Genomic DNA, 114,602 nt, shown 5'->3' on the forward strand with positions numbered 1-114,602 from the left:
AGAAGGTCGCCCAGGGATGGCCGCGGTGGTGATGATGATGTCGACATCCCGGGCCTGCTTCGCGTACAGCTCTGCGGCGCGCGCGGCGTAGTCGGCGGTGGTGGCCTTCGCGTACCCGTCGGATGAGATGCCCTGATCTGTGGCCGCGACGGTCAGGAATCTGCCTCCCATGGATTCCACCTGCTCGGCGGTCTCTGGCCGAACATCCGTGGCGGTGACCTCCGCGCCGAGGTTGCCGGCGGTCCCGATGGCGGCCAGGCCCGCGACACCGGTACCGATGACGAACACCTTCGCCGGGGAGACCTTCCCCGCGGCGGTGACCTGTCCGGCGAAGAAACGGCCGAACTCGTGACTGGCCTCGATGACTGCGCGATAGCCGGCGATGTTGGCCATCGAGCTGAGCGCGTCGAGCGACTGTGCGCGGGAGATGCGCGGCACCATGTCCATCGACAGTGCGGTCACTCCCCGGGCGGCCAGTGCCTCCACCAGGTCTGTGCCGGTGCGCGGATGCAGGAAGCCGATCAGCAGTTGGCCGGGGTGGAGCCGCTCCAAGTGCTCATCCGTGGGCTCGCCGACCATGGCGACGATGTCCGAGGACCAGGCTGTCTCCGGTCCGACGACGGCAGCACCGGCCTCCTCGTAGGCGCTGTCCGGCAGCGCGGCCAGCATGCCCGCCCCGGTCTCCACCGCCACGTCGTAGCCGAGCTTCAGCAGAGCCGACACCGTGACCGGTGTCGCGGCCACCCGCGTCCCTGGGGACTCATTGGGAATGCCGATCCTCATGCGTGGGGTCCTTTCGCCGGTGCCGGTGCGATCCTCATGGGAGCCTAACGGTCCGGCGTCAGGATGTCCCGGCTGGGGGGTGCCTGCGGCGCCGGGCACGCTGAACCTGGCTGCCTCGCCTATCCTGGTGCGGTTCACACATCTTCGAAGGGCTCAGATCAGTGTTCGACACTCTGCAGGACCGGCTGTCGTCGGTATTCAAGGGGTTGCGCTCCAAGGGGCGGCTCACCGAGGCCGACATCGACGCCACGATGCGCGAGATCCGCATCGCGTTGCTCGAGGCAGACGTCAACCTGGGGGTCGTCAAGGAGTTCGTCGCGGCGGTCAAGACGCGCTCCCTCGAGGCGGAGCTGTCCAAGGCGCTGAACCCTTCTCAGCAGATCATCAAGTTCGTCAATGAGGAGCTCGTCAGCATCCTCGGGGGCGAGGCGCGGGCACTCAGGTTCGCCAAGCGCCCACCCACAGTGATCATGCTGGCCGGCCTCCAGGGAGCAGGCAAGACAACCCTGGCCGGCAAGCTGGCCAGGTGGTTGAAGTCCGAGCAGCACACACCGCTACTGGTCGCGGCGGACCTGCAGCGGCCCAACGCGGTCAACCAGCTCCAGATCGTGGGCCAGCGCGCGGGCGTCCACGTGTTCGCGCCGGAGCCCGGCAACGGCGTGGGTGACCCCGTCGAGGTGGCCAGGCGTGCCATCGCCCACGCAGAGGCGAAGCTCTACGACGTGGTGATCGTCGACACCGCCGGTCGGCTCGGCATCGACCAGGAGCTGATGCGTCAGGCGGCCGACATCAAGGCCGCGGTCAACCCGGACGAGACGCTGTTCGTGGTCGACGCCATGATCGGCCAGGATGCCGTCAACACCGCCAAGGCCTTCGACGAGGGCGTGGGCGTGGATGGCGTGGTCCTCACCAAGCTCGACGGCGACGCCCGCGGTGGCGCCGCCCTGTCCATCGCGCGGGTGCTCGGCAAGCCGGTCATGTTCGCCTCCAGCGGCGAGGGCCTGGCGGACTTCGACAGGTTCCATCCGGACCGGATGGCGTCACGGATCCTCGGCATGGGCGACGTCCTCACCCTGATCGAACAGGCGGAGAAGACCTTCGACGCCGAGGAATCGCGCGCCGCAGCCGAGAAGTTGATGGGCAGGAACAAGTTCGGCCTGCAGGACTTCCTGGGGCAGATGCAACAGCTGCGCAAGATGGGCCCAATGTCGAAGATCCTCGGCATGCTGCCCGGGGCAGGCCAGTTCAAGGAGGCCATCAACGACATCGACGAGAAGGAGATCGACCGCATCGAGGCGATCATCTACTCGATGACGCCGAAGGAGCGCGACGACGTCTCCATCCTCAACGGTTCGCGCCGCTCCCGCATCGCCAAGGGTGCGGGGGTACAGGTCTCCGAGGTCAACAAGCTGGTCAACCGCTTCGTCGAGGCACGCAAGATGATGGAGGCCATGGCCGGCGGTGGCATGCCGGGCATGGGGGGGATGCCCGGGGCGCCGGCCATCGGCGGCGGCCGCCGGGCACAGCAGAAGAAGCAGCAGCAGAAGAAGCAGCAGCGCAAGGGCCCCAAGGGAGTGCGCCAGCAACCTGCGCAACAGCCGCAGATCCCGCAGTCCCTCGACGACTTCCAGTTGCCGCCGGACCTGCAGAAGATGTTCAACGAGAACAAGCCGAAGTTCTAGGAGTCACGATGGCGGCAGCACTCCACCTCACAGGAACCTTCCTCCCCGACGAGGAACCGCAGGAGGTGTGGATCGCCGACGGCGTGCTCAGGAACGAGCCGATCACAGGCGCAGACACCATCGCCACGGACGCCTGGGTGATCCCTGGACTGGTCGACGCCCACTGCCACATCGGGCTGGGGCCGCAGGGGGCCGTCAGCTCGGAGACGGCGAGGGACCAGGCGGAAACGGATCTGGCGGCGGGCACCATGCTCATCCGCGACGCGGGCTCCCCGTCGAACACGCGGTGGGTGCAGCAGGCGCCCGAACTGCCTCGCCTGATCCGTTCGGGACGACACGTGGCGAGGCCGCTGCGCTACATCCGCTATCTCGGTGTCGAGGTCGAGCCGGAGCAGCTCGTCGAGCAGGTTCGCCATGAGGCGCGCGACGGCGACGGGTGGGTCAAGCTGGTGGGGGACTGGATCGAGCGATCCGCCGGCGACCTGGCCCCCCTGTGGCCGGCCGATGTCGCGGCAGCGGCGATCGCGGCCGCCCACGAGGAGGGCGCGCGCGTCACCGCCCACTGCTTCGGCGAGCAGGCGGTCCACGAGCTGGTCGAGGCCGGCATCGACTGCATCGAGCACGGGACCGGACTCTCCGATGAGGGGATCGCGCAGATGGCGGAGCGGGGCACGGCGCTGGTGCCCACGATGATCAACCTGGACAACTTCCCGCGGTACGCCACTCCTGCCCGCGAGAAGTTCCCCAGCTACTACACGCACATGATGGACCTGTACGCCCGTCGCAAGCAGACCGTCGGGGCGGCCATCGAGGCAGGTGTCGCGGTCTTTGCCGGAACCGACGCGGGCACCGTCGTCGAGCATGGCCGGATCCGCGACGAGGTGGAAGCGCTGGCGGAACTCGGAGGAACCGAATTCGCGCTCGGCGCCGCCAGTTGGCGCGCCAGGACCTGGCTCGGTGCCGACATTCTCACGCCGGGGGCCAGCGCCGATCTCATCGTGCTCGACGCCGATCCCAGGGAAGACCTCACCACCCTCCGTCGTCCGCTGGCGCTGATCCTCCGGGGCAGGCTGGTCGGCTGACTGGGTAGTCTGGCGGCTGACCGAAGGAGGCCCCAGTGTCCGACCCCAGCCAGTCGTTCCCGCCGCCAAGCGTGGACCAGCGCTCAGCTGATCTGCCTCAGCCCGCATCACCTCTGCCGCCGCAACCGCCGCAGCCGCTGCCGCCAGGGCCGGTCGGTATGGCCGCGCCGAAGCAGCCGAGCGGGTTCGGGCGCGGGTTCGGCATCGGAGCGGGCATCGGGCTGGGCCTCGGCGCCGCATCCCTGCTCATGGCGGTGGTGCTGGGCGTGATGACGATCATCGGCTCCCTGACCCTCGTGTCGACCGCCAGCGGCGTGGCAACCACCCAGCTGGCCACCATCTGGGGCGACGGGAGCCAGAGCCTCCGCGCCATCCCGGTGTCGGGCCCCATCATGGCCGATGCCTCGGATGGCGCCCTGCTCAGCGCCGGATCCTACGGCTACGAGATCGCCGCCCAGCTCGACGAGCTGACGGCCGACGACGCAGCCGGCGTGGTGCTGCTCGTCAACACCCCGGGTGGGAGCATCGCGGGCTCGCGCGCCGTCAGCGACGCGGTGGTGAGATACCAGGAGCGCACCGGGCAGAAGGTCCTGGTCCATGTGAGTTCCATCTCGGCCTCCGGCGGGGTCTACGCGACCGCGCCGGCCGACGAGATCATCGTCGATCACGGCGCGCTGGTGGGCTCAATCGGGGTTATTTTCGGCCCGTTCGACCAGTACACGGACGTGGTCGCCACAAGCGGGACCCTGTTCGAGTCCGGCGTGACCACCACCGGAGGCATCACCAGCGAATATCTGTCGCAGGGGGAGGGCAAGGACTTCGGGAACCCCTTCCGCCCCATGACCGACGAGGAGCGCGCCATCTACACGGCGGGCCTCGCCACCGAGTACGACGCCTTCGTGGCGCACGTCGCGCAGCACCGCGACATCACCGAGTCCGCGATCCGGGATCAGATCGGGGCCCACCTCTATGACTCGGAGCGCGCGCAGGACTACGGGCTGATCGACGGCGTGCTGGGGCGCGACGAGTTCTTCAGGCATGCCGCGGAGGCTGCCGGCCTGGATCCGGAGGACACCAGGGTCGAGGCCGTCCGGCAGCCGAGCTCGTGGGAGGTCTTCCTCGGGGTGCAGCGGCCGTTCGGGGTTGCGCCGGCGGCGCTGACCGGGGAGGGCGTGGTGCCCGCGCTGAGCCCTGCCTTCTGCCGGAGCTCCCAGCCGTTGGCGCTGGCGGGCAGCCTCAAGGGCCTCTGCGGCTAGCGGGCCAGGTTCACTCAGCCCCAGCCCAGAGAGTGCAGGGCCTCCTCATCGATGCCGTGATAGTGGCCGAGCTCGTGCACCAGGGTGATCCAGACTTCGTCGTAGAGTTCGTCGGAAGTCCGGCACATCCGGCTCAAGGGCCCGCGGAAGAGGACGATCCGGTCCGGCAGCTGCCCGTAGCCGTACTGGTCGCGCTCAGTCAGCGCGGTTCCCTCGTACCAGCCCAGGGAGTCGGAGCCGTCCTCCGGTTCGTCCTCGACCACGAAGATGAGGTTGTCCAAGCCGGTGACCAGCTGCTCGGGGAGGGCGTCGAGGGCCTCCTCGACAACCGCGTCGAACTGGGATTCGGAGATGTCCACGGCTCCGATGCTACGTGTCGGCTGCGCTGAGGATTGGTCGTCGCGCGCCGATCTGGCACAATGTCGGGTGCACCTCTTTGCCCGGGCCCTCTCATCCGAGCGTTGAGGCCCCTAGGTTTGTCCGCGCCGTGCCCCACACGTCGAGGACGTCCATCCACATCGTCTGCTGGCAGACGCTTTCATCAACAGGAGAACCCACACCCGTGGCCACCAAGATTCGCCTTAAGCGGCTCGGCAAGATTCGCTCGCCCCACTACCGCATCATCGTCATCGACTCGCGCGCCAAGCGTGAGGGTAAGGCCATCGAGGAGATCGGCCTGTACCACCCGAAGAATGATCCGTCCGTGATCCGCGTCGACTCCGAGCGTGCCCAGTACTGGCTCTCCGTCGGCGCCCAGCCCACTGAAGCCGTCGTCGCCCTGTTCAAGCGCACCGGAGACTGGCAGCAGTTCTCCGGCGACAAGTCCCCGTCCGGTGTCGATCCCCAGCCTGAGCGGCGGGACCGTGAGGCCGAGTTCGCCAAGGCCCTGGCCGAGGACAGCGGCGCTACCTCACCCGCCATCTCCAAGGCCAAGAAGAAGGCCGACGAGGCCGCTGCGAAGGCCGCGTCCGCCGAGGCTGAGGCCGCTCCGGCCGCCGAGGCCGAGGCTCCTGCCGAAGAGGCCTGAGCGTGCTCGCCGAGGCACTTGAACACCTCGTCGCGGGGATCGTCTCGCATCCTGACGAGGTGAGTGTCAAGGACAAGGACCTGCGCCGCGGACGCCTTCTGGAGGTGCGGGTGCACCCGGAGGACGTCGGCAAGGTGATCGGCCGCCAGGGTCGCACCGCGCAGTCCCTGCGCACGGTCGTCGCGGCGCTCGCCGGCAAGGAGAGCGTCCGCGTGGACTTCGTGGACGTGGACCGACCCCGTCGGCCCTGACAATCATGTGAATCGATGCCCCGGCACCCCCACGGGTCCGGGGCATCGTCATCCCCGCACGAGGCGGGCCGAGTGAAGGAGAACCGCGTGCAGGACATGGTGGAGGTGACCGTCGGCAGGATCGGCCGTGCGCACGGCCTGGGCGGCGAGGTGTTCATCGACCTGCGGACCGACGAGCCGGTGCGACGTTTCACGGCTGGCGCGACACTGCTCCTCGGGGACACGGGGCGCACCGTTGAGATCGCCACCGTGCGGTGGAATCGGGGACGGCTGATGCTGACCTTCGTCGGGTACCCGGACCGGACGGCCGTCGAGACGCTCACCGGACAGGTGCTGGGCACGCGGGTGCCGGTCGAGGAGCGACCCAGCGAGCCGGAGGAGTTCTTCGACCGCCACCTGGTGGGGCTCAGAGTCCTGGACCACAGCGGCAGCCAGGTGGGCACGGTCACCGATGTGCTCCATCTCCCCGCGCAGGATGTGCTGGAGGTCGCCGTCGACGGCGGGGAGCGGCTGATCCCGTTCGTCGCCGCGCTGGTGCCCGAGGTGGACCTCGCCGCCGGCCACGTGCGGCTCGCGGAGGTCGGCGGCCTCCTCGAGGACATCGAATGAGGCTTGACGTCGTCACGATCTTCCCGGACTACTTCGCGCCTCTCCGGTTGAGCCTCGTGGGCAAGGCCATCAACTCAGGCCTTGTCGACCTGGCCGTTCACGACCTGCGCCAATGGACACATGACCGTCATCACACCACCGATGACACCCCCTACGGCGGGGGCGCGGGAATGGTGATGAAGCCCGAGCCGTGGGGCGAGGCGTTCGACGCCCTGGAGGTGGCGTCGCCGCTGCCGATGACGGTGGTGGTGCCCACTCCCGCCGGCGCTCCGTTCACGCAGGCCACCGCCTATGAGCTCGCGTCGCGGGAGAGGCTCGTCTTCGCGTGCGGCCGCTATGAGGGCATCGACCAGCGGGTGATCGACCACTGCGCCGAGCGCTATGACGTGGTGGAGGTCTCGCTGGGCGACTACGTCCTCAACGGCGGAGAGGTGGCCACGCTGGCCATCGTCGAGGCCGTCGTGCGGCTGCTGCCCGGTGTCCTGGGGAACCCCGCCTCGCTGGTGGAGGAGTCGCACTCGGAGGGACACCAGCGCCTGCTTGAATACCCCAACTACACCAAGCCACCGATCTGGCGGGATCGTGCAGTCCCCGAGGTGTTGCTGAGCGGTCATCACGGCCTGATCGAGCAGTGGCGACGGGAGCAGGCGGTTCGCCGGACGATTGAGCGCCGCCCGGACCTGCTCGCCGACGATATTTCGTGAGCTAATCGGCGCGTAAATGGCCTAGCTAATCGCGCCTTCGGTAACGGAACCCCGGTGCCCGCTGGCCCGCTGGTTTGGCTACAGTGGGGTCCGTGGCAACAACACTCACCATTCATCAACGGGCGTTGCGAAGCACGGTCGTCAAGAAGGTCATCATGGCAGTGACCGGCTTGATCATGATCGCCTTCCTCCTCGTGCACATGTACGGCAATTTGAAGATGTTCCTCGGTCCCGAGGCCTTCGATCACTATGCCCACTGGCTGAAGGGGACCACCGAAGACGGCGGAATCCTTTATCCCGTCCTACCGGCCGGATGGTTCATCTGGATCTTCCGGTCCGCCCTTGTCCTCTCCGTGATCCTTCACATCTGGTCCGCCTACACGCTCTCCATGGAGACGCGCCGCAACCGCGGCACGAAGTACGTCAACAGCCAGAAGAAGGTGCAGACCTACTCCTCGCGCACCATGCGCTGGGGCGGGATCATCGTCGCGGCGTTCCTCGTCTTCCACCTCATCCAGTTCACCATCATCCCCGGGTCCTTCGGCGGTAGCGGCGACGAGCCGCACACCATGGTGCTGGCAGCGTTCGAGCAGTGGTGGATGGTGGCGCTGTACGCCGTGTGCATGGTGCTCATCTGCATGCACATTCGCCACGGCTTCTGGAGCGCCTTCACGACGCTGGGCGGCAACACCAGCGCACAGACCCGTTCAGTGCTCAACGCCCTGGCCATGATCGTGGCCGTCGTCCTCTTCGTCGGCTTCATGATCATGCCCCTGGCCGTTCTCTTTGGAGTTGGTATCTGATGACCGCAACCACCACCACTCCTGCCGTCAGCACCCAGCACTGGGTCGAGGGCGCGGATATCGCAGACACGAAGGCCCCCACCGGCGTAGACATCGACAAGGTGTGGAAGACCCGGCAGTTCCAGGCCCGCCTGGTGAACCCGGCCAACCGCCGCAAGCTCAGCGTCATCATCGTCGGTACCGGCCTCGCCGGTGGCGCTGCTGCCGCGACGCTCGGTGAGGCGGGCTACAACGTCCTCAACTTCTGCTACCAGGACAGCCCCCGTCGGGCGCACTCGATCGCGGCTCAAGGTGGCATCAACGCCGCCAAGAACTACCGCAACGACAACGACTCCACGCACCGCCTGTTCTACGACACGGTCAAGGGTGGCGACTACCGCGCCCGCGAAACCAACGTGTACCGGCTCGCCGAGGTCTCTGCCAACATCATCGACCAGTGCGTCGCCCAGGGCGTTCCCTTCGCCCGCGAGTACGGCGGCCTGCTGGACACCCGTTCGTTCGGCGGCGTGCAGGTGCAGCGCACCTTCTACGCCCGCGGGCAGACGGGTCAGCAGCTCCTCATCGGCGTCTACCAGCAGCTGGAGCGCCAGATCGCGGCCGGCACCGTCAAGATGTACGCCCGCCACGAGATGGTGGAGGTCATCGTCGTCGACGGTCGTGCCCGCGGCATCGTGACCCGCAACATGATCAACGGCAAGGTGGAGACCTGGACAGCCGACGCAGTGGTGCTCGCCACCGGTGGCTACGGCAACGTCTTCTTCCTCTCCACCAACGCCATGGGCTGCAACGTGACCGCCACCTGGCGCGCGCACCGCAAGGGCGCGTACTTCGCGAACCCCTGCTACACGCAGATCCACCCCACCTGCATCCCGGTGCACGGCGACACCCAGTCCAAGCTCACGCTGATGTCTGAGTCGCTGCGCAACGACGGCCGCATCTGGGTGCCCAAGCGGGCAGAGGACTGCGCGAAGGACCCCCGACAGATCGCCGAGGAGGACCGCGACTACTACCTGGAGCGGATCTACCCGTCGTTCGGCAACCTGGTGCCCCGCGACATCGCGTCGCGCCAGGCCAAGAACATGTGCGACGAGGGTCGCGGCGTGGGTCCGGCTGTCACCGAGCGCGACGCCGACGGCACCGAGCGCCAGGTCCGTCGTGGCGTCTACCTCGACTTCTCCGATGCGATCAGCCGCATGGGCCAGAAGACGGTGGAGAACAAGTACGGCAACCTCTTCGACATGTACGCGCAGATCACGGGTGAGAATCCCTACGAGACGCCGATGCGCATCTACCCGGCCGTGCACTACACCATGGGCGGGCTCTGGGTGGACTACGATCTGCAGTCGTCCATCACCGGCCTGTACGTCACCGGTGAGGCCAACTTCTCGGATCACGGTGCGAACCGCCTGGGTGCCTCGGCGCTGATGCAGGGCCTGGCCGACGGCTACTTCGTCCTCCCGAACACGATCAACGACTACCTGGCCGACGCGCCGTTCGACAAGGTCGCCGAGGATCACCCCGCCGTCGTCGAGGCGCGGGAGTCTGCCCAGGCGCGGATTGACACGCTGCTGTCCATCCAGGGCACCCGTTCGGTGGACTCGTACCACAAGGAACTCGGCCACATCATGTGGGAGTACTGCGGTATGTACCGCACCGACGAGGGCCTGAAGAAGGCCATCGGCCTCATCCAGGACCTCAAGGCCGATTACTGGAAGAACGTGCGTGTCACCGGCGTCAACGAGGACTTCAACCAGGCCCTCGAGCGCGCGGGTCGCGTTGCTGACTTCTTCGAGCTCGGCGAGCTGATGTGTGTCGACGCCCTGCACCGGCGTGAGTCGTGTGGCGGTCACTTCCGCGGCGAGTCTCAGACCGAGGAGGGAGAGGCGCTGCGTCACGACGACGAGTACCTCTACGTCGGGGCCTGGGAATGGGGCGGCGAGGGCGGTAAGCCCGTGCTGCACCGTGAGCCGCTGATCTACAAGGCAATCGAACTGAAGCAACGGAGTTACAAGTGAAGCTCAAGCTACGTATCTGGCGTCAGGCCGGCCCGGGTGCAGCCGGCCGGATGGTCGAGTACGACCTGGACGGCGTGTCGGACGACATGTCCTTCCTGGAGATGCTTGATCTGCTCAACGAGAACCTCACGCAACGCAACGAGGAGCCGGTGGCCTTTGACCACGACTGCCGCGAGGGTATCTGCGGCATGTGTGGTGTCGTCATCAACGGCATCGCCCACGGCGCGCCGGAGGGTGTCCGGACCACCACCTGCCAGTTGCACATGCGCTCGTTCGCCGATGGCGCCACCATCGACATCGAGCCATGGCGGGCCGGTGCTTTCCCCGTGCTGAAGGACCTGGCCGTGGACCGCACCTCGTTCGACCGGATCATCCAGGCCGGCGGGTTCATCTCCTCCAACACCGGTTCGGCACCGGATGCCCACGCCACTCCCGCCCCCAAGCGGGAGGCCGACGTGGCCTTCGACAACGCCACGTGCATCGGTTGTGGCGCGTGCGTCGCGGCCTGTCCCAACAGCTCCGCCATGCTCTTCACTGCGGCGAAGATCATGCACCTGGCGATGCTGCCCCAGGGCCAGCCCGAGCGGTACCGCCGGGTAAAGTCCATGGTGGCGCAGCACGACGAGGAGGGCTTCGGCAATTGCACCAACATCGGCGAATGCGCCGCGGTGTGCCCCAAGGGCATCCCGCTGGAGTCGATCTCGGCGCTCAACCGGGACCTCATCTCCGCGATGTTCAAGAAGGACGGGAAGTGAGTTTCTGTCGCTGAAAGCGACAGAAACTCAGGTTGAGTAAGGACGAGCCGCCAGGCGAGTCCGCATCGAAATCTGACCGCGAGGGGCCCAGGCACTCAGCCTGGGCCCCTTTCGCGCGCCAGGCGAGTCCGCATTGAAATTCTGGCGACGGCCCCGGGGACTCTCCCTGGGGCCTTCGTCGTCCCCGGCTCCCCTCACTCGTCACTCTGGAGGCAGGGGAGAGGGGCGAGTTTCCCGGTCCCGTCGTCGTCTGCCATAATGACTAGTCGTTGCCCGTACCCGGGCAACCCGGATTCGCCGCAGCTCCTGCCACTGGGGGACTGTCTGTGGCTGTCCGGTCAGATCAAACCGCGGTGACCTGTGGCACTGACGGAAGGGTTCACACATGACCAACCAGCTGATTCAGCAGGTCAACAAGGCCTCGCTTCGCGACGACATTCCGGACTTCCGCGCCGGCGACTCGGTGAGGGTGCACGTCAAGGTCGTTGAGGGCGCGCGCTCCCGTGTGCAGGTCTTCGCGGGCGTCGTCATCGCACGCAACGCCGGGGACGTCCAGGAGGCGTTCACCGTCCGCAAGGTGAGCTTCGGCGTCGGCGTCGAGCGCACCTTCCCGCTGCACAGCCCCATCATCGAGAAGATCGAGGTTGAGCGTCGCGGAGACGTGCGTCGCGCCAAGCTGTACTACCTGCGCGGCCTGCGCGGCAAGGCCGCCAAGATCAAGGAGAAGCGCTACTGAGCGCTCGCTCCTTCCCGCTCACGCAACCGCCTGTTGGCCCTGTGGCCGCCGGCGGTTCGTCGTGTCCAGTCCTGTAGGGACTCGCGGTATGCTCTGGGGAGCGCCTGCCGCCCCGCCCGAAGGACTGAACCCTTGAATTCGACGACCGATCCGCTCGACGCCCCGGCGCACCGCAGCTTCGGCAGGAAGCTTCTGGGGTGGGTCACCGAAGGCGTGCTGATCCTGGTCGGCGCCGTCGTCATCGCCACGCTCCTGCGCACGTTCGTCGGCCAGATGTTCGTCATCCCGTCCGGGTCCATGGAGAACACCCTGAAGGTCAATGACAGGGTGCTCGTGGCCAAGTTCGGTGGGTTCCAGCGCGGAGACGTCGTGGTGTTCGAGGACCCGGGATCCTGGCTGGGGCCCAGCGTCCCGTCGACCAACCCCGTCAAGATCGCGCTCGAGTTCGTGGGAGTGCTGCCCAACTCCGGCACCGAACATCTGATCAAGCGGGTGGTCGGGATGCCTGGAGATCACGTGCGCAGCACCGACGACGGCAAGATCGAGGTCAACGGCTCGGTTCTCGACGAGACGGGCTACCTCTACAGCGAGGAAGGCATCCAGGTGGTGCCGGTCACGGTTCCATTCGACATCGTCGTGCCTCAGGATCGGCTCTTCGTGATGGGTGACCACCGCAACGCCTCTGCTGATTCCCGATGCCGGCTGGCCGAGGTCTCGCAGAACCCGGGGGAGAGCGCCTTCGTGCCCACCAGCAAGGTGGTAGGCGCCGCGGTGGCCATCGTGTCCCCTCTGGACCGGCTCGCCACCTTCACGCTCCCTGAGACCTTCACGGAGGTCCCGGCTGCCGCGGAGCCCGCGCCAGAGGAGCCCGAGCTCATCCACGTGGAGCCCGGCTGCTGATGGTCCGGCTCGGACGCGGTGCCTATGGGTACGAGCGGGCGTTGGTGCGCGCGGGCCTCGGGCCGGTGGCCGGCGCAGACGAGGCAGGCAGGGGGGCCTGCGCCGGTCCGCTTGTGGCGGCGGCGGTCATTCTGGACCCGGCCCGCCCTATTGCCGGCCTCGATGACTCCAAGGTCCTCTCCGAGGCGACGCGCGAGCGATTGTTCGAGGAAATATCCCGCCGGGCCTCGGCCGTGGCGGTGGCGGTGGTCGAGGCCGACGAGTGCGATCGCCTGGGCATGCACCAGGCAGACCTGCAGGGTTTGCGGCGGGCGGTCGGCCGGCTGGATGTCGCCCCCAACTTCGTGTTGACCGACGGATTCGCCGTCGACGGGCTTGGCGTCCCAGGGCTGGCGATGTGGAAGGGGGACAAGGTGGCAGCGTGCGTGAGCGCCGCCTCCATCATCGCGAAGGTGACCCGCGACCGCATCATGGTGGCTCACGACGCGTCGTATCCGGTCTATGGCTTTGCGGTCCACAAAGGATATTGCACCTCGGTCCACCAGTCCGCGCTGGACCGGCACGGCCCCTCGGCCATCCATCGATGGTGCTTCGACAACGTGTCGAGAACGGCTAGAGTGTTGGGACCATGAGCGCCGAGGACCTAGAACAATACGAGAGCAAGCTTGAGCTCGACCTGTACCGCGAGTACAAGGACGTGGTGGGCATCTTCACCTACGCGGTGGAGACCGAGCGGCGCTTCTACCTGTGCAACGCCGTGGATCTGAAGGTGCGCACTGAAGGCGGTGACGTCTACTACGAGGTGTCCATGGGGGATGCCTGGGTGTGGGACATGTACCGTCCCGCCCGATTCGTGAAGTCGGCGAAGGTGTTGACGTTCCGAGACGTGTCCATCGAGGAGATCGCGCATTCGGATCTGCAGGTGCCCGAAAACCAGTAGTCCCACCACCTGTGGATAACGGGATTGAGGTGGCGTCGCTTCCGATCAAGGGATCGGAAGGTGGTGGCCATGGAAACCCCAACACAGGCCCTCGGGCGCCGCGGCGAAGACAAGGCCGTGGAGTATGTGGAAGCCCGCGGCTGGCGGGTGCTGGAACGCAACTGGCGTTGCCGCGAGGGCGAGATCGACATCGTCGCAGCAGAACCGGACGGGAAGACGCTCGTCGTGGTGGAGGTGAAGTCGCGTTCCGGGCTGGGCTTCGGCTCGCCGCTTGAGACCATCACCTACGCGAAGGCCTGCCGGTTGCGCAGGCTTGCCGCGCTGTACGTCAGGCAGTCAGGGTTGCGCCCCAAGCTCATCCGGGTTGATGGCATCGGCGTGCTCTGGCCGCGCGGTGGCGAATGCGAGTTCACCTACGCCCGAGGGATCGACGAATGGTAGGCCGACGGGTGTGGTCCGTGGCACTGTCCGGGATCAACGGCTTTCCGGTTGAGGTAGAGGCGGCCAAGGGAGGCGGGCTCCCGCGAGTGCAGCTGGTAGGTCTGCCAGACGCAGCGCTGAGCGAGGCGAAGGCAAGGGTACGGGCGGCCGTCCTCGCCACCGGCCTGTCCTGGCCCCCCGGGTTGGTCACCATCAATCTGTCGCCTGCGGGCCTGCCGAAGGCCGGCACCCACTACGACGTGGCCATCGCGGTGGCGGCGCTCATCGCGGAGGGGCAGATGGAGCTGGTCTCGGACACCCGCACAGTGCTGGTGGGCGAACTGGGCCTGGACGGCAGGATCCGCAAGGTCCGTGGGGTGCTCCCCGCGATGCTTGCGGCGGCCAAGGCGGGATTCGAACGGGCGATCGTGCCGGCCGGTCAACAGGCCGAGGCGTCCCTCGTGCCAGGCCTCACCGTGTGGGGTGCGGGCCGGCTGGCCGAGGTCGTCGATCTGCTGGAAGGAAAACCCGTCTTCAACCCCACCGAGGCCGCCCCCGCGTCCTCGCCACCCCTCGAAGGGCCCCCGGGGTTCACCCCGGATCTGGCAGACGTCGTCGGCCACCAGGACGGCAAGTTCGCTCTGGAGGTGGCTGCCGCCGGGCGGCACCACCTGTTCCTCCATGGCTCTCCTGGCGTGGGCAAGACCATGCTCGCGGCCCGCCTTCCGTCCATCCTCCCGGACCTTGCGGAGCAGGAGGCGGTGGAGGTGTCCGCCATCCACTCCCTGGCCGGCCGGGAGCTCACAGGGCTCATCCAACGCCCACCCTATGCTGACCCGCACCACTCGGTGACCCCTGTGGCGCTCGTGGGTGGCGGCACCGCCGAGCTCAAGCCCGGGGCGATCTCGATGGCTCACCGTGGCGTGCTCTTCCTGGATGAGGCCCCAGACTTCGGTGGCAAGCTCGACGCCCTGCGGACCCCCTTGGAGGACGGCACCATCACCGTGAGCAGGGCCAGGCACACCACCACGTTTCCTGCCCGTTTCCAGCTGATCATGGCTGCTAATCCGTGTCCCTGCGGCTCTCATGGCGTGGCTGGCATGGAGTGCACCTGTGATCCGATGCGGGTGCGCCGGTACCAGGAGCGGATGAGCGGGCCCATCCTGGACAGGATCGACATCAAGCACCAGATGGCGGGCATCAACAGGGTCCTCCTGGACGTGGCATCAGGCAGCGTCGAGTCCAGCGCCACGGTGCTGTCGCGGGTGGTGGAGGCCCGGGACAGGCAGCGTCGCCGCCTCGCGGACACGCCATGGTCCACCAACGGTGAGGTGCCGGGGCCCTATCTGCGCCAGCAGCTGAGCCTCCCGAAGGATCTCGGCGTGCTGAACACGGCGCTCCAGAGGGGCGTGCTCAGCGCCCGAGGCGTGGACAAGGTGATCAGGCTGGCCTGGACCCTCACAGACCTGGCCGGCCGGGACAGGGTGAGCAGCCGTGAGCTGCGGGCCGCGCTCCACCTCAGGCAGGGCGAGCAGCGGCGGGGTGCCGCATGACCGTCACTGAACGCACGGCCCGGATGGGTCTCTGCTCCCTGCAGCCATTGGGCTCGCCCCCGCTGGTCAAGGCTGTGGAGGAGTTCGGCGCAGTGGACGTATGGCGCGGCCTCCTCGCGCAACCTGACGGTGGGGCGCTGTCACGCAAGGCAGCCCTGGTGGACACAGCCCTCGTCGAGCGTGCGGCAGTGGCGTGCGGGGCCCGCTTCCTCATCCCGTCGGACCAGGAGTGGCCCGCCCGGCTCGATGACCTCCACAGGGCCAACGTCGCTGGGCAGACCGGTCCGCCGCTCGGTCTGTGGGTGCGTGGCGCATCGTTGGAGGGGCTGGGGGGTGGCGTGGCGGTGGTCGGGGCCAGGGCGTGCACCTCGTACGGGGAGCAGGCATCGATCACCCTCGCCGCTGACCTTGCGGCTGCAGGTACTCCCATCATCTCCGGGTTGGCTTTCGGTGTGGATGCGGCGGCCCACCGCGGCGCGTTGGGGGTCCAGGGCCTCACCGCTGCTGTGGTCGCCAGTGGTCTGGATGACCCTTACCCCTCCGCCAACGCGCGCCTCGCGCAGGCGGTGGCAGGCTGCGGCGCGCTGGTCTCCGAGCTTCCGCCAGGGGCTCGGCCCACCAGGTATGCCTTCCTGGCGAGGAACCGGCTCATCGCGGCACTGTCGGAGGCCGTGGTGATCGTCGAGGCCTCCTCCCGCTCCGGGGCCAAGAACACGGCATCATGGGGCCTGGCACTGGGCCGTCAGGTGATGGCAGTGCCTGGGCCCATCACCTCGTCGTTGTCAGCCACACCCCATCGCCTCATCCGCGACGGCGAGGCGGTGCTGGTGTCCAGCGCCCAGGAGATCCTTGCGCTCCTGGCCCCCCTGGGATCGGCGCCGGAGCCGTCGGGGAGAGGGTCGAACCGTCCGATGGACACGTTGGCCCGACCTCTCAGGGAGATCAGGGAAGCCGTGCACACCCGCGAGGAGGTGACGGCATCGGAGTTGGCGGCCCGGACAGGTCAGACCATGGTGGAGGCTTTGGCAAACGCGGCCGAGCTCGTCGAATCCGGTTGGCTGGCGGAAGGGGAGGAAGGTGGCTTCCGCCTCCCCGGTCGCGGTCGCTAGACCCTCTCGGCGCTGGCCGGGGAGAGCCGCTCTGGGGCGGAGTCGAGCTCTTCACCCGCCCCCTCCTGAGATTGATTCACCGCCACGATCCGTCCCATTCCGGAGGCTCGCCTCAGGACCACGAGGACGGGGCGCCCGAGGAGCACGATCGCCAACAGTGTGCTGATCGCCCGGCCCGTGTCCCAGCCTCCAGTCGACGTGATCAGGGTGAACCAGCCGAACCGGGCCAGGTTCTCCGTCATCGGGGCTCCTGCCACGTAGTCGAGGCTGCCCGCGCCCCCGTCGATCCCCGTGATGAACGGCCAGAACCACATGTTCATCAGCGCGCCGTAGGCGTAGGCGCAGATGACGCCGAAGACGCCGAGCATGGCCACCTCGGCCCCGCCGCGCACCCGCTTGGGGAGCAGCCCTGCCCCCAGCCCGATCCAGGCTGCCCCCAACATCTGGAACGGCAGCCAGGGCCCCACTCCTGCAGTGAGCAGAGCGGAGGCGAACATCGACAGGAACCCAAGGAGGTAGCCGAACCCGGGGCCGAAGACCCTCCCTGCCAGGACCAACAGGAAGAAGGCGGATTCGAGGCCGGCCGTGCCCGGACCCAGCGCCGGGCGTAGGGCCGCGTTCAGGGCGGACAGCACGCCGAGAACAGCCAGGGAGCGCGCATCGAGGCCGCCCTCGCTCACCTGGGCCACCACCAACAGCAGCACCACCGGAAGCAGGGCGGCGAAGACGAACGGCGCGTCGCCTGTGTGTTGAGGGGTGACGCCGATGGCCGGAATGAGCAGAGGCCACCCGATCGCGAACAGCCCCAACAAGGATGAGGCGCCTATCACCGCCCAGGTCCGCCAGCCCAGCTGGACGCCAACGAGCGGGGCGGGAATCGTCACCGCGGATTCATCGCGCATCGAGGTACTCCTGCACTGTCAGGACGGGGATCGGGTTGGCTACCTTGGCCACCTGGGTGGCCAGGAGTGCCGAGCCGGCGAGGACCTCGCGGGTGGGCCCGTCAGAGACCACCTCGCCCTCCGCCATCACGACCACGCGGGAGCAGCTCTGAGCCACCATCTCCACGTCGTGGGTGGCGATCATCACGGCCCGCCCCTCGGCCGCCATCGAGGCGACGATGTCCGCGAGCACAGCCTTTGCCGCATAGTCCAAGCCACGGGTGGGTTCGTCGAGCAGCACCACCGGGGGGTTGCCCGCGAGTTCCACGGCCAGCACCACCGCCAGCTTCTGCCCCTCCGAGAGGTCGCGGGGGTGGGATTCGGGGTCGATGCCCGGGACAAGGCGCCGGAGGAGAGACCCCGTTGTTCCCTCAGGGAGTCCGGCGGCCTGATCGCCCGCCTTGCATTCCGCCTCCACCGTCGCCAGATACAACAGGTCGGTCGGGGTCTGCGGCACGAGGGCAACCCGGGACCCGTCCAAGAGGGTCACCCGGCCGGCGTCACGGTGCCCCGCGCCGTGCAGAGCCCACATCAGGCTGGACTTGCCGCAGCCGTTGCGCCCCATCAGGGCCGTCACCTCTCCCGCGTGCAGGCTGAGGTCGACCTCGGCCACCGCGACAGTCTCGCCGTACCGGACCACGAGACCGTGGCCGGTCAGCACGCGCCCACCTGGGACGGGTGCTGTGGGAAGCACCGGAGGGAGCTCGAGCCACGCGCGGCGCTGCTCGGAGCCCGGACGCCGCGCCTCACGGATGGTCAGGGGCAGGGGCGACCATCCCAGCCTGGCGCCGAGCTCCACCAACGGCGGTTTGATGGGCGACAGTTCCAACACGTCCCGAGTGGGGCCATGCAGGACCGTGCGTCCCACCAGCAGCACGCTGTCGGCAAACTCGATCACCCGCTCCATGCGGTGCTCGGCGATGACGACGGTGGTGCCCAGATCCCGCACCAACCGGCTGATGATTGCCAGGACTTCCTCCGCCGCGATCGGGTCCAGTGCGGAGGTGGGCTCGTCCAGGACCAGGACCTTCGGTGAGCTGGCCAGCACGCTGGCGATCGCGACCCGCTGCTGCTGTCCGCCGGAGAGCGTGCGCAGCGCCCGCGCCCGCAGGTCGGCGATTCCCAGCAGGTCAAGCGTCTCCTCCACACGGCGCCGCATCTCAACCGCCGCGAAGCCGAGTTGTTCCATGGAGTAGGCGATCTCGTCCTCGACGGTGTCGGTGACGAAACCGGCCAGCGGGTCCTGGCCGACGTAGCCCACCGTCGTGGCCAGCTCGCGTGGAGGGAGGAAGGTGGTGTCGCGTCCGTCGATCCGGATGCGGCCGGTGCGCACCCCTCCGGTGAAGCGCGGGACGAGGTTGTTGAGGCAGCCGAGGAGGGTGGACTTACCGCACCCTGTGGGGCCGACGACGAGGCACAGCTCGCCCTCGTCGATGGCGAAGCTCACGTGGTTGAGCCGCAGGGTGTCGTTGGTGGCGTAGCGGAAGGAGACGTCCTCGAATCTGATCATCGGGCGGTCCTCACCGTGACCGGCTCCGGCGCCAGGAGCGTCGGAAGGAACGCCACCGCGAGTGCTCCCGTGAGGAGGGGAGTGAGGGCCGGCCACACCGGCGGAATCAGCGTGGGAAAGAGTACGGCGGCGCCGTCCCCAGCCCCTACCCAGCTCACGACGGCGGCCGCGCCGATTCCTGAGGCGAGGACCAGGGTCTCGTCCACAGTCCACGGGATGGGCCGGTACTGGGTGCGCCGGACGGAGGCCCCCGAGACCCGGAGTGCGGCGGCAGCGGAGATCAGACCCCCGAGCAGGACGATGGTTGCCAGAAGTGGAATCCCGAACAGCGGATAGTCCGGGGACCGGGCCAGGAACCGGAACGACCACACCGCCAGCAGCATCATGGCGAGAAGGCCGAGACCCAACGATATCCTGCGCTGGCCCCGAGTGGAGGTGCCTGCCCGGCCGAACCCCCGTACATCCATCGACGCCGCGAGGGAGAGCGAGCGCTCCAGCGCGTCGGAGAGCACGGGGACGATGATGGTCTCAACCGCGCGCAGCTTCGCCCGCCGGTTGGTGCCGGCAGGGTTGCGGCGCAGTCGTCGAGCACGCAGCACCCGCTGGAGTGATTCGCCGAGTTGGGGAAGGGCGCTCACGGCCACGACGAGCACGGTGCCTGCCTCGTAGAAGGCGCCGGGCAGGCTCGCCAGCAACTTCCGGGGGTTGGCCAGGGCATTGGCGGCACCGATGCACACCACGATCGCGGCCAACCTCAATCCGTCGTAGAGCCCCGCGAGGAGCGATTCGAGCGACACCGGACCAAGCAACCGGATGCCCGTCACCCAGGAGGGGAGCGGCACCTCCGGCAGCGTGAACAGGATGGTGGGCCCGTCACCGCCGCCGAAGATGATCCGGAAGACCACCCTCAGCACGACGATGAACAGAGCCAGCCACAGATAGAGCGAGAATGACTTCGCCCACGGGCTGTCCCCCCGCTTGGAGAGGGTGACCACGCAGGCCACGGCGATGAGCCCCATCAGGAGCAGCGGGTTGGTGGTCATGGAGGCGGCAGCTGCCAGCGCCAGCGCCCAGGCCCACCACGAGAACGGGTGGAGCTGGCGCGGCAGCCTCGGCCGCGACATCACTGTCCGCGGCGTCGCCACCACACCAGGCCACCGGCGGCGGCGAGGGCCACCACCACGCCGATCCCGATGATGGTGCCGGTGGGCACCCCCGAAGCGGGCTCCTCGGCTTCGGCGTCCGTGGCCGGCGCGGAAGCATCCGCGGAGGCGGTGGGGGACGTCGACGCCTCCGGTGCGGCCGAGGAGGAATCGGGAGCCGCGGATGGGGAGGACTCCGACGGTGCGGCGGAGGAGTTCTCAGGCTCGGCGGCCTCGTCGGCGAGGGGATTGTACTGGGGGGCTTCCTGCGGCTGGTTGTAGTCCGCGAGGAGGCGCCAGCCGATCACCTGCCCGGCCTCGGGCACCAGATCTCCGGCCCCCACCTGCGCGAACACCCATTCGCCCAACTCTCCGTCCTCGACCGACGCGGTCCACAGGCTCCACCACTGCGGGTCCTGGGCCGTGACGCCGTCGACGGTGATGAAGAACGCGCCCTGGTCCGTCGCAAGCCCGGTGCTGACCATGGCCTCGGTGGCGCTGGCGAACTCGGTGGCGCAGGCGCCGGTGACCTCTTCGTGCTCGACGTGCACCCAGACGTTGCCGGCCTCGACGCAGGCCACAGCCGTTTCGTCGGCAGAGGCTGTGGGCGCCAGGCCTGAGAGCCCGACCGCCAGGAGGGCGGCGAAAGGAAGCGCCCAGCGGCGCAAGGTGAGGGGGGACATGTGGACCTCTTATCCGTTGGTCCGTCGGCCAAGGGTTCTCCGCTGGTTCGCGACGGAAGTGAAACGACCTCTGTGTTGACCGGCGGTCCGACTCCCCACGTGCGGGATCACGGTTGCGCGACAGTTCCGGGATCACACCGGATTCAACCTGCCAACGGCGACACACTACCCCACCGCTAGGCTGGCCTCACCCCTACCCTCGAGGAGTGCGCATGCTGCCCCAGGCCCTGGTCTTCGACATGGACGGCACGTTGACCGACACTGAGGCTGTGTGGGACGTGGTGAGGCGCGGGCTCGCGTCTGACGCCGGCCTTCCGTGGCCCGACGGCGCCACCCAGGCGATGATGGGGATGAGCACCCAGGAGTGGAGCTCCTTCCTGGTGCACACCGTGGGGCTGCCGGTCTCGCCTGAGGATGCGGCCCGGCTCACAGTGGAGGCGATGGCCGAGCATTACCGCGGCGGGATCACGTTGCTGCCAGGCGCAGTTGAATCGGTCCGACGCATGGCCGAGCTCTGCCCTGTGGCGATCGCGAGTTCGTCGCCGCGGCTGCTGATCGACGCGGCGGTGGAGGTGATGGGCCTGAGTGACGTGTTGACGGCCACCGTGTCCACCGAGGAGGTGGAGCGCGGGAAGCCCTCGCCGGACGGCTACCTGCGCGCCTGCGAACTGCTCGGGGCAGATCCCCGGCGCAGTGTCGCCGTCGAGGACGCGCCCAACGGCCTCCTCTCGGCGCTGGCCGCGGGGATGGCCGTGGTGGCCGTCCCCCCGCACTTCCACCCGCCGGCGGCCGAGCTCCTCGCCCGGACGACCGTTCTCGGGAGTCTCGACGAGCTCACCCCCGAGCTCGTCGAGACGCTCATCCCAGCTGCCACGTGACCTGACGGCCGAGCGTGCCGGCGAGTTCCTCAGCTGCGCCGGGGCGGGTGGACGTCTCCAGCCGTGCCTTCATCGCGTCGATCCGCTGGCCGATGCCGAGCCGCTCCGCCGCCGCAGCATTGGTGGGTTCCTCGATGAACTTCGTCATGGCCGCCACCGCGTTGCGTTGGTGCGTCGAGTCCGACTCGCTCTGCGACTCCAACCGGGCGCGGTACCACGCCGAGGACAGCACGTCCTCGCGGTCGAAGAGGCGGCGGAACCGCTCGTCGTGCAGGGTCATCCCGTCGGACTCGCCGGTGGCCATGATCTCCAGTAGCGCCCTGATCGGCGGAACGGCCAGGGCGACCGTGCCGTCGTCGAGGTAGGACTGGGCGACCCGCTTGTGCGTGGTCACGATGGTGCGCACGGAGGCGACGTAGGCCGCCACGTCCTGCAACTCGGGTTGCAGCATGTTCTCCGAGAACACCACGTGGGGGTGCATGAAGATCCGGCCGAAGTACTTGGCCTGGAACTTCGACGTCATGCGGTAGCCGAGCCGGCTGGCCTCGATGAGCTCGCCCTCATGCTCGAAGTCCGGGACCTGCTCGAGCGCACCCTCGGCGATGAGGCATCGGGCGTCTCGCTCCTCGGGCGTCATCCGGGAGAACACCTCCGGCACCAGGAGCGAGATGTCGTGATCGACCCGCACGTTGGGGCCGATCACACCGGCGCTGGAGAGCCAGCCGTCGTAACCGGTCAGCGCGAACGACAGGAACGCGGCGTTGAGGTCGATCACCGAGGGCAGGGCGTTGAACGGACCTTTGGTCATCGCGCCCTCTGAACCGGCCCCCGTCGTCGAAGGCGACTTGCCGGTCATCGACGAGATGAATTCCATGAACAGCTCGGGCAACTCCATGTAGTGGAGCGGGGCGTAGGCGCACAGCGGCGGCACGCCGTCCTCCGCCGCGTTGTTGCGCCGACCCGCCGCCACCACGTCCACGGGGAGACGCAGCGGCTCGGCCATGGCCAGCCTCCGATGGAGCCGTGCCACCATCTCGGCCAGCACCGTCTCCTTGGGACGGGCGATGTCCTGTCGGACCTGAAGGTAGCGCGGGTTCTTGGACCGCGCACCGTTGATCAGCCGCGGGTGCGCCGAGGAGACGAAGTAGCCGGGGACCCCCTCGCCGCCCTTGGCCACTCTCCGGATCAGCTCCTGGATGGGCTTGGAGAAGGTGGAGAACGCGATGGCGTCGTCGACGAGCTCGCGGGCGTCCGCAGTGGTCAACGGCTCGAAGTTGCTGAGGAAGGCGCCGCCGGCGATGTCGAACTCTGCCTGCCTGTCGTAGCCGCGGTGGATCGCATCGTCGGGCCGCTGGAACAGGAGCTGTTCGCAGTTGGTGACGTACTTCCTCGACAGGCCGTCCTCGCGCCCGGCGACCGTGCCTGGGACCACGATGCTGGCGGTGATGTCGTCTTCTGTCTGCACCTTCGCGGCGGGGTGGAAGTCGTGCCTGAGGCCGAACAGGCGCCAAGACCCGTCAGGGGCGAATCCCACGCGCAGCATGTTGACGGTGATCTTGTCGCCGTCGAGGCGCAGCGCGTGCCCCGCCCGTCCGTTGATGCGCCCCACCGAGAAGTGGGGGGCCCACTCGCCGCCCCACTCGGGGCGGTAGAAGCGCTTGACGACGAACACCAGTTCCTTGATGTGGTGTGGGATGGACTCCACCCAGGCGTTGTACTCGTCGGTGTAGTCGGGGCTCGGGGTGAGCAGCTTGATCACGCTGCCCACGGAGCGCTCATCGGACAGGAGCGGGCGGAAATCGGCGGCGGCGGGATCGAGGAAGCGTTGCGAGAAGTCGCGGACCACGATGGCGTCCACCTGGGCCATGTCCTCGACGAAGTCCGCCACGTAGGCGTTGCCGAACACGAACGCGTCCGTGATGGACTTTGAGATCTCGGACTTGCCGCCCCCGGAGACCGTGGCCGGCTTGTGGCACGACGTGGCGATGGGGGAGGTGCCGAGCAGCGTCCACTGGGCGCCGTCGGCCTCGATGTGGGCCAGTTCGACGACGTAGCCGTCGGGGCTGACGTAATAGGTGTCGGCCCGCAGTGCGATCGTGCTCGCAGCTCCGTCTCTGCCCCAGGTGATGGTGCTGTCGCGCAGGGAGAAGGTGGCCAACTCCGGCACGAGCACGATGTGTGGCTGCTCAAGGTCCAGGGCGTGCCCCTCCGGTTGCCGCGCGAAGCGCTCCGGGTTCCGGGCGATGACGTCGTCCAGGCGGTAGGACGGGTCCCCGTAGGTGTGGGTGTAGGTCTGGCCAAGGTTGTAGCGGGGGAAGGTGATGGCGCCGCCCGAATGCTCCTCCTCGACCATGCCGAGGAGGTTGGCCGAATAGCTGATCTGCGCCTTGACCTCCTTCTTGCAGTAGCCGAAGTAGTTGTCCGCGATGACGGTGACGATGACGCCCCGCTCGTCCCTGGCGCAGGCTTTGAACGCGGAGCCGTTGTTGTACAGCTCGTTCTCGTCGCGCCAGCACATCCCGTCGCGGCGCTGGCGTTGGCTGGCGTCGTCGTAGTGGGGGAGCCCCAGTTCCTTCTTGGTGAGCCGGGTGAGGTGCGGGGCCAGGACCACGAGGCCGGTGTGCCCGGTCCACTCGGCGGGGTTGAGCGAGCCGTCGTTCTCCGGCAGGTAGGGGTCGCCGCCGTTGCCGAAGATGCCCTCCACGAAGTCGAGGTTTGCCATCAACGTGGCTGGTGCGATGAAGCGGGTCTCCATCCGGCGTTCGACGGTGTAGCCGGGCACGGCCGGGACGACGATCGGGCGCAGCAGCAGCGAGACCCAGCATTTCGGCTGATCCGGCTGCGCGGCGGTATAGGGCAGCACCATGGCCTCGTCGGGCGGAAGGAACGCCTGCTCCATCAACCGCCCGAAGACACCGCGGGGAACCGCGATCTTGTCGTCCTGAATGGGGAGGCCACCCTCGGCGATGTGGAACACGCCCTTGGTGGTGCGACGGTCGTTGGCCGGGTTGTGCAGGATGCCGTTGACGAGGCGGTAGCTGGTGAGGAGCTCCGAGGTGAACGTGTCACCGTCGACGGGCAGCGACATCTCGCGTGCCAGCCCGGCCTGATCGAGTACCAGGGTCTGTCGCGGCAGGCAGGGCTGGGCCCCGGTTCCGTCGAGGTAGGAATCGAGAAAGTTCTGGATTCGGGTGTCGACGGCGGGTAGCCGGTGGGCGAGGCGCCTGTTGAGTTCGCGTTGCCGCGCCAGGATGGGCCGGACCAGATCCACTGCGCGCCCGGCCGCACCCTCAGAGGGCAGAGGGAGCCCGAGCAGGCCGAGGCGGAGGTTGATAGCTGCGGTGTCCGCGAAAGTCGCCATGGTTCACTATGGACTTCGCACTGGTCCGGACAAAGCGGGGGTCCCCCCTCAAGCGCGATTGACCTCCTTTAGGATGCGGCGGCCCGGTGCACCGACTCGATGGCCTCGACCACCCGGTCGTTGAGTGGGGCGAGGTGGGCGAAGTCCTTCGGCGGATCACCACGGTAGAGGGGCCTGACGCACGTCAACTCCTCGTACAGGTCCTCCTTGGTGAAGTTCGTGCGCCTGGCCAGCATGCGCAACCCGCCGTGTGCCTCACGAAGGTCGTGCAGCCGCCCACGCCACCCCGGGTTGGACAAGGGCGCACCCTCTGAGTCCATGGCCTCGGTCAGGGCGCTGAGCGCCTCGATGAGATCGCTCAGGTAGGGCCGGACGCTCTCCGGGCTGAAGGGCGACAGGATGACCTCGCCGTCGTCGTCGCCGGTGTCGCGCCGCAGCAGCTTGCCGAGAAAACCCATGATGGTCACCCTTCGTCGTCGATTCTCCAACGGTAGCGCCTGGCCGGTGGCCGGCGACGTGGCCGGGCCCGCGAAAGATCAATCGAAGCGGGACTCGCTCTCCGCGTTGGTCAGCCCACCCAGGGAGTCTCCCGGCAGTTCGCTCGAGGTGGGATGGTGCTGATGCCCGCCCGCGTCGGGATCCAGCACGCTGTGTCCTGGGCCGGCATCTGGGTCCAGGATGTCCTGGCTCGGGTGGATCTCAGGGTCGTAGACCTCATCGTCCGGGTGGGTGCTCATCATGGCCTCGCTACTCTTGCTGGGGGATCGACGCTACCCCCAATGCAGACCGCGTGCGGCGGTTTCAGCCCACCCGCGGCCCGGCGGTGGGAGACTGAAGAAGAGAGAGCGGGCGACGAAGCCCGACGGACTGTCGCCCCCCTCACGTTCGCAGTGTGACGAGGAGGCTGAACATGTTCGAGCAGCAGTATCAGAAGATGGCCGAGGCCCCAGGCTTCGTGGCCGCGTTGGATCAGAGCGGCGGCAGCACGCCGCGGACCCTGCAGCGCTACGGCGTTGAGGCGTGGGCCGATGAAGCCGAGATGTTCGAGAAGGTGCACGCGATGCGCTCCCGGATCATGGCGAGTCCCAGCTTCGACGGCGACCGGATCCTCGCCACCATCCTCTTCGCCCAGACCGTGGACCGGGAGGTGGACGGCCGTCCCACGCCGGAATACCTGTGGGAAGCCAAGCACATCGTGCCCATCCTCAAGGTGGACAAGGGCCTGGCGGAGGAGCGCGACGGAGCGCAGCTGATGAAGGACATCGACGGACTCGACGAGCTGCTGGCCGACGCCCTCGGCAAGGGCGTCTTCGGTACGAAGATGCGGTCGGTGGTGCGGGCGCCAGGGGCGGGGGCGGAAGCCGCCGTCGCGCAGCAGCTTTACCTCGGACGCCGCATCCTCGCCGCAGGGCTGGTGCCGATCCTGGAACCGGAGGTGGACATCACCTCACCCCACAAGGCGGAGGCCGAACGGCATGTCCACGATCTGCTCGCGGTGGGTCTGGACGACCTGCCGGAGGGGGAGCGGGTCATGCTGAAGCTCACCCTGCCGGAGCACGACGACCTGTACGCGGACCTGGTGGCGCACCCGCGGGTGCTGCGCGTCTTCGCGCTCTCGGGCGGGTACTCCCGCGCGGAGGCCACGGAGCGCCTGGCCAGGCAACACGGCGTGGTGGCCAGCTTTGCGCGCGCGCTCATGGAGGGACTGAACATCAACCAGTCCGACGAGGAGTTCGACCAGTTGCTGGACAGCTCCATCGCGGAGATCTACGCGGCGTCCATGGCCTGACGAGCCTCTCCTCAGGCGGCTCCGTGGTGACCGAGTTGGCGCCACGCCTCGTAGACGGCGATGGCTGCGGCGTTGGCCAGGTTGAGTGAACGCATTCCGAGCCGCATCGGGATCCGCACGCGCTCGGTGATGCGGGGATCGGCCAACACCTCAGCGGCGAGTCCCGTGGGCTCGGGGCCGAAGAGGAACACGTCCCCGGGTGCGTACGCCACGTCGGTGTAGGCCTTCTCGGCGTGGGCGGTGAAGGCGAACACGCGACCCGGGAGCAGAGCCCCGTAGGCCGCGTCCAGCGAGTCGTGGACGAAGGTTGCGGCCTCGTCACGATAGTCCAGACCCGCGCGGCGCAGCTTGGCGTCGTCCATGTCGAACCCGAGTGGTCGCGCCAGGTGCAGTTCGGCGCCAGTCACGGCCGCCAGCCGCATCGTCGCGCCCGTGTTGTTGGGGATCTGAGGCGCGTGGAAAAGGATGCGCAGCGGCCGGGTCCTGGGGTCTGGCCCGGTCACGGCCGTACCTGCCACTCCTGGAGGGTGAGCGCGTACTCGACGTCGCCGTGCTCGTCCCCCTCGATTCGGACCGGCCAGTCAGCCACGAACCTCCGGACGAAACGAAGCCCTGCCTTCTCCATCACCCGCCTTGACGCGGTGTGCACCGCCATCGTCTGCGCGTACACGCGCCGGGCGCCCAGCTCGGTGAATGCCTTGCTGATGAGCGCCTCCGAGCCCTCTGTTGCGTAGCCCTCACCCCACACGTCGGAGATCAGCCGATAGCCCAGCTCGGGCTCGTCCTCCGGCTCGCCCTCATGGGGCCGAAGATGGAACCAGCCGAGGAACCGGCCCGTGCTCTTCTCCTCCGCGACCCAGAAGCCCCACCTGTCTCCGCGGTCGTAGTAGGCAAGGAATGCTGGTAGATAGTCGGCCTCGATTTCGGCCCGGGGCGTAGGAATGCCTCCCGTGATGAACCGCATCACCGCCGGATCCCCGTCCAAGGCGACGAGGGCGTCCACGTCGTCAGGCGTGAAGCGTCGCAGGACCAGCCGTCGGGTCTCCAGGAATGGGGTCATGCAGGATGCTAACCCACCCCCGTAGCGGACTGGACCGGTCCCCGAGGGGAGCGGTGGGCATCAGGCCGCAGCGAGCGACTTCTGTATCCCCCGCGCGACAACAGCCGCGTCCCGACCGACCCCCATGAGGAGCTGCGACGAGCGGGTCCGCATGAACGGCACTCCGACGAACGACACCCCCGGCACGATCGTGGACCTGCCGTCGACCTGCAGGGGGAGGCCCATCGGGTCAAAGCCCTCCGGGATGTCGATCCAAGCCCGGTAGGACGGCCGGAACCCCGTGGTGAGCAGGACGGAGCCGATCTCGTCCAGGCGGAGATGGTCCAGTTCGTCGTGCGAGTCGAACGGCTCAACATCTGGCATCGAGGGGACGGGCCGACCGCGCTTGATCTGGGACCTGCTGATTGCGTCGCGTAGGTCGGCCCAGCGGGCGTCCCCGAACGCCACGCAGGCGGCGAGGTCTCCGCCGAAGACCACCACCCCGTCCTCGATCCCGGTGACGTGGCCGGCGAGCTCCACCCCCCGCGTCTGGAGCGTGCGGGTGGTGAGGTCGTGCCCGCCGTCGCGTCCGGTCGCCTGGGGGTTGGACATGAACCGGGCCGCCGGGCCACCCGGTACATCGTCGAGGGACTGGTCCATGAAGGCGGTCTCGGCGATCCAGTCGAACGTGTCGCGCCCCTCGATCCGCCGGGGCATCCATGGCGCCCGGCCGCACGCCTGCACGATGCGCCGGCCTGTCGTGATGAGTTCCTCCGCCAGCTGGCAGCCTGTCTGGCCCGATCCGACAACCAGGACGCCGCCAGGAGGGATCGAGTCCGGATTGCGGTACTGCGAGGCGTCCAGCACCGGCACGGGCTGAATCTGGGTGGCCCAGCTCGGCCGGAAGGCGTCCCGCAGGCCACCGGTGGCCACAACGACCTCCCGGGACACGATCGTGTCCCCGCCGCCCGTGGTGAGGGTGAGGCGTCCATCCGGTCCCGGTACCAGGGACGTGATGTTGACGCCCGTCCGGATCGACGCCGCGATGGATGTCGCGTAATCGGCCAGGTACTGCACCACCTCGTCCCGGGTCAGGAAGCCCTCGGGCCGATCGCCGCGGTATTCCCCGCCCGGCAAGGTGTTGCGGCTGTTTGGAGTGACAAGGCAGAACGAGTCCCACCGGGATGCCCAGGAACTGCCCACGGCGTCGGCGCGCTCCAAGAGCACGTGCTCGATCCCCAACCCAGTCAGTTCGTGGCTTGTGGCCAGGCCGGCTTGGCCCGCACCCACGATCACCACCTCTACCTCGTCCCTGCCCATGCCGCACAATAGGCCGCCCCGGGGAGTGAGAACCAGAGCCGGCCTGGGACGTCTTGTGCCAGGCCGCCCGTCTGCACGTCCAATCGTTGCGCAGGGACACTAACGCCCAGCCGATGCCGGCCCCTCACCGGTCACCGGGAGTCGTCGTCCGACTCCCGGTGGCCGTCGGTGTGGGAGCGATCCCGCCGAAAGTATGCAAACCCACGCTGAGGAGCGCGAAGAGTTCTGCCGCGTGTTAGGTTCCGGGCACGGAAGCGGCGGACTGATGAGGATGTTGGTCGGTGTGCAGCCCCACTCACCCACAGTGAAAGGTCACAAGATGCCTGGACGGTCCGCATCATTCGCACCGCTCGCCCTCATCATGAGTATCGCCGTTGCCGCTGCGAGCCTGGGCTTCGTGGCGTTCACCCCGTCGGCGGTCGCCTCGCCCAACTGGCAGGTCACGTTCCGGGATGACTTCAGCGGCACTGGCCTGCCGAACCCCAACGACTGGCAGCTGACCCTGGGCACGTCCTACCCCGGTGGGCCGGAGAACTTCGGCACCGGGGAGATCCAGACGATGACCGACCATCCCAGCAATGTCGACGTGCGCAACGGCAATCTGTACATCACGCCTCAGCGCGACACGGCTGGAGCGTGGACGTCGGCGAGGGTCGAATCGGTGCGCGCGGACTTCAAACCGCCCACCAACGGTGTGATGCACGTGGAGAGCCGCTTGCAGATGCCCAATGTCACGGGGCTGGAGGCCAGGGGGTACTGGCCGGCGTTCTGGATGCTCGGCGCACCGTACCGAGCGGACAGATGGTCGTGGCCGAGCATCGGCGAGATCGACATCATGGAGAACGTGCAGGGCCTGAACTGGACCTACAACGTGCTTCACTGCGGGGAGTGGGGCAAGGCCCCGTGTAACGAGCCCGAGGGAATCAACAACGGCGACGCGAACAACAACGGGGCTCCCTGCCTGGTAACCACGTGCCAGGCGGGCTTCCACACCTACGGGTTCGAATGGGACGCCTCCGGCGCGGTGGACCAGATGCGTTGGTACCTCGACGGTGAGGAGACCTTCGCGGTCGACGAGACCGACGTCACTCCGACGATCTGGACACAGATCTCCCAGCACGCCGGGTACTTCATCATTCTGAATGTGGCGATGGGTGGGGCCTTCCCCAACAAGCTCAACCCCGGCGAGGCCGGCCCGCTCCCCACCACCAAGCCCGGCGTCCCGATGGTTGTCGACTACGTCGAGGTCAAGTACGCCAGTGGTGAGGGCGAACCGAGCGCCACTCCCACTGCACTGCCGACCACCACGCCACCAGCGCCCAGCGCCTCCCCGTCCGTCACGAGCTCACCCACCGCCACGCCGTCCGTCACGATCCCCACCGACGGCGGACCGTCCAACCTGCGGGTCACGGGCACGACAGGCAGCAGCATCACCCTTGGGTGGGACGGTCCCGCGGTCAGCTACGACATCCTGCGCTCGGGCCAGCGAATCGCCAGCGTCACGGGGCGCACCTTCACCGACATCGGTCTGTTGCCCAACACCCCCTACCTGTATTCGGTGCGTGCCGGTGGCATCACCACTCCCGTCCTCACCGCGACCCTGGCCTCGCAGCCCGGGACGACCGCCACTCCCACGGCCACCGCCACTCCCACGGCCACCGCCACTCCCACGGCCACCGCCACTCCATCGCCGACATCGCCCCCGACGGGCAGTACTCCCAGCAATCTTCGACTCGTCGGCACGACGCCGAACACAGTGACGATCGCGTGGGACGGCAGCGTCGGGGCCGAGTACCAGATCCTGCGGTCGGGGATCCAGATCGCGACGTCGACCAACCCGTCATTCACCGACGCGGGCCTCATGCGCGCAACCCCCTATCTGTATTCGGTTCGTGCGGGCGGTGTGACGACGCCAGTGCTGACCGCAGTCATTCCGTAAGAGGCTACGCATCCTCTGACGGCGCATCGCGTGATCTCCGCCCATTTCCAGAGTCCTGATCAGGGCTGGTCGGCGACCGGGATCGCGACGCCGGCGTCTGGGGGCGGTGGTCTGTTCGGACGGTTCGGCCCTCGTGGTGCCCTCGTCGCCGGCCTGGGGGGCGGCCTGGGGTGGATGGTGTACCTGCTGTTGTTGCCGCTCGTCGGCGGCGACTATGCGGTCGCGGCGGGGGGTGCGGCCGCCGTCGTGGCCGTGTTCGCCCATCCCGTCGGGCGATGGATGCGCCTGCCGGCCATCGCGATTGTGACCGTCGGCATCGTGCCCCTCATGCCCGGCCTCATCCTTTACCGCGGCCTGTTCCACCTCGTCGTCGGGATGCCGGCAGTGGAGCCCGGCGACACGGCCGGTGAGCTGTTCCTGCTCGCTGCGGTGACCGGCATCATGCTGGCCCTCGGCAGCTCCGTCGGCTCCACCCTCGGCCGGCAACTCGCCCAACCGACCGGACAGCTGGCACGGCTGGCGTTGCGGGCCTCCCTGCGCCGAGGTCAGCAGGGTCGTACCTGACAGGCGTCTGTCCGCAGCGGCGCGTGGGTCTCGAATGGGACGAGGCACGCGGCGCCGTCCACCACCCGAGTGGACCCGTGAAGGAGGAGGGCTGCCGCGGCGTCGGACGTGTTGACCTTCGAACGCCGTGTCACCGCGGTCGTGAGCGAAGATGGTCGCATGGACACGCAGTCCTTCTACGACAGCCTGGCCTCTACCTACCACTACCTGTATCGAGACTGGGAAGAGGAGCTCGTTTCACAGGCGAAGGCGCTCGATGGCATGCTCGGGATACCATCGCCCGGCGCGACCATCGCCGACACCGCCTGTGGCATCGGAACGCAGCTCCTCGGTTTGGCGAATCTCGGCTACCAGGTGTTCGGCAGCGATATCAGCCTGGCAGCCATCGTCCGAGCACGACGTGAAGCCACCACCCGAGGCGTGAGGGTGGAACTCGCCGTCGCGGACATGCGTGCGCTGCCTTGGGAACACCGGAGCATGGATGCAGCGATCTGCGCCGACAACGCCCTGCCACACCTGCTCACCGACGACGACGTCATTCAAGCCTTCACTGAACTTGCCCGAGTCCTTCGACCCGGCGCCTGCGCACTGGTCACCACCCGCGACTACGACGCTGTCCTGAAAGACCGCCCCACCAGCACACCGCCCCAAATCACCGACGTGCTCGGAGCCGGGCGTCGCGTGGTGAGCTTCCAACGGTGGTCATGGAGGGACAACACCGACATCTACGACCTCGAGCACTTCCAGCTGATGGAGCACGACCGCTCCTGGACCACGCGACGTCGAACAGCGACCTACCGGGCCTACACCCAGGAGCACCTGGCCACCCTGGCCCGACGGGCGGGCATGTCCCAAGCCACTTGGGTATCGCCCGAGGAGTCCGGCTACTTCCAGCCCGCGATGATAGTGACACCTGCATCCCGGAATGCGCCCGGCTGAGTGGTGGGCTGTCGGGGCGTTTCCCCGGCCTCACGCGTCGCCGTCGGTGATGGCGGCGATGGGTTCATGATCGCGGGCGGGGAACATCAGTGAATCGCTCTGAGGTTGTGGGAGACTCCTGGTCTTGGAAACGAGGATGGAGTCATGCCGAGGGAACAGGCGCCGGGAAAGCCGACGACGCGACATCGCCGTGATCACCGTTGGGCCGGTGTTGGTCGCCGCCGGTGCCTGGGGGAGGGCGCGACAGGAGCTAGCGCCAGGTTGACAGCCACATGCGCGCCAGCCAGTCCGCATGGGTGAGTTTCTGTCCTGTCAGTACCGGCCAGAACCAGGCGAGGAGCACAATCGACGTCACCAGTAGGGCGACACCGAGGCTTCGGGCAAGTCGATATCGGACAGTCGCCTTGCGGCGTCCTTCGAACCGATGAAGCCCCACCACGATGCACAGCACGACCCACGGGACGAACACCACGGAGTAGAACGAGTAGATGGTTCGCTCACCGACGAGCAGCCACGGTACGTAGCCTGCCAAGATCCCCGAAAGGCTCGCCCCGAGGGTCCAGTCGGGTTGAAACCACAGGGGCGAACGCCATTGGCGACCGACGATCCAGAGAACCAACAACGCCACGACTGCGATCGCCCCTGCGTACCAAATAGACAGGGTGCCCAGCGAGGTCACCATCTCCATACACGGCCCGCCGCCACCGGCGGCGCAGCCCGGCGCGCCTTCCGTTGTCTGGCGAAGAAAGAACAGCGTCGGTCGTTCCTGGAAGAACCAACCAATCGGGTTGGTTGCATAAGGGTGCTCCGTGCTCAGACTCGTCGCAACTCTCCACATTTCCTCGTGATAGTGGATGAGTGAACGCAGGGCATTGGGCATGAGAGACTCGATCCCGACCGCTGGATGCTCATCTGCCCATTGCCGGCCCCACCCGAGAGACGACGCGAACCAACCGCTCCAACTCAGCAGGTAGACCAGCAGGGCAGACCCAACGATCGACACGAACGCCGGCACCGCGTCGCGACTCAGCGTTCCCGCGCACCACCTGCTGATGCCTGCGCGCCTTCGAGCATTCATGTCCCACAGCACGGTCATGATTCCGAAGGTCGCGATGAAGGGAAGGGCGGACCATTTTGTCGCCACGGCCATGCCGAGGACGACGCCGGCGCCCACTCGCCACCAGCGGCCCTCAACATAGGGTCCGAGGGCGGACGCCGACCTCCCCCCCTCCAGCGCGATCGCCCAGGCCAGTTTCTCCCGGGCAGCGAAACGATCAGCTACCAGACACGCAAAACCGCCCAGAACGAATAGCATCAAGAAGATATCGAGGATCCCCGTGCGCGACACCACGACATGTGTTCCCTCAACCGCCAGAAGGAGTGCTGCAAGCGTTCCGTAGTACGCAGATCCAGTCAGCCTGCGAGCCAAGCGACCGACGATCAGGATGGAGACCATGCCAGCGATGACCGCCGCGGCTCTCCAACTGTAGGAATTCTGCGCACCCAAGACGAACTCGCCCATCGCAATGAGCCATTTGCCTAGTGGCGGGTGCACCACCAGGTCGCCGGCAGACGTGAAGACGTCAAGAGTTCCTGCTTCGAACATCGCATTGGGCGTCGTTCCCTCGAGCGCGGGATCGACATACAGCTCGACCCCGTATTGAGTCATCGAGTACGCCTGCTTGACATAGTAGGACTCGTCGAAAACCAAAGATGCGGGAGTCCCGACGTTCCACACCCGAACAAGGCCGCCGACGAGCATCGCAACGACCGGCCCCCACCAGTCCAACCAACTCGAGGCCGGACTGGGACCATTGAGTCGCGTGCTCACCCTTGCCGAGACCCCTGGATCAGGCCGCTCGACAGCTTGGGTTTCAGCCATCAGCGGTTCCGCCGCCTACAGGCACCGCCGTGACGATGACGTTACTTTCATAGTGACGCCCTTCCGGGGTGTTGACTATGTCGCCACCACAGGTCACCACGACCAACCTGGGGTCTCCCAGGCGACTGAACAGTGAACGGGGCAGTGCTTCTCTCGAGAGCAACTGCAGGCCGACGACTCGATACTCGTGTAGGCGCCCGGTCGCGTCCGTCACCCAAATGGTCGCCCCCTCGTTGATCTCCGCGAGATGGAAGAGCGCACCGCGACCCAAGGAATAGCTGTTCACGTGGCCGGCCACCAGCACTGTGCCCTGCGGATCGCCGGGGTAGCTCCCGTCCTTGAAGAGGGTCAGGCGTTCCGGCTCCGGGAGCACGAGTTGATTGTCCTCAACGCCCAGGACATCGAGGGGAGCCGTGATTCCAAGGGACGGGATGCTCAGCGCGTGTGGGTCGAGTTGCGGCACGACGACCGCTCCGGTGGAAGCCTGGGGCGGGACTGCCATCGGCGTTGACGCGCTGACCTCGGCGTCGGCGACCGGAACCTCGGTGCCAACGACCGGGCCGTATGCGCGGGTGGGAAGTGGAGCCGACTCCTGCGAGAGATAGATGAACATGCCCGATCCACCCAGGAGCGCCCCCGAAACGACAAGGAACAGCCCGAGCAGAAGACTCGGCAGAGTCCCTAGCGGACGTCGCGAGTTACGCTCTCTCAATTCTCGGGTCGTTCTTCCGGAGGTGCATCGGACGATGGTGGCGTCATGCGGGCGGCATGACGTCCGGCGGATGGGGTTTGGTGGGTGGCGCGACGGACGATGAGCCACCAGTAGGCCCCCCCAGCCACCAGGAGGAGCGCCAACCCGGCCACGATCCAAGACAGGACTCCGCCCGAACTTGCCCCGGGAGTGGCAGCCGGCTGTGCGCCCGGCGTGACGGTCCCCACCGTGACCAGCTCACCGTTTGCGTTCTCGCTCACCAGGATCGTCGGCGTCACTGTCACTGTGCCGAGCGTGACCTCCTGTCCGTTCGGAGCCTTCCTGACGAGGATCGTCGGGGTGACGGTAACGGTAATGGTGGCGCCGGCGCCTGCCGCGGGGTCCGTCTCCTGGGGGGTGGGCTCCGCGCTGGCTACGGAAGCGCCGAGCATCATCAGGACGCCCACCACTGCCATCAACGCCGACCACGCCTGGAGGTGCGTTTTGCTCACTGAATCCCCTTTTCCCACCGATGTGCGCAGCCTTGGTGTCTCACCTTCTTGGGGGGAGCGGCGGGCGACGCCTCCACTCCCCCCAAGAAGTCAAGTGATGTTATGTGTGCTTGCGCCTACGGAAGAAGATGATCAGCCCAGCCAGCAGACCCAAGAGACCTGCGAAGCCGGCAACGAGCGCGCCGCTCAGATTGACCTGGGCGCCCCCGCCGGAGTTGATCGAGATCAAGCCATCAGTACTCTGGCCCGTGCTGACTCCGACCGTCTTGGTCACCGTGGTCGCCGCACCGCCCGAGTTTGTCTGGGTCTGCGTCAGTGTCTGAACGATCGTGTTGGATTCGGTCTCCGTCACGGTGGTTGCAGGGAGAGTGACGGTGGACGTTGCCATCACAGTCTGCGTCTCGGTTTCCGTCATAGCCGGCAAGGTAGCCGTCTCTATGCCCGCCGTCTCAGTCACGGTCTGCGTCACCGCAGGAGCGGTCACCGTCGCCGTCTCAGTCGTCGTGTCGGTCACCGTCGACGTTGATCCCGCCAGGGTCTCAGTCACCGTGGAACCCGCCAGGGTCTCTGTCAGCGTGGAACCAGCCAGGGTCTCAGTCACGGTCTGCGTCACCGCAAGAGCGGTCACCGTCGCCGTCTCAGTCGTCGTGTCGGTCACCGTCGACGTTGATCCCGCCAGGGTCTCTGTCAGCGTGTAACCCGCCAAGGTCTCAGTCACGGTCTGCGTCACCGGCGCGGCGGTCTCCGTCACCGTGTTGGTCACCGTCGAGGTGGACCCCGCCAGGGTCTCAGTCACGGTCTGCGTCACCGGCGCGGCGGTCTCCGTCACCGTGTTGGTCACCGTCGAGGTGGACCCCGCCAGCGTCTCAGTCAGCGTCTGCGTCACCGGCGCAGCGGTCTCCGTCACCGTGTTGGTCACCGTCGAAGTGGAACCCGGCAGGGTCTCTGTCACCGTGGAACTCGGCAACGTCTCTGTCACCGTCTGCGTCACCGCGGGAGCGGTCACCGTCTGCGTCACCGCAGGAGCGGTCACCGTCTGCGTGACCGTCGAAGTGGTGGCGCATTCGGACGCGACGATGAGGTTGTTGTCCAGCGTTACCGCACCGTTCCTGGCCAGCAGACGACCGTCGACGGTGGCGCCTGTGTTGGCTGTGATCGAGGTCAGGGCCATGACGGTCCCCGCGAAGGTGGTGTTTGTGCCGAGCGTTGCCGAACTGCCCACCTGCCAGAACACGTTGCATGCCTGGGCGCCATTGACCAAGGCCACCCTGCTACCCGTGCCGGTGATGAGGGTGCTGCCCGCCTGGAAGATGAAGACCGCGTTGGGGTCCCCTTCCGCGTCAAGGGTCACGGTTCCGGTAAGACCCATCTCGGTTTCGGCAGTGTAGACCCCCGCCAACAGGTTTCGTGTCCCCAGCAACGCTCCGTCGGCACCCTCAGGTCTACCGGCGGCATCGTCGTAGGCGATGACCAGGTCAGCCTGTGCTCCCGCGGCGGCGGCTCCCGTGTAGGTCGTCCCGTTGATGACCGTGCCGGGCGGAAAGCCGGTGATCGCGATCCCCGGGGAGACCCCGAGGTCGCCGGAGAGCACGGAATCGCCGGTGTTCGACACCAGGGTGCCGCCCAGCACGGCGAAGGTGTTGGTCGTTCCCAAGCTGATCGGAGCCTCGGCGGCCGACGCTGAAAGCCCACCGGCCGCGAAGGCCATGAGAGCAACGACCACTGGTAAGGCAACGGCCCACGCGCGAACGCGGCGCCGCCGGTGCTTGGGGGAGGGTGAGAGATGAGTGTTGATACGTAGGGCCATGGTGCCCTCTCCGTGATAGGCGAATCGATGGGGAGAGGTCACCGGCGATTCCAGTTTCCTCATTGGGCCTATATCGGTCCGACCTACCCCTGATTCGCACCTTACACCACATGCTCGCGATAACCGCCTCCAAGAATTGAATGTGTTTATGGCTGTGCCGCGATCTGATCAATTGTCCGCGGTAGGAGAGGAGAAAATGGTGGCCACGTGGCTCTGACTAGCGATGATAATGATACTATTGATCCGTCAACCATAAACCAGACCGGGATTCGTAGCCGAAAGTTAACTGCCTCATCTTTGATCCTCGCGAAGTGAAAGTGGGAATTCAAACATCATGACTGCCGAAGAACAGCCGGTGTCTAGGGGCTTGAAGTTGAGACATGTTTCCGGTTGCGGTCTATCCGGCCGATAATCTGGTCGGGGGGTTTTGGTCCACGTGAAATGGTTGTTTGCGTTGGTTCCATTCTTTGATGAAGGCGCGGATCTTGCCCGAGAGATCGCGGACCGAGGTGAAGGTCCCGCGCCGGATGGCTTGGCTTCCGATGATCCCGAACCAGACATCGACCGGGTTCAGCCACGAGCCGGAGGTCGGGGTGGCGGAGCTCCAGTGGACCGACAGGATGACGGACTCGGGCTCACGGGCGCGGTCAGGGGCGCCGGCTCCTCTCGGGGTGCAGGGTGTCGATTCGATGAGCTCCGCCACGACGGCGTCGTCGAAGGCGGAGACGAGCAGTTCGTAGGCCTTGCCGCCCTGGGGTCGGGTCCTGCTGGGAGGGTCGCTCCAACGCCAGGTGTCCACGTCGGCGCTTCACGTTGCCCCAGTCGTGCGATTTGGTGCGAGCAACGTGCTCCAGATTGACGGAGGGTGGCGGGACCTAGAAAGAATAAAACCCCCAGTCAGAGCGGCTCTTGCCGGTTCAACTGGGGGTTTTGATCTGTGTCCGAGAGAGGACTTGAACCTCCCGGCCGGGGGATGATGTTGGCCCTCTGACGAGGGCTCATGACAGGAGTTCGTCACATTCGTCACCTTGTCGTGGGGAGTACGTGGGGAACCGAGGTTCGGTGGCACCGAGTTGGCATGGCCTTCGGCGCCGCCCTCTCGAGAATATCGCGGGGCTTGACACCACTCCAGCAGCAGCTGGGTTTGGGCAACCGCGCACCACCTTCGAAGTCAGCAGATCGTGGTTCAGACGGAGTGCGTGCCATCGTCGTCGTCGAGTCATCTCCTGTGTAGCTCGCGTGTGTCACGGAGGGGCGCGCTCGGGTCGGCTGGGAACGCCTGTCAACGTGGACGTCCTCCGCACTCGGCACCCACTCGGCACCGCCGTCCAGCGATCGATCCGCGAGCCTCGCGAGGGCTGGGGAGCCCGGGGGTCGGCCGTCTGCCTCCCTCTTTCATGACGCGATTGGAGCAACCTTCTGGGCTGAGCCTCGCGTTGGGCCGGGTGGGGGCGTGGCTGTTGGCCGGCTGGCGCTGCCGGTCTGCGGCTCTCCAGGGTCCTTGGGTGGTGTGGGTGGTTGGGGTCAGGCTGGTGGTGGGATCGCGGCGTTGCGGGCGAACGCGGCCACGATCTGCGCGACCCAGGGCCAGGTCTTGGGTAGGCGCAGCCGTCGCCGTCTGACGCCGTGAACGAGTCGGGTCGGGACGTTGAGCAGCCGATAACGCAGAGCTTTCGGTTCGGCCTTGGCCAGGGCACCGTAGAGGGCCAGGAGTTTGAGCCAGGCCCCGAGGCCGGCGGCGATCATCGTGAGGGCCAGCCATGATTCTGGCCTGGGACGGTTCCCCTCCCGCGAGTTCGGCATCAACCGGACCTGTCAGCCTCTTCGGACAAGGACAGCTGCGCCCCCGGATGCGGCCGTTCGCGGCGCAGGATCACCCGCCCTGGCTGCCAGCCGGTCAGGTCTAGCAGGCCGGTGACCTCGGCGCCCTCCCGCCGTCGCGGGCCTCACCATCAGCGGTGAGCGCCAAGCCAACACCGGCCGCTGGGCCCCCTGCCAAGCAGTCGGTCGCTGATTCTAGCCGGGCCCCAAGGGCACTTCGGCAAGCCCGTTCGCGTTGACCAAGTAGAACCATGGCCCGTCGGGTCGTGACTCGACCACTTCCTCAATGGCCTCCCAGTGCCTGACGAACCGACCTAGCCAGTCCCATGTCGAGAGATCTCGGGCGCCACCGACGCGAAAGACCCTGAGTCCTTGTTCACGCAGCACCTCGCGTTCGCCAGGGCGGGACCGAATGCGCTTGTCGCGACCAATCACGACGAGTCCGCGCTGCGCGACCGCCGCCATCCAGTCCGGATCTGGAGTGCCGAGTGGGCACTCAGGAACCAGTCGGTGCCCGGCATGTATCACGTCCTTGCGTGCTGCTTCTAGAGCCTTCCCGAGGCCGAGGGCGCTCTCGTCGACGTAGAACCGGACCATCGGCGCGACAGCTGGCATGCCTAGTGCCCCATTCTACCTAGCCGGCGCGCTTGAGTTCGTAGCGGAGGGCGGCCTCGACTTGGGAGCGCTCTAGTTCGTAGGACTCTGCAATCGACTCGATCGGCTCTCCGGCCTGCACTAGCTCGCGGATGACGCCTGTTGTCACACCCCTGCCCCTTATCACCGGGTCACCAAACCCGCGTTCCGGGTCAATCTCGATTTCGGGATTCCCTTCGTCCGGCACGATGCTCACCGGCGTGGAATCGACATCCTGGCCTGACCACCGGACGGAGCTACGGAACCGCGAAGCCCTTGGGCTCCAGTCGAACATGTGCTGCCCCGAGCGCACTACAACAAGGCTGAGCCTGTCGCTCAGTTGGACGTCATCCTGAACTTGGGCCACCAGCTCACGGCCTTCGGCGGCCAGCCAGAGCTGTGCCGACGCCAGGGGGTATCGCGATCCTGTCAGCTCTCGAAGCCGTTCGACTGCCGGGCGCATCCTCTGTAGCGTCACTCCAGCGTCGCGGTACTCCGAGAGGAATCGGCACTCGACGAGTTCGCCCCAAGTGGCCACGTCATCGCCTGTGTGCTCGGGGCGAACCACCGGCTGGTAGAAACGCCCGGCGCGCTCGTAGCCGTCGATCCAGCGCTCGGACGTACCGTGGTGAAGGCCGAGGACGCGGTCGATCTGCGGGAATGAGTACACCCGCCGATCGAGAAGGTTCACCACGTCGCCCATAGCCGCATCATGCCAGTGTGAACCGACAGTTGCTGCATCCACGCGCCGAAACGGCCTGTCCGGGTTAGAGGCGCCGCGCTCTCGATCGTGGTCCTGCAAGGTTATAGCCGGGCCGTTGAGCACAGCTGCACCGGAGAACATCCTGCGCCTTGCTCGATGACGGGATGTCGTGTTCGTCGACGCCGATCACCCTGACGTGCTCGAACCGGGTCGGATCATCAATCAGGGCGCGCTGGCCCTCGGCCAGGACGGCCGTGTTGGCGGTGTTCCACGACACCGCCAACCTCTCGGCGATCCGAGCCACCGTGAGGTGGCAGACCACCAGGCCGGTCAATGCCCACCGCAATGCGGCCCTCGACAGTCTCGAACGGGGCGCGGCGGCCTTGCTCATGTCCTGGCGCCACACGTGGACGCACTCACCGCATCGGTAGCGGCGCACGGTCAACTCCAGCACCGTGAGCCGCCAACCGAACGGCTCGTGGGTCAAGCGTCGGGTCACCGAATCTCGGGGGATCCCCTCGCACCCACCTCTGCGACACCACTGATCATCGCCCCACGACCCGGCAGGTCAGCACGGCTCCATGCGCCTCGGCTGGTTCCCCGACAGCCGCACGATCGGCGTCGCCGTCCTCCGGCCCACATCACCGGGATGCGCCGGCCGCTGGGTCGCGGTTCCGAAACCGAAACGGCCCGCCGCTGGCCACGTGGCGATCGCCCGGGTTCCGGAGGATCTCACGGAGCTACCCAACGCTGTACTCCAAGTGGCTGCTGACTAAGCCCGCAGCACTTCCCGCTAAAGCGAGGATTCTGGAGCAGGTGACCCGACAGGCCACCCCGACAATCCAGACATTTCAACGATACGCCACTAGGTGTTGCTGGCCAGTTGCTTAGCCCCTTCTGATCCCAGCTTCAATTCGCAGGCAGGGGCTGAGTGAGACCCCCTAATCGTCTAGCGGTACGCCATCGAGAGTGAACGCGCACCTCACATGAAAAACAACCCTGTTCGCGATGATGTCGATGAGTTCGAAGGTGTCGGATTGCACTTCACTATAAGGCACATCCCCTGCATTCGCTTGGCAAAACTCATCGACCTCCGTCGCGGACGGCTCTAGCTGGTTCAGTCGAAAGGGATGATCGTATAGGGTGGCTGGGAACACCTTCCCACTTTGGCAAGGAACATTCTGCTGATAGTCGTCCGAACCACGAAAGAACCTGTCGACGTCCCACGGTTCTATACACGAACCGAAAGTAGCAATCATGTTTTCGGTTGTCGTGACCCTGTAGGTGTCAATTTGAATCTCGTCACCGTTATTGCGGCCAAGTGCGCAAGAGTAAGGCCCGTACTCTGCGATGTTGTATCTCATCGAAAACCCTGGGGGGTACTTAGTAAATTGTGACAGCACAGTGCCGCATTTAGTAGAAGCGGTGCGTTCTATGAGTTCATACTGATGGGGCCGACGGCAATCGACCAGCGTGAAATCACTCTCGGTATGGTTTGTAAGGATCAGTAGGGGTTCTGCGGGGCCGTTATATTGGAGACAGCCCAGTTCGCCACTAGGGAGAGTGCCTCCTCCTTCACTTGGGGTAGAGCTTGGCCCATCTGAGGAACTCGCCTGAGAGCTCTGAAGGACAGTGGGCTGGTTGGACGGGCTCACGCTAGCTTTGCTGCTCCATCCGTCGAATTCGATCCAGCCGTTCAGCACTGCCGTAATTATTGTAGCGATGCCTACGAGCACCGTGATGAACGTTACTGGAGACTTCCACCAGTCCTTCCATGAGTCCGGTGATGTGGGAGTCTGCTTCGACTGCATGGCGAGAATCTTACATGTGGACGACGGGGCGGGTTCTAGTCAACGTCGCAACACGGACGGATTCTGTGAGGCTAGCAGCGCCTTGAACAGTTCCGCAGGGGACCGGTCATTGAGGGATGATTCGCGGCCGGTCGTTGAGCTGGCGGACGAACAGGCCCGCGAGCGGCTCGCTGACGGTTTGAGGTTCCCCCGGATCTGTGGAGGCATCAGCTATGAGGAGTAGCACGATGTCTGAGAAGCGAACCAAGTACGACGCCGAGTTCCGCGAGGGTGCGGTCCGGATCGTCGAGGAAACCGGCAAGAGCGTCGCGGCGGTGGCCCGTGACCTCGGCGTGAACGAGGGCACCCTCGGCAACTGGGTGGTCAAGGCCCGTGAGGCCCGTACCGGCGCGAAGGGCCTGTCGGAGGCCGACTACGAGGAACTGAAGCGGTTACGCGCCGAGGACGCGGAGCTCCGGATGGAGCGTGATGTCCTCAAGCGATCCGTGGTCGGGTGGGTGAAGGAGGCGACGAAGTGAGCGTGGCACGCTTCATCGCCGACCAGAGGACCAAGCATCGGGTGCCGCACACGCTGACCTGCCTCCTGCTGGGGGTCAGCCTGGCCTGGTTCTACAAGTGGCTCGGCAGGGCGTCTGGCCCGTCGGGGGCCAGCGGGCTGCACACCACCCGGGACCGGCGGCGTGACACCCTCGACCGTGCGGTCCGGGTGGCGTTCAAGGCCGCCCGCGGCTTGCACGGCTCACCGCGTCTGGTCCACGACCTGCGTGATGCCGGGTGGAGGGTGAATGAGAAGACCGTCGCCGACTCGATGCGCCGCCAAGGGCTGGTGGCCAGGCAGATCAAGCGTCGTGGCGGGTTGACCCGGCAGGATCGGACGGCTCCGAAGTTCCCCGACCTCGTGAAGCGGAACTTCACCGCCGACCGGCCGAACGCCAAGTGGGTCGGTGACATCACCGAGATCCCCACCGGGTACGGCAAGCTTTACCTGGCGACCGTGATCGACCTGTACTCCCGCCGGCTGCGGGGGGCGGCGACCGGGCTGCACCCCGACGCCGAGTTGGCCTGCCAGGCGATCAAGATGGCAGTGGCGACCCGGGGTGGCAGGGCGGCGATCTGGCGGGCTGAGGAGTCCGAGCGGGTCATCTTCCACACCGACCGCGGCTCGACCGTCGAATTTCAGGGGTCGTCGCAACACCTTGATGTGAGGCGGATTCGATGGCCTGGCTGAAGGATCGGACACGGGGTGCCCGGCGATGCGGTCGCCGGGACGGCCGGCGCCGCCGCGTGAGGTTGGGCGGGAGTTCTGGCGGCTGATCGCGACCGGTGCCGCGAGCGAGGATGCAGCGACTGCTGTGGGGCGTGTCGGCGCCGGTTAGAGCTCACGGTGGTACCGCCACGGTGCTCGAGAGTGGTCATACTCGAGCTGCGACCCGACCTGACGGCCACGCCAGAGACACGAACGCCTACCTACCGCGGTGGATGTTGTCAACGCACGCTGCTGCAGCATGAGGTGAGTGCAACTCGGGAGCGGGGCTCGGTGCATCGCTGGTGCCGGAATCGACTAGATGAGCTGGCGTATCGCCTGGATCACCTTCTGGATGGGTTCGGGCTCGGTGGCCATCGAAATGTGGCCGTCACCCGTCACCACGTAGTGGGTGGCAGCGGTTGACAGGTTCGCGAGCTCGCGCTGCATGTCCAGCCAACGCTCCCGCATCGCTTCCATGCCCGGATTGTCGGGGGCGGTCAGAACCACCATCGGGAGTTCCTGGAGTGCCCCGCGATCCATCGCCTGGCGCATCTGTCTCATCGTGTCGTCCCACATAGAAACCTCGCCGTCCACCGCGGCCCAATAGCCCGGCCAGTGCGCGAACGCACGCAGCTGGGCGGCTGCGTCAGCCGGCAGCTTCGACGGCAATCCACCCAACAAGACCCCGGTCACGTCGACGAGGTGGCCAGATGATCGATCTCCGCATCAGCCCGAAGTACCACACGCTCCGAATCAGAGAGCTGACGCTGGCAGCTCGACACCTGGCGGCTGTCCAGACGGTCAAGGAGGCGGAGCGCGCCCACCGCGAAGAGCTGCGTGAAGCCAAACGAGCCGAAGACGAACTGCGACGAGAGCGGGAGAAGCTAGACAAGGAACGCGACCACTACACCAACGCGCTCAACGCTCTGATCGCCCGCGGAGATGAAGCCGGCGCCGAGGAACTGCGGGCCAAGTTGGAAGAGATCGATCGAGCCATCTCGGATGTCGACTACCGAGCCGCCAACGTTCGGGCTGGTTACGTTTACGTCATCTCCAACCTCGGCTCCATGGGGAGAACGTCGTCAAGATCGGCATGACCCGACGCTTGGACCCTATGGATCGGATCCGGGAGTTCCCGGACGCACCGGTACCGTTCAACTTCGACGTCCACGCGCTGTTCTTCTCCGAGGATGCCTACGGAATCGAGGCCATGTTCCATCGAGAGTTTGCAGACCGGCGGGTCAACAGGATCAATTTGCGACGAAAGTTCTTCTACGCGACTCCCGACCAGGTCCTGAACGCACTGCGTGAACACAACGTCGCCCTCGTCGAGTTCCGGACAGACGCTTCAGCCGAGGAATTTCGGGCTTCCCGTGAACTGACGAAGTCAGTTGCCGACCCAGCTCACTAGCCCCGGGCCCGGCTGGGGGAGCCTCTGCGTCATGGGGCGTACGTTCTGATGCCTAAAGCCACAGTTCAACGCCGGATCCCCGTCCACCACCCGCACGGTAATGTCCTTCGAAGTGGGGTCTGGGCTTGGGGTTCACACGCAGCCCACATCGGCACCATGTCCAGGCTGGGGTCTGATGTGAGGGCCCAACGCTCCTGCCACTCTCCAGTGTCAAGGGACACGAGGAAGTCCCTGTGGGCGGTCATGGGATTTCCTTGTAGGCGGACAGCTCATCTCCCTGTCTGCGGTCAGCTGATCTCCCCGTGTTGGTGTCAGTGCAGGGGGATTACCCCGCGTCCGGCGGTGGCTTCAGTTAGGCGTAGAGAGGTGCCTTCGGTGACGATGACGTGGGCGTGGTGGAGGAGCCTGTCGACTGCGGCGGTGGCGAGGGTTTTCGGCATGATGGTGTCGAACCCGGCGGGGTGGAGGTTGCTGGTGACCGCCAGAGACCGTCGTTCGTAGGTGGCATCGACTAGGCGGTAGAACGCTTCGGCGGCGGCTTGCCCGGAGGGCAGCATGCCGATGTCGTCTACCACGATCAGTTCGGCCCGGGTGATGCGGGCGATCACCTTGTTGACCGAGTTGTCTGCTCCCGCGCGGGTGATCGCGGCGGTGAGGGATTCCAGGGTGAACCAGGACACCCGCATGCCGGCGTCGATGACGTTGTGGGCCAGCGCCTCAACGAAGTGGGTCTTCCCGGTCCCGGAAGGCCCGGTGATGGCGAGGTTCTCGGCGCGGCTGATCCATTCCAGGCCGGCGAGGGCGGACTGGGTCGGGGCTGGGATGGAGGAGTCGTGTTCCCGCCAGGAGTCGAACGTTTTCCCGGCTGGTAGTCCGGCGGCTTTGCGTCGCATGGTCTTGGTGGCTTCGTCCCGACCACGGATCTCTTCGGTCAGGAGAACCCGCAGCACTTCGGCGGGGTCCCAGCGTTGGGCTTTCGCGGTGGCCAACACCTCGGGGGCTGCGGCGCGTAGGTAGGGCAGCCGCATCCTTCGCAGCAGACCCGTGAGGTCCTGGGGCAGCGGCGGCGCTGGGTGCATGGTGGTGGGTTCATGAGCTGTGTTCCTTCGAAGTGGTGAAGTTGGCCCAGGCTGCGGTGCCTGGCTGGGCGGAGTGGGACTCGTCAGCGATGACGAGGTCGGCGTTGGTGGCGCCGCTGGCTTGGTGTTCGACGATCGCTGCCAGATCACCTTCGGCGAACCGGGCCGCCGCGGCAGCGACACCCAGGGCGGCATCGACGGCGTCGTCGCCGATGAGGGCGGCGAGTTCGACCGCGGCGGCCATCTTCGAGCGGATCCGGACTGTCCCTGCAGCTGCGGCCTCCACCAGCCACGAGACCGCCCCTGGACCCAGCTGGAGGAACTGGGACTCGGCTCGGCTGCGTGGCCGTGGCTGGGGCACTCGGGGTGACCCGTCGGGGTCCTGGGGATGGTGCGGGTAGTGAGCCAGATCGATCATCGGGTTGCCGGGCGTCGAGAGCCGATGCCTGCAGACCTGGGCGTACTTCTTCGTGGCTGCCATCGACAGCTTCTCCTCAACCTCCACACCCCATCGTGGCCAGCCTCAACGTTCGCGGGGAAAAGTGTGTGAGGCACGGCCCCTACGTACGCGGGGACTATGTGTGAGTCTCGTCGTCAAATGTATGATTCTCGGGTTGCACCTTAAAATCGACGAAGGAGTCGCCGATGTCGCCAGCACCTCGCAAGTTCACCGCACTGCCAGCTCTCATCGCCGCCACCGCACTGATTGGCGGCCTCCTGCCGGCCACGCCCGCTGCTGCCGCGACCAGCGCGGTCACGCTCGTGGGCAGCCTCCAGACAGAGTTGGGCTGTACGCAGGATTGGCAGCCAGCCTGCGAGGCTTCCAGCCTCACCGATGCCGACGGCGACGGCGTGTGGACCTCGGAGTTCCTAGTCCCGGCCGGCGACTGGGAGTTTAAGATCGCCATCAACCAGGCGTGGGACGAGTCCTACGGCCTGGACGGCGGCAACTACCCGCTCAAGCTCGCGGATGAACAGACGCTGCAGTTCTCCTTCGACGACCGCACCAAGCGTGTCAACCTCGCCGCGACGGGGCTGCCTGGTGCCTACACCGAGGCTGACGACGTGCTCATCCAGGCCCCCTTCCGCGACCCGGGGGCAGGGAACTCGTTCTACTTCGTCGTGACGGACCGCTTCGAGAATGGCGATCCGGACAACGACAAGTGCATCGCCGCCGGCCATGTGGGCGCCGACGGTGTGCTCCCCGTCGACTGCAGCCAGACCGACCGGCTCGTCACCGGCTTCGACCCCACCGACAAGGGCTTCTTCCAAGGCGGTGACATCCAGGGGCTGCGCGACCAGCTCGACTACATCGACGGCCTGGGCCTGTCCGCCATCTGGCTCACCCCGTCGTTCGTGAACCGTCCGGTCCAAGGCGCAGGCAGCGACATCTCGGCCGGCTACCACGGCTACTGGGTGACCGACTTCACCCAGATCGACCCGCACTTTGGCACCAATGCCGAGCTCGAGGCGCTCATCGATGAGGCCCACGCCAAGGGCATCAAGGTCTACTTCGACATCATCGCCAACCACACCGCCGACGTCATCTACTACGCCGGTCACCAGGGCATCAACCCGCCCTACATCTCCAAGTCTGCCCAGCAGTACAAGGACGCCCAAGGCAACGAGTTCGACCCGTCCGACTACGCCGAGGGCACCCAGGCGATGCCTGTGATGAACCCGGACGCCTCGTCGTTCCCGTACGACCCGGAGGTCCCCGAGGGCATGGCGGAGGCCAAGTTCCCGCTGTGGCTGAACGACCCGACGCTGTACCACAACCGGGGCTTCGACCCGGCGTGGCCGGCCGGTGAGGCAGCCGTCTACATGGACTTCGGCGACCTCGATGACTTGATGACCGAGAACCAGATCGTGGTCGACGGCATGATTGACATCTATAAGACGTGGGCCGACTTCGGCATCGACGGCTTCCGCATCGACACCGTCAAGCACGTCGACTTCCAGTTCTGGACCGAGTTCACCCGCGCGATCAAGAGCCACGCCGCGGACGACTTCTTCATGTTCGGCGAGGTCTACGACGCCGACGCGAAGCTGCTGTCGCCCTATGTGCGCGACACCGACATGAACTCCGTGCTCGACTTCGCCTACCAATCGACCGCCGAGAACTTCGCCAAGGGCTACACCACCCGCGGGCTGTCCGGTCTGTTCGCGGCTGACGACTACTACACCACCGCCGGCTCGTCCGCCTCGAGCCTGCCGACCTTCCTCGGCAACCACGACATGGGCCGCATCGGCCACCGTCTCTACGGCTCCTCCCACCTGCTCGACCGCGCCGAACTTGCGCACGAGCTGATGTTCCTCACCCGCGGCCAGCCAGTGGTCTACTACGGCGACGAGCAGGGCTTCATCGGCGACGGCAACGACAAGGACGCCCGCGAGTCCATGTTCGCTTCGCAGGTGGCCTCCTACAACGACAACGGCCTACTTGACGGCACCGCGTACGCGGACCGCACGCTGTGGAACACCGACTACCCCGTGTACTCGCTGATCTCTGAGCTTGCTGCACTCCGCCACGCCACCCCTGCGCTGGCGACCGGCGCCCAGACCGAGCTGTACTCCGAGGCCGGCGAGGGCATCTACGCCTTCTCCAGGGTTGACCGGGCCGACAAGGTCGAGCACCTCGTCGCACTGAACAACGCCGCGGTTGAGAAGACGGTCACGTTCGCGACCCTGACCCCCGGCGCCACCTACGCCCCCTTGTACGGCACCACCGAGACCGTGACGGCAAACGCCGACGGCGAGGTCACCCTCACCGTGCCCGCACTGTCGGCCGTCGTGTTCGAGGCCGACGGCTCGGTCGCTCCGGCCGGCGAGGCACAGTCCATCTCTCTGATCAGCGGCGCCCCCGCCGATGGCCTCACCCCGCTCACGGCGGAGGTTGCCAGTGATCGCTGGGCCGAGACCTCCTTCTCCTACCGGGTCATGGGCGAGGCCCAGTACCTGCCGCTTGGTGCAGCCGAGACCGACCAGCCGCGCGTCTTCACCGACTTCGGTGGTGCCCCGGCCGGGACGCTCGTGGAGGTGCGCGCGGTGTCCGTGGACGCGGCGGGCGCCAAGGTTGCCACCTCCTCCACGGTGGTGGTGGGTACCGAACTCGGCGCCACAGTGCCCGAGACGACCATCAGCTGGCCCGGCACGGTCACCATTCCCGGCAGCCACAACGCCGCGATGGGCTGCTCCGGTGACTGGCAACCGGACTGCGAGCAGGCGATCCTCACTCTGGATGAGGCATCCGGCCTCTACACCGGCACCTTCAACCTGCCTGCAGGCTCCTACGAGTACAAGATCGCTATCGGCGGATCGTGGGACATTAACTACGGCGTCGGCGGTGTCGCGGGCGGCCCGAACTCCACCTACACGCTGGCCGAGGCACAGGCCGTGACCTTCTTCTACAACCCCGCCTCCAACCAGTTCTTCAACACCGTGCAGAGCGCCGTCTATACCCTGCCCGGCACCTTCAACGCCGCGCTGGGCTGCACGGAGGACTGGGCGCCCGCCTGCCTGAGCACGCTTATGTGGGACAGCGACGGTGACGGCGTCTACACCCTCACCACCGCCGCCATCCCGGCTGGTGAGCACGAGACCAAGGCAGTGCGCGACCTTGCCTGGGGCGGCTGGGAGTACCCCAGCCAGAACTACGGCTTCACCGCCGTCGACGGCAAGGCAGTCACATTCCACCTGAACCCGGCTGAGCCCAACCTGTGGGTCGAGATCACCGAGATCCCCCTCAAGGGGCAGGGCCAGCTACGGGCCCACTGGATCGATCAGACGACGATCGCTTGGCCCAGCAACTACCTCGTCGGCTCGGCAGGAACCACCAAGTGGGAACTGTGGACCGATCCCGACGGCGGTATGGCGATGAACGGGAGCGCCGTGGGGAGCGGCTCGGGCGAGGCCGCCGCCAAGGTGGCCGACCTCACTTCCACCGGCGGCGCACTGACCGCCACCCAGCTGACGAACCGCGGGCACCTAGCCCACGACTTCATCGCCCTGAAGCTCCCCGCGGAGCTCGACCGCGCCGCGCTGGAGACGGCGCTCAAGGGCGACCTCAAGGTGGTGCAGCGCGCCGCAGACGGCTTCCCGCAGGCCTTCACGGGCGTGCAGATCCCCGGTGTGCTTGATGATCTCTACGCCGATGAGGCGCGTCAGCGCGACCTCGGCCCGCAGTTCGACGACGGTGGCGTGCCCACGCTCACGCTCTGGGCGCCTACGGCCCATCAGGTCGACCTGCTGCTCTTCGCCGACGAGGCCGGCACCGGCACGCCGGAGACCCTGGCCATGACCGGCAACCCCGACGGCACCTGGGTTATCACTGGCGAGGCGGCGTGGAAGGACCGCGCCTACCTGTTCGACGTGCAGGTGTTCGTGCCGCAGAGGGTCCTCGGCGACCGCACGCTCGGTACCGACGCCGTCGAGCACAACGTGGTCAGCGATCCGTACTCGCTGGCACTGACCGTGAACTCGCGGGCCTCTGTCCTCGTCAACCTCGACGACGACGCATGGCAGCCCAAGATCTGGACCGACAACCCGCGCGGCCCGCAGCTGGACAAGTTCGTGGACCACTCGATCTACGAGCTGCACATCCGCGACTTCTCGATCGCCGACGAGACGGTGCCCGCCGAGCTCCGCGGGACCTACGAGGCCTTCGCCCTCGAGGGCACCGACGGTGTGGCGCGGATGACAGAGCTGGCGGAGGCTGGCATGAACACCGTGCACCTGCTGCCCAGCTTTGACATCGCCACCATCCCGGAGCTCCGTGCTGAGCAGAAGACCCCGGTCGTTCCCGAAGCCGGGCCTGCCTCTGAGGAGCAGCAGGCTGCCGTGATGGCGGTGGCTGACGAGGACGGCTGGAACTGGGGCTACGACCCGAACCACTACATGGCGCCGGAGGGCTCCTACGCATCCGACGCGAACCAAACCGGCGGGGCTCGCACCTCGGCGTTCCGGGAGATGGTGGGCGGCCTGCACCGCATGGGCTACCAGGTGGTGCTCGACCAGGTGTACAACCACACCGCAGCCTCCGGGCAGGGTGAGAAGTCCGTGCTCGACAAGGTCGTGCCCGGCTACTACCAGCGTCTTATGCCGGACGGCTCCGTGGCCAACTCCACCTGCTGCGACAACGTCGCTACCGAGCACGCGATGGCTGAGCAGCTCATGGTGGACTCCGTGGTCATGTGGGCCCGCGACTACAAGGTGGACGGCTTCCGCTTCGACCTCATGGGCCACCACTCGCGCGACAACATGCTCGCGGTGCGCGCGGCGCTCGACGAGCTCACCGTCGCGGAGGACGGCGTGGACGGCTCCAAGTTCTACCTGTACGGCGAAGGTTGGGATTTCGGCGAGGTCGCCGGCAACCAGCGCTTCACCCAGGCCACGCAGTGGAACATGGGCGGCACCCATATCGGCTCGTTCAACGACAAGATGCGAGACGCCGTGCACGGCCCCATGGGCGGCGACGCGACGACCAAGGCGCCCAGCCAGGGCTTCGGCAACGGCCTGTACACCGACCCCAACGGCAAGGGCGGCAACAGCGACCTCGGCCATCTGCGCTACGAACAGGACCGCGTCCGGGTCGGTATGGCGGGCAACCTGCGCTCCATCCAGGTCTCCGGGAAGAGCGGAAGCGACCTCGGCGGCTACGCCGTCGAGCCTGACGACAACGTCAACTACGTAGACGCTCACGACAACGAGACCCTCTTCGACACCAACGTGTGGAAGCTGCCGTTCAACTCGAGCATGGACACCCGCATCCGGATGAACACCGTCTCGCTGGCCACGGCGACCCTGGGCCAATCGCCGTCGTTCTGGCACGCGGGCACCGAGTTCCTCCGCTCCAAGTCGATGGACCGCAACTCCTACAATTCGGGCGACCACTTCAACCTGCTCGACTGGAGCGGCCAAACCAACAACTTCGGTGTCGGCCTGCCTCCTGCCCGGGACAACGACGTGCGCTGGTTCGAGATGGGCTTCTTCCTCGAGAACGAGGCCAACGTGCCCACCCCGGCGGACATCGCCGAGGCGCGTGCCCAGGCGCTCGAGCTCATCGAGCTGCGCAGCTCGCATCCGCTCCTGCGCCTCGGATCGGCCGCGTTGATCAACGAGAAGATCACCTTCCCGAACTCCGGGCCGGAGCAGCCGGCGGGCCTCATCCTCATGAGGGTCGACGACACGCTCGGCGTCGACGTCGATCCCGAGCTCGACGGCCTGCTGGTCGCGATCAATGGCTCGCCCACGGCGATGACCTTGCCCGTCGACGGCATGGCCGGCCTCAACCTGGAGCTCTCGCCGGTGCACCTCGACAGCGCCCGCGATGACGTCGTTCGCGAGGGCACGGCCTGGGACGCCGCCACCGGAACCCTGAATGTGCCGGCCCGCTCCGCCGTGGTCCTGGTGCAGCCGCATCCGGATACCACGGCCCCGGAGGTCGCCCCCATCGCCACGCAGAGCGTCGAGTTGGGCCAGGCGATGACGCCAGTGCAGGTGGAGGCGACGGATGAGTCGATGCCGCTGAGCTACGCCCTGGGCGAGGACTCACCGGAGTGGGCCACCGTCGACGAGGCAGCCGGCCTGATCACCGGCACCCCGGTCCTGGATGGCACGTTCACCGTCGAGGTCCTGGTCGCTGACGCCGCCGGCAACACCACAGCCGCATCGTTCGAGGTAGTGGTCACCAAGCCGAAGGACGAGGCCGGCCCGGCGATCACCCCTGTTGAGGTGACCGAGGCGAAGGTTGGCCAGCCCATCGAGCCGGTTCAGGTGCTCGCATCGGACGAGTCGATGCCGCTGACCTACGCCGCCACCGGGCTGCCGAACGGCCTGGCCATCGACGGCGCTACCGGCCTCATCACCGGGACGCCCACGTTGGCAGGCGAGTTCCAGGTCATGGTCACCGTCACGGACGCAGAGGGCAATGCGTCGCAGGAGGGCTTTACCTGGAAGGTGGCGCTGCCGACGGACCCGGACACCACCGGGCCTGAGATCACCCGCATCGGAGGGCAACCCAACCGTCAGGATGTGCCGATCCGCCCCATCCAGATCGAGGCGTACGACCCCTCGGCGCCGCTGCACTACTCGGCCGAGGGGCTGCCCGAGGGCGTGACGATCGACGAGGCGACGGGCTTGATCACAGGCACGCCGCTGGTGTCGGGGGCCCACAAGGTGGTCGTCCACGTCGCTGACGCCTACGGCAACACGTCGTCGGTGCGGTTCACGATGCCTGTCTCGCCAGCGAAGAAGAGATAGCGAGATGATCTAGCGGCCGCGGGGTGTGAGGCCCCCGGTCATCAGTGGTGAGGGGCCCCGGCGGAGACGCCGGGGCCCTCCTCGTTTCTAGTGTTGGGCGGGGCGCAGCATCCGGTGCATCGCGACGCCGCCCCAGCTCGGGCTGGCGTCGAAGCTCTCGTCGAGGTCGTGGAAGCCGCATCGGGCGTAGAAGCGCTGCGCGCGCACGTCGGCGTCGTCGCCGAGAAGGTCTCGCACCTGGCTGTCGGTGAAGGCCTCAAGGAGCACCCACATGGAACGCGCACCCCTGGCCGAGCGCACCGGCGCCGCATCGATCGCCGAGTACCTGGACGCCGTCGTCCAGCAGGTGCGCGATCAGGTGGGCAACCGCGCCGTGCTGTGCGCCCTGTCCGGTGGGGTCGACTCAAGCGTGTGCGCCGCCATCGTCCACAAGGCCGTCGGGGATCAACTGACCTGCATCTTCGTCGACCACGGCCTCATGCGCGCGGACGAGCCGGAACTGGTGGAGGAGCTGTTCGGGCGGAACTTCGGCATGCGGTTGATCAGCGTCGACGCACGCGACCGGTTCCTCGGACAGCTCGCCGGCGTCGACGATCCCGAGGTGAAGCGCAAGATCATCGGCGAGGAGTTCATCCGCGTCTTCGAAGAGGAGGCCGGCAGGCTGGGTGAGGTGGACTTCCTCGTGCAGGGCACCATCTACCCCGACATCATCGAGTCCGACTCCGCCAAGGCGTTGTCAAGAGCCATCACAACGTGGGAGGCCTGCCCGAGGACATCGCGTTCGACCTGGTCGAGCCGGTGAAGTTCCTGTACAAGGACGAGGTCCGCGAGCTCGGGGAGGCGATCGGCCTGCCCCGCGAGCTCGTGTGGCGCCAACCGTTCCCGGGACCGGGGCTCGGTGTCCGGGTGGTCGGCGCGATCACGCCGGAGAAGGTCCGCATGGTGCGGGAGTCGGACCAGATCTTCCGCGACGAGATCGCCGCCGCGGGGCTGGACCAGAGCATCTGGCAGTACTTCACGGTGTGCCCCGGGTGCCGGTCGGTGGGCGTCACCGACGGCGTGCGCACCTACGGAGAGGCGATAGTGCTGCGCGCGGTTCAGAGCCACGACGCGATGAGCGCCGACGTGGCCGAGCTCTCACCCGAGCTGCTGCGACGGGTCACGCTGCGCATCTGCGCTGGACCCCCCCGGGAGTCGTTCGTGGAGGACGTCCATGCGCTGATGGGGGAGGAGCACTGGGTGACCGAATGGCAGTACAGCAGCGTCCGCGCCGTCCTCGCCTCCCAGGCCGATCTGATGGTGTGGCTGGATCTGCCCGTCGCCACGGTGATGCGTCAGGTCACAATGAGGACGCTGCGCCGTCGGTTGCGACGCGAAGTGCTGTGGAACGGGAATCGTGAACCGGCGCTGTGGACCGTGGCGACCAAGCCCGACCACATCGTCCGCTGGGCGTGGAAGACCCGCCGCCGGACGGCCGAACGCATCGTCGCGCTGATGAAGGAGCGCCCCGACCTGCCCGTTGTCCGGCTGACCTCGCACCGTGAGGGGCGCGCGTGGGTCGCCGGGCCGCTGGCGGCGTCGTCGCCCGGAGGCATGGCCTACCAGCGTGAGGGCGCGTAGTCCTTCAGGAAGACGCCGAACAGGTCGTCGCCGGCCTGCCCGCGAACGATCGGGTCGTAGACCCGAGCGGCTCCGTCGACCAGGTCCAAGGGTGCGTGAAACCCCTCCTCGGCCAGCCGAACCTTTGTGGGGTGTGGGCGTTCGTCGGTGATCCAGCCGGTGTCGACGCTGGTCATCAGGATGCCGTCGGTCTCGAACAGCTCCCGCGCGCTCGTCCGGGTCAGCATGTTAACCGCTGCCTTGGCCATGTTGGTGTGCGGATGGCCGGGGCCCTTGTATCCGCGCTCGAAGACCCCCTCCATCGCTGACACGTTGACCACGTACGCCCTGGCGGGACCCCTCGCCACGCTTCTCGCCGCCTCGGCCAGGCGCGGCCGCAGTCGGCTGATGAGGATGAACGGAGCCGTCTCGTTGCAGAGCTGCACCTCGAGCATCTCGAGCGCGTCCACCTCACCGATGCCCTGGACCCAGCTGTTGGAGTGGTGAAGGTCGGGAACGAGCCCTCCCGCGTCGATCGCTGAGCCGTCGGCCAGCCTCGCCAGCGACGACGAGCCGGGAGCCAGGGCCATGTCTGTCAGGTGCTGTGCGTGGCGGGCTGCTGCCTCGGCATCCGCGTGAGTTGACTCCGAGCCGGTGACCGACGCGTCCACCGCTGCGAGCAGTGGGTGTGGAGGTCTCGAGGTTGAGGGGTTAGGAGGGGGGGTCGGACCGGCTTGTCGTCGTCGGCGAACGACTGCGGGGATGGTGACTGGACGCGGTGGCGCGCTCGGTGGGAGTCGGTGGCTCGGCGGCAGTCTTGAGGGACCGGTTCGGAGGGGGTCGACGGGGTCGAGCGGGATTGCGAGGTTCGGGTACTTCGAGTGGTCCCGGTGCCGGCTCCTCGCTGGGGTCGCTCAGTGTCCACGAGGCTCGGCGGCTTTTCGTTAGGAGGGTGAACGAGAAGGAACCGGCCGACGGCGCGGGAGGGCGACAGCGATGGCGATGAACGAGATCCGGCAGCAGGCACGCAAGAGCGCCGCGGAACGGGTCGCCCGGTTGCGGCAGCAGCGGGCGGACGTAGTCAAGAAGCAGGAGGACCTCTCGGCCACGGTGATGACCGCGCTGGCCGAACGCGACGCAGTCATCGCGGACGCCGAACGGCGGGCCGGCGCGGCCCTCAAGGAACTCGCATCCAGTGGCCTGAGCCTGGCGCAGGCAGCCCAGTGGTGCGACCTCGTCGACAAGGACGCCGCACGGCTGATGAGGCTAGCGGCCCAGCCGACCGCCGCGAAAGGCGCCTCGACAGCGAGGGAAAACGTCAGTGGCGACCAGTAGCTTCCCAAGCATCGGGAGGTCGGGGAGGACCATCATGGCGACGTCAACGGATTACCCGTTCCGAAGCGGCCAACTCCGCCGAGCAGGCGTGCTCATGAAGTTGCCGCGGGTGGTGATCGCCGCGGTGGCGTGGCTGGTGGTCATCGAAACGCTGCCCGTTCCTGCGGCGTGGGGCGTCCTGGCGGTCGTCGTCGTCGGCACGGTCGCGGGGGTCGTCGCTGAACCAGTGATCGTCCGCCTGGTGTGGTGGGCGCGCCGCCCTTCGCCCCCACTCGCGGTGCCCGGCGACCCGGGAGTTCGGATCTGGGTCACCGGTCGACAGGCCCCCGGGATCGGGCAGGCCGGACGCCGGCACCTCATCGTGCCCGCGACCTGGATCGGACGGGCTGACCTACCCACGCTGCTCACCCGAGCGCGGCAGCGTCAGCTGGTGTCGGCGGGACGGTTCGACGTCGCCTGCCAGTGGTTCACCTGGCCGTGGCAGCTGCTCGCCGCACTAGTGGCCGGGTTCGCCCATGGCATGACTTGGTTGCCTCTGATCGGGTTCGCTTGGCGGATGCGATTGGTTGTCGCCGGCATCGCCCTTTGGCAGACCGTCGTCGCCGGCCAGCACTCAGCCACCACGGGGATCGTCGTGGTAATCGGGCTGACGTACCTGCTGCCGTGGACGCAAGCCCACCATGCGCGCCTGGTCTCGCAGGCGCTCGCGGATCTCGACCGGTCGTCGGTCGCGCCAGCCGCGCTGGCGACGCGGCGTCCGGTCGTGCTACCCATCCGGCCCACCGCGACCCACGTCGGACGCCGACCCTGCACCTCTGAGAGGCGGCGTGGCCTTGAGCCCTGTGGACAGTGGCGCTCGCCCGCGCGCTTGGTGACTTGTACGGGCGAAGGGATTCGTGGGCGTGCCCACGATCCGAGGACAACTGGAAGGAAGGGATCACGATCATGACCGGAGTGCCGATGCCCGCCGAGTCGATCGCCAAGGTCGATCTGCTGCTGGGGCAGACGACGATGCTGACTGCTGACCGCTGGGACGACGTTGCCGCGATGATCCAAGAGGCAATGGGGATCTCGCTGTTGATGGCGGCCACTTACCCGTCGAGCCGGCCCGTGGACGTCCCGGGGCTGACACGACTGACGGCGCTCGAGTGCGTCGAGAAGGCATTGCGCGAGGTTCATACCTGGGACCTGGCCCTCGCCGCAGACCTGCCCGACTTGGCGCGGCTTCGGGTGCTGTTGGCCGACGTCCGCAGGGAGTTGAACAGCACTGTCGGACGGCGAGGGTAACGGCCCATGTGGCAGGCCGTCCGGCGGGAACTCGCCCGCCTCGAGTGGGACGTCGAGCCGACCCTCACGCTGGATCTGATGGCGGACTGGACCCGGACCGTGTCCAGCCTGGTGACGATCCGACGAGCTCTCGGCCCGATCTCCACAGCCGACCCCCTCGCGCTGTTGGCCACCGCAACGACAGGCGCTGCGCGAACTGCTGACGTGAAACCGATCCTGGCGCCGTCGCTGGGCGCTGTGATCGCGGCGCTCGCCGACGTCGGCCAGGACATGGCGTCGCGCCCCGACTTCGACCGGCAGCGCGACGCGGCGACGCTCAACCACGTCGCCTACGAACTCGTGCACTGGGTGCGCGTCCGGACGCCGGACGAGCAGGCGGGGGCATGGCTGCTCGCCGGCGAGACCGCACTCGACGGCGCGATCCACGCCCCAACGCGCCGATCGGCCGTCGGCGTCGGCCTGGCTACCTGGCAGGACGCGCTCGCAGCCGTGCAGCCCGTTCAGAACGCCCCGATCGTGCGCCGCAGCGTGGCGCTCGGGCACCTGGCGATCCTGCGCGACACCCACGCTCTGGTGGACGAAGCCAGGAAGGACGGGGCGCTGCCAGGCCCGTACGCTGACGCCCTCCTCGGCAACATCCGCGACCTTGCCCGCGCACACCAGAGCACGCTGAGTCAGATCGACGGCCGACGCCTCGGCGCCACCCGCGTCGACCAAGCAGTTATGCTCCAGGTCGGCACCGCCGTGCGGCAACTGACCGGACGCCCCGAGCCCACCGAGCCTCTCCACGTCCGTCTCGACGTTATGCTGCGGTCGGGCCTCGGCCAGGCGGTTCTGGTCGCCAACCTCACCGGCGAGCCGTCCGCCCATCCTGCTGCTGCGCGGATCAGCCGACTCGCATTGGAGTACCTCACCAACCCCAGGATGCTCCGCGACATCGACCTGTCGGACGCCCCAACGCCGCCCGCACAGGTGGAGCCCAAGGCCGCAGCTCCGCCGGAACCCCGAGCCTCGGCAGGGATCGCACCCATGGAACCGACGATCACCCCGGGGACCGTCCTGGACGGCGCTTCCATCCTGGCGCTATGCCGGGCCCGCGACCTCGGGGTGGCCGCTGCGATCGGCGATCCGGCGAACCCGCCCGAGATCCTCCGGGGAGTGGACTCATCGCGTTGGCCGCAGTTGGTCGCCGAGGGGAGGCAGGCCGTGACCGACTTGGTCGGCTCGGTCATCCCGATGGTGTACGCCCAGACGAGAAGAATCCCCAATGCCGCGGACACTCGCGGCCAGATGTTCGTTGAACTGATGGGCGCGGCCTACCGATTCGACCCCCAGCGGACCAGTCCTGAGGGTTGGGCAAGCTACGCCTGGATGACGCTGAAACACGCCCGCCTGCGCGGCGTCGACGACTCCGGCGTGGTCCGCAAGCGCACATCCGCCCCCCGGCCCGCCACCTTGCCACTCGAAGGGCGGGAGCCGGCCAGCCGGACGCCCGACCCGGGCGAGGTCGTTGAAGATCGGCACGCCGTCGCTGCCATCACGCAGGCTCTCGGGCAGCTACCGACGTCACTGCGGGAGCCGCTGATGGCGTCGATGCAAGGACACCCGCTCAGGGAGATCGCCGAGGACCTCGGGTACTCCGAGAGCACCGCCCACCGACGCATCAAGGAAGCGCGTGAGCACATCAGGGACGACCTCGCCTCACACGTGGACGACCGCGGCTGGGTGCCCTTCGACGCGGGGACCGATCCGGTGCTGGAACGCTCGCAGCGCTCGTTCGAAGAGACCTTCCGACCAGCGCTTAGCCCGAGACCAGGCCGAGGTCCCTACAGGTGAGCGAGTCGGCGACACCCGTCCTGTTGAAAGCCAAGAACGCCCAAGTGGAAACGGCCGTTAGGCGCGGAACCGAGGCAATCCCTGTCAGCTATATGCTCGGGTGTGTGCGCGCCAGTCCACGAAAGATCACTCAGCTCGCCCCGGACGAAGTATTCGTCTTCGGATCGAACGCCAGGGGGCGTCACCGTGGCGGGGCAGCCCGATTCGCACTCAATCAATTCGGAGCGGTCGACGGCGAAGGCCATGGGCTCCGCGGACAGAGTTACGCCATTGACTCGATGAGCGGTATCGACGTGCTGCGTGAACGCGCGCGCAGTTTCTTGCTGTTCGCTCAGGCCCATCCCGGGCTCACCTTCCTCGTCACCGAGGTCGGATGCGGGATTGCGGGGCACACACCTCAGGAGGTTGCGCCGCTCTTTGCCAGCCCTCCTTCGAACGTTCGACTCCCGCAGTCGTTCATCGACATCCTCGAGACCTGTTCGGTGCCCGATGTGAACACTGGGGACAATTTTGCGGCAGTCATGAGTCCCGCAGAGCACGAAGCGGCACTCATCGAGCTCCTTGACGGGCTCACGACAGCCCAAGACGAGTCTTGGCCTCGACCCGCCGACGCGGAGGACTTGCGACGACTAGCGGCGCTCGATGACCCCCGCCTGCTCGAAGAGATAGCGCGTCGCGTGCTCCTGCCCTTCGATGGTGGTCGTCTGGCCATCGCGGGCTACGAGCTACTCACACGCGCGCTCTACCTCCAGGGCCGGCTCATCGAAGCGGCCCAGGTACTGGAGGAGGCGGAGGAGCACTTCTGGCAGTGGATCGATCTGGGCTCGCCCGCTCACCGGGTTCAGCTGGCATGGCTCGTCCGTAGTCAACTCGTGCTCGAGGCTGACGAAGCGGAACCGCTCCCGGGTGATGACCCCGATGGGGCGTACCACCTGCTCGTTCAATCAGCCAACAAGGCGCTCTGGCGGCATACGGGCTGGGACCGCGGCTACCTGCTCATGGCACTATGCAGGCTCGCCGACTTCGACACTTCCCTGCTGAGCCAGACGCCGGATCCTCTGCTCGCCCGCGCGGCATGGGCGCGCCTCGCGCTTCGACTGCCTAAGTGGAATCCCAAACTGGACCCCGGGGTCTTGGTTCACCGAAGAAGAGCGAGCGCACCTCGCGTCTCGCGCGGCTGAGTGAGTCGCGACGTCACCTGCCGACGTCCCGGATGCCGGGCTCAGAGAGGACCCGCTCGACTCGTCGTCAGGGGGCTCATCCCCACCGCACCCACCGGCCGCGACGACACCTCCCAAGTGATCGCCAGGGGTCACTAAACACCGATCAACGGCCATTTGCGGACGACCCGGGGGATCCTTAGCCGCCGTAGCTAGCGGACGTTCCGCGCTGGGGTGAGCGTGCGTCCCTCGGGCAACAGTTCGCCCTCCCTCAGGTGAGCAATGGTGCCATTCCCATAGGGCGCGGGTTCACCAGCTTGGTCGTATGGCTGGCTGAGGATGGCCCAGCCACGGTCGTCCTTCCGTCGGAGCAGGACGGCATGGTCCCCGTCACCGGTGTCGCAGTGGTGCTGGTTGCTGTTCCTGCGGTGGCGCGGGTCGACAAGCAGCCGGAAGCACTTGCGGTTCTGGTTGTGGTGAACCACGTACCCGCGCGCTCGCGTGTACTCGATGAGTCGCTCCGCATAGTCCGCATTGATGGCGTAGAGATCGCAGATCGCGTCGTACTCATTGACGGGGACCGCCTGGCGAATGGCCACCCATCGCCGCTGCTGGCTTTCGAGTTCGGTGTGTGCGGCGTCCAGGAGGTCGAGTCGTCCGACGCGCTGGAGGATCCGTCGGAGGTCGTAGTCGCTGCCTACGGTTTTGCCGTCGACGTGGATCCACATGTGGCCATCACCCGACAGGTCGATCTGGATCTCGGGCATCAGTTTCTCCTTGGTTTGGGCGGCGATGCGATGTGCCGGGGGCTTCAGTGGTGCCATGCTTGCACGCCGCTCGGCAATAACACGGGTTGGGCCGGCCATGCCCGCTTCGTGACCCATGTTCCAGCCTCCTTCCGCCGCGTCGCTCGATGCAGCGAATGGCCGAAGACCCGGAACGCGGCTCAAAGCGAGCGGGGCCAATGGTTCCGCCCAGCCTCACTAGAGAGGAGCGAGTAAGTGCCTCACCGACGCAGGGTCAAGCTCCAGTCGCGAGTCGGGAGTGGCGGCGCCTGCGTCGGACATCGAGGCGTTTGGAAGGAACAACACGCACACGGTGACATCTCGGTCTTTGGTCGAGCGCCTGCAGATGCCGTCGGCTGGGAGGTCGAAGCGCAGGTGTTCGGCGATGACCTGCGTCGGAATGTACTCAAGGTTCGCCAAATCGCTGGGGTCGGCCACCTTGGTGACGTCAGCGATGAAGCAGGCGTGGCTGAAGTTCTCCAGCCAGTTCCATCGTTACTCGTTTGGGAACTCCCTGCTGATCATGCTTCAGGATCCCGAAGCCACCCACCGATGGGCGCCAGGTGCGCCGCGGAGAGACCGGCATCAAGGTCCTCGCCCCGATCACCCTCCGCGAACCCCGACTCGACGATGCCGGCCGCCCGGTGCGCGACGACCAGGGGCGAGTCATGTGCCGAACCCAGGTGGTCGCAACCAAGCCCGTCACTGTGTTCGACGTCCGGCAGACCGACGGACCGCCGTTGCCCGACCCCAAGATCGGCGAGGTTGTCCTCCTCCCCGGCCAAGCCCCAGCAGGGCTGTGGGAACGCCTCCAGGGCCTCCTCGAGGAACGAGGATTCGACGTGCGGCGCGGCGCTGAACTTGGCGGCCCCAACGGCTACACCGACTTTGGTGGCCGACTCGTAATGGTCCGCGACAATGTCGCCGACGCCCAGGCCGTCAAGACCCTCGCCCACGAAGCCGGACACGTGCTCCTCCACCAAGACCAAGCAAGCCGCGACTGTCGCGGGATCCTCGAGGTCGAGGCCGAGTCGGTCGCGTACATGGTGACTAGCGCCCACGGCCTTGCCAGTACACGTTTAACTACGTAGCTGGCTGGGCCCCTCAACGCCGTGACCGAACAACGCGACCTCGCCGAAATCCTTCGCAGCACATGCCAACGAGTCATCGGCGCCGCCGACCTAATCCTTCAGTCGACGCAGCCAGCGACATCGATCATCGAGGCCGCCCTCGACGCCCTCGATGGTGACATTCGAGTTCAGACCGACCCCACGCGCTGGGAAATGGTCCCCGCCAAGCCGGCACCCCATTCGTATCAGGCCATCCCAAGCGCACCGTCGTCGAACCCGACACTGCCCCTCTGACCGCGCAGCGCCATAGCCTCGACTCAAGGAGCCCGGCAGCGCCGAGACTTGCCATACGAGCTTCCGCCGACATGGCTGCACTGCCTCCACGACACAGCAGGCACGCGCGAACTCACGCCCAGCCCAGTGGATGGTCAGCGTCATCGTTCGAGGGGCGTCGCCCGCGATCCTCTGCTGCCTTGACCGACGGGCAGACGTCAGAGTCGATTGAACTCCAGATCGGGCAGACTACACGCATGGCTAGATGGCTCGACGCGGCGAATGCCTCCTTCGCGATTGGCGGGTTTGCCGCCGGAGGAGCACTTGGATGGTGGGCCGGCAGCTTTGCTACCTGCGCAGCGGCCGCTGTGCAGTGCCAAGCGAGTGTGGATGCGATCGCGGCGGTGGGAACCTGGGTTGGTGGGCTTGGCACAGTGGGGGCAGTCATCTACGCGGCCGCTACCCTTCGTCGAGACGAGCAGCTTAGAACAACCACTAAGCAGCGTGAAACGAGCAAGCTAACCGTTCATGCCGCGAACGTGACCTTGAAGATCCGTCCGACGGATTATGATGAACAAGCTATTCGCCAAATTGGAATCTGGATCAGCAATCCGCCTGGCGACTACCCACTCCATAATGTTCGCGTGTCGATCCCCGCAGTGAAGATTAGCGAGTCCATGGCTTCGATAGAGCCAGGCAACTCATCGCACGTGCTTTGCGAACTCAGGCCACCGATTGTAACCGACGGCTATTCGAAAGACCTGACGTTGCGAAATCTGGAGAATGATTTGATGCTTGAGTTTCAAATCGATGACGTGCGGTGCGCCCGTGAGTTCCACCAGTCCAGTCTCCTACGACTGACGGACCCAGCGTGATGGCGCCATATTCAGTATGGATCCTAGGATCCTATGGGCGAGCCGATGCGCTCACTGAAGTTGAGCGTGATTACGCGAAGCGACTCGCGGTCCGGCTCGGGCCTCTGCTCGCGTCCGCCGAGATGAACGTCGTGACGGGAGAGAGCGATTTGCTCGTCGACCTCTGCAACTCATATCGCCACACAGCCGCGTTGGATTCGCCCGCTCGCGCCATCACCATCCATGGATCACTTCGCTTCACCGAGCCGGTGGCGTTTCTGGGTACGTTGTTGAAGGAAGTGCCCGGTGCGGTCCTACTAATTGGTGGAACGCCCGGAGGCAGGGCAAGTAGCGAGGCGCGCCAAGCTCACGCGGCGGGTCTCCCCATCGGCGGATTCCGGCGATCAGGCGGAGCGGCCGGTGAGCTCGATCTGTTCGACGCGACTTGGAATCATCGGGACTCAGGCGACGCGGCGCACGCTTGTATGGAGTGGCTCAAGAGCAAGGCGCATGGGCTGGCAGCGCCCTAGCCGCGGCTTGCCTTTCATCCAGTTCCGCACAGATGTCCGCCAGATATCCACGACTCAAAGCGGATACAATCAGGCTATTCCGCGCCATCAAGTGAGAAGAGCGATAACCGACCCACTCCTAGTGAGTAGACCGATAGATATTGCGTCCCCATGCCATTAAACATGTCTGCGCGCAGACGGCGGGTCCCTGTTTGGCGAGCGACGAAGCGATCGAGTATCATTTGCGTGGCCACAACCATTGGCTTCGGCCCGAAGTGGGCCGCTGCAAATGCCACCTTTCGACCCTTTTCTGACTCGACCAGTGCTCGCACCAGGCGGCGTTCGATAATGTCCACGAAGTGGTTGGTGCCGAAGCAGTATTCGATCTGCCAGCCGTTGCTTGCTTCCCGAAGCAATCCATGGTGATTCCGCAGTTGCTTCCACGACTCATCTAGGTTCCAGGGGTTCATGAAGTAGATGGTGGTGAGATTCACAACCGCGCTTCGCGCCAAGTCGCGAACACCTGTGACCGCACCGTATGCATCGTGGACTGAGCCCGCCGCCAGCACTGTCAAGTCGCAGTAGTCTGCGCCAGCGACGAACTGGGCAAGTGGAAGTTGACTGGACTGCCCACGGATCTCTCCGATGAGCTCGAGATTTCGCACGTCAGGGTAGCTTGTTGCCCAGCAGTACGCCAAGTGAATCGAAGTGTGGGCGTCAATATGAGGCTCAAATTGGCCTTGGGTGATGGATTCGATCAGGCGATAGAGTACGTTTCGAGGGATCGCGCTGAAATCGATGATCGCGGACTCGACTCGTTCCAGATCTCGAAGCTCGTCTCGAATCTCGCTGACCAACCTCGGCCCAGTGATGGGGTAAGGAAGGGCCTTGAAGCGCACCGCGGGTTCAAAGCCCTCAGCGTAGAGTTCAGTAATCGCCTTTCGGGCATTGTGTCCTTTGACGCCATCAAGGAAGTTGGGATTGTCGCCCTGAAAGATCAGTACAAGCCACCGCAGTGGCCGGAGCGGTAAACCTTCGTCAGAAATGCGCGCGCGCAGGGCAAGGACGTGGTCTACGAACCCACGAGAGCGTTCCTCGAAGTTCGGGGCGATCACGACTAGGACCGGATCAGTCCCCACCATGCATTCGCGAAGCTGTTCGTTGTCAATTTCGCGGATCATCATTCCGCCTGTAGGTGAGTAGGGGCGAGACTTGGTCGGCGCTGACACGTGCGATAGTTTCCCATTTGTCTTGAGACAATTCTACGCTTTGACCACCTACCCGGGAGTGCACCCTGGGATAGGGGCCAGTATAGGGCGCACCTTCAGAACCGTACCAGAGAATAGGGAGCGAGTCGGTTGGACAGTTCTCGTGGTCAACTAATGTGAGCCCGCAGTTGCGATATCCAAATTCGAGATTGTCACCACTCCGTGCTCTCATTCGCTCGAGGCTCGGATCACGGGCGATTACGTGCTCGCCAAACCATACGCACAGGCGACGGGCATTGTCTCTGACCTCGTTGGTTTGGATCAGGGAGGAACCCGGCGCGCTTAGGCTATGGGAGTTGGTCAGTCGCATGGCGGCCCTCAGTTCTATCTCGCCGTTGTAGTCCTCAAGCAGGTCTGCGACGCTCAAGATTGCCTGCTCGGTCGCCACTTGAGCTAGGACCCATATTCGCGGTCGCTTGTGGCCGTGCCGGGCGGCAATCTCCGCCGCCGTCATAAGTCGTGCTACGTCGCCGCGCAGCGAATGGCCGCTCAGCGTCTTGTCAACCAAGAGAACCCACTCGGACTTCTGGAACAGGGACCGCAGTGGTGGGGCATAGATCTCGGCCGTTTGCGGGTTGAAGACTCCAAGAAGCAGGTCGGCCAGGCGGTCAGTTCCCTCGATCCTGCTGAGAGTCTGGGTGTCGAGTCGACCTTCTAGGTGATTCACATGGCAGAACATGCCAGTCAGCCCACTGGGGTCATTCTCGAAGAGATGTATGTATGTTAGGGGGCTGATCGAGGCGGATTCGGTCATGTGCTGCAGCATCTGCAAGTAGAGACCTCGCCATGCGTCCACGAGCATCTCCTGTTCGAGATACCTGACGTTTGCGAAGAGCACGAGTGCTGCCGTGAGCCAGTGGTCTTCGATCTCGCTGCTCAACCTCGAGAGTTGGTTTAGGGAAGTCTCTACGCGCGGCCAGAAGGGAGCATTCGCCAGCTTGTACGGGGATCGCGATTCAAGCGCTTCAATGAGATTGACCTTTGCCACGAGGTCCTCGCTAGTGGCGATTCGAGGCGTCAGGGCGGCCCAAACGCCAGAGCCATAGCGCTCGAGTGGCAGGTCGCCCGCCTCCACCCGCGGGAGGCGAAGCGTGCCAGCGGCCGCCCGAGCGAGATTAACGAGGCGTCGGAAATCCTGGGCGCCGTCGGGGCCCAATAGGCCGGACTGCGCGTCGACTCCGTAAGGAGCGTAGGTGTCGACGAGGTCTCCCACGTTGGTTGGCGTGATCCCGCCCGCGAGGAAGACGCGACCCATGACCCCGCGCTCGCGGAGCTCATGCAAGTAGCGTTTGTCCACCTGCGAGCCAGTGCCTCCCGCCTCGTGATCGACGATCAGCATGTCCGCAACTTCGAGGAGCTCTTCAGGGTCTTGCTGCATGGTTTCCGGATCGAACAGAGTGATGAGGCGCACGTCGACGTTGATGCGTGCCCTCAGTTCGGTGAGTTCAGTGACACTCCACGGTGCGTGGAGTTGAAGCCACTTGTAGTCAGTGTGCGCCAATGCGCCTGCGAGTAGTTGGGGATCCTTCACCTTGGTGACGAGCACGAGCTCGACGGGCAGTCCTGCCCTTTGCTTAACATTCATGAATGATGTCGCCGCATTGAGAGCGTGCCGACCCACGGAGTTGATGGCATGCACTCCGGCGAACTGAAAGCCTGCTTTGCTGATGTCCCGGAGGCAGTCTGGACAATGGACTTTACAGGCCTTCAGTGCAACCACGATTTCATCCAAACGCTCGGCTCAACGGTGCGGCGCCAGTTTGGTGTAGATGGCCACTGTCGGCCAACTGGCAGTGTCAGCGTGGAGTTCGATCCTGTCTACTGGCCAGCTGGTTGATTCGGTCGGTCAAGGTTCTGGCGAGCTGTTGTTCGTACTGTAGTGGGCTGCGAGGCGCTTCAACGTCTCTGGCTGCCAGTTGGGGGACACCAAGGGTGCTGCCGCGCGTAGGGGGGCGTGTGGTTGACCGTAGAGCCGCTGGCAAGCGCCAAGGCACACTTTCGGCTCAGGCCCAACGGAAGGTTCGTTCCAGCACCGGCGAGCCATTCACCCTGACAGGGCGCCGAACGCAGGCAGGCTGGGGTAGCGCCGGGCTCCGGGAGAAGGGTCGCGTTGGGCATGTCGGCCGTGAGGCCCCGGCCGGAGCGGGAGCCCGAAGGCTCACAGAGCTAGCGCCGGACCACGGGCTCGGCGTGAGGTCTCAGACTTCCGCCGGTCGCGAATGCTGACATGCGGGCGGCGAGCTGAGCGTCCCGTTCAGCCGCCACGTGTTGGTAGCGCATGGCCATGTCGGGTGTGCTGTGCCCGATGCGGGCTTGGAGTTCAGCGAGGGTCGCTCCGAGTTGCGCGGCCAGCGTCGCGCTCGTGTGGCGCAGGCCGTGGATCGTGAGTCCTGGCATGTCGATTGCCGCTTTGCCCTTGTCGTGCGCTTCGCGCAGGACGCTGTCGTTGAGTGGAGAGTGGCCGTCGCCGGCGGGGAACAGCAACTCATCCCGCTTGCGTGTGGGCCGCTTCTCAGCCCACACCCTGAGGGCGGGAAGCAGGTGGGGAGGAATGGCCACCGACCTGATGCCGGCGTTTGTCTTGGGTGGACCGATGAGCAATTGCCCCTTGAGCCGCACGACGGCCTGGCGGACGTGGACCACTCCGGCGTCCAGGTCGAGGTCGCGGACCCGGAGTCCACGCACTTCGCCGGAACGTAGCCCGCACCATCCGGCCAGGAGCAGTGGCCCTCGCCGCGCCTCTGGCACTGCGGCCAGGTAGCGGTTGAGCTGGTCGACAGTGGGCACCTCGATCTCGCGCGCCCGCTGCTTCTGCCCACCTGCCTTCACCCGGCAAGGGTTGTCATCAAGGAGCCCATCCTCGACCGCTTCCTTGAAGATGGACTTGAGCAGTCCGTAGGCGTTCGCCTGTTGGGTCGGAGTGTGATTCATCCCGGCGTACCAGGCGGCCACCTCAGTCGGCGTGACGTCGCCGAGCGACCTGCCGGCCCACGTTGGCAAGATGGCCAATCGAAGCAGCTTCTCGTACAGCGCGACCGTCGCCGGCCGAAGCCGTCGACGCCCCACCACCGTGGCCGCGTACGCGCCCAGCAGCAGAGGAGCCTCGCGAACCTGACGAGCAGGTGGTCTCCACTCTCCGCGGCTGATCAGCCGCTCCTGTTCGACTAGCCAACCCTCGGCGTCGATCCTCGCGACGAATGTGACCGGTGCGCTGTGCCGTCGGGTGTCAGGGCCGGTGTAGCGAGCCCTGAACCGCCCGCTCGGAAGCACCGAGATCTCGCCGAAGCCACGCTTGGCCTTGACCCGTCGGCTACCCATGGAGCGCACCCCCCGTCGCGCTTCGTAACGGTCGACGGGTGCGTCTGGTGGACAGGGGGAGGCCGTCAGGGGGTACGTGTTCCCCACGCAGCTCGTGTCGTGGGGAATATGTGGGGAATGAACACCCACTCATGACCACCAGTGTCCATGAGAGTCCACCTCTGACAAGGACCGAAGTCCTTGTCAGAGGGGATTTGATGTAGTCAGACGACCATACATCTTTGTGTCCGAGAGAGGACTTGAACCTCCACGCCCTTTACGGGCACTAGCACCTCAAGCTAGCGCGTCTACCTATTCCGCCACCCGGACGAGTGGTGATCCCCCAAGGGGGAGCGACAAGGAACTCTAGCAGGCGCTCGCCGTGGTTGCACAAATCCGCCTAGGCTGGGGGAGAGGAGGGCGCCACCATGATCGTCAACGCAACGTTCGAGATCGAGATCACGCCGGAGGAAGGTCTGCTACCCGGAACGCGACGCTTCGAGTTCGCCAAGGTCTGGACCGGCGAGGCCGAGGGCGCCAGCAGGGGAATCATGTTGTCGGCCGGCAACCCTGCGGACGGCACGGCCGGCTACGTGGCGCTGGAAGTGTTCGAGGGACGCATAGGCGGGCGCACCGGAAGCGTAGCCTTCCAGCAGTTCGGTTCGATGCGCGACGGGGACCAGCAGGTGCGCTACGAATTGGTGCCCGGGTCCGGCACCGGGGACTTGGCCGGCGCTGTCGGCATCCTCACCTTGGAGATCGACGCCGAGGGCGTGCACCATGTCGCCTTCGACCTCGTCTGAGCGGGCCTCAGCGGTAGGCGTTCGGCCCACCCGAGATGTCGTCGAGGGCTGACACGATCGGCGCAACCAGCACCTTGTCCTCGGCGTCCAACAGTTCCGCCAATTGATCCGTCGTGCGGGGCCCGACAAGGGCCGAGGCCACCTGGGGGGCGTCGCGTACCCACAGCAGCGCAACCTGGGTGGCGGTGAGGCCGAGCCCCTGCGCGGCGTGGGCGACTGCGTCGACGATGGCCGCCGAGCGTGGCTGGAGATACGGCTCGAGGAACCACCCGAAGTGGTCCGACGCCGCCCGTGAGTCGCGCGGAAGCCGTCCGCCGCGATACTTCCCCGTGAGCGTGCCGCGGCCGAGTGCGGACCAGGCCAGCACACCCATCCTGTGGTGCTCGGCCGCGCCCACCACCTCCACCTCGGCTCGCCGGGCCAGCAGCGAATACTCCACCTGGACGCTCGAGATCGGCGTGCGCGCCCGATCCGCCTCCTGCCAGGTGGCCGCGGTCGCCGATTGCCAGCCCACGAAGTTGGACACCCCGACGTAGCGCGCCATGCCCCGGCTCACGGCGGAATCCAGGGCAGACAGCGTCTCGTCAAGAGGCGCCTCCCCCCAGGCGTGCACCTGCCAGAGATCCACGTGATCGGTCTGGAGCCGTCGCAGTGACTGCTCGAGGTCGCTCAGCAGCGCGCCTCGCGAGGTGTCGATGATGCGCCGACCGTCGCGAATGACGAAACCGGCCTTGGTGGCGATCACCAGGGAATCGCGCGACAGGCCCGCGGCCAGTGCCTTGCCGATCATCTTCTCGGCCACCCCGGCGCCGTATGCCGGCGCGGTGTCGACGAGATTGCCGCCGCCGTCGACGAAGTCCGCCAGCAGGTCACGGGCCGCGGGCCACTCCACGTCCCTGCCCCAGGCCATGGTGCCGAGCCCGAGGCGGGAGACGTGGAGGCCTGAGGCGCCGAGTGGTCTGAGCTGCATGAGGCCAGACCCTACGCGGAGAGGACGCCGGTGAGGATCAGCACCGCGACCACTGCGGCCAGCATGAGGCGGTAGAGCACGAAGATGCGGAAATTGTGCGTCGAGATGTAGCGCAGCAGCCAGGCGATGACGGCGTACCCGATAAAGAACGCCAGCACCGTGGCTGCGATGGTCGGGCCCCAGGCCGTGGTCTGGTCCGCTCCGATGTCCTTGAGCTTGTAGAGGCCCGAGCCGAACACCGCCGGAATGGCCAGGAGGAAGGCGTATCGGGTCGCGGCCTCACGCGTGTAGCCCATGAAGAGGCCACCGGAGATCGTGGCGCCCGATCGCGACACCCCAGGGATCAGTGCCGCGGCCTGGAAGAGACCGAACAGCACCCCGTCACGCCAGGTCAGCTGCCGCAGCTCGCGGGTGTTCTGGGCCCCCATCGTGTCGGCGACGGCCAGGAAGATTGCCACCCCGGCCAGCATCGCCACCGTGATCCACAGGTTGCGGAGGGAGGTGTCGATGGCGTCCTGGAAGAGCAGCCCGAGGACGACGATCGGGACCGAACCGAGGATGACCATCCAGCCCATGCGGGCGTCGGGGTCCGATCTCTCGACGGTGCCGCGCAGGCTGCCGACCCAGGCCTTGATGATCCGCCAGATGTCGTGGCGGAAGTAGACCAGCACTGCTGTCTCGGTGCCGAGCTGGGTGACAGCCGTGAACGCGGCCCCTGGGTCTCGGCCGTCGAACAGCAGCTGACCGACGATCGACACGTGGGCGCTGGAGGAGATGGGCAGGAACTCTGTCAGGCCCTGCACGATGCCCAATACGATCGCCTCGAACCACTCCACGGCACAGTCCCTTCGTCAACGACGGCGCCACTGTACCGTCGGGGCGGCTCCCACCGCCGACTACGCTGGCGCCCATGACGAAGGTTGTCCTCATCCGGCACGCACGATCCACGGCCAACGCGGACGGGGTGCTGGCGGGCCGGATGCCCGGGGTTTCCCTCGACGAGGTGGGTCGCGGCCAGGCGCGCGCCCTCGGGGAGCTCCTGTCCGAGGCCCGGATCGCGGCGGCCTACACCTCACCCATCCAGCGCTGCCGCGAGACGGCCGCGCTGGCGGGTTTCCCCGATGCGACCGTCCTCGACGGCGTGAGCGAGTGCGACTACGGGGTATGGACCGGCGCGAAGCTCGCGGCGCTGAAGGACGAGATGCTGTGGGCGGACATCCAGGCCACACCGTCGGCGGTGTCGTTCCCGGGTGGTGAGTCGATGATGGAGATGTTCGCTCGGACCACCGAGGCCGTGGCCGAGCTGGCGAAGCGCCACCCGGATGGCGACACGGTCGTCGTGTTCTCCCATGGGGACCCCATCAAGGCCATCCTTGCCCACGCGTTCGGCATGCGGCTCGACGACTTCCAGCGGGTGCACGTGGGTCCCGCCGGGGTCAGCGTCGTGGAGTACCTGGCGCACAGACCCACCGTCCTCTGTGTCAACGCCGGCGGAAGTCTCGCAGGGCTCCTGGCCATGCACGCGGCCCCCGTCGTCGGTGGCGGCGACGTCGACCCCCCTCCAGCGCACCGCGGCTAGGCTGGGCGTCATGCTGATGGAGTTCGACAGACCGGATCGCTGCGTCGTGGGCACCATCGGGCAGCCGGGCAACCGACTGTTCCTCATCCAGGTGGCGCAGGGCAGCCGCCTCGCGGCCGTCGCGCTCGAGAAGCAGCAGGCGAGGCTCCTGGGCGTGCGGGTGGGCGAGGTGCTCGACAGGCTGGCCGAGCTGGGCCACGACGTCCCCGAGGCGAGCGGCTCGGCGGACATGGGCCCGCTAGATGCTCCCGTGACGGTGGCCTTCCGTGCGGCCGCGATCGGCCTTGCCTGGGACCAGGAGCGCGGCAGGCTGGTGCTGGAGTTGTTCTCCGAAGAGGCCGACGAGTCCGGCGAGAGTTCGCTGCTGCAGGTGCTTCTCACCCCCTCCATGGCCCGGGAGTTCGCCTCGCGGGCCGAGCTGGTCGTGGCCTCAGGACGTCCTGCCTGCCCGGCCTGCGGCCAACCCGTGGACCCCGAGGGCCACATCTGCCCCCGCTCCAACGGTTATCGGGGACCCCTCTTCACATGACCGGGCCGGTGGGTGACCTGCGCCTTGTGGGGCGGCTCGTCGACGCCTCCAACGCCACGTTCCTGGCCGTGGACGGGCAGGACACCCGCTGGGTGTACAAACCTGTCGCGGGGGAGGCCCCGTTGTGGGACTTCCCGACGGGCACGCTCGGCCGCCGCGAGGTGGCCGCCTACTCCTTGGCGCGCGAGCTCGCTGTCGACCTGATCCCCCTGACCGTCTGGGTCGACGGTCCCCTCGGGGAGGGATCCGCGCAGCAATGGGTGGAGGGCGGGGCGACCGATCTGATCGACCTTCTCCGCCCCGAAGAGCTGACCGAGGCGTGGCTGCCCATCCTCAGCGCCGTCACCGAGGACGACCAGCCCGTTGTCCTGGCCCACCGCGACGACCCCAGGCTGAGGGCGGTGGCCCTCTTCGACGCGCTCCTCAACAACGCCGACAGGAAGGCGAGCCACCTCATCGACCGCGGCGGCTCGCTGGCCGGTGTGGACCACGGGGTGAGTCTCCATGTGGAGGGGAAGCTCCGCACCGTCATCTGGGGATGGGCGGGGGATCCGCTCAGCCCGGAGGAACTCGATCTGGTGGCCAGGGCCGCGGCCGTGACCGGCCCCCTCGCGCCCGGGTTGGCCGACGAGGAGTGGGGGGCGCTCGTCGCACGGGCCGAGGCGCTGCTGGCCTCGGGCAGCATGCCGGTGCCCGGTGGGCGCTGGCCGGGCATCCCCTGGCCACCGCTTTAGCACTCAACCAAGGCGGTAAGTTGGGCGCCATGTATGCGTGGGCCCCCGTCGCCGTCCCCAGTCTCCCGAAGTCCGAGGGCACCGTCCCCGAGTCGCTCAGCCTGTATGACACCGCCACCCGGCAGCTTGTGCCGGTGGGGCCTGCTGGGGGCACCGCCCGGATGTATGTCTGCGGCATCACACCCTACGACGCCACCCACCTGGGGCACGCGAACACCTACGTGGCGTTCGACATGGTCAACCGCGTCTGGCGCGACCTGGGGCTCGCCGTCGACTACACGCAGAACGTGACCGACGTCGACGATCCGCTGCTCGAGCGCGCCGCCGCCACCGGGCAGGAATGGGAGGAACTGGCGGAGGACCAGATCGAGCTGTTCCGCAGCGACATGGAGGACCTCCGCGTCGTCCCCCCGGGCAACTACATCGGTGCGGTGGAGTCCATCTCGTGCGTGATCGAGCTGATCGAGCAGCTGCTGCCGAGCGGGCTGGTCTATCAGGTCGAGGACCCCGAACACCCCGACTGGTACTTCAACACAGTGGCCGCTGAGGGCTTCGGAGGAGTCAGCCACCTCGACGAGGCCAGCATGATCGAGGTGTTCCGGGACAACGGGGGAGACCCCGACCGCACCGGGAAGCGACACCCCCTGGATTGTCTCGTCTGGCGCTTCGCGCGGCCCGACGAGCCCAGCTGGACCTCATCGTTGGGAGCGGGGCGCCCAGGATGGCACATCGAGTGCACCGCCATCGCGCTGCGCTTTCTCGGCCCCGCCTTCGACGTGCAGGGCGGCGGCTCAGACCTCGTGTTCCCTCATCACGAGATGTGTGCGGCCGAGTCGATCACCGCCTCCCGGGAACCGATGGCCGAGGCGTTCGTGCACTCCGGCATGGTGGGCCTCCACGGAGAGAAGATGAGCAAGTCGAAGGGCAACCTCGAACTGGTCAGCCGGCTGCGCCACGGCGGAGCGGACCCGATGGCCATCCGCCTCGCGCTGCTCGACCACCACTACCGCACGGACTGGGACTGGACCCGCGACCAGCTGGATTCGGCCACCTCCCGCCTGGAGAGGTGGCGCGGGGTCCTCAACAACGCCGCCGCCCTGCCGGCCCAGGAGACCATCGACGCGATGCGCATCGCACTCCGCTCGGACCTGGACACCCCCGCGGCGCTCAGCGCGGTGGACACATGGGTGGCCGCCAGCCTCGCGGTGGAGGGCGATGACACCGAGGCGATCGGCCAGATGACCACCGCCATCGACGCCCTCCTGGGCATCCGGTTGTAGGCGGTAGGCTGCGCGTCGTGAAGTCCTTCGACCAACTCTTCGAGCAGCTGACCGAGACCGCGCGCACCAGGCCCGAGGGGTCGGGGACGGTGGCCCGGCTGGAGGCCGGGGTCCACGGCATCGGCAAGAAGATCGTCGAGGAGGCCGCTGAGGTATGGATGGCCGCCGAGTACGAGTCGAAGGAACAGGCCGCCGAAGAGATCAGCCAACTGCTCTACCACCTTCAGGTGCTGATGCTGGCGCTCGATCTGGACCTCGACGACATCTACCGCTACCTCTGACGAAGGCACCCCCGTGAGCACAGACCGCCTCCTCCGCATCGCCGTCCCCAACAAGGGCGCGCTCGCCGAGCCGGCCGCCGCCATGTTGCGTGCCGCCGGCTACCGCCAGCGCACCGACGCCAAGGACCTCACCCTCATCGATGCGGACCACGGCGTCGAGTTCTACTACCTGCGTCCCCGCGACATTGCCGTCTACATCGGCCGCGGGGACCTCGATGTCGGCATCACCGGCCGCGACATGCTGCTGGATTCGGCGGCCGCCGCCACCGAGATGATGTCGCTGGGCTTCGGCGGCTCCCGCTTCCGGTTCGCGGCGCTCGGGGGCTCCTCGATGACGGTCACGGACGTCCACGGCAAGCGGGTGGCCACCTCCTATCCTGGCCTGCTGCAGGTCTACCTCGACGAACTGGGCATCCAGGCCGAGATGGTCAAGCTCGACGGTGCCGTGGAGTCGGCGATCCGGCTCGGCGTCGCGGATGTGGTGGCTGACGTGGTGGACACCGGCACCACGCTGAAGCGCGCCGGCCTCGAGCTCTTCGGCGACTCGATCTGCACCTCTGAGGCCGTTCTCATCCGCCGGGCCGGAGGGGAACTGCCCCCCGGCGTGGCCGGCCTCGAGACGCGCCTCACGTCCGTGCTCGTCGCGCAGAACTACCTGATGATGGACTACAACGTGGCGCAGGAGGATCTGGCCGCCACCACCGCACTGGCGCCGGGCGTCGAGGGACCCACCGTGTCCGCGCTTGCCAAGGACGGCTGGTGCGCCGTGCGGGTGCTCGTCCCGCGTGAAGGGGCACACCTGCTCATGGATCGCCTCTACGAGGCGGGGGCCCGCGGCATCCTGCTGACCGAGCTCGCGGCGTGTCGCCTGTGACCGAGCGGCCGCTTCCGGAGCGGTTGTCCTACACCAGCCCCCCGGCGTTGATGACCGGCGTGGTGCTGTCGGTCATCCTGATGTCCTCAGCCCTGTTCGGGTGGTGGGCGCTGGGCAAGGAGATCCGGGACCGGGTCACCTGGCCGCAGGCCGGCACCCTGCTCTTCTTCGTGCTGCTCATGGTGGGCCTCATGCTGTCCATCGGCTACTCGAGGCTCTGGGCCAACGAGGACGGGGTGACCGTCCGCAACGGGTTGTTCCTGCGTCGCTACCGGATCGACGAGGTGGCCGGCGTCCGGTTGCGCCCGGGGGACGCCTGGTCGTCGCTGCTGATCAAGGGCGGGCACGAGATCCGCCGCCGCCCGGTCCTGGCCATCCAGTTCCTCGAGGGCGAGGCCGCCCAGCGCAAGGTGGTGGAGCTTCGCCGTTGGCTCGTGGACCACGGGGCCACCAGCCGCGACGTGGACCCCAGCCTCCTCGACGACCTCGGCTCCCCACCGGATCCGGCCTGAGTCACATGATGCCGCGCTTGCGCAGCAGGGCCTCGATCTCAGCGTCCTCGGGGTCCACGCCCTTCTGAGCCGCGGGCTTGGACGCCTGCGCGGCCGGCTTGGCGGCCGGGGCGGGGGAGGCCACCTGCGGGCGCTTGCCCTGCGCGGCCGGCTGCTGGGGCGCCGACGGGGCAGCGGGCTTGCGTGTCCGCGGCAGGAACGCCGCGATCACGATCAACAGCACGCCGCCGACGAACAGGCCCAGGCCCCAGCTGGTCATCACAGTCCAGGGCGTGCCCATCAGCCAGTCGATGAACGCGCGGATGCCGTCAACGATCACCTGGGTCAGGCCTGTCAGGTAGAGACCGACCGGCAGGAGCGCCCAACCGAGGCCCATCACTGCGGGGCGCGCTCGGCGTGAGCGCGCCGTCACGCCCGCGGCGATGGCGAGGATCACGATGGTCAACCCGATGGTGAGGAGCAGCGACAGTTGCATGCCCACCAGTCTGGCACACGGCCCTGTTTGCGTCTTGGGCGATAGGCTCGGACCATGCCTGAGCTGAGATCCCTGGCGCAGCCCAGCGCCCGCTTTGCGGGCGACGACGGCGCGCCCGACCCCGTCGTGCGATCCGCCATCGAGCGTGCCACGGAACAGGCAGGCTACGCTCGCGCCCTCGTTGCCCTGTGCGCCAGCCGGCTGCTGCTCCCGGTGATCGCGACGGGGGATGAGACCGACCATCCGGATCCGGACCGCCATGCCGAAATGGCGGCCGTGACGCTCACCGACGACTCGGGCACCTACCTGGTCGCCTTCACCGGCTACGACTCCCTGCGCGCTTGGAACAACGAGGCCCGCCCGGTGCTCTGCCTGCTCGACGAGCTGGCCGCGACGGTGATCCCCGCGGGGGCCACCCGGCTGCTGCTGGATGCGGCGGGGCCAGTCCCATTCGTGATCGAGGGCGACACGCTGGCCTCGCTGGCCGACGGAAACGCGCTTGTGGAGCTCGATAACGGGGACTTCGCCTGGGCCAGAACCGCCTGACCGGGTGCTTTTGGAGTTTCTCGGGGCCGCGGCGTAGACTGCTGCGAGTTATCCGGCGGCCTATGCTGCCGCGCAAAAGTGGAGTCGTCACTCCCACCCGAGCTGCCCTGGTGGCCGGGTCGCCCCAGGCGAACGGTCGTGGACCGTGCGTCGGCGTTGTGGCCTCCGCATGCGCGGAGGTCTTTTTCGTCGGTGCCCACACCATCTCTCACTGGAGGACCCATCAGCACTGAACCGCGGATCAATGATCGCATCCGAGTACCCGAAGTCCGGCTCGTCGGCCCCAAAGGCGAGCAGGTAGGCATCGTGCGCGTCGAGGACGCCTTGCGTCTGGCGGCGGAGAACGATCTGGATCTTGTCGAAGTGGCGCCGATGGCCCGTCCGCCCGTTGCCAAGCTGATGGACTACGGCAAGTTCAAGTTCGAGGCTGCGCAGAAGGAACGCGACGCCCGACGGAACCAGTCGAACGTGAGCACCAAGGAGATGAAGCTCCGGCTCAAGATCGATTCGCACGACTACGAGACGAAGAAGGGCCACGTCGTCCGGTTCCTCAAGGCCGGAGACAAGGTCAAGATCACCATCATGTTCCGGGGGCGCGAGCAGTCCCGCCCCGAGCTCGGAATGGATCTCCTGAAGCGGCTCGCCGCTGATGTGGCCGAGTACGGCTACGTGGAGTCTTCCGCCAAGCAGGACGGTCGCAACATGCTGATGGTGCTCGGCCCCACGAAGAAGAAGACAGAAGCCAAGGTGGAGCAGGCCGCAGATCGCGACCGTCGCATCGCCGAGCGCCTCGAGCATGCCGAGCAGGAACGCAAGATGGAGGCAGAGCTGCGCGCCCAGGCGTCTCCCTCGCCGAAGAAGCATCGCGGCCCGGCAGACAACATGGACCCAGACATCGATCTCTGACGAGATCGAACAGAAGAAGAAAGCGAGCCAACCATGCCGAAGATGAAGTCGCACTCCGGCGCGAAGAAGCGGTTCAAGACGACGGGGACGGGCAAGCTGCTGCGCCGTCAGGCCAACCTCGGCCACCTCAACGAGCACAAGTCATCCACCCGCACCCGCCGCTTGGCCGGCGTCGAGGTGGTCTCGGCTCCTGACGCCAAGAAGATGCGCAAGCTCCTCGGCAAGCACAAGGGTCGCTGAGCGATTCCCCCGGCGCCACCGCCACCTCCCACCTAGACCATTCGTCGGCGCTGCCGACCACATCCAAGGAGATCCCCCATGGCACGCGTGAAGCGTTCTGTGAACGCGCATAAGAAGCGTCGTGAAATTCTCGAGCAGGCCTCCGGCTACCGCGGTCAGCGCTCGCGCCTGTACCGCAAGGCCAAGGAGCAGCTCCTGCACTCGGCCACCTACGCCTACCGCGATCGTCGCGCCAAGAAGGGCGACTTCCGCCGCCTGTGGATCCAGCGCATCAACGCCGCCGTCCGCGCGGAGGGCATGACCTACAACCGCTTCATCAACGGCCTGAAGAACGCTGGTGTCGAGGTGGATCGCAAGATCCTGGCCGAGCTGGCCGTCAACGACACCGCCACGTTCAACGCCCTGGTCGCGGTCGCCAAGGATCACCAGCCCGCAGCAGCCTGAGAACTCCTCAGTGACGATGGAACCGAACGTTGCCCCTGGCCTTCCCGCCTCGGTGCTGCGTTCGGTTCGTCGTTTGACGCAGAGGAGGGGCCGGGACCTGTCGGGGACCTTTCTCGTCGAGGGTCGCCAGGCGGTCCGGGAGGCGCTGGCCGCGGCGGATGTCGTCGAGGAGGTGATCGTCGACGATCCCGCCAAGCACGCTGATCTCCTGGAGGGGATCGCCGTGCCGGTGTGGCAGGCCGACGAGCACGCCATGAGGCAGCTCAGCGACACGGTCACCCCGCAGGGCATCGTCGCGGTCTGCCGGCAGCTGAGCTACGGCTGGGACGCCCTGGAGGGCGCCCGGCTGGTGGTGATCTGCGCACAGGTGCGGGACCCCGGCAACGCGGGCACCGTCATCCGGTGCGCCGACGCCTTCGGCGCCGACGCCGTGATCCTCACCGCCGGAAGCGTCGAGATCTACAACCCCAAGACCGTCAGGTCCACGGTGGGCAGCCTCTTCCACATGCCCATCCTCACCGGCGTTCCCCTGTCCGAGGCCGTCGCGCGGGTCAAGGCGATGGGGCTGAAGGTCCTCGCGGCCGACGGCGACGGGGCACCACTGGACCTCAAGGCCGCCGCCGGTGAGCTCAGCGGTCCCATCGCCTGGATCATGGGCAATGAGGCGTGGGGACTGCCGCCGGAGGATGCCCGGCTGGCGGACGAGGTGGTCGCCGTGCCAATGTGGGGGCAAGCGGAGAGCCTCAACCTCTCCAGCGCGGCTGCGGTGTGCCTCTACGCCACCGCATCTGCGCAACGTCGAACCGGTGAAGAAGGAGGACCCGACGATGTCCGGGCCCAATGACAACTTTGATCCCAAGCAGGTCGCTGCCCTCAATCCGGATGCCATCGACTCCGCCGTGGCGGCCGCCCTGGCGGCGATCGACGCGGCCACCACCACCGCCGAGCTGAAGCAGGCCCGCCTGGACCACGCGGGCGACGCCTCGCCGCTGGCGTTGGCGAACCGTGAGATCGGCGCCCTTCCGCCTCAGGCCCGCAAGGAGGCCGGGCAACGGGTGGGGCAGGCGCGCGCTACCGTCGCGCGGGCCTTCGCGGATCGCCAGGCCGGCCTTGCGGCCTCCGAACTCGAGGAGGCGCTCGTGGCCGAACGCCTTGACATGACGCTGCCTGTGGAGATGGGCCCCCGCGGGGCTCTGCACCCCGTCACGTCCCTCATCGACGAGATGATCGACGTATTCGTGGGCATGGGCTGGGAGGTGGCCGACGGTCCCGAACTCGAGGCCGAATGGTACAACTTCGACGCACTCAACCTGGCGCCGGACCACCCCGCACGGGCCCAACAGGACACCCTGTGGGTGGACCCGCCGTCGGAGGGCAAGCTGCTGCGCACCCAGACCTCGCCTGTGCAGGTCCGGTCTCTACTCGAGCGTGGCGTCCCGCTGTATGTGATCAGCCCCGGGAAGGTCTTCCGGGCCGATGAGTACGACTCCACCCACCTGCCCGTGTTCCATCAGTTGGAGGGACTCGTCGTCGACAAGGGCATCTCGATGGCTGACCTGCGGGGGACTCTGGACCACCTGGCGCGGGCAATGTTCGGCGACGTGCAGACCCGGATGCGGCCCCACTACTTCCCGTTCACCGAGCCGAGCGCCGAGGTGGACCTGCAGTGCTTCGTCTGCCACGGTGAGTCCGTCGGCAACCCGGAGCGCCCCTGCCGCACCTGCCGGTCCGAAGGCTGGATCGAGTGGGGCGGCTGTGGCGTCGTCAACCCGCGCGTCCTCACGGCCTGCGGCATTGACGCCGACGTCTACTCGGGCTTCGCCTTCGGGATGGGCGTGGACCGCACGGTGATGTTCCGCACCGGCGCGCCGGACCTCCGCGACTTCGTCGAGGGCGACATCCGATTCAGCCGTTCAATCCTGGGAGGATCCCGATGAAGGCCCCCGTTTCCTGGCTGCGAGACCTCGTCACGCTGCCCGCCGGCGTCACCACCGCCCACCTCGCCGAACAGTTCACCGCGTTGGGCCTCACCGTCGAACACATCGAGTCCACCGAGTCGCCCGTCACCGGTCCCCTCACCGTGGGGCGCGTGCTCACGTCGGTGGATGAGCCGCAGAAGAACGGCAAGACCATCCGCTACTGCCGGGTGGATGTCGGCGCCCACAACGACGAGGCCACTGACGAGTACCCCGCGAGCCGCGGCATCGTCTGCGGAGCCCACAACTTCGCCGAAGGCGACCTGGTGGTGGTGGCGCTCCCCGGCACCGTGCTGCCCGGCGACTTCCAGATCGCCGCCCGAAAGACCTACGGACACGTCTCCGACGGCATGATCTGCTCCCAGCTCGAGCTCGGGCTGGGCGAGGATCACGACGGCATCATCGTGCTGCCCTCCGACGCAGGTGAGCCGGGCGACGACGCCGTGGCGCTCCTGTGGACCGCCGACGAGGTGCTGGACATCGACGTCACCCCCGATCTCAGCTACTGCCTGTCCCTCCGGGGCCTGGCGCGGGAGGCCGCGATCGTCAACGGGGTCTCGTTCGAGGATCCGTACCGGCAGCACCTGCCTGAGCCCACCGACGGCGGACACCCCGTCGTGCTGGAGGACCCCCGCTGCACGGCGTTCGTAGCCCTCACCATTGACGGCCTCGACCCGGCTGCCGCCACCCCGGGGTGGATGGCGGACAGGCTGAAGGGGGCGGGAGTCCGCTCGATCTCGCTGGCGGTGGACGTGACCAACTACGTGATGCTGGAGTCCGGTCAGCCCCTCCACGCCTACGACGCGCGAAAGCTCCAAGGCCCGATCCGGGTCCGTGCGGCCGCAGCAGGGGAAAAGTTGCGGACCCTGGACGGGCAGGACCGGCAGCTGGACGCAGACGACCTGCTGATCACCGACGACTCAGGCCCGATCGGGCTCGCGGGCGTCATGGGCGGCGAAGACACCGAGGTGTCCGGATCGACAACCACCATCGTGCTCGAGGCAGCGCACTTCCAGCCGGTCTCCGTGTCCCGGACCTTCCGCCGCCACGGACTTCCCTCGGAGGCGTCCAAGCGGTTCGAGCGCGGCGTCGACCCGCAGGTGCCCTACGCCGCCGCCCGGCGCGCCGCCCAACTGCTCACCACCCACGGCGGGGGTGCGATGACAGCCGAGACCGTCGTCGGGTCGGCCCCAACGCCCCACAGGGTGTCGTTGCGCTCCGGACTCATCCCCGCCGTGCTGGGGACGCGCGTGGATCAGGACGAGAGCGTCCGGCTGCTGGCGGCAAGCGGGGTGTCCGTCACTTCGCTGGGCGATTCCCTGACGCTGGAGGTGCCGAGCTGGCGCGGCGACCTCGTTGATCCCTACGACGTCGTCGAGGAGGTCGGACGCCACATCGGCTACGACCGCATCGGACTCAAGCTCCCCATCCCGCCCGTGAGCCGCGGGCTGGCGCCGCGCGTGCTCCATCGGCGGGCCGTGCTGCGGGCCATCGCGGCCCTCGGCTTCACCGAGGTGCTGTCGCTGCCCTTCGCCTCCGTCGAGGAGCTCGATCAGCTGCAGATCCCGGCCGACGACCCGACCCGGCGGCTCATCCGGTTGGCCAACCCGCTGTCCGAGACCCATCCCTACCTGCGGACCTCCTTGCTGCCGGGGCTGTTCGCCGCCGTGGCGCGCAACACCTCCCGCAGCCTCACGGACCTCGCGCTGTTCGAGCAGGGCAAGGCGTTCTTCGACGGTGGCGAGCCCGCCGCACCGCGTCCCGGCGTGGCGCACCGACCCTCCGACGAGGAGATCGCCGACATCGACGCGGCCATCCCGGCGCAGCCGCACACGGTGGCCGCGGTCGTCACCGGCAACTGGAGGCCCGCGGGATGGGCCGGCCCTGCTGTCGCGGCGGACTGGACACACGTGGTGGCCCTCGCGGAGCACGCCGCCGCGGCCGTGGGTGCGCGGCTGTCGCGGCGCAACGTGGAGCGGGCGCCATGGCATCCCGGTCGCTGCGCTGAGCTGTCGCTCAACGGGATCGTCCTGGGCTACGCCGGCGAGGTGCACCCAGCGGTGGTCGCGGCTCTGCGGCTCCCCGAGCGAACCGCGGCTGTCGAGTTCAACCTGGACCTCCTGCTGAGCCAGGCCGTCTCGGGGGGCGCCATCGGGACTCTGTCACCGTTCCCGCTCGCCAAGGAGGACGTGGCGCTGATCGTCGATCGCGACGTCCCTGCCGCTGAGGTCGAGTCCGCGTTGGCTGAGGGTGCCGGGGAACTGCTGGAGTCCATCTCCCTGTTCGACGTGTACTCGGGCGATCAGGTGGGCGAGGGACGCAAGTCGTTGGCGTTCGCGCTGCGCTTCCGATCCGACAGGACGCTCACCGACGCGGAAGCCGCAGCCGCGAGGCAGGCGGCCGTGGCGGTCGCCGTCGAACGGTTCGGGGCGGTGCAGCGCGCCTGACGCTCACGCCGGTTCCCCGGCGTCCCGAGTAGGCTGCTCAGGTGCAGATCACGCGGATGGACTACCCCTCGTTCCCTGAGGATCCAGGCTTCTGGATCTTCGAACTCGACGAGCGTCTCTGGGGCGACGTGGTGCGCGGGCTGTTCGGCAACGAGGACCTGTCGCACTCGGCGCTGCGCCGCTGGGCCGAAGGGACCAGGCCCCAGTACAGCCTCCAGGTGCCGTTCGTTGCGTTCGAGGACGGCACGCCCGTGGGTGTCGCGTTCGTTGAGCTGCCGCAGCGTGACAACAGGCACGTGGCCTTCCTCAGCGTTGTCGTGGCGGAGGCTCACCGCGGCCGTGGCATAGGCGCGGCGCTCTATGACGCAGCGGTCGCGGAGGCGCGCTCCGCCGGCCGCGACACCCTGCAGGCCTGGACGTGGGAGCCGGCCACTCCCCGCGGCTCGCGCCGGCTCAGCGCGGCTGAGGGGGAGGGGGCCATCGACCCGGAAGGAGCACCGGCGCGATTCCTGCTGGGCAGGGGCTACCGGCTCGTGCAGGTTGAGACCATCTCAGGGATGACCCTCCCGGAGCAGGGCCTGCTGGACGCCGATGCCGCTGCGGCTCGGGCGGCCACCGCGCCCGAGTACGACCTGGTGCAGTGGTCTGGAACCACCCCGGCTGAATGGCTGGACGAGATGGCCCGCTTGATGGTGGTGATGAGCACCGACGTGCCGATGGGCGAGGCGGCTCTTGAGCCTGAGCTGATCGACGCCGCCCGGGTGCTCAGCCACGATGAGGCGCTGGCCAGGGGTGGCTGCGAGTGGCTCTATACCGCCGTCCGGCACATCCCGACGGGGCGCCTCGTCGGCTTCACCCGATTCATCTACGAGTCCGGCCGGCCGGTGGTGGACCAGTGGGAGACCCTCGTCGTTGGAGACCACCGCGGTCGCGGCCTGGGCTGGTTCGCCAAGACGCACAGTCACGCCTCCGTGCGCGCACAGTGGCCACTGGCCGGGCGGCTGAGCACGGGCAACGCGTCGGAGAACGACTACATGTTGGCCATCAACCGGCGTCTGGGGTATCGCCCGATCGCCGCGTCGGGTTGGTTCGAGCACCGGATGCGGGGCTGAGGCGCGTGGCGCTGTCCCGTCGGTCCATCGTTGAGGCAGGGCTAGGCATTCTCGACGAGTACGGCCTCGGCGACCTTTCGATGCGGCGGGTTGCCGACGCACTCGGGGTCCAGGCCGGGGCGCTGTACTATCACGTTCCCAACAAGCAGTCGCTGCTTGCGGCCGTCGCCGACGAGATCCTCGCCGCCGCTGTGGCCGACGGGGCCCCGGGTCCAGGCGCCGTCGCCGAATGGCTGTCGGAGTGGGCGCGAGGGCTGCGTCGGGCGCTGCTCCAGCACCGCGATGCCGCCGAGCTGGTCTCCTCGGCACACGCGCTCGGACTCGGCGCGGTGGACCCGTGTGGCGCTGGCAGGGAGCGGCTGGAAGCGGGGCTGGCGCCTGAGCCTGCCGCCACCATGGCGGCGCTCCTGCACTTCGTGCTCGGGCACGTCATGGAGGAACAGACGCGGGCGCAGATGCATCAGCTGGGCGTGGTCAGCCACTTCGATGCCGCCGACGCAACCCGCACCTTCGAGTGGGGGCTTGCGCTCTTCATCTCAGGGGTGGACTCGTCCACGGTGCGGATCGGGGTCGGACCCGGCGCGATGCGATGAGCGCGAGTGCGCGCCTCGTCCTGCGTTCGCTGATCGGACCGGTGTACGCGCCCACGCTGGCCCAGGCCGTCGGAATGATGGCCACTCTGCCTGTGATCCCGCTCATCGCCCTGGCGTTGGGGTTCTCGGTACCGGCGGCAGCAGCGCTGACCCTCATCACCGGTGTCGTGGGTGTTCTCGGCCCCATCCCTTTGGGGGCGCTGATGACGGCGCTGGGGGAGCGGCGGGCCATGATCGTCACCGGGGTGGCGGTGACCTGCACCCAGATCGGCACGCTGGTGATGGTGGAGCATGCACGCATCACCGGCCCCACGCACTGGCACCAAGCGGGCCTTGTCGCCTCCCTCGTGGTGTCGTCACTGTCCCGGGAGGTGTGGATCATCGGGCGGCAGGCCTACCTCGGAACCGCTCTGCCACCAGAACTGCGGGCCCGGGGGATGAGCACCTTCGGAGGCATGATGCGCATCGGCCAGGTGATCGGGCCACTGCTCGGGGCAGGCATCATCGCCCTGGGGCATGAGGGTTGGGTGATCGGTCTCGACGCGGTGGCGATGGCCGCCGCCACGCTCATGGTGGCGCTCACGATGCTCCCCGGGGAGCACGCCGCGAAGCGACCCACCATGCGCCAGGCAGTGGGAAGAATCCCGGTGGCGCCCTCGCCGCAGGCGCCGGACCGGACCGCCGGCGTGACCATGGTCCTCGCCGGATTCGCCACGGTGCCGCTCACCATGTCCCGGATCTCCCGCCCGCTCATCTTCCCGCTGCTGGGCGCGATGCTCGGGCTCCGCGGTGACGAGATCTCGCTCATCTTCGCCATCGCCGCCGTGGTCGAGTTGGGGATGTTCGTTCCGGCGGGGACCCTGATGGACCGACATGGGCGGGCCGCCGTCCTGGTGCCGTGCCTCATCTTCTCCGGCGCCGGATACGTGCTTCTGGTGGTGCTCTCCGCGACAATCCCAGAGGGTTCGCGGACCGGGGCCTTCTGGGCCCTTGCAGCGTCGGCGGCCCTGGTGGCATTCGGGAACGGGTTCGGGGCCGGCATCGTGATGACGCTGGGTATCGACCTGTCGCCCGAGGCCCACCGGACCCGGCATCTGGCCAGGTGGAACACCGTCAACGGCACGGGTTGGCTGCTGGCGCCCGGCATCGTGGCACTGGTGACGGTGGCGTGGCCGATCGCGGCGGCCGGGGCCGTGATCGGGGGTCTGTGCTGGGCGGGAGCGGTGTGGGCGTGGTGGTTGATGCCTCAGATCACGCCCGGGCCAGCAGGCGGACCTGCTCGTCGAACTCGGCCTCGATCTCCGGGTTCCGACGGTAGGTCACCGACGACACAGTGAGCGCCGTGAGGAGGTTGAGCAGGAAGCCGGGCAGGATCTCGTAGACGTCGAAGATGCCGCCCTCCAACGTCCCCCAGACGCCGACGGTCACCGCGCCCACCACCATGCCCGCGAGGGCTCCCCAACTGCTGAGCCCGCGCCAGTAGAGGCTCAGCAGCACCGTCGGCCCGAAGGCGGCGCCGAAGCCGGCCCAGGCGAAGGCGACCAGGCCCAGGATGGTGTCGTTCTGCTCCCAGGCCAGGGCAGCGGCGACGATGGCCACGGCCAGCACCGCCCCCCTGCTCAACAGCACGCCGCGTGCGGCGGTCAGCCCTGCGGGGAAGAACGTCGCGTACAGGTCCTCGACGAGGGCCGACGCCGTGACCAGGAGTTGCGACGAGATGGTGGACATGATGGCGGCGAGGATCGCCGCCAGCATGAACCCGGCGATCAGGGGGTGGAACAGCAGTTGTCCCAAGGCGATGAACACCGTCTCCTGGTCCGGGAGGAGGCCCTCGTCACGCTTGAAGACGGCGATGCCCACGAGTGCGGTGCCTGCGGCGCCGAGGCAGGACAGGATCATCCAGCCCATGCCGATGCGTCGGGCGGGCACGGCCTCCTGAGGTGTGCGCAGCGCCATGAACCGCACGATGATGTGCGGCTGGCCGAAGTAGCCCAGCCCCCACGCGGCAGACGACACCACGCCCATCACGGTGGTCGTGGCCCCCCAGAGCTTGAAGGCGTCCGGGTCCAGCGTCACGACGATGTCGTACAGCGCGACCGGCCCGCCGATATAGACCACCCCTGCGAGCGGGACCGCCACCAGCGCCGCCAGCATCATGATTCCCTGGACGAGGTCGGTGTAGGACACGGCCAGGAAGCCACCCACCAGGGTGTAGAGCACCACAACCCCGGCCACCAGGACCATGCCCAGGCGGTAGTCCATGCCGAACGAGGCGTCGAAGAACTTGCCCCCGGCCACCATTCCGCTCGAGACGTAGAAGGTGAAGAACACCAGGATGATCACGCCGGCGGTGAGGCGTAGCGCTCTCGTCGAGTCCCTGAGGCGGTTGCCGAAGAAGCTGGGGATGGTGATCGCGTCGCCCGCCAGTTCGGTGTAGGCGCGCAGGCGGGGGGCGACGAACTTCCAGTTGAGCCAAGCGCCGATGCTCAGCCCGATGGCGATCCAGAACTCCACCATGCCTGAGAGGTACAGCGCCCCGGGCAGTCCCATGAGCAGCCACCCCGACATGTCGGAGGCTCCCGCGGAGAGCGCGGCCGCCACTGGGCCGAGCGCCCGTCCCGCCAGCATGTAGTCGTTGACGGTGGTCGTGCGGTAGTAGGCCCAGACTCCGATGCCGATCATGGCGGCGAAGTACACGACCATCGCGATGCCCTGGTAGGTCTCCTCAGACATGTCTTCCCTTCGAAGCGGCGAACTCAGGTCAACCTATCGCGCGTTCGCGGGGGCAGGATCGGCGAACTCAGCTAACGCGACCCTTGGGCCCTGCTGCAGAGATGACCAGGCCGAGGATTCCGAATGCGAGGAGCGCCCATCCCACCGTGACGGCGGGTGCGGTCCAGTCCTGCAGGGAGGACATCGTGCCCTCGACAAGGGCCGACTGGACCGCCGCAGCGAGGGTACTCCCGTCGGGGACGGAAACCCCGTCGAGCGTGCGCCGCCCGAGGATCACCGCGACCATCCCAGCGACCGCCGCCAGGGTCCAGGCAACCCAGCGCCCTCGGCGTGAGCCGACGGCGAGCCCGAGGACAGCCAGCAGGGTAGCGGCCGCGTAGAACCAGATCCAGTGCCTTGCCACCGCCAACCCGTCAGCGGCGTATCCGGCCTGCACCGTGTCGGGCCGGCCGAGCGCGATACGCAGCTCCTCGGCGGGGACGTCGAGCTCCAAGACGAGGGGGCGCAGGAGTTCCGGCGTCATCTCCAGCAGCCTGGCCTGACCCTCCTCGACGAATGGCGCCAGTGGCAGCCACAGAGTCGGAGCGTCGGCGCCGTCGGTGCGCATGGCGTCCAGGCCCGTCACGAAGTCCGCACGCGACAGGTCGATCGCCTCGTGCCACGCCTCCGTCACGCCGTCATCGGTCAGCGCTGCGTGTACGGCGAGCCCGATCAGGTCCTCCAGTTGTGTCCGGACTCCGGGGAGAAGGTCGACGGCGGAGGGGAGACGTGCGACCGCGGCCGCGCTCAGTTCGACGGCGATCGCGTCCATCACGCGCTGATCGGAAGCCAGGGGACCCGCTATCGCGTGCAGGGGGGCCGGGGTGCGGGCAACCCGGTCGAGCCAATGGGCCCCCAGCCCGGCCAATGCGGCGCCAACTGCGGCGAGCAGGAGCACGAGCGAGATCGTCGTGCGGACGAAGCTGGCCACCGGCGCCTCCTCAGATGTGGGGAACCCAGGGTATCCCGCCCCGGGTGGAATATGTATCGAACTCCTGGCATACTCAAGCCTATGACGTATTCAGTGGCGGTGGCGGGGTGCACGGGCTACGCGGGCGGCGAGCTGCTTCGCCTGCTGCTCCAGCACCCCGAGGTCGAGATCGGCGCACTCACCGGGAACTCGAGCGTCGGCGACAGGCTGGGGGTCCACCAGTCCCACCTGTTCGCCTTGGCCGACCGTGTGGTCGCGCCCACCACCGCGGACGAGTTGGCAGGCCACGACGTGGTCTTCCTCGCGCTTCCGCACGGCACTTCGGCCGCCATCGCAGAGCAGTTGGGCGACGACACCCTCGTGGTGGACGCCGGGGCCGATTTCAGGCTCCAGGATTCTGCTGCGTGGGAGCGGTTCTACGGGTCGGCGCATGCGGGGACGTGGCCGTACGGCCTGCCCGAGTTGCCGGGCCAGCGGGAGCGCTTGGCCGGGGCCAGGCGCATCGCGGTCCCGGGCTGCTACCCGACGGCCTGCACGCTCGCCCTTCTCCCCGCCGTGGCCAACGGCCTGATAGATCCGGGCCAGATCGTCATCGTCGCGGCCAGCGGGGCCTCCGGCGCCGGGAAGTCACTCAAGCCGAACCTCCTCGCCTCCGAGGCGATGGGCAACATGAGCCCCTATGGAGTGGGCGGGATTCACCGGCACACCCCTGAGATCGTTCAGAACCTCTCGTCTGTGACCAGCGCCGCGGTCAACGTCTCGTTCACCCCGCTGCTGGCCCCGATGCCCAGGGGAATCCTCTCCACCTGCTCCGCGCCAGTCGCCGAGGGTGTCACCTCCGAGGACGCGCAGCAGGCCTATCGGGAGTTCTACGCAGACGAACCGTTCGTGCACGTCCTGCCGCCGGGGGTGTGGCCTCAGACAGCCTCGGTCGCGGGGTCCAACGTCACGACTGTCCAGGTGACGGTCGACGAGTCGGCGGGTCGGCTGATCGCCATCTCGGCCATCGACAACCTCACCAAAGGCACCGCCGGCGGTGCGGTCCAGTCGATGAACCTGGCCCTGGGTCTTCCGGAGTCACTCGGGTTGCCCGCGGTGGGCGTCGCGCCCTGATCCAGGCAACGCATATCTCAGATAAGGAAGCTACACAGTCATGAGCACACCTACCGGAGTGACCCTCCCGCAGGGATTCCTCGCCTCGGGCGTCACGGCCGGCCTCAAGGCGAGCGGCCGCCCAGACCTCGCCGTCGTCCGGAACACCGGGCCGAGCATGGCGGCGGCCGGCGTCTTCACCTCGAACCGCGTCGTCGCGGCCCCGGTGAAGTGGTCGAGGCAGGCGGTCGAGGACGGACAGTTGCAGGCCGTGGTGCTCAACTCGGGCGGCGCAAACGCGTGCACGGGAGCGGACGGTTTCGCTGATTCGGCTGCGACGGCGTCGCGGGTCGCGGGGCAGCTCGGGCTCATCACTGACAACGTCGCGGTGTGCTCCACCGGGCTGATCGGGCTCCGGCTGCCGATGGACCTCCTGCTGCCGGGGGTCGACGACGCGTGCGCACACCTGTCGGATGACGGGGGCCCCGCCGCGGCCGTCGCCATCATGACCACCGACTCGGTCCCGAAGCAGGCAGGCATTCGGGTTGGGCCGTGGTCGATCGGAGGGATGGCCAAGGGAGCGGGCATGCTCGCCCCAGGCCTCGCGACCATGCTGGTGGTGCTCACCACCGACGCCGTCCTCGACGCGGGAAGCCTCGACGCCGCCCTGCGGGAGGCCACCCGGCTGAGCTTCGATCGGGCAGATTCCGATGGCTGCATGTCCACCAACGACACGGTGCTGCTGATGGCCAGCGGCGCCTCCGGGACAGCGCCGGAGCCCACCGAGTTCCAGGTGGCGCTGACCGCGATCTGCCAGGACCTCGCCCGGCAGTTGATCGCCGACGCCGAGGGCGCGGCCCACGAGATCTCCATCGAGGTGGTCGGTGCAGCGTCCGAGAGTGACGCGTTGACGGTCGGCCGGGAGATCGCCAGGTCCAACCTGTTCAAGTGCGCCATCTTCGGCGGCGATCCCAACTGGGGGAGGGTGCTCTCTGCCATCGGCGTCACCCACGCCACGTTCGACCCGGACGCCCTGGACGTCTCCTTCAACGGCATCATGGTGTGCCGGGCGGGCCAGATCGGCGACGACCGCGGCCTGGTGGACCTGTCGGGCCGTCAGGTCCACGTCCAGGTGGACCTTCATGCCGGCCGCGACACAGCGACGATCCTCACCAACGACCTCACCTACGACTACGTCAAGGAGAACGCGGAGTACTCCACCTGACCGCGGCGCTCCGCCGCACCTCCGCCTTCACGCTCCGCAACCCGAGGGACCTCCCATGATGACCAAGACCCGTATCCAGCAGCAGCCCGAGCTCATCGCCAAGGCGGGCACCCTCATCGAGGCGCTGCCCTGGCTGGCGGAGTACGCCGGGCAGACCGTCGTGATCAAGTACGGCGGGAACGCCATGACCGACGACGCGCTCAAGCGCGCCTTCGCCGAAGACATCGTGTTCCTGCGGCGCGTTGGCGTGAAGCCGGTCGTGGTGCACGGCGGCGGACCCCAGATCTCCTCAATGCTGGCGCGCCTCGACATCGCCTCGGAGTTCCGCGGCGGGCTCCGCGTCACCACCCCCGAGGCGATGGACGTGGTACGGATGGTGCTCGTCGGGCAGGTGGGGCGCGAGTTGGTCAATCTCATCAACCAGCACGGGGCGTTCGCCGTGGGCATGTCGGGCGAGGACGGCGGACTGTTCACCGCCAAGCGTCGCGGCCTGATGATCGATGACGAGGAGATAGACCTGGGACTCGTCGGCGACGTGGAGTCGGTTGATCCGGCGGCCATCCTCGACCTGATCCAGGCTGGCCGCATCCCGGTGGTGGCCACCGTCGCCCCGGACGTCGAGGGGCAGGTGCACAACGTCAACGGCGACACGGCGGCCGCCGCACTGGCGGTGGCGCTGGGGGCCAAGCGGCTGGTGATGCTCACCAATGTGGCAGGTGTCTATGCCAACTACCCCGACGAGGAGTCGGTGATCACGCAGATCTCGACGCCCGAGGTGCGCGGAATGCTCCCGCGACTCGACGCGGGCATGATCCCCAAGATGGAGGCCTGCATCCGCGCCGTCGAGGGAGGCGTCACGTCCGCCACCGTCATCGACGGGCGGATCCCGCACTGCCTCCTGCTGGAGATATTCACCGACGAGGGCGTGGGCACCATGGTCACCAACGAGGGGGCAGCGGCATGAGCCAGGCAGATCTCCAGGCGAGGTACGGCGCTGTGATGATGAACGCGTTCGGCCCCCCGAAACGGGTGTTCGAGCGCGGTGAAGGGGTGCACCTCTACGACGCCGACGGCGCCCGCTATCTCGACCTCCTCTCCGGGCTCGCGGTCAACGGCCTCGGACACAATCATCCCGGCGTCACCGCGGCGATCACTCGCCAGTTGGGCCACCTCGGCCACGTGTCCAACTTCTTCGCCAGCGAGCAGCAGATCCGCCTCGCCGAGCGGTTGGCTGCCTTCACGGGCGCGCCCGAGGCACGCGTGTTCTTCACCAACTCCGGAACGGAGGCCAACGAGGCGGCCTTCAAGCTGACGCGGCTCACGGGCCGTACCAAGCTGGTGGCCATGGAGGGCTCCTTCCACGGCCGCACCATGGGGGCCCTGGCGCTCACCCACAATCCCAAGTACCGCGAGCCGTTCGAACCTCTCCCCGGCGAGGTGACCTTCGTGCCCTTCGGCGATGTCGCCGCGCTGCGCGAGGCGGTGGACGACACGACGGCGGCAGTGGTGGTGGAGACCATCCAGGGGGAGAACGGCGTGGTCCCGGCGCCGGAGGGGTTCCTGGCCGCGGCGCGCGAGATCGCCACCGCGGCGGGCGCGCTGCTGTGGATCGACGAGGTGCAGACGGGGCTCGGCCGGTGCGGCGAGTACCTGGCGCACCGCGCTGAGGGCGTGGTGGCGGACCTGGTCACGCTGGCCAAGGGGCTCGGCAACGGTTTTCCGGTGGGTGCCTGCCTCGCCACAGGTTCTGCGGCGTCCCTGCTGCAGCCGGGGCAGCACGGCACCACCTTCGGCGGCAACCCGGTCGCTGCGGCCGCCGGACATGCCGTCCTCGATGCGTTGGAGGGCGGCGTCCTGGACAACGCCCGCACCACCGGGCGTTGGCTCGCCGACGCCATGCGGGATCTGGGTCATCCCCTGATCAGGGGAGTCAGGGGGCGGGGCCTGCTCCTCGGGGTGGTCCTGACCGATGAGGTGGCGGCGCGGGTGGCAGACGACGCGCTGGACGCGGGATTCATCATCAATGCGCCGCGCCCGAACGTCCTGCGGGTGGCGCCGCCGCTCATCTCCACGCCAGCAGAACTGCAGCCCTTCGTCGACGCGCTGCCGGGCCTCCTGGCGCCGCATGCCTGAAGTGACGAGGGCGGGACGGCTGGCCACGCTGCGCCAGCTGGTCAACGAGGCGCGTTACGCCTCGCAGGCGGATCTGATCGAGGCCTTGGCCGCGGAAGGCATCAGCGTGAGCCAGCCCACACTGTCCAAGGACCTTCTGGCGCTCGGCGCCATCAGGCAGCGGGCGGATGACGGCTCCCTCGTCTACGCCGCGGGCTCCGATGAAGGGCACGGAGCGACGATGGACAAGCTGGCCCGCCTGTGCGCGGAGATGCTCCAGTCGCTGCGTGCGGCCGGCAATCAGATCGTGCTGAAGGTGCCCCCGGGGGCCGCTCAGTATCTCGCCGCCAGCCTCGACGCCGCCGCGATGGCGGGCGTGATGGGTACGATCGCCGGGGATGACACCATCCTCGTCATCGCCGCAGACGAGGAGGCGGCCGACGGCGTGGTGCTGCGGATCTCCGAGATGACCAAGAGCGGACGACCAGGAAGAGGGCTTCTCGATGAGCACTGAGCAGGGACGACTCTGGGGCGGTCGATTCGCGGGGGGACCCAGCGAGGCCATGTTCGCGTTGAGCAAGTCCACGCAGTTCGACTGGCGGTTGGCGCTCCACGATGTGGCCGGGTCCCGGGCCCATGCCAAGGCCCTGCACGCCGCGGGACTGCTGGACGATCAGCAGGCGGCCGCCATGGACGAGGGTCTCGCGGAGCTATCCCGTCGGGTCGAGGCGCGCGAGTTCGTCGCCGCCGAGAGCGACGAGGACGTCCACGGCGCCCTGGAGCGCGGGTTGAAGGAGATCGTCGGCGCGGAGCTTGGAGGCCGTTTGCGGGCGGGACGCTCCCGCAACGACCAGATCGCCACCCTCATCCGCAGCTATCTGCGCGAGGAGGCCCGGCTGATCGCCCAGGACGTGGATCAGGTCATCGACGCGCTTGCCGCGCAAGCCCACCGGCATCTGGGCGTGGTGATGCCCGGCCGCACACACCTCCAGTCCGCGCAGCCCATCCTGCTGAGCCACCACCTACTGGCGCATGCCTGGCCGCTCGCCCGCGACATCGACCGCCTGCGCGACCTCGACCGCCGACTGGCGGTGAGCCCGTACGGCTCCGCGGCGCTCGCCGGCACCTCCCTGGGGCTGGACCCCGAGCTGGTCGCCCGCGAGCTCGGATTCGGCTCCTCCGTGCCCAACTCGATCGACGGCACCGCGGCACGGGACCTCATCGCCGAGGCCGCCTACGTGCTGGCCCAGATCGGTGTGGACCTGTCCCGCCTGGCGGAGGACGTGATCCTCTGGTGCACCGCCGAGTTCGGATTCGCCAGCCTGGACGACGCCTGGTCCACGGGCAGTTCGATCATGCCGCAGAAGAAGAATCCGGATGTGGCGGAGCTCGCGCGCGGGAAGGCGGGGCGCCTGATCGGCAACCTGGCGGGGCTGCTCGCGACCCTGAAGGGGCTTCCGCTGGCGTACAACCGGGACCTCCAGGAGGACAAGGAGCCCATCTTCGACGGCGTGGACCAGCTTCACGTGCTGCTGCCCGCCGTCGCGGGCATGGTCGGGACCTTGACCTTCCATCCGGACCGGATGGCCGAGGTGGCGCCGAAGGGCTTCTCGTTGGCCACGGATGTGGCGGATCACCTCGTCCGCGCCCATGTACCGTTCGCCGTCGCCCACGAGGTAGCGGGGGAGACGGTGCGCTACTGCGAGGCGAGGGGCATCACGCTGCAGGAGCTCACCGCCGAGGACCTTCCCGCCATCTCGCCCCATCTCGACGGGTCGGTGCTGGCGGTCCTGACGGTGGAGGGATCCGTCGCCTCCAGGAATGGGCGGGGTGGCACGGCGCCGGATCGCGTGGGTGAGCAGCTCGAGGAGCTGCGCGCGGCCCAGGTGGAGCTCGCCGGGTTCCACGCAGGCTGAGCCCCGAGGAGCCCTCGGGCTATGCTGACCGGCGTGAACGCACTGCTCGACGACCTTCGCTGGCGTGGCCTGATTGCCCACTCGACGGACCCCGATGCGCTGGCGGCGCATCTGGACGACGGCCCGGTGAGGTTCTACGTGGGGTTCGATCCCACCGCGCAGAGCGTGCACACCGGCAACCTGGTCCAGCTTCTGCTGGCCCGAAGGCTTCAGGATGCGGGGCACCAGCCGTTCCTGCTGGTAGGCGGTGCTACGGGCCTCATCGGGGATCCGAAGCAGTCCGGAGAGCGTGTGATGAACTCAGCCGACGTCGTGGCGGGTTGGGTGGAGCGGATCCGGGCCCAGGTCGAGCGCTACGTCCTGTTCGAGGGGCCCAACGCCGCCACCATGGTCAACAACTTCGACTGGACCAGCCAGATGTCGGTCCTGGACTTCCTCCGCGACGTGGGCAAGCACTTCCCCGTCAACAGGATGCTCGCGCGCGACGTCGTCGCCCGGCGGCTGGAGTCCGGCATCTCGTACACGGAGTTTTCCTACGTGCTGCTGCAGTCGATGGACTACCGCGAGCTGCACAGGCGTCACGGCGTGACGCTGCAGACGGGCGGCTCGGACCAGTGGGGCAACCTGACCGCCGGGGTCGAGCTCATCCGGCGCAGCGACCAGGGGCACGTCCATGCCATGGCCACGCCACTGCTGACGAAGGCCGATGGCACCAAGTTCGGCAAGACCGAGGCCGGCACCATCTGGCTCGATCCGACGTTGACCTCGCCGTACGCGTTCCATCAGTTCTTCCTCAACGCAGAGGATGCCAAGGTCATCGACTACCTCAAGGTGTTCTCGTTCCGCTCACGGGAGGAGATCGAGGCTCTCGAGCGCTCCGCGGTCGAGGCTCCGTTCAAGCGGGAGGCGCAGCGCGCCCTGGCAGACGACGTGACGGACCTTGTGCACGGAGTCGACGAGCGGCAGGCCGCGGTGCACGCCGCTGGAGCGCTCTTCGGGCGGGGGCAGCTGGAAGACCTGACGCCACAGACGCTGGAGACGGTGCTGAGTGAGGTGGGCGCCAAGAGCGTCGACGCGGACGTATCCATCGTCGACGCGCTGGCGCTGTCCGGCGTGGTCGAGTCGAAGGGCGCCGCGCGGCGCGCCATCGCCGAGGGCGGCGCCTACCTCAACAACGTGAAGGTGGAGGACCCGGAGCTCATGCTCACGCCCTCAACCCTCCTGCACGGGCGTTTCGCTGTCCTCCGACGAGGGCGCAAGACGGTGGGCGGGGTTTACCGCTCCTGAGTCACCCGCGTTCCGTCAAGCCCTCCACGCCGAGTGAGTTCACGGTGGCGCGGGTGCGCGCGGCGGAGGCCTGCATCTCGTCCTCCAGTGAGGTGCCCGCGGCCAGCTCGTCGGGGATCAGGTAGACGCGCGCGGGATTGCTGCTGCTGTGCTTGGTGATCATGGTGGGCGCATACTCGGCTGCGGTGGCGGCGAAGCCTCCTCCGCCCTGCTCGGTGAAGGTGACCTGGGCCACGTAGCCGTCGTAGGTGAGCGGCTGGGCCGGTCCACTTGAGGCGATGAGGTTTCCCGCTCCGTAGACCACCCATTTGTCGTTCACCCGATCGATGGGCTGGACGACGTGGGCGTGTTGACCGAAGAGGAAGTCCACGTAGGGCGAGGCGGTGACCTGTTCCGCATACAGGCGCTGCTGTTCGTTGATGCTGCTGGAGTACTCGTCGCCTGCGTGGATGTGCACCGCGACGAGGTCGGCGCCTGCCTCACGGGCACGCTGAGCCTGGGCGATGGCCAGGTCAGCGTCGAGCAGTTCGACCGACCACGGTTTGCCCTCGGCCTTCGGAATCCCGTTGAGGCCGTACGTCTGGCTGATGACGGCTACCTTGACGCCCGAGGCTGTGGTGTAGACGACGGGGGTGTTGGCCGCGGCCTCGGTGGCGTACGAGCCGGCGGTCATGATGCCCGCAGCCTGGTGCACGTCGATCGTGCGCACGAGGCCTTCCCATCCCGCGTCCATGGTGTGGTTCGACGCCGTGGTGCAGAGATCCCAGCCCACGGCCTTGATCGCGGGAGCGATCTCCTGGGGTGCCGCGAACAGGGGATAGTTCCGGAAGGGCCCGTCGACGGCGGCGAAGGGAACCTCCGAGTGGCAGATGGCCATGTCCGCCGCCGAGACGTAGCTCTGGAGCGATTCCAGCTGGGGGAGAAAATCGAAACGAGGGGCGCCTGTGACCTTGGCGTCCACCTCCGCACTGTTCCAGAGGGAGTTGTGCCACAGCAGGTCGCCGCTGACGTTGATCGTCACCGTCCGAGGGGGGACGGTGGTCGACGGCGCCGCGCTCGGGGACGGGGACGCGCTCCCACTGGCCTGCGGGGTTTGTCCGTCCTGCGAGACGGTGGACTGTGTGGCTTGTGGCTCATCAGGTCCGGCGGGGGACAACCCCATGGGCGCACAGCCCGTAGCCAGCAGGATCGCCAGGACCGGCCAAGGGGAACGGAGCGTCTTCATTGCGCAAGGCTACGCCGCGCCTTGAGGCACTCCCAAAGGCTCACCAGCGTCGAGTTGCACGGCCGCTGCGGGGTGTGTAAGGTTCATCAAGCTTCGACGGTGCACCGGACGATCAGGACGGACCCGAAGCCACCACCCAAACTCACAAGGTCGGGCGAGTGTGTGTTCAACAAGAACCCGCTCAAGGCCCGGGCGGCGAGTGCGGCCCCGAAGAAGTCGATTTGATCGGCCAGAGGGACTCGGGTAGTGTTCCACAGGTTGCTCCGGCAACCGGCAACAACTCAATAGCGGTCGGCCCCAAACCAAGCGGTTTGACAGGGGTGAGCAGAGTGAGTAACGTAGGACAAGCCGCGAAAGCGGAGTTCAAGGCTAAAAGCCCTAGTCAATAGGGATTTCAAGCCACTTGCAAGCAGCTCGAAGCTGTCAGAACGATTTGACAGGCCGAACGCAAGAGAGTAAAGTTGGACGAGCCGCCTAGCGGCAAACAACTAAACTGAGGAACTCGCCGATTTGACAGGCGAAACATTCCAAAGTAAAGTTGATCGAGTTGCCCCAAGCGGAAGTCGAGAGACAGAGGCGCGGGACGCACCCGAAACTTGAGAACTCAACAGCGTGCTTAAAGTCAATGCCAAAAATGCACATTGCAGGGCTTGCCTTGCAATTGCGAACCCGTCACGTGACCTCGGTCACGTACGGATTCCTTTGAATGAATATTGATAGATCCAGCAATGGATCCTGTCAGTTTCAAACCAAAATTAGATTGACGGTTAAACAGGCCTCGGCCTGCACCGATAAATTTCAATGGAGAGTTTGATCCTGGCTCAGGACGAACGCTGGCGGCGTGCTTAACACATGCAAGTCGAACGGTAAGGCCCCTTCGGGGGTACACGAGTGGCGAACGGGTGAGTAACACGTGAGTAACCTGCCCTTGACACTGGGATAACACCTGGAAACAGGTGCTAATACCGGATATGAACTTCCTCGGCATCGGGGAGGTTGTAAAGCTCCGGCGGTCAAGGATGGACTCGCGGCCTATCAGCTTGTTGGTGAGGTAACGGCTCACCAAGGCTTCGACGGGTAGCCGGCCTGAGAGGGCGACCGGCCACATTGGGACTGAGATACGGCCCAAACTCCTACGGGAGGCAGCAGTGGGGAATATTGCACAATGGGCGAAAGCCTGATGCAGCAACGCCGCGTGCGGGATGACGGCCTTCGGGTTGTAAACCGCTTTCAGCAGGGACGAAGCGAAAGTGACGGTACCTGCAGAAGAAGCGCCGGCTAACTACGTGCCAGCAGCCGCGGTGATACGTAGGGCGCAAGCGTTGTCCGGAATTATTGGGCGTAAAGAGCTTGTAGGCGGTTTGTCACGTCGGGAGTGAAAACTCAGGGCTCAACCCTGAGCCTGCTTCCGATACGGGCAGACTTGAGGAAGGTAGGGGAGAATGGAATTCCTGGTGAAGCGGTGGAATGCGTAGATATCAGGAGGAACACCAGTGGCGAAGGCGGTTCTCTGGACCTTTCCTGACGCTGAGAAGCGAAAGCGTGGGGAGCAAACAGGCTTAGATACCCTGGTAGTCCACGCCGTAAACGGTGGGTACTAGGTGTGGGGGACTTCCACGTTCTCCGTGCCGCAGCTAACGCATTAAGTACCCCGCCTGGGGAGTACGGCCGCAAGGCTAAAACTCAAAGGAATTGACGGGGCCCCGCACAAGCGGCGGAGCATGCGGATTAATTCGATGCAACGCGAAGAACCTTACCTGGGTTTGACATATGCCGGAAACATCTAGAGATAGATGCCCCTTTATGGTCGGTTTACAGGTGGTGCATGGCTGTCGTCAGCTCGTGTCGTGAGATGTTGGGTTAAGTCCCGCAACGAGCGCAACCCTCGTCCTATGTTGCCAGCGGATAATGCCGGGGACTCATAGGAGACCGCCGGGGTCAACTCGGAGGAAGGTGGGGATGACGTCAAGTCATCATGCCCCTTATGTCCAGGGCTTCACGCATGCTACAATGGCCGGTACAAAGAGCTGCGAACCTGCAAGGGTAAGCGAATCTCAAAAAGCCGGTCTCAGTTCGGATTGGGGTCTGCAACTCGACCCCATGAAGTCGGAGTCGCTAGTAATCGCAGATCAGCAACGCTGCGGTGAATACGTTCCCGGGGCTTGTACACACCGCCCGTCAAGTCATGAAAGTCGGTAACACCCGAAGCCGGTGGCCTAACCCTTGTGGAGGGAGCCGTCGAAGGTGGGACCGGTAATTAGGACTAAGTCGTAACAAGGTAGCCGTACCGGAAGGTGCGGCTGGATCACCTCCTTTCTAAGGAGCCTCAGACTGAGCGCATAGCGTCTCAGTCCAATGTCTGATTCCGAAGCATTCGTCTTCGGTCAGGCAGGCACCGGAATCGTGGAACATTGACCATTAAGTGAAGTGGAGTCGGTCTGTCAGTACAACCTGAGCAATCAGGAGTGGAAAGTCAGTCAGTCGAAGCGACACCTGAGCACGCTGTTGGGTCCTGAAGGGTCGGTTGCGCAAGCAACCCCTTTCAACGCGGACCAGGTCGAAAGGCATCTATGATGCCGGCCAGCCTGGGCCCGCCCGTATCTTGAGAACTTCACAGTGGACGCGAGCATCTTTGTAGATTAACAAGCTACTAAGTGCGATCGGTGGATGCCTTGGCACCAAGAGCCGAAGAAGGACGTTGTAACCTGCGATAAGCCTCGGGGAGCTGGTAAACGAGCTTTGATCCGAGGATTTCCGAATAGGGAAACCTTGAAATACCGGAGTCATGTCCGGCAACCTCTGCCTGAACACATAGGGCAGTTGGAGGGAACGCGGGGAAGTGAAACATCTCAGTACCCGCAGGAAGAGAAAACAACCGTGATTCCGTGAGTAGTGGCGAGCGAAAGCGGAAGAGGCCAAACCTCAATTGTGTGATAGCTGACAGGCGTTGCAATTGGGGTGTAGTGGGGCCGTTCAGACTGTGCTGTCAAGCAGTCAGAGAGTAAAAAATGATTAACGAAGTCGAAGTGTGCTGCGAAGGCCACAGCAAAGAAGGTAACACTCCTGTAGACGTAAGTTATTCACTCTCGAGCGTAACCCCAAGTAATGCGGAACCCCTGAAATTCCGCATGAATCTGGCGGGACCATCCGCTAAGCCTAAATACTCCTTGGTGACCGATAGCGGACAAGTACCGTGAGGGAAAGGTGAAAAGTACCCCGGGAGGGGAGTGAAATAGTACCTGAAACCGATCGCATACAATCCGTCGGAGCCCGCAAGGGTGACGGCGTGCCTTTTGAAGAATGAGCCTGCGAGTTAGTGGTATGTGGCGAGGTTAACCCGTGTGGGGAAGCCGTAGCGAAAGCAAGTCCTAATAGGGCGATTCAGTCGCATGCTCTAGACCCGAAGCGGAGTGATCTATCCATGGCCAGGGTGAAGCGACGGTAAGACGTCGTGGAGGCCCGAACTCACTTGGGTTGAAAACCGAGGAGATGAGCTGTGGATAGGGGTGAAAGGCCAATCAAACTCCGTGATAGCTGGTTCTCCCCGAAATGCATTTAGGTGCAGCGTCGCATGTTTCTTACCGGAGGTAGAGCACTGAATGGTCTAGGGGGCCCAAAAGCTTACCGAAATCAGTCAAACTCCGAATGCCGGTAAGTGAGAGTGCGGCAGTGAGACTGTGGGGGATAAGCTTCATAGTCGAGAGGGAAACAGCCCAGATCATCAGCTAAGGCCCCTAAGCGATAACTAAGTGGAAAAGGATGTGGAGTTGCGGAGACAACCAGGAGGTTGGCTTGGAAGCAGCCACCCTTGAAAGAGTGCGTAATAGCTCACTGGTCAAGTGATTCTGCGCCGACAATTTAGCGGGGCTCAAGTTATCCGCCGAAGCTATGGCATTCATACGCATGACCGTAAGGTTGTATGGATGGGTAGGGGAGCGTCGTGTGCACAGTGAAGCGGCGGGGTAACCCAGCCGTGGAGAGCACACGAGTGAGAATGCAGGCATGAGTAGCGAATGACGGGTGAGAAACCCGTCCGCCGAATATCCAAGGGTTCCAGGGTCAAGCTAATCTGCCCTGGGTAAGTCGGGACCTAAGGCGAGGCCGACAGGCGTAGTCGATGGACAACGGGTTGATATTCCCGTACCGGCGAAATATCGCCAATGCTGAGGCGAGTAATGCTAAGCACGCAAGGTCAACGGAGGTCTTCGGACCGAGGTTGACTGAGTCTGCGACCCAAACTTGTATTAGGCAAGCTGCGGAGGGACGCAGGAAGGTAGCTCTTCTCGGGTTTGGATATCCCCGGGCTAAGTGCGTAGGGCGAAACGTAGGCAAATCCGCGTTTCATGTGCCTGAGACATGATGGGTCGATTACTTTGGTAATCGTAAGAGTGATCCTATGCTGCCTAGAAAAGCTTCGTGAGCGAGATATTAGCCGCCCGTACCCCAAACCGACACAGGTGGATAGGTAGAGAATACTAAGGCGATCGAGATAACCATGGTGAAGGAACTCGGCAAAATACCCCCGTAACTTCGGAATAAGGGGGACCTGAGACGTATTAGAATTTACTTCGAAAGCGTCGAGGGTCGCAGAGACCAGGCCCAAGCGACTGTTTACTAAAAACACAGGTCCGTGCTAAGTCGTAAGACGATGTATACGGACTGACTCCTGCCCGGTGCTGGAAGGTTAAGGGGAAGGGTTAGCTTCGGCGAAGCCTTGAACTTAAGCCCCAGTAAACGGCGGTGGTAACTATAACCATCCTAAGGTAGCGAAATTCCTTGTCGGGTAAGTTCCGACCTGCACGAATGGAGTAACGACTTGGGCGCTGTCTCCACCATGGACTCGGCGAAATTGCACTACGAGTAAAGATGCTCGTTACGCGCAGCAGGACGGAAAGACCCCGGGACCTTCACTATAGTTTGGTATTGGTGATCGGAGTGACTTGTGTAGGATAGGTGGGAGACTTTGAAGCTTGGACGCCAGTTCAGGTGGAGTCATCGTTGAAATACCACTCTGGTCACTTTGGTTATCTAACCTAGGTCCATTATCTGGATCAGGGATAGTGCCTGATGGGTAGTTTGACTGGGGCGGTCGCCTCCTAAAAGGTAACGGAGGCGCCCAAAGGTTCCCTCAGCCTGGTTGGCAATCAGGTTTCGAGTGTAAGTGCACAAGGGAGCTTGACTGCGAGAGAGACATCTCAAGCAGGGACGAAAGTCGGGACTAGTGATCTTCTGGTGGCACATGGAAGCGCCAGGACTCAACGGATAAAAGGTACCCCGGGGATAACAGGCTGATCTTGCCCGAGCGTCCATAGCGACGGCATGGTTTGGCACCTCGATGTCGGCTCGTCGCATCCTGGGGCTGGAGTCGGTCCCAAGGGTTGGGCTGTTCGCCCATTAAAGCGGCACGCGAGCTGGGTTTAGAACGTCGTGAGACAGTTCGGTCCCTATCCGCTGCGCGCGTAGGAGTCTTGAGAAGAGCTGTCCTTAGTACGAGAGGACCGGGACGGACTAACCTCTGGTGTGCCAGTTGTTCTACCAAGAGCACGGCTGGTTGGCTACGTTGGGAAGTGATAACCGCTGAAAGCATCTAAGCGGGAAGCACGCTTCAAGATGAGGGCTCCCACAGAATAATCTGGTAAGGCCCCCTATAGACCATGGGGTGATAGGTCGGATGTGGAAGTGCAGCAATGCACGGAGCTGACCGATACTAATAGGCCGAGGGCTTGTTCTACAAAGATGCTACGCGTCCACTGTGAGGTTCCCGAGATACGGTCGGGAACCGTCGACAACTGAAACTGTCGCGGATTACCGACACTATTTCAATAGTGTTTCGGTGGCCATAGCGAGAGGGAAACACCCGGTCCCATCCCGAACCCGGAAGTTAAGCCTCTCAGCGCCGATGGTACTGCAAGGGGGACCTTGTGGGAGACTAGGACGCCGCCGGACTTAAAAAACCCCCTGACTTCGGTCAGGGGGTTTTTTGTTTTTCCACACCCAGAGTTCGCCTGGGACTCACGGCCGACTTCTGGCGTCTCATGCTGTGAGCGATTGGGCGGAACTGGCCTTGCCTGAGAAGATGGATGTATGTCTACTGATAACTCTACACCGAGTGACGATCGCCGAGGCGCCGGCGACGGCCGACCACAGCGCGACCACGGAGGTCGCCAGGGAGGGGAGAACCGTGGGGCTCCGCGCCGGGACGACGATCGTGGTGGGTCGCGTCCGGATGGTGAGCGTCGTCAGTGGGACAAGCGCGGCGGATCACGCCCCGAGGGTGAACGTCGCCAGTGGGACAACCGCGGCGGACCCCGTCGCGATGACAACCGTGGCGGATCACGCCCCGAGGGTGAACGTCGCCAGTGGGACAACCGCAGCGACAACCGCGGCGGACCCCGTCGCGATGACAACCGTGGCGGATCACGCCCCGAGGGCGAACGCCGTCAGTGGGACAACCGCAGCGACAACCGCGGCGGACCCCGTCGCGATGACAACCGTGGTGGGTTGCGTCCGGATGGTGAGCGTCGTCAGTGGGACAACCGTGGCGACAGCCGTGGTGGGTCCCGTCCGGATGGTGAGCGTCGTCAGTGGGACAACCGCGGCGACAACCGTGGTGGGTCCCGTCCGGATGGTGAGCGTCGCCAGTGGGACAACCGCAGCGACAACCGCGGCGGACCCCGTCGCGATGACAACCGTGGCGGATCACGCCCCGAGGGCGAACGCCGTCAGTGGGACAACCGCAGCGACAACCGCGGCGGATCACGCCCGGATGGTGAGCGTCGCCAGTGGGACAACCGCAGCGATAACCGTGGCGGGCCTCGTCGCGATGACAACCGTGGTGGGTTGCGTCCGGATGGTGAGCGTCGTCAGTGGGACAACCGTGGCGACAGCCGTGGTGGGTCCCGTCCGGATGGTGAGCGTCGTCAGTGGGACAACCGCGGCGACAACCGTGGTGGGTCCCGTCCGGATGGTGAGCGTCGTCAGTGGGACAACCGTGGCGATAACCGTGGCGGGCCTCGTCGGGATGACAACCGTGGTGGGTTGCGTCCGGATGGTGAGCGTCGTCAGTGGGACAACCGTGGCGACAGCCGTGGTGGGTCCCGTCGGGATGACAACCGTGGTGGATCACGCCCCGAGGGTGGTGACCGCCCGCAGCGGACTCAGCGTGACGGCGAAGAACGCACCTATCGCCCCGGGACAGCACCGAAGATCGACGAACCGGCGACGCCGTCGGGCTTCGTGGAGTCCGAGTTGCCCGTGGGCGTGCGCGCCGAACTGAAGGGTCTGCCCAAGGACCTGGCTGATATCGTCGGAGCCCACATCTGGGCAGCCGGTCAGCTGGTGGACGAGGATCCCGAACTCGCGTTCCGGCACGCTGAGGCCGCGAGGCGCAGAGCGGGCCGGCTCCCGATCGTCCGCGAGGCGGCCGCGGAGACCGCCTACGCTGCCGGTGAATACGCGATCGCGTTGCGTGAATTCAGGGCGATTCGTCGGATGTCCGGGGGCGATCAGCTGATCCCCGTCATCGCCGACTGTGAACGCGCCCTCGGCCGGCCGCGCGATGCCCTCGAGGTCCTGGCCGAGCTCGATCCGAAGACCAAGGACATGTGGCTGAGGATGGAGTGCCTCCTGGTTGAGGCGGGCATCCGCGCCGATCTCGGCCAGCGGGCTGAGGCAATGCGACTTCTGCAGGCCGCGATCAGCCGCAAGGTCGGGCCCCCGTTCGGCCAGGCACGTCTCCGCTACGCCTACGCCAACCTTCTCGAGGAGGAGGGCGATGTGGAGGGAGCCCGGGAGTGGTTCAGCTCTGCGGCGGCCCTCGATCAGGGCGCGGAGCTGGACACCTCGGATCGAATCGCTCAGCTCGACGGTGTGGTCCTGCCAGACTTCACGCCTGACGAGGAGGATGACGACGAGTCCGAGGGTGATGTGGGCGATGAGTCTCGCGACACCGAGGTCGAGCCAGAGGATTCGGAACTCGAGGGCGACGAACCCGAGGCTGACGAGGACGACGAACCCGAGGGTGACGAGGACGACGAACCCGAGGGTGATGTGGGCGATGAGTCTCGCGACACCGAGGTCGAGCCAGAGGATTCGGAACTCGAGGGCGACGAACCCGAACTCCAGGTGGTTGAGCCGGAGCTCGACTTCGAGCCGGAGCCGCAGCTCGACCTGGAGGTCGAGCCGGAGCCCGAGCGTGACGTCGAGGCTGAGGGCGTCGATGATGAGCAGCTCAGCGAGGATGAGCCTTCGGGCGCTGATGAGGACGAGGAGCGGGCCGCCGAAGACGGCGGTGTCGCGGAGGAGGAGCAGGACTGATGCTGGCCTTGGCAGCCGCCTATGACGCGGCGCTGTTCGATCTCGACGGGGTGATCTACCTGGGCCCCTACGCCGTCGAGGGGGTTGCCGAGGCGCTCGACGAGCTCCGCTCACGTGGCACCCGCCTGGGCTTCGTCACCAACAACGCCGCACGCACCCCCGCGACGGTGGCAGAGCACCTGACGGAGCTCGGCATCCACGCGGAGGAGGCCGACGTGGTCAACTCGACGCAGGCGACGCTGCGCATGCTGGAGGCGGACCTCCCCGCCGGATCTCGCGTCCTCGCCGTCGGGACCAACGCCCTCGAGGAACAGTTGAGCGGGGCCGGGTTCACCGTCGTCGGCTCACTCGACGATGACCCGGTCGCCGTCGTGCAGGGGTACAGCCCGACGATCGCCTGGCATCGGCTCGAAGAGGCCGCCCTGGCGGTTCAGCGAGGGGCCGCCTGGTACGCCACCAATCCGGATCTCACCCGCCCGTCGGACCGCGGAATCGTTCCCGGCCTCGGGTCGCAGCTCGCCGTGGTGCGGGTCTGCGTGGACGTGGATCCCAAGATCGCCGGCAAGCCATTTCGTCCACTCCTTGACGAAACCGTCCGGCGCATCGGCGCGGACCGCCCGATCTTCGTCGGGGATCGCACCGACACGGACATTCTCGGCGCCAACACGGTGGCCATGGATTCCCTGTTCGTCTTCACCGGTGCCCACGGCAAGGCAGACCTCGCCGATGCTCGACCCGAGTACCGGCCCACCTACATCGGCTACGACGCCTCCGCCCTGCTGGAGCCTCCGCGCGAGGTGGAGATCATCGGGCAGCGGTTTGTCTGCGGCTACCAGGAAGTCGACCTCATGGACGACCACGGCTACCTCTCGACGAAGCCGGTGACCCGGGACGAGCAGCTCGATGCCCTCTGGGCTGGGCTGCAGGCCAGATGGCGCTACGGCGTCGACATCTCGGCCGTGCTGAACTCCCTCGACACACTCAGGTGAGCGTCCCCACGCCGCGCGCTGCCGCGCCGTCGGACGTGCGCCGCAGCGAGGTGGTCGTCAGCGTCATGGCCGGCCTCGAGGGCGTCGAGGAGCTGCCTGTGGAGGAGCAGACCGCGAGATTGACTGAGGCACAGGCAGTCCTCGCGGGCGTGCTCAACAACGACCCCGGCGTTGGCCAGCCGGGTATCCCCGGCGTGGGCCGTGAGGCTTGATCTAGCGCTCGTCGACCGCCGGCTCGCCCGGTCGCGGACACACGCCTCCCTCCTGATCGCCGATGGGCGCGCCACCGTCAACGGGCGCGTGGTGAGGAAACCGTCCACACCCGTCGGCCCAACCGATGTCCTCACCGCCGACGCCGAGCCGTGGGTCTCCCGCGCGGCCCACAAGCTCATCGGAGCGCTGGACGGAGCGGGGATCTCCGTGCAGGGGCGCGTGCTCGACGCCGGCGCCTCCACGGGCGGCTTCACCCAGGTCTGCCTCGAGCGAGGTGCGTCGCTGGTCTACGCCGTCGACGTGGGCCACGGGCAGCTGGCCCCCGCGCTGCGGGCCGATCCGCGGGTGCGGGTCCACGAAGGACTTAACCTCCGCTCATTGAACCTGGACCACATCGACGGTGTGCCGGTGGACCTCGTCGTCGGCGACGTGTCGTTCATCTCCCTGCGCCTGCTGTTGCCGCAGCTCCTCTCCGTTCTGGCGCCCGATGGGGAGGCGTTACTGCTGGTGAAGCCGCAGTTCGAGGTGGGCCGGGAACTCCTGGGCAGCGGCGGACTGGTCCGCGACGACGACGCGAGGCGCCGCTGCGTCGACGATGTGGTGCTGGCAGCCAACGAGCTGGGGTGGAGCGAGCGCTGGCGTGCCCGCAGCGCCCTCCCAGGGGCGTCCGGAAACGTGGAGTACTTCGTGCATCTCACTCGGTAGGGTGGAGGGGTGATGCAACGAACTGTGGCGGTGCTCGTCCACCCGGAGCGCGATGAGGCCATCGACAAGGCGGCGCAGTTCATCTCAGACCTTCACGCCATGGGCTTCGGGTTCATCGTCTTCCCCAACGACCTCGACCGGCTCCGGGGCAGGGTGCCGAGCGCACGGATCCACCCGCTGGACGGAACCCCAGCAGAGCTGGCCGTCGTCTTCGGAGGTGACGGCACCATCCTGCGAGCGGCCGAGTGGGCGCTGCCGCTCGGCGTGCCGCTGCTCGGCGTGAATCTGGGGCACGTGGGATTCCTGGCCGAGCTGGAGCCCTCAGACATCCACGCACTCCCAGGGGTGGTTGCCCACCGGCTGTACCTGGTGGAGGAGCGGCTTGCCCTGCAGGTGGAGGTGCGCGACGCCGGGGGGGACCTCACCTGGTCCTCGATGGCCGTCAACGAGGTGTCGCTGGAGAAGCTGGCCCGGGAGCGCATGCTCAACGTGCTCGTCAGCATCGACGAGCGACCACTGTCGCGGTGGGGGTGCGACGGCGTGCTTGTGGCAACGCCCACCGGATCCACCGCCTACGCGTTCTCGGCCGGCGGTCCGGTGGTGTGGCCGGACGTCCGGGCCATGCTGGTGGTGCCGCTGGCCGCGCACGCACTCTTCAACCGGCCGATGGTGCTCAGCCCCTCGTCGGTGGTCAAACTCGAACTCCCTGATGACTCCCACACCCTCGGCATGCTGTGGTGCGACGGGCGACGCAGCCACGATCTGGCCCCAGGGCAGTGGGTGAGCGTGCGTTCACACCGTCATCAGGTGCGCATCGCGAGGATCGGAGAGCAGCCGTTCACCACGCGGCTCGTGAAGAAGTTCGCCCTCCCCATCGACGGATGGCGGAAGCGGAGCGATCGCTGATGCTTACCGCGCTGCGGTTGACGGCATTCGGGGTGGTTGACGAGGCCCAGCTGGAGCTCGGCCCCGGGCTGACCGCACTCACCGGCGAGACCGGTGCAGGCAAAACCATGGTCGTGGCCGGGCTCGGGCACCTGTTGGGGGCGCGTGCCGATGCGGGCATCGTGCGCCGCGGCCGCGACCGTGCCGTCGTGGAGGGCCGGTGGGTCCTTCCCCCCTGGATGGTGGAGCGCGTCCGTGAGCTGGGCGGAGACGCGGACGACGGTGAGGTGATCACCCTCCGGCAGGTGTCGGCCACCGGGCGGTCACGGGCCGTGGTGGGGGGCGCCGGCGTCCCGGTCGCCGCGCTCGCGGACCTGATCAGCGACGCCGCCACCATCCACGGCCAGTCAGGGCAGCTACGCCTCTCCTCCCCTGACCGCCAGCGCGACCTGCTCGACGCCCATGCACGTCCCCCTCAGCTGGCGCACTACCGTCTCGCCTACGCCGAGCGCCGCGACGCCGCCTCCGAGCTGCACCTGCTCGAGAACGAGGCGATGGCCCGGGCACGCGAAGCCGACATGCTGCGATTCGGGCTCGGGGAGATCAGGTCCGTCGACCCGCAGCCGGGCGAGGACCGGGCTCTGGCGGCGGAGCAATCGCTCCTCATGGACCTCGACGACCTGCGACGCCTCGGCAGCCTCGCCCAGCAGGACCTCAGCGGCTCCGAGACGGACTACGACGCGCCCAGCGCCGTCGCGCTCCTCGGTGAGGCGCGCAAGGCGCTCGCGCAGCTGGCTGACCGCGACGACCGGGCCGGCGCCCTCGCAGCGCGCGCGGTGGAGCTGGGCATGCTGGCCAACGACCTGGCGGCCGAGGTGGCGGGCTACCTGGACGACCTGGTGGCCGACCCGCTGCGCCTGGAGGCGGTGGGGGCGCGCCGCGCGCAGCTGGCCGGTCTGACCCGCAAGTACGGCGCCACCGTCGAGGAGGTGCTGGAGTGGGCCGACGCGGCGGAGGATCGGCTTGGACAGCTCGTCGGGAGCGACGAGCGAATCACAGAGCTGCGCACCCGCCTGACCCAGCTGGACGCGCAGCTGGCCGCCGATGCCGCCGCCATCTCCGAGGCCCGGCGACGGGCCGCGACCGAGCTGTCCACCCGGGTCCGGGACGAGCTCGCGGCGCTGGCCATGCCGCACGCCGAGCTGCGCTTCGAAGTGGGGGAGGCGCCGCTGGGACCGCACGGGGCGGACCGGATCGAGCTCCTGTTCTCAGCCAATCCGGGCTCCTCGCCCGCGCCGCTGGGCAAGGTGGCCTCTGGCGGTGAGTTGTCGCGGGTCCGCCTGGCGCTGGAGGTGGTGCTCGCCTCGGGCGCGGAGGGCCACACCTTCGTCTTCGACGAGGTGGATGCCGGGGTGGGCGGTGCCGTGGGTCTGGAGATCGGTCGGCGGCTGCAGCGGCTTGCCTTGCGGTCCCAGGTGATCGTCGTCACCCACCTGGCGCAGGTGGCGGCCTTCGCCGACGCACACTTCGTGGTCCACAAGTCCTCGGACGGTCAGGTCACCACCTCAGGGGTCAGGCGGCTCGACGAGGACGAGCGGGCCGCGGAGCTGGCCCGGATGATGGGCGGCCAGGCCTCCTCGGAGAAGGGCGTGGAGCACGCCGCGGAGCTGCTGGAGAGGGCCAGCCACCGGTAACGCCCAAGGTGTTACGTTCTCGTTTCGACCCCCGGCGCGGCTGTACTTCGGCGCCCTCAACCCCATAGGCTGAAGTTCCGTGGAGAACTCGAAGATCACCAAGCATATTTTTGTGACCGGCGGAGTGGTGTCGTCGCTCGGCAAGGGGCTCACGGCCTCCAGCCTCGGCAACCTCCTGGTCGCACGTGGGCTCCGCGTGACGATGCAGAAGCTGGATCCCTACCTCAACGTCGACCCGGGGACCATGAACCCGTTCCAGCACGGCGAGGTGTTCGTCACTGAAGACGGCGCCGAGACGGACCTGGACATCGGCCACTACGAGCGCTTCCTGGACGTCAACCTCACCGGCGATGCCAACGTGACCACCGGCAAGGTCTACTCGACCGTCATCGCGAAGGAGCGGCGCGGCGACTACCTGGGCGACACCGTCCAGGTCATCCCGCACATCACCGGCGAGATCCGCGACCGCATGATGGCCATGGAGGCCGAGGGCGTCGACGTCGTGATCCACGAAATCGGTGGCACCGTCGGCGACATCGAATCGCTGCCCTTCCTGGAGGCCGCCCGGCAGGTCCGTCACGAGATCGGCCGCGGCAACGTGTTCTTCCTGCACGTCTCCCTGGTTCCCTACATCAAGCCCTCGGGGGAGATGAAGACAAAGCCCACCCAGCACTCGGTCGCAGCGCTCCGCCAGGTGGGCATCCAGCCCGATGCCATCGTGTGCCGCTCCGAGTTGGAGATCTCGCAGCCGCTCAAGCGCAAGATCGCCCTCATGTGCGACGTCGACGAGGAGGCGGTGGTCAGCTGCCCTGATGCGCCCAGCATCTATGCCATCCCCAGGGTCATCCACGACGAGGGCCTCGACGCGTATGTGGTCCGCCGCCTTAACCTCAGCTTCCGGGATGTGAAATGGAAGCCGTGGAACAACCTTCTCGAGCGCGTCGAGCATCCCCGGCACGCGCTCACGGTGGCCCTCGTCGGGAAGTACATCGACCTGCCGGACGCGTACCTGTCGGTGTCCGAGGCGCTGCGGGCCGCCGGATTCGCCCACTGGGCCAGCGTGAAGATCCGGTGGGTCGCCTCCGATGAATGCGACTCCCCCGAGGGGGCGGCGAGCCGGCTCTCCGATGTCGACGCCATCTGCGTGCCGGGCGGATTCGGCATCCGCGGCGTGGAGGGGAAGCTGGGTGCGCTCACCTACGCCCGTGAGCACCGCATCCCCACCCTCGGCCTGTGTCTCGGGCTCCAGTGCATGGTGATCGAGGCCGCCCGTAGCCTCGCCGGCATCGGTGACGCGGCCTCCAGCGAGTTCGACCCCCACACCCACCACCCCGTGATCGCCACGATGGCCGAGCAGGTCAGCATCGTCGACGGCGGGGGAGACCTCGGCGGCACCATGCGGCTCGGCTCCTACCCGGCCGTCCTCGTCGAGGGCAGCGTGGTGGCGTCGGCGTACGGCGCGCTGCGGGTGACGGAGCGGCACCGTCACCGCTACGAGGTCAACAACGCCTACCGCGGTCAGCTGGAGGAGGCGGGGCTCGTCATCTCCGGCACCTCCCCGGACGGGCGGCTCGTCGAGTTCGTCGAGCTCCCGAAGGCGGTCCATCCCTACTACGTGGGCACGCAGGCCCACCCCGAACTGAAATCCAGGCCCACCCGGCCACACCCCCTCTTCGTCGGGCTCATCGAGGCCGCCCTCGCCCGACGGGAGTCCAGCGCCGATGCGAACTGACGAGCCGATGAGCTGGCCGGTCCGGTCCCGCACCGTCCTGGGCGAGGGGCGGGTGTCCGCGTTCGTCGACGAACAGGTGACCACGCCGTCGGGCGAGGTGATGGACAGGCAGTACCTCACCCACCCCGGAGCGGTGGCCGTGGTGGCATGGAGGCAGGACAGCGACGACATCGCGGTCCTGCGCCAGTACCGGCACCCGGTACGGATGGAGCTGGTGGAGATCCCCGCCGGGCTCCTCGACCTCGACGGGGAGGAGTGGGTGGTTGCGGCCCAGCGCGAGCTCGCCGAGGAGGCGGAGCTTCAGGCGTCGCGATGGGACGTCCTGGTGGACATGTGCACCACGCCGGGCGCCTGTGAGGAGTCGCTGAGGATCTTCCTCGCCCGCGACCTTGCCCCGGCGGAACGCCCCGTCGGCTTCGTCCTGGAGGGCGAGGAGGCGCACATGACATGGGAGTGGGTGCCGCGCGCCGAGCTGGTCGCCGCGGTGATGGGGGGCCGCTGTCAGAGCCCCACGCTCGTCGCCGGCGTCTTGGCCCTCGAGGTGGCGCGCCTGACCGGATCGGTGGACCGGCTGCGGGCCCCCAGCGCCCCGTGGCCGATCCGGGAGTGAGTAGCATCACCGACGCGGTGGCCGATTACCTCAACCACGCGCGGGTGGAGCGGGGGCTGGCGGCCAACACGATCGCCGCCTATCGCCGCGACCTGACCGGCTACGCCGCCTTCCTGGCGGGGCGTGGCATCGAGGCCATCGGCGAGGTCACCCCCGTCGAGGTGAGCGCCTATGTCCGGGAGCTCAGCGCCGTGCAGGCCAGGTCGTCCGTGGCGAGGCACGTGGCCAGCATCCGCACCCTGCACCAGTTCGCGGCCGACGAGGGGATGGCCGAGACCAACCCCGCCGCCGATATCTCCCCGCCCAAGCTCGAGCAGCGCCTCCCCAAGGCACTCAGCGTCGACGAGGTGACGCGGATCCTCGACGCACCGGACCGGTCGGAGGTGGTCGGACTCCGGGACGCGGCGCTTCTGGAGCTCCTCTACGGCACGGGCGCCCGCGTCTCCGAAGTATGCGGAATGGACGTCGACGAGGCGACGGCCGCCCTCGCTGCCCCGGACGCCGGGCTGCGGCTGCGCGGCAAGGGCAGCAAGGAGCGGGCCGTCCCCCTCGGGTCCTACGCGGCTCAGGCACTTGACGCGTACCTGGTGAGGTCACGGCCGGTCCTCGCGGGTGCGGCGTCACGACACGACCCTGCCCTGCTGCTGAACCAGCAGGGGAAGCGGCTCAGCCGCCAATCCGCGTGGGCCGTCCTTCAGCGCGCGGCCGCGGCAGCCGGGATCGCCGTGGACGTCTCGCCACACTCGCTCAGGCACTCCTTCGCCACCCACCTGCTCGACGGCGGGGCGGACCTGCGCGTGGTGCAGGAGTTGTTGGGCCACGCCTCGGTGGCGACGACCCAGATCTACACCCTGGTCACCATCGAGCACCTCCGCGAGGTACATGCCGCAGCGCATCCGCGGGCCCGCTGACGGTGCGACCCACGTCAGGGATGCAGGGCACGGCATACTAGGCTGAATCGGACACTGAGACGAGGAGGCCGACAGGTGGCTGAAGACGGGCTGTTCGAGGCGCCCACATTCAACGTCCCGGACGCGCCCGGGCCTTCAACGCTGGTGGATTCGGGGACCATGGGACCCACCGGGCGCCCCCTTCCCGTGTTTCCTGAGCCACTGCCGGTGGCGCCGGGACGCAAGCACGCCACCATCGTGTCGATGTGCAACCAGAAGGGCGGCGTGGGGAAGACCACCACCACCATCAACCTGGGCGCGGCGCTGGCGGAGCTCGGCCGCTCGGTGCTCCTGGTGGACTTCGATCCGCAGGGGTCGCTGTCGGTCGGGCTCGGCGTGAACCCCCACACCCTCAATCTGTCGATCTACAACCTGCTGCTCACCCGGGGCATCGACGCGATGGACGTGATCACCCAGACCAGCGTCGAGGGCCTCGATGTGCTCCCCAGCAACATCGACCTGTCTGCGGCCGAGGTGCAGCTCGTCAGCGAGGTGGCCCGCGAGCAGACCCTGCTGCGCGTGCTGTCCAAATTGCGCCCCCACTACGACTTCATCCTGATCGACTGCGCGCCCAGCCTGGGGCTGCTCACCATCAACGCGCTCACGGCCAGCGACTACGTGATCATGCCGCTGGAGTGTGAGTTCTTCGCGCTGCGCGGCATCGCCCTGCTCACCGACACCATCTCCAAGGTGCAGGATCGGCTGAACCCAGACCTCCAGCTGCTCGGCATCCTCGGCACGATGTACGACGCCCGCACGCTGCATGGTCGCGAGGTGCTGGAGCGCGT

110 protein-coding genes, 1 tRNA gene, 3 rRNA genes and 1 pseudogene (2 of these 115 only partly in view) are annotated in these 114,602 nt (G+C 66.9%); 76 read left to right on the forward strand and 39 right to left on the reverse strand.

Annotation, left to right across the window (positions count from 1 at the left end; genetic code table 11):
* Window positions 1–783 carry the 5' portion of a Re/Si-specific NAD(P)(+) transhydrogenase subunit alpha gene (locus H5399_RS14100; protein ID WP_182783738.1) on the reverse strand. 750 nt of this gene lie to the left of the window's left edge, so 783 of the gene's 1,533 nt are visible here — the first part of the coding sequence; the start codon lies at window positions 781–783; the stop codon falls past the left edge of the window.
* Window positions 784–944: 161 nt separating this feature from the next.
* Here H5399_RS14100 and ffh point away from each other — a divergent pair, with 161 nt between their 5' ends.
* Genes ffh through H5399_RS14115 form a run of 3 tightly spaced genes read left to right on the forward strand, consistent with a single transcriptional unit; the run spans window position 945 to window position 4,803 of the window.
* A complete protein-coding gene (gene ffh, locus H5399_RS14105) occupies window positions 945–2,465 on the forward strand; it encodes a signal recognition particle protein (protein ID WP_182783740.1) in 1,521 nt (506 codons plus the stop codon).
* 8 nt (window positions 2,466–2,473) lie between these two features.
* Complete coding sequence (locus H5399_RS14110) at window positions 2,474–3,547, forward strand: amidohydrolase family protein (RefSeq protein WP_182783742.1); 1,074 nt, start codon at window positions 2,474–2,476, stop codon at window positions 3,545–3,547.
* Between the two features lie 35 nt (window positions 3,548–3,582).
* A complete protein-coding gene (locus H5399_RS14115) occupies window positions 3,583–4,803 on the forward strand; it encodes a S49 family peptidase (RefSeq protein WP_182783745.1) in 1,221 nt (406 codons plus the stop codon).
* Between the two features lie 14 nt (window positions 4,804–4,817).
* Here the strand turns inward: H5399_RS14115 and H5399_RS14120 are convergent, their stop codons facing one another.
* On the reverse strand, window positions 4,818–5,162 hold the full coding sequence (locus H5399_RS14120) for a metallopeptidase family protein (RefSeq protein ID WP_182783746.1): 345 nt from the start codon (window positions 5,160–5,162) through the stop codon (window positions 4,818–4,820).
* Window positions 5,163–5,365: 203 nt separating this feature from the next.
* Between H5399_RS14120 and rpsP the strand changes: the two genes are divergently transcribed.
* The 14 genes from rpsP (at window position 5,366) to dprA (ending at window position 16,625) form a co-directional block, all read left to right on the forward strand.
* Window positions 5,366–5,830, forward strand: coding sequence for a 30S ribosomal protein S16 (gene rpsP, locus H5399_RS14125; protein ID WP_182783747.1), 465 nt, complete (start codon window positions 5,366–5,368; stop codon window positions 5,828–5,830).
* Between the two features lie 2 nt (window positions 5,831–5,832).
* On the forward strand, window positions 5,833–6,081 hold the full coding sequence (locus H5399_RS14130) for an RNA-binding protein (protein ID WP_182783749.1): 249 nt from the start codon (window positions 5,833–5,835) through the stop codon (window positions 6,079–6,081).
* 72 nt (window positions 6,082–6,153) lie between these two features.
* Entirely contained in the window at window positions 6,154–6,690 is a 537-nt protein-coding gene (rimM, locus tag H5399_RS14135) for a ribosome maturation factor RimM (RefSeq protein WP_370585781.1), read from the forward strand.
* The gene (trmD, locus tag H5399_RS14140; protein WP_182783751.1) at window positions 6,687–7,394 is read left to right on the forward strand and encodes a tRNA (guanosine(37)-N1)-methyltransferase TrmD; all 708 of its coding nucleotides are present in this window, start codon (window positions 6,687–6,689) and stop codon (window positions 7,392–7,394) included. Before rimM ends, trmD begins: the two co-directional genes overlap by 4 nt.
* Before the next feature lie 155 nt (window positions 7,395–7,549).
* A complete protein-coding gene (locus H5399_RS14145) occupies window positions 7,550–8,197 on the forward strand; it encodes a succinate dehydrogenase cytochrome b subunit (protein WP_370585794.1) in 648 nt (215 codons plus the stop codon).
* Entirely contained in the window at window positions 8,197–10,212 is a 2,016-nt protein-coding gene (locus H5399_RS14150; RefSeq protein WP_182783753.1) for a fumarate reductase/succinate dehydrogenase flavoprotein subunit, read from the forward strand. Before H5399_RS14145 ends, H5399_RS14150 begins: the two co-directional genes overlap by 1 nt.
* Window positions 10,209–10,967: a succinate dehydrogenase/fumarate reductase iron-sulfur subunit gene (locus H5399_RS14155; RefSeq protein ID WP_182783755.1), complete on the forward strand. Its 759-nt coding sequence runs from the start codon at window positions 10,209–10,211 to the stop codon at window positions 10,965–10,967. Before H5399_RS14150 ends, H5399_RS14155 begins: the two co-directional genes overlap by 4 nt.
* A 385-nt stretch (window positions 10,968–11,352) precedes the next feature.
* Window positions 11,353–11,703, forward strand: a complete 351-nt coding sequence (gene rplS / locus H5399_RS14160; protein ID WP_182783757.1) for a 50S ribosomal protein L19 — start codon at window positions 11,353–11,355, stop codon at window positions 11,701–11,703.
* Window positions 11,704–11,835: 132 nt separating this feature from the next.
* On the forward strand, window positions 11,836–12,603 hold the full coding sequence (lepB, locus tag H5399_RS14165) for a signal peptidase I (protein ID WP_182783760.1): 768 nt from the start codon (window positions 11,836–11,838) through the stop codon (window positions 12,601–12,603).
* Complete coding sequence (locus H5399_RS14170; protein ID WP_370585795.1) at window positions 12,600–13,235, forward strand: ribonuclease HII; 636 nt, start codon at window positions 12,600–12,602, stop codon at window positions 13,233–13,235. Before lepB ends, H5399_RS14170 begins: the two co-directional genes overlap by 4 nt.
* Window positions 13,232–13,543, forward strand: coding sequence for a DUF2469 domain-containing protein (locus H5399_RS14175; RefSeq protein ID WP_182783763.1), 312 nt, complete (start codon window positions 13,232–13,234; stop codon window positions 13,541–13,543). Before H5399_RS14170 ends, H5399_RS14175 begins: the two co-directional genes overlap by 4 nt.
* A 69-nt stretch (window positions 13,544–13,612) precedes the next feature.
* Window positions 13,613–13,984, forward strand: a complete 372-nt coding sequence (locus tag H5399_RS14180; protein WP_182783765.1) for a YraN family protein — start codon at window positions 13,613–13,615, stop codon at window positions 13,982–13,984.
* Window positions 13,978–15,516 carry a YifB family Mg chelatase-like AAA ATPase gene (locus H5399_RS14185; RefSeq protein WP_182783767.1) on the forward strand — a complete coding sequence of 513 codons (1,539 nt, stop codon included), beginning with the start codon at window positions 13,978–13,980 and terminating at the stop codon, window positions 15,514–15,516. Before H5399_RS14180 ends, H5399_RS14185 begins: the two co-directional genes overlap by 7 nt.
* A complete protein-coding gene (dprA, locus tag H5399_RS14190; RefSeq protein WP_182783769.1) occupies window positions 15,513–16,625 on the forward strand; it encodes a DNA-processing protein DprA in 1,113 nt (370 codons plus the stop codon). Before H5399_RS14185 ends, dprA begins: the two co-directional genes overlap by 4 nt.
* Here the strand turns inward: dprA and H5399_RS14195 are convergent.
* From H5399_RS14195 to H5399_RS14210, 4 genes are read right to left on the reverse strand one after another with little or no spacing between them, the layout of a single operon-like run.
* The gene (locus tag H5399_RS14195; RefSeq protein ID WP_182783771.1) at window positions 16,622–17,527 is read right to left on the reverse strand and encodes an ECF transporter S component; all 906 of its coding nucleotides are present in this window, start codon (window positions 17,525–17,527) and stop codon (window positions 16,622–16,624) included. The genes dprA and H5399_RS14195 overlap by 4 nt on opposite strands.
* The gene (locus H5399_RS14200) at window positions 17,517–19,076 is read right to left on the reverse strand and encodes an ABC transporter ATP-binding protein (RefSeq protein ID WP_182783773.1); all 1,560 of its coding nucleotides are present in this window, start codon (window positions 19,074–19,076) and stop codon (window positions 17,517–17,519) included. Before H5399_RS14200 ends, H5399_RS14195 begins: the two co-directional genes overlap by 11 nt.
* Entirely contained in the window at window positions 19,073–20,221 is a 1,149-nt protein-coding gene (locus tag H5399_RS14205; protein WP_370585782.1) for a CbiQ family ECF transporter T component, read from the reverse strand. The genes H5399_RS14200 and H5399_RS14205 overlap by 4 nt, the downstream gene beginning before the upstream one ends.
* Window positions 20,200–20,901 (reverse strand): hypothetical protein, encoded by a 702-nt coding sequence (locus H5399_RS14210; protein WP_182783775.1) that lies wholly within the window; start codon window positions 20,899–20,901, stop codon window positions 20,200–20,202. The genes H5399_RS14205 and H5399_RS14210 overlap by 22 nt, the downstream gene beginning before the upstream one ends.
* Window positions 20,902–21,113: 212 nt before the next feature.
* Between H5399_RS14210 and H5399_RS14215 the strand changes: the two genes are divergently transcribed.
* Window positions 21,114–21,779 carry an HAD family phosphatase gene (locus tag H5399_RS14215; protein WP_182783777.1) on the forward strand — a complete coding sequence of 222 codons (666 nt, stop codon included), beginning with the start codon at window positions 21,114–21,116 and terminating at the stop codon, window positions 21,777–21,779.
* Here the strand turns inward: H5399_RS14215 and H5399_RS14220 are convergent.
* The 3 genes from H5399_RS14220 to H5399_RS14230 form a co-directional block, all read right to left on the reverse strand.
* The gene (locus tag H5399_RS14220) at window positions 21,760–25,140 is read right to left on the reverse strand and encodes a hypothetical protein (RefSeq protein WP_182783779.1); all 3,381 of its coding nucleotides are present in this window, start codon (window positions 25,138–25,140) and stop codon (window positions 21,760–21,762) included. The two genes, H5399_RS14215 and H5399_RS14220, sit on opposite strands and share 20 nt — an antisense overlap.
* Before the next feature lie 68 nt (window positions 25,141–25,208).
* Entirely contained in the window at window positions 25,209–25,598 is a 390-nt protein-coding gene (locus H5399_RS14225; protein WP_182783781.1) for a hypothetical protein, read from the reverse strand.
* 78 nt (window positions 25,599–25,676) lie between these two features.
* Window positions 25,677–25,880, reverse strand: a complete 204-nt coding sequence (locus H5399_RS14230) for a hypothetical protein (protein ID WP_182783783.1) — start codon at window positions 25,878–25,880, stop codon at window positions 25,677–25,679.
* Window positions 25,881–26,050: 170 nt separating this feature from the next.
* On the opposite strand from H5399_RS14230, the gene H5399_RS14235 reads away from it, so the two are divergent.
* The gene (locus H5399_RS14235) at window positions 26,051–26,929 is read left to right on the forward strand and encodes a fructose bisphosphate aldolase (protein WP_182783784.1); all 879 of its coding nucleotides are present in this window, start codon (window positions 26,051–26,053) and stop codon (window positions 26,927–26,929) included.
* An 11-nt stretch (window positions 26,930–26,940) separates the two neighbouring features.
* On the opposite strand, the gene H5399_RS14240 is transcribed toward H5399_RS14235, so the two are convergent.
* The 3 genes from H5399_RS14240 to H5399_RS14250 are packed head-to-tail and all read right to left on the reverse strand — an operon-like array spanning window position 26,941 to window position 29,288.
* The gene (locus tag H5399_RS14240; protein ID WP_370585783.1) at window positions 26,941–27,432 is read right to left on the reverse strand and encodes a tRNA (cytidine(34)-2'-O)-methyltransferase; all 492 of its coding nucleotides are present in this window, start codon (window positions 27,430–27,432) and stop codon (window positions 26,941–26,943) included.
* Entirely contained in the window at window positions 27,429–27,989 is a 561-nt protein-coding gene (locus H5399_RS14245; protein WP_182783786.1) for a GNAT family N-acetyltransferase, read from the reverse strand. Before H5399_RS14245 ends, H5399_RS14240 begins: the two co-directional genes overlap by 4 nt.
* Before the next feature lie 60 nt (window positions 27,990–28,049).
* Window positions 28,050–29,288 carry an NAD(P)/FAD-dependent oxidoreductase gene (locus H5399_RS14250; protein ID WP_182783788.1) on the reverse strand — a complete coding sequence of 413 codons (1,239 nt, stop codon included), beginning with the start codon at window positions 29,286–29,288 and terminating at the stop codon, window positions 28,050–28,052.
* Window positions 29,289–29,649: 361 nt separating this feature from the next.
* Here H5399_RS14250 and H5399_RS14255 point away from each other — a divergent pair, with 361 nt between their 5' ends.
* The 3 genes from H5399_RS14255 to H5399_RS14265 all read left to right on the forward strand — a co-directional run bounded on the left by H5399_RS14255 (window position 29,650) and on the right by H5399_RS14265 (window position 32,730).
* Window positions 29,650–31,227: a family 16 glycosylhydrolase gene (locus tag H5399_RS14255; RefSeq protein WP_182783790.1), complete on the forward strand. Its 1,578-nt coding sequence runs from the start codon at window positions 29,650–29,652 to the stop codon at window positions 31,225–31,227.
* A 30-nt stretch (window positions 31,228–31,257) separates the two neighbouring features.
* Window positions 31,258–31,791: a threonine/serine exporter family protein gene (locus H5399_RS14260; protein WP_182783792.1), complete on the forward strand. Its 534-nt coding sequence runs from the start codon at window positions 31,258–31,260 to the stop codon at window positions 31,789–31,791.
* A 159-nt stretch (window positions 31,792–31,950) separates the two neighbouring features.
* Entirely contained in the window at window positions 31,951–32,730 is a 780-nt protein-coding gene (locus H5399_RS14265) for a class I SAM-dependent methyltransferase (RefSeq protein WP_182783794.1), read from the forward strand.
* A 250-nt stretch (window positions 32,731–32,980) separates the two neighbouring features.
* Here H5399_RS14265 and H5399_RS14270 read toward each other — a convergent pair whose 3' ends face one another.
* The 10 genes and pseudogenes from H5399_RS14270 to H5399_RS14315 form a co-directional block, all read right to left on the reverse strand.
* Window positions 32,981–34,612, reverse strand: a complete 1,632-nt coding sequence (locus tag H5399_RS14270) for a dolichyl-phosphate-mannose--protein mannosyltransferase (RefSeq protein ID WP_182783796.1) — start codon at window positions 34,610–34,612, stop codon at window positions 32,981–32,983.
* Entirely contained in the window at window positions 34,605–35,225 is a 621-nt protein-coding gene (locus tag H5399_RS14275; protein WP_182783798.1) for a class F sortase, read from the reverse strand. Before H5399_RS14275 ends, H5399_RS14270 begins: the two co-directional genes overlap by 8 nt.
* 95 nt (window positions 35,226–35,320) lie before the next feature.
* Entirely contained in the window at window positions 35,321–35,815 is a 495-nt protein-coding gene (locus H5399_RS14280; RefSeq protein ID WP_182783800.1) for a hypothetical protein, read from the reverse strand.
* A 100-nt stretch (window positions 35,816–35,915) separates the two neighbouring features.
* Entirely contained in the window at window positions 35,916–37,469 is a 1,554-nt protein-coding gene (locus tag H5399_RS14285) for an ice-binding family protein (protein ID WP_220491022.1), read from the reverse strand.
* A gap of 550 nt (window positions 37,470–38,019) precedes the next feature.
* Complete coding sequence (locus tag H5399_RS18630; RefSeq protein WP_182783804.1) at window positions 38,020–38,421, reverse strand: hypothetical protein; 402 nt, start codon at window positions 38,419–38,421, stop codon at window positions 38,020–38,022.
* Window positions 38,422–39,146: 725 nt separating this feature from the next.
* On the reverse strand, window positions 39,147–39,425 hold the full coding sequence (locus H5399_RS14295) for a transposase (RefSeq protein WP_182783806.1): 279 nt from the start codon (window positions 39,423–39,425) through the stop codon (window positions 39,147–39,149).
* A gap of 213 nt (window positions 39,426–39,638) precedes the next feature.
* Window positions 39,639–40,058 (reverse strand): hypothetical protein, encoded by a 420-nt coding sequence (locus H5399_RS14300; RefSeq protein ID WP_182783808.1) that lies wholly within the window; start codon window positions 40,056–40,058, stop codon window positions 39,639–39,641.
* 19 nt (window positions 40,059–40,077) lie between these two features.
* Window positions 40,078–40,779 carry a DUF433 domain-containing protein gene (locus tag H5399_RS14305; protein WP_182783810.1) on the reverse strand — a complete coding sequence of 234 codons (702 nt, stop codon included), beginning with the start codon at window positions 40,777–40,779 and terminating at the stop codon, window positions 40,078–40,080.
* A gap of 169 nt (window positions 40,780–40,948) precedes the next feature.
* Window positions 40,949–41,363, reverse strand: a pseudogene (locus H5399_RS14310) (ISL3 family transposase); the annotation flags it as partial.
* 357 nt (window positions 41,364–41,720) lie between these two features.
* Window positions 41,721–42,590, reverse strand: a complete 870-nt coding sequence (locus H5399_RS14315) for a hypothetical protein (RefSeq protein ID WP_182783812.1) — start codon at window positions 42,588–42,590, stop codon at window positions 41,721–41,723.
* Window positions 42,591–42,817: 227 nt separating this feature from the next.
* Between H5399_RS14315 and H5399_RS14320 the strand changes: the two genes are divergently transcribed.
* On the forward strand, window positions 42,818–43,108 hold the full coding sequence (locus H5399_RS14320) for a transposase (RefSeq protein ID WP_182783814.1): 291 nt from the start codon (window positions 42,818–42,820) through the stop codon (window positions 43,106–43,108).
* On the forward strand, window positions 43,105–43,818 hold the full coding sequence (locus H5399_RS14325) for an IS3 family transposase (RefSeq protein ID WP_370585784.1): 714 nt from the start codon (window positions 43,105–43,107) through the stop codon (window positions 43,816–43,818). The genes H5399_RS14320 and H5399_RS14325 overlap by 4 nt, the downstream gene beginning before the upstream one ends.
* 333 nt (window positions 43,819–44,151) lie before the next feature.
* Here the strand turns inward: H5399_RS14325 and H5399_RS14330 are convergent, their stop codons facing one another.
* Window positions 44,152–44,529, reverse strand: a complete 378-nt coding sequence (locus tag H5399_RS14330) for a hypothetical protein (protein ID WP_182783816.1) — start codon at window positions 44,527–44,529, stop codon at window positions 44,152–44,154.
* A gap of 17 nt (window positions 44,530–44,546) precedes the next feature.
* On the opposite strand from H5399_RS14330, the gene H5399_RS17635 reads away from it, so the two are divergent.
* Window positions 44,547–44,933 carry a hypothetical protein gene (locus H5399_RS17635; RefSeq protein WP_220491023.1) on the forward strand — a complete coding sequence of 129 codons (387 nt, stop codon included), beginning with the start codon at window positions 44,547–44,549 and terminating at the stop codon, window positions 44,931–44,933.
* A 17-nt stretch (window positions 44,934–44,950) separates the two neighbouring features.
* On the forward strand, window positions 44,951–45,247 hold the full coding sequence (locus H5399_RS17640) for a GIY-YIG nuclease family protein (RefSeq protein WP_220491024.1): 297 nt from the start codon (window positions 44,951–44,953) through the stop codon (window positions 45,245–45,247).
* Window positions 45,248–45,558: 311 nt separating this feature from the next.
* Here the strand turns inward: H5399_RS17640 and istB are convergent, their stop codons facing one another.
* Window positions 45,559–46,326 (reverse strand): IS21-like element helper ATPase IstB, encoded by a 768-nt coding sequence (gene istB / locus H5399_RS14340; protein ID WP_182783818.1) that lies wholly within the window; start codon window positions 46,324–46,326, stop codon window positions 45,559–45,561.
* A 10-nt stretch (window positions 46,327–46,336) separates the two neighbouring features.
* Complete coding sequence (locus tag H5399_RS18210; RefSeq protein ID WP_182783820.1) at window positions 46,337–46,807, reverse strand: hypothetical protein; 471 nt, start codon at window positions 46,805–46,807, stop codon at window positions 46,337–46,339.
* 164 nt (window positions 46,808–46,971) lie between these two features.
* Here H5399_RS18210 and pulA point away from each other — a divergent pair, with 164 nt between their 5' ends.
* Window positions 46,972–53,586, forward strand: a complete 6,615-nt coding sequence (gene pulA, locus H5399_RS14350; protein ID WP_182783822.1) for a pullulanase-type alpha-1,6-glucosidase — start codon at window positions 46,972–46,974, stop codon at window positions 53,584–53,586.
* 87 nt (window positions 53,587–53,673) lie between these two features.
* Here the strand turns inward: pulA and H5399_RS14355 are convergent, their stop codons facing one another.
* Window positions 53,674–53,859 carry a hypothetical protein gene (locus tag H5399_RS14355; protein WP_182783824.1) on the reverse strand — a complete coding sequence of 62 codons (186 nt, stop codon included), beginning with the start codon at window positions 53,857–53,859 and terminating at the stop codon, window positions 53,674–53,676.
* On the opposite strand from H5399_RS14355, the gene H5399_RS17645 reads away from it, so the two are divergent.
* Together H5399_RS17645 and H5399_RS17650 are read left to right on the forward strand one after the other, a co-directional pair.
* Complete coding sequence (locus H5399_RS17645; protein ID WP_220491026.1) at window positions 53,858–54,388, forward strand: asparagine synthase-related protein; 531 nt, start codon at window positions 53,858–53,860, stop codon at window positions 54,386–54,388. The two genes, H5399_RS14355 and H5399_RS17645, sit on opposite strands and share 2 nt — an antisense overlap.
* A complete protein-coding gene (locus H5399_RS17650) occupies window positions 54,340–55,206 on the forward strand; it encodes a hypothetical protein (protein WP_220491027.1) in 867 nt (288 codons plus the stop codon). Before H5399_RS17645 ends, H5399_RS17650 begins: the two co-directional genes overlap by 49 nt.
* On the opposite strand, the gene H5399_RS14365 is transcribed toward H5399_RS17650, so the two are convergent.
* Window positions 55,185–55,856, reverse strand: a complete 672-nt coding sequence (locus H5399_RS14365) for a hypothetical protein (RefSeq protein ID WP_220491028.1) — start codon at window positions 55,854–55,856, stop codon at window positions 55,185–55,187. The genes H5399_RS17650 and H5399_RS14365 overlap by 22 nt on opposite strands.
* 325 nt (window positions 55,857–56,181) lie before the next feature.
* Between H5399_RS14365 and H5399_RS14370 the strand changes: the two genes are divergently transcribed.
* The 5 genes from H5399_RS14370 to H5399_RS17655 all read left to right on the forward strand — a co-directional run bounded on the left by H5399_RS14370 (window position 56,182) and on the right by H5399_RS17655 (window position 60,824).
* The gene (locus H5399_RS14370; RefSeq protein ID WP_182783826.1) at window positions 56,182–56,520 is read left to right on the forward strand and encodes a hypothetical protein; all 339 of its coding nucleotides are present in this window, start codon (window positions 56,182–56,184) and stop codon (window positions 56,518–56,520) included.
* Between the two features lie 94 nt (window positions 56,521–56,614).
* Window positions 56,615–57,469 (forward strand): hypothetical protein, encoded by an 855-nt coding sequence (locus H5399_RS14375; RefSeq protein ID WP_182783828.1) that lies wholly within the window; start codon window positions 56,615–56,617, stop codon window positions 57,467–57,469.
* On the forward strand, window positions 57,466–57,807 hold the full coding sequence (locus tag H5399_RS14380; protein ID WP_182783830.1) for a hypothetical protein: 342 nt from the start codon (window positions 57,466–57,468) through the stop codon (window positions 57,805–57,807). The genes H5399_RS14375 and H5399_RS14380 overlap by 4 nt, the downstream gene beginning before the upstream one ends.
* Before the next feature lie 6 nt (window positions 57,808–57,813).
* Complete coding sequence (locus H5399_RS14385; protein WP_182783832.1) at window positions 57,814–59,643, forward strand: sigma-70 family RNA polymerase sigma factor; 1,830 nt, start codon at window positions 57,814–57,816, stop codon at window positions 59,641–59,643.
* The gene (locus H5399_RS17655) at window positions 59,640–60,824 is read left to right on the forward strand and encodes a hypothetical protein (RefSeq protein WP_220491029.1); all 1,185 of its coding nucleotides are present in this window, start codon (window positions 59,640–59,642) and stop codon (window positions 60,822–60,824) included. The genes H5399_RS14385 and H5399_RS17655 overlap by 4 nt, the downstream gene beginning before the upstream one ends.
* Window positions 60,825–61,015: 191 nt before the next feature.
* On the opposite strand, the gene H5399_RS14395 is transcribed toward H5399_RS17655, so the two are convergent.
* Both H5399_RS14395 and H5399_RS18215 read right to left on the reverse strand, forming a co-directional pair.
* Window positions 61,016–61,687 (reverse strand): hypothetical protein, encoded by a 672-nt coding sequence (locus tag H5399_RS14395; protein ID WP_182783834.1) that lies wholly within the window; start codon window positions 61,685–61,687, stop codon window positions 61,016–61,018.
* Window positions 61,688–62,109: 422 nt separating this feature from the next.
* Window positions 62,110–62,556, reverse strand: coding sequence for a hypothetical protein (locus tag H5399_RS18215; protein ID WP_255422338.1), 447 nt, complete (start codon window positions 62,554–62,556; stop codon window positions 62,110–62,112).
* Here H5399_RS18215 and H5399_RS18635 point away from each other — a divergent pair.
* From H5399_RS18635 to H5399_RS14410, 3 genes are all read left to right on the forward strand, one after another.
* Complete coding sequence (locus tag H5399_RS18635; protein ID WP_370585796.1) at window positions 62,494–62,679, forward strand: ImmA/IrrE family metallo-endopeptidase; 186 nt, start codon at window positions 62,494–62,496, stop codon at window positions 62,677–62,679. The genes H5399_RS18215 and H5399_RS18635 overlap by 63 nt on opposite strands.
* Window positions 62,680–62,700: 21 nt before the next feature.
* Window positions 62,701–62,952: a hypothetical protein gene (locus tag H5399_RS14405; RefSeq protein WP_182783838.1), complete on the forward strand. Its 252-nt coding sequence runs from the start codon at window positions 62,701–62,703 to the stop codon at window positions 62,950–62,952.
* A 236-nt stretch (window positions 62,953–63,188) separates the two neighbouring features.
* Window positions 63,189–63,806 carry a hypothetical protein gene (locus H5399_RS14410; protein WP_182783840.1) on the forward strand — a complete coding sequence of 206 codons (618 nt, stop codon included), beginning with the start codon at window positions 63,189–63,191 and terminating at the stop codon, window positions 63,804–63,806.
* A gap of 583 nt (window positions 63,807–64,389) precedes the next feature.
* Here the strand turns inward: H5399_RS14410 and H5399_RS14415 are convergent.
* From H5399_RS14415 to H5399_RS14430, 4 genes are all read right to left on the reverse strand, one after another.
* A complete protein-coding gene (locus H5399_RS14415) occupies window positions 64,390–65,478 on the reverse strand; it encodes a hypothetical protein (RefSeq protein ID WP_182783842.1) in 1,089 nt (362 codons plus the stop codon).
* Window positions 65,459–67,282 (reverse strand): hypothetical protein, encoded by a 1,824-nt coding sequence (locus H5399_RS14420; protein ID WP_182783844.1) that lies wholly within the window; start codon window positions 67,280–67,282, stop codon window positions 65,459–65,461. The genes H5399_RS14415 and H5399_RS14420 overlap by 20 nt, the downstream gene beginning before the upstream one ends.
* A gap of 446 nt (window positions 67,283–67,728) precedes the next feature.
* Window positions 67,729–68,880 (reverse strand): site-specific integrase, encoded by a 1,152-nt coding sequence (locus H5399_RS14425; protein WP_182783846.1) that lies wholly within the window; start codon window positions 68,878–68,880, stop codon window positions 67,729–67,731.
* Window positions 68,881–69,104: 224 nt separating this feature from the next.
* A tRNA-Leu gene (locus H5399_RS14430) sits at window positions 69,105–69,189 on the reverse strand.
* 98 nt (window positions 69,190–69,287) lie between these two features.
* Between H5399_RS14430 and H5399_RS14435 the strand changes: the two genes are divergently transcribed.
* Window positions 69,288–69,662 carry a DUF3224 domain-containing protein gene (locus tag H5399_RS14435; RefSeq protein ID WP_182783848.1) on the forward strand — a complete coding sequence of 125 codons (375 nt, stop codon included), beginning with the start codon at window positions 69,288–69,290 and terminating at the stop codon, window positions 69,660–69,662.
* A 7-nt stretch (window positions 69,663–69,669) separates the two neighbouring features.
* Here H5399_RS14435 and H5399_RS14440 read toward each other — a convergent pair whose 3' ends face one another.
* A complete protein-coding gene (locus tag H5399_RS14440; RefSeq protein ID WP_182783850.1) occupies window positions 69,670–70,632 on the reverse strand; it encodes an aldo/keto reductase in 963 nt (320 codons plus the stop codon).
* 11 nt (window positions 70,633–70,643) lie between these two features.
* Complete coding sequence (locus H5399_RS14445; RefSeq protein ID WP_182783851.1) at window positions 70,644–71,468, reverse strand: undecaprenyl-diphosphate phosphatase; 825 nt, start codon at window positions 71,466–71,468, stop codon at window positions 70,644–70,646.
* Window positions 71,469–71,542: 74 nt separating this feature from the next.
* On the opposite strand from H5399_RS14445, the gene H5399_RS14450 reads away from it, so the two are divergent.
* From H5399_RS14450 to H5399_RS18640, 7 genes are read left to right on the forward strand one after another with little or no spacing between them, the layout of a single operon-like run.
* Window positions 71,543–72,211 carry an MSMEG_4193 family putative phosphomutase gene (locus H5399_RS14450; RefSeq protein ID WP_182783853.1) on the forward strand — a complete coding sequence of 223 codons (669 nt, stop codon included), beginning with the start codon at window positions 71,543–71,545 and terminating at the stop codon, window positions 72,209–72,211.
* Window positions 72,212–72,221: 10 nt separating this feature from the next.
* Window positions 72,222–72,740, forward strand: coding sequence for a DUF3090 domain-containing protein (locus H5399_RS14455; RefSeq protein WP_182783855.1), 519 nt, complete (start codon window positions 72,222–72,224; stop codon window positions 72,738–72,740).
* Window positions 72,737–73,474 carry an SCO1664 family protein gene (locus tag H5399_RS14460; protein WP_182783857.1) on the forward strand — a complete coding sequence of 246 codons (738 nt, stop codon included), beginning with the start codon at window positions 72,737–72,739 and terminating at the stop codon, window positions 73,472–73,474. The genes H5399_RS14455 and H5399_RS14460 overlap by 4 nt, the downstream gene beginning before the upstream one ends.
* A gap of 29 nt (window positions 73,475–73,503) precedes the next feature.
* Window positions 73,504–74,754, forward strand: coding sequence for a cysteine--1-D-myo-inosityl 2-amino-2-deoxy-alpha-D-glucopyranoside ligase (gene mshC / locus H5399_RS14465; RefSeq protein ID WP_182784028.1), 1,251 nt, complete (start codon window positions 73,504–73,506; stop codon window positions 74,752–74,754).
* Window positions 74,755–74,771: 17 nt separating this feature from the next.
* Complete coding sequence (locus tag H5399_RS14470; protein ID WP_182783860.1) at window positions 74,772–75,035, forward strand: phosphoribosyl-ATP diphosphatase; 264 nt, start codon at window positions 74,772–74,774, stop codon at window positions 75,033–75,035.
* Window positions 75,036–75,048: 13 nt separating this feature from the next.
* Window positions 75,049–75,909 carry an ATP phosphoribosyltransferase gene (gene hisG, locus H5399_RS14475; protein ID WP_182783862.1) on the forward strand — a complete coding sequence of 287 codons (861 nt, stop codon included), beginning with the start codon at window positions 75,049–75,051 and terminating at the stop codon, window positions 75,907–75,909.
* Window positions 75,906–76,421 (forward strand): PH domain-containing protein, encoded by a 516-nt coding sequence (locus H5399_RS18640; protein ID WP_182783864.1) that lies wholly within the window; start codon window positions 75,906–75,908, stop codon window positions 76,419–76,421. Before hisG ends, H5399_RS18640 begins: the two co-directional genes overlap by 4 nt.
* Window position 76,422: 1 nt before the next feature.
* Here the strand turns inward: H5399_RS18640 and H5399_RS14485 are convergent, their stop codons facing one another.
* Entirely contained in the window at window positions 76,423–76,896 is a 474-nt protein-coding gene (locus H5399_RS14485; protein WP_182783866.1) for a hypothetical protein, read from the reverse strand.
* Window positions 76,897–76,950: 54 nt separating this feature from the next.
* Here H5399_RS14485 and H5399_RS14490 point away from each other — a divergent pair, with 54 nt between their 5' ends.
* From H5399_RS14490 to H5399_RS14535, 10 genes are all read left to right on the forward strand, one after another.
* Complete coding sequence (locus tag H5399_RS14490) at window positions 76,951–77,442, forward strand: SseB family protein (protein ID WP_182783868.1); 492 nt, start codon at window positions 76,951–76,953, stop codon at window positions 77,440–77,442.
* Between the two features lie 192 nt (window positions 77,443–77,634).
* Window positions 77,635–78,348, forward strand: coding sequence for a translation initiation factor IF-3 (infC, locus tag H5399_RS14495; protein WP_370585785.1), 714 nt, complete (start codon window positions 77,635–77,637; stop codon window positions 78,346–78,348).
* A 33-nt stretch (window positions 78,349–78,381) separates the two neighbouring features.
* Entirely contained in the window at window positions 78,382–78,588 is a 207-nt protein-coding gene (gene rpmI / locus H5399_RS14500; RefSeq protein WP_182783872.1) for a 50S ribosomal protein L35, read from the forward strand.
* A 78-nt stretch (window positions 78,589–78,666) separates the two neighbouring features.
* On the forward strand, window positions 78,667–79,032 hold the full coding sequence (gene rplT, locus H5399_RS14505) for a 50S ribosomal protein L20 (protein ID WP_182783874.1): 366 nt from the start codon (window positions 78,667–78,669) through the stop codon (window positions 79,030–79,032).
* Window positions 79,033–79,048: 16 nt separating this feature from the next.
* Window positions 79,049–79,876, forward strand: coding sequence for an RNA methyltransferase (locus H5399_RS14510; protein ID WP_182784030.1), 828 nt, complete (start codon window positions 79,049–79,051; stop codon window positions 79,874–79,876).
* Entirely contained in the window at window positions 79,860–80,969 is a 1,110-nt protein-coding gene (pheS, locus tag H5399_RS14515) for a phenylalanine--tRNA ligase subunit alpha (RefSeq protein ID WP_182783876.1), read from the forward strand. The genes H5399_RS14510 and pheS overlap by 17 nt, the downstream gene beginning before the upstream one ends.
* Complete coding sequence (pheT, locus tag H5399_RS14520) at window positions 80,966–83,455, forward strand: phenylalanine--tRNA ligase subunit beta (RefSeq protein ID WP_182783878.1); 2,490 nt, start codon at window positions 80,966–80,968, stop codon at window positions 83,453–83,455. The genes pheS and pheT overlap by 4 nt, the downstream gene beginning before the upstream one ends.
* Window positions 83,456–83,496: 41 nt before the next feature.
* Complete coding sequence (locus H5399_RS14525) at window positions 83,497–84,567, forward strand: GNAT family N-acetyltransferase (RefSeq protein WP_182783880.1); 1,071 nt, start codon at window positions 83,497–83,499, stop codon at window positions 84,565–84,567.
* A 5-nt stretch (window positions 84,568–84,572) separates the two neighbouring features.
* The gene (locus H5399_RS14530; protein ID WP_182783882.1) at window positions 84,573–85,160 is read left to right on the forward strand and encodes a TetR/AcrR family transcriptional regulator C-terminal domain-containing protein; all 588 of its coding nucleotides are present in this window, start codon (window positions 84,573–84,575) and stop codon (window positions 85,158–85,160) included.
* The gene (locus H5399_RS14535; protein WP_182783884.1) at window positions 85,157–86,497 is read left to right on the forward strand and encodes an MFS transporter; all 1,341 of its coding nucleotides are present in this window, start codon (window positions 85,157–85,159) and stop codon (window positions 86,495–86,497) included. Before H5399_RS14530 ends, H5399_RS14535 begins: the two co-directional genes overlap by 4 nt.
* Here H5399_RS14535 and putP read toward each other — a convergent pair.
* Window positions 86,412–87,893 carry a sodium/proline symporter PutP gene (gene putP / locus H5399_RS14540; RefSeq protein WP_182783886.1) on the reverse strand — a complete coding sequence of 494 codons (1,482 nt, stop codon included), beginning with the start codon at window positions 87,891–87,893 and terminating at the stop codon, window positions 86,412–86,414. The genes H5399_RS14535 and putP overlap by 86 nt on opposite strands.
* A gap of 67 nt (window positions 87,894–87,960) precedes the next feature.
* Window positions 87,961–88,863, reverse strand: coding sequence for a hypothetical protein (locus H5399_RS14545; RefSeq protein WP_182783888.1), 903 nt, complete (start codon window positions 88,861–88,863; stop codon window positions 87,961–87,963).
* 81 nt (window positions 88,864–88,944) lie between these two features.
* Between H5399_RS14545 and argC the strand changes: the two genes are divergently transcribed.
* From argC to tyrS, 7 genes are read left to right on the forward strand one after another with little or no spacing between them, the layout of a single operon-like run.
* Window positions 88,945–89,976 carry an N-acetyl-gamma-glutamyl-phosphate reductase gene (argC, locus tag H5399_RS14550; protein ID WP_182783890.1) on the forward strand — a complete coding sequence of 344 codons (1,032 nt, stop codon included), beginning with the start codon at window positions 88,945–88,947 and terminating at the stop codon, window positions 89,974–89,976.
* Window positions 89,977–90,016: 40 nt separating this feature from the next.
* Window positions 90,017–91,180: a bifunctional glutamate N-acetyltransferase/amino-acid acetyltransferase ArgJ gene (argJ, locus tag H5399_RS14555; RefSeq protein ID WP_182783892.1), complete on the forward strand. Its 1,164-nt coding sequence runs from the start codon at window positions 90,017–90,019 to the stop codon at window positions 91,178–91,180.
* 58 nt (window positions 91,181–91,238) lie between these two features.
* Complete coding sequence (gene argB, locus H5399_RS14560) at window positions 91,239–92,144, forward strand: acetylglutamate kinase (RefSeq protein WP_182784032.1); 906 nt, start codon at window positions 91,239–91,241, stop codon at window positions 92,142–92,144.
* Window positions 92,141–93,313: an acetylornithine transaminase gene (locus H5399_RS14565; RefSeq protein ID WP_182783894.1), complete on the forward strand. Its 1,173-nt coding sequence runs from the start codon at window positions 92,141–92,143 to the stop codon at window positions 93,311–93,313. Before argB ends, H5399_RS14565 begins: the two co-directional genes overlap by 4 nt.
* Window positions 93,306–93,806, forward strand: a complete 501-nt coding sequence (locus tag H5399_RS14570) for an arginine repressor (protein ID WP_182783896.1) — start codon at window positions 93,306–93,308, stop codon at window positions 93,804–93,806. Before H5399_RS14565 ends, H5399_RS14570 begins: the two co-directional genes overlap by 8 nt.
* Window positions 93,796–95,208 (forward strand): argininosuccinate lyase, encoded by a 1,413-nt coding sequence (gene argH, locus H5399_RS14575; protein ID WP_182783898.1) that lies wholly within the window; start codon window positions 93,796–93,798, stop codon window positions 95,206–95,208. The genes H5399_RS14570 and argH overlap by 11 nt, the downstream gene beginning before the upstream one ends.
* 33 nt (window positions 95,209–95,241) lie before the next feature.
* Entirely contained in the window at window positions 95,242–96,495 is a 1,254-nt protein-coding gene (tyrS, locus tag H5399_RS14580) for a tyrosine--tRNA ligase (protein WP_182783900.1), read from the forward strand.
* A gap of 1 nt (window position 96,496) precedes the next feature.
* Here tyrS and H5399_RS14585 read toward each other — a convergent pair whose 3' ends face one another.
* The gene (locus H5399_RS14585; protein ID WP_182783902.1) at window positions 96,497–97,516 is read right to left on the reverse strand and encodes a CapA family protein; all 1,020 of its coding nucleotides are present in this window, start codon (window positions 97,514–97,516) and stop codon (window positions 96,497–96,499) included.
* A gap of 1,002 nt (window positions 97,517–98,518) precedes the next feature.
* Between H5399_RS14585 and H5399_RS14590 the strand changes: the two genes are divergently transcribed.
* The 14 genes from H5399_RS14590 to H5399_RS14650 form a co-directional block, all read left to right on the forward strand.
* Window positions 98,519–100,036, forward strand: a 16S ribosomal RNA gene (locus H5399_RS14590).
* A gap of 324 nt (window positions 100,037–100,360) precedes the next feature.
* Window positions 100,361–103,451 (forward strand): 23S ribosomal RNA (locus tag H5399_RS14595).
* 98 nt (window positions 103,452–103,549) lie between these two features.
* Window positions 103,550–103,666 (forward strand): 5S ribosomal RNA (gene rrf, locus H5399_RS14600).
* The 16S, 23S and 5S rRNA genes sit together here, the layout of an rRNA operon.
* 163 nt (window positions 103,667–103,829) lie before the next feature.
* Complete coding sequence (locus tag H5399_RS14605; RefSeq protein WP_182783904.1) at window positions 103,830–104,996, forward strand: hypothetical protein; 1,167 nt, start codon at window positions 103,830–103,832, stop codon at window positions 104,994–104,996.
* Window positions 104,981–106,036: a tetratricopeptide repeat protein gene (locus H5399_RS14610; RefSeq protein ID WP_182783906.1), complete on the forward strand. Its 1,056-nt coding sequence runs from the start codon at window positions 104,981–104,983 to the stop codon at window positions 106,034–106,036. The genes H5399_RS14605 and H5399_RS14610 overlap by 16 nt, the downstream gene beginning before the upstream one ends.
* Window positions 106,036–107,025: an HAD-IIA family hydrolase gene (locus tag H5399_RS14615; protein WP_182783908.1), complete on the forward strand. Its 990-nt coding sequence runs from the start codon at window positions 106,036–106,038 to the stop codon at window positions 107,023–107,025. The genes H5399_RS14610 and H5399_RS14615 overlap by 1 nt, the downstream gene beginning before the upstream one ends.
* On the forward strand, window positions 107,022–107,237 hold the full coding sequence (locus H5399_RS14620; RefSeq protein ID WP_182783910.1) for a hypothetical protein: 216 nt from the start codon (window positions 107,022–107,024) through the stop codon (window positions 107,235–107,237). The genes H5399_RS14615 and H5399_RS14620 overlap by 4 nt, the downstream gene beginning before the upstream one ends.
* Window positions 107,227–107,943 carry a TlyA family RNA methyltransferase gene (locus H5399_RS14625; RefSeq protein ID WP_182783912.1) on the forward strand — a complete coding sequence of 239 codons (717 nt, stop codon included), beginning with the start codon at window positions 107,227–107,229 and terminating at the stop codon, window positions 107,941–107,943. The genes H5399_RS14620 and H5399_RS14625 overlap by 11 nt, the downstream gene beginning before the upstream one ends.
* A gap of 12 nt (window positions 107,944–107,955) precedes the next feature.
* On the forward strand, window positions 107,956–108,849 hold the full coding sequence (locus H5399_RS14630; RefSeq protein WP_182784034.1) for an NAD kinase: 894 nt from the start codon (window positions 107,956–107,958) through the stop codon (window positions 108,847–108,849).
* A complete protein-coding gene (gene recN, locus H5399_RS14635; RefSeq protein ID WP_255422339.1) occupies window positions 108,825–110,522 on the forward strand; it encodes a DNA repair protein RecN in 1,698 nt (565 codons plus the stop codon). Before H5399_RS14630 ends, recN begins: the two co-directional genes overlap by 25 nt.
* Window positions 110,523–110,601: 79 nt before the next feature.
* The gene (locus H5399_RS14640; protein ID WP_370585786.1) at window positions 110,602–112,254 is read left to right on the forward strand and encodes a CTP synthase; all 1,653 of its coding nucleotides are present in this window, start codon (window positions 110,602–110,604) and stop codon (window positions 112,252–112,254) included.
* Window positions 112,244–112,864 carry an NUDIX domain-containing protein gene (locus tag H5399_RS18225; protein ID WP_255422340.1) on the forward strand — a complete coding sequence of 207 codons (621 nt, stop codon included), beginning with the start codon at window positions 112,244–112,246 and terminating at the stop codon, window positions 112,862–112,864. The genes H5399_RS14640 and H5399_RS18225 overlap by 11 nt, the downstream gene beginning before the upstream one ends.
* On the forward strand, window positions 112,861–113,775 hold the full coding sequence (gene xerD / locus H5399_RS14645; RefSeq protein WP_370585787.1) for a site-specific tyrosine recombinase XerD: 915 nt from the start codon (window positions 112,861–112,863) through the stop codon (window positions 113,773–113,775). Before H5399_RS18225 ends, xerD begins: the two co-directional genes overlap by 4 nt.
* A gap of 75 nt (window positions 113,776–113,850) precedes the next feature.
* Window positions 113,851–114,602, forward strand: the 5' portion of a protein-coding gene (locus H5399_RS14650; protein ID WP_370585788.1) for a ParA family protein. 172 nt of this gene lie beyond the right edge of the window; the window shows 752 of its 924 coding nt (coding positions 1–752); it begins with the start codon at window positions 113,851–113,853; the stop codon falls past the right edge of the window.

The organism is Tessaracoccus sp. MC1627, assembly GCF_014164725.1.
In the GTDB taxonomy this organism is placed as follows: domain Bacteria; phylum Actinomycetota; class Actinomycetes; order Propionibacteriales; family Propionibacteriaceae; genus Arachnia.

Coding starts and splice junctions, on each gene's coding strand:
- H5399_RS14110 (WP_182783742.1), top strand. CDS start 2,474: ATGGCGGCAGCACTCCACCTCACAGGAACCTTCCTCCCCGACGAGGAA.
- trmD (WP_182783751.1), top strand. CDS start 6,687: ATGAGGCTTGACGTCGTCACGATCTTCCCGGACTACTTCGCGCCTCTC.
- H5399_RS14145 (WP_370585794.1), top strand. CDS start 7,550: ATGGCAGTGACCGGCTTGATCATGATCGCCTTCCTCCTCGTGCACATG.
- H5399_RS14150 (WP_182783753.1), top strand. CDS start 8,197: ATGACCGCAACCACCACCACTCCTGCCGTCAGCACCCAGCACTGGGTC.
- rplS (WP_182783757.1), top strand. CDS start 11,353: ATGACCAACCAGCTGATTCAGCAGGTCAACAAGGCCTCGCTTCGCGAC.
- H5399_RS14175 (WP_182783763.1), top strand. CDS start 13,232: ATGAGCGCCGAGGACCTAGAACAATACGAGAGCAAGCTTGAGCTCGAC.
- H5399_RS14180 (WP_182783765.1), top strand. CDS start 13,613: ATGGAAACCCCAACACAGGCCCTCGGGCGCCGCGGCGAAGACAAGGCC.
- H5399_RS14185 (WP_182783767.1), top strand. CDS start 13,978: ATGGTAGGCCGACGGGTGTGGTCCGTGGCACTGTCCGGGATCAACGGC.
- dprA (WP_182783769.1), top strand. CDS start 15,513: ATGACCGTCACTGAACGCACGGCCCGGATGGGTCTCTGCTCCCTGCAG.
- H5399_RS14195 (WP_182783771.1), bottom strand. CDS start 17,527: ATGCGCGATGAATCCGCGGTGACGATTCCCGCCCCGCTCGTTGGCGTC.
- H5399_RS14200 (WP_182783773.1), bottom strand. CDS start 19,076: ATGATCAGATTCGAGGACGTCTCCTTCCGCTACGCCACCAACGACACC.
- H5399_RS14210 (WP_182783775.1), bottom strand. CDS start 20,901: ATGTCCCCCCTCACCTTGCGCCGCTGGGCGCTTCCTTTCGCCGCCCTC.
- H5399_RS14215 (WP_182783777.1), top strand. CDS start 21,114: ATGCTGCCCCAGGCCCTGGTCTTCGACATGGACGGCACGTTGACCGAC.
- H5399_RS14220 (WP_182783779.1), bottom strand. CDS start 25,140: ATGGCGACTTTCGCGGACACCGCAGCTATCAACCTCCGCCTCGGCCTG.
- H5399_RS14225 (WP_182783781.1), bottom strand. CDS start 25,598: ATGGGTTTTCTCGGCAAGCTGCTGCGGCGCGACACCGGCGACGACGAC.
- H5399_RS14230 (WP_182783783.1), bottom strand. CDS start 25,880: ATGATGAGCACCCACCCGGACGATGAGGTCTACGACCCTGAGATCCAC.
- H5399_RS14235 (WP_182783784.1), top strand. CDS start 26,051: ATGTTCGAGCAGCAGTATCAGAAGATGGCCGAGGCCCCAGGCTTCGTG.
- H5399_RS14245 (WP_182783786.1), bottom strand. CDS start 27,989: ATGACCCCATTCCTGGAGACCCGACGGCTGGTCCTGCGACGCTTCACG.
- H5399_RS14250 (WP_182783788.1), bottom strand. CDS start 29,288: ATGGGCAGGGACGAGGTAGAGGTGGTGATCGTGGGTGCGGGCCAAGCC.
- H5399_RS14255 (WP_182783790.1), top strand. CDS start 29,650: ATGAGTATCGCCGTTGCCGCTGCGAGCCTGGGCTTCGTGGCGTTCACC.
- H5399_RS14265 (WP_182783794.1), top strand. CDS start 31,951: ATGGACACGCAGTCCTTCTACGACAGCCTGGCCTCTACCTACCACTAC.
- H5399_RS14270 (WP_182783796.1), bottom strand. CDS start 34,612: ATGGCTGAAACCCAAGCTGTCGAGCGGCCTGATCCAGGGGTCTCGGCA.
- H5399_RS14275 (WP_182783798.1), bottom strand. CDS start 35,225: ATGTTCATCTATCTCTCGCAGGAGTCGGCTCCACTTCCCACCCGCGCA.
- H5399_RS14295 (WP_182783806.1), bottom strand. CDS start 39,425: ATGCCGAACTCGCGGGAGGGGAACCGTCCCAGGCCAGAATCATGGCTG.
- H5399_RS14300 (WP_182783808.1), bottom strand. CDS start 40,058: ATGCCAGCTGTCGCGCCGATGGTCCGGTTCTACGTCGACGAGAGCGCC.
- H5399_RS14305 (WP_182783810.1), bottom strand. CDS start 40,779: ATGGGCGACGTGGTGAACCTTCTCGATCGGCGGGTGTACTCATTCCCG.
- H5399_RS14315 (WP_182783812.1), bottom strand. CDS start 42,590: ATGCAGTCGAAGCAGACTCCCACATCACCGGACTCATGGAAGGACTGG.
- H5399_RS14320 (WP_182783814.1), top strand. CDS start 42,818: ATGTCTGAGAAGCGAACCAAGTACGACGCCGAGTTCCGCGAGGGTGCG.
- H5399_RS17635 (WP_220491023.1), top strand. CDS start 44,547: ATGATCGATCTCCGCATCAGCCCGAAGTACCACACGCTCCGAATCAGA.
- H5399_RS17640 (WP_220491024.1), top strand. CDS start 44,951: ATGGATCGGATCCGGGAGTTCCCGGACGCACCGGTACCGTTCAACTTC.
- istB (WP_182783818.1), bottom strand. CDS start 46,326: ATGCACCCAGCGCCGCCGCTGCCCCAGGACCTCACGGGTCTGCTGCGA.
- H5399_RS18210 (WP_182783820.1), bottom strand. CDS start 46,807: ATGGCAGCCACGAAGAAGTACGCCCAGGTCTGCAGGCATCGGCTCTCG.
- pulA (WP_182783822.1), top strand. CDS start 46,972: ATGTCGCCAGCACCTCGCAAGTTCACCGCACTGCCAGCTCTCATCGCC.
- H5399_RS17645 (WP_220491026.1), top strand. CDS start 53,858: ATGGAACGCGCACCCCTGGCCGAGCGCACCGGCGCCGCATCGATCGCC.
- H5399_RS14355 (WP_182783824.1), bottom strand. CDS start 53,859: ATGTGGGTGCTCCTTGAGGCCTTCACCGACAGCCAGGTGCGAGACCTT.
- H5399_RS14370 (WP_182783826.1), top strand. CDS start 56,182: ATGGCGATGAACGAGATCCGGCAGCAGGCACGCAAGAGCGCCGCGGAA.
- H5399_RS14375 (WP_182783828.1), top strand. CDS start 56,615: ATGAAGTTGCCGCGGGTGGTGATCGCCGCGGTGGCGTGGCTGGTGGTC.
- H5399_RS14380 (WP_182783830.1), top strand. CDS start 57,466: ATGACCGGAGTGCCGATGCCCGCCGAGTCGATCGCCAAGGTCGATCTG.
- H5399_RS14385 (WP_182783832.1), top strand. CDS start 57,814: ATGTGGCAGGCCGTCCGGCGGGAACTCGCCCGCCTCGAGTGGGACGTC.
- H5399_RS14395 (WP_182783834.1), bottom strand. CDS start 61,687: ATGGGTCACGAAGCGGGCATGGCCGGCCCAACCCGTGTTATTGCCGAG.
- H5399_RS18635 (WP_370585796.1), top strand. CDS start 62,494: ATGGTCCGCGACAATGTCGCCGACGCCCAGGCCGTCAAGACCCTCGCC.
- H5399_RS14410 (WP_182783840.1), top strand. CDS start 63,189: ATGGCTAGATGGCTCGACGCGGCGAATGCCTCCTTCGCGATTGGCGGG.
- H5399_RS14415 (WP_182783842.1), bottom strand. CDS start 65,478: ATGATGATCCGCGAAATTGACAACGAACAGCTTCGCGAATGCATGGTG.
- H5399_RS14425 (WP_182783846.1), bottom strand. CDS start 68,880: ATGGGTAGCCGACGGGTCAAGGCCAAGCGTGGCTTCGGCGAGATCTCG.
- H5399_RS14435 (WP_182783848.1), top strand. CDS start 69,288: ATGATCGTCAACGCAACGTTCGAGATCGAGATCACGCCGGAGGAAGGT.
- H5399_RS14440 (WP_182783850.1), bottom strand. CDS start 70,632: ATGCAGCTCAGACCACTCGGCGCCTCAGGCCTCCACGTCTCCCGCCTC.
- H5399_RS14450 (WP_182783853.1), top strand. CDS start 71,543: ATGACGAAGGTTGTCCTCATCCGGCACGCACGATCCACGGCCAACGCG.
- H5399_RS14455 (WP_182783855.1), top strand. CDS start 72,222: ATGCTGATGGAGTTCGACAGACCGGATCGCTGCGTCGTGGGCACCATC.
- H5399_RS14460 (WP_182783857.1), top strand. CDS start 72,737: ATGACCGGGCCGGTGGGTGACCTGCGCCTTGTGGGGCGGCTCGTCGAC.
- mshC (WP_182784028.1), top strand. CDS start 73,504: ATGTATGCGTGGGCCCCCGTCGCCGTCCCCAGTCTCCCGAAGTCCGAG.
- H5399_RS14485 (WP_182783866.1), bottom strand. CDS start 76,896: ATGCAACTGTCGCTGCTCCTCACCATCGGGTTGACCATCGTGATCCTC.
- H5399_RS14490 (WP_182783868.1), top strand. CDS start 76,951: ATGCCTGAGCTGAGATCCCTGGCGCAGCCCAGCGCCCGCTTTGCGGGC.
- rpmI (WP_182783872.1), top strand. CDS start 78,382: ATGCCGAAGATGAAGTCGCACTCCGGCGCGAAGAAGCGGTTCAAGACG.
- rplT (WP_182783874.1), top strand. CDS start 78,667: ATGGCACGCGTGAAGCGTTCTGTGAACGCGCATAAGAAGCGTCGTGAA.
- H5399_RS14510 (WP_182784030.1), top strand. CDS start 79,049: ATGGAACCGAACGTTGCCCCTGGCCTTCCCGCCTCGGTGCTGCGTTCG.
- pheS (WP_182783876.1), top strand. CDS start 79,860: ATGTCCGGGCCCAATGACAACTTTGATCCCAAGCAGGTCGCTGCCCTC.
- pheT (WP_182783878.1), top strand. CDS start 80,966: ATGAAGGCCCCCGTTTCCTGGCTGCGAGACCTCGTCACGCTGCCCGCC.
- H5399_RS14535 (WP_182783884.1), top strand. CDS start 85,157: ATGAGCGCGAGTGCGCGCCTCGTCCTGCGTTCGCTGATCGGACCGGTG.
- putP (WP_182783886.1), bottom strand. CDS start 87,893: ATGTCTGAGGAGACCTACCAGGGCATCGCGATGGTCGTGTACTTCGCC.
- argC (WP_182783890.1), top strand. CDS start 88,945: ATGACGTATTCAGTGGCGGTGGCGGGGTGCACGGGCTACGCGGGCGGC.
- argJ (WP_182783892.1), top strand. CDS start 90,017: ATGAGCACACCTACCGGAGTGACCCTCCCGCAGGGATTCCTCGCCTCG.
- argB (WP_182784032.1), top strand. CDS start 91,239: ATGACCAAGACCCGTATCCAGCAGCAGCCCGAGCTCATCGCCAAGGCG.
- H5399_RS14565 (WP_182783894.1), top strand. CDS start 92,141: ATGAGCCAGGCAGATCTCCAGGCGAGGTACGGCGCTGTGATGATGAAC.
- H5399_RS14570 (WP_182783896.1), top strand. CDS start 93,306: ATGCCTGAAGTGACGAGGGCGGGACGGCTGGCCACGCTGCGCCAGCTG.
- argH (WP_182783898.1), top strand. CDS start 93,796: ATGAGCACTGAGCAGGGACGACTCTGGGGCGGTCGATTCGCGGGGGGA.
- H5399_RS14615 (WP_182783908.1), top strand. CDS start 106,036: ATGCTGGCCTTGGCAGCCGCCTATGACGCGGCGCTGTTCGATCTCGAC.
- H5399_RS14630 (WP_182784034.1), top strand. CDS start 107,956: ATGCAACGAACTGTGGCGGTGCTCGTCCACCCGGAGCGCGATGAGGCC.
- recN (WP_255422339.1), top strand. CDS start 108,825: ATGGCGGAAGCGGAGCGATCGCTGATGCTTACCGCGCTGCGGTTGACG.
- H5399_RS18225 (WP_255422340.1), top strand. CDS start 112,244: ATGCGAACTGACGAGCCGATGAGCTGGCCGGTCCGGTCCCGCACCGTC.